Raw genomic sequence first — 114,107 nt, 5'->3', positions numbered from 1 at the left:
ACCGAGGAGCAGCGAGGGCTGCAGGAATCCATCCGGTCCTGGGCCGAGAGCTTGGGCACCGACCCGGTGCGCAAGCTGGAGAACGCCGATGCCCCGGTCTGGCACGAGGAGGAGACCTGGACCGGCCTGACCGAGATCGGCGTCTTCTCCTTGATCACCGAGCGGATCGGCACCCTGGCCGATCTCGCGGCCGGGCTGGAGCAGGCCGCCGACGCGCTGGTGCCCGGACCGGTCTGGTCGACCGCCGTGGCGGTCGCGCTGCTCGGCGGCGCGGACTTCGCCGAGGGCCGGGCCACCGCGGCCCTCGCCCTGGAGCCCGGCGAGCTGGTCGGGACCCCGTCGGGCGATGAGCTCGTGGTGTCCGGCCGCATCGGCGCCGTTCCCGGTGCCATGGGCGTGACCCACCTGCTGCTGTGCGCCCGGGTGGACGAGCGGGACGTCTGGTTCCTGGTCGGCGCGGAGCAGGCCGAGCGCACGGCGCGTCCCTCGCTGGACCCGTCCAGGCCGGTCGCCGAGGTCGTGCTGCACGGAGTCAGGATCCCCTCCGAGAACGTCCTGGGCGGCGGACGCGACGTGCGTGATCTCGCGGTCACGCTCGCCGCCGCCGAGGCCGCCGGGGTCGCCGGCTGGTGCTTGCGCACCGCGGTCGACTACGCCCGCACCCGTGAGCAGTTCGGCCAGGTCATCGGCTCGTTCCAGGCGATCAAGCACCTCTGCGCCCAGATGCTGTGCAAGGTCGAGAAAGCCACTGCCCTGGCATGGGACGCCGCGCGCGCGGCGGAGGACGCAGCCGACGAGCACCCGCTGGCGGCGGCCGTGGCGGGAGCAGCGGTCTTCGACGCCGCGGTGGAGGTCGCCAAGGACTGCATCCAGGTGCTCGGCGGCATCGGCTTCACCTGGGAGCACGACGCGCACCTCTACCTGCGGCGCGCCCTCGCGCTGCGGCAGACCGTCGGAGGCTCGGCGGTCTGGCGCCGCCGCGTCGCGGACCTGTCGGCGTCCGGAGTGCGCAGGACGCTGAGCCTGTCGACCGAACTCCCCGAGGAGCGGCGCGGTGAGATCCGCGGCGCGGTCGAGGAGATCGCCGGGCTCTCCCCGCAGCAGCAGCGAATCCGCCTCGCCGAGACCGGGTACCTCGCCCCGCACTGGCCAAAGCCCTACGGCTGCGGCGCGAGCCCGCACGAGCAGCTGCTCATCGACGAGGAGCTGGACCGGGCAGGCGTGCAGCGGCCGGACATGATCGTGGGCAACTGGGCGGTGCCGACGATCGTCGAGCACGGGACCGACGCCCAGCGGAAGCGGTTCGTCTGGCCGACGTTGCGCGGCGAGATCGTCTGGTGCCAGCTGTTCTCCGAACCGGGCGCGGGATCCGACCTCGCCGGTCTGCGCACCAAGGCCGAACGCGTCGACGGCGGCTGGAAGCTGACGGGGCAGAAGGTGTGGACCTCGCTGGCGCAGGAGGCGGACTGGGGGATCTGCCTGGCCCGCACCGATCCGGACGCGCCGAAGCACCGCGGCATCAGCTACTTCCTGGTCGACATGCGCTCCGAGGGAATCACGGTCCGCCCGCTGCGCGAGATCACCGGTGTCGAGCGGTTCAACGAGGTGTTCCTCGACGACGTCTTCGTCCCGGACGAGTGCATGGTCGCCGAGCAGGGCCAGGGCTGGAAGCTCGCGCGCACCACGCTGGCCAACGAGCGGGTCGCGCTCGGCGGCGGTTCGAGCCTCGGGCAGGAGGTCGAGCGTCTGCTGGCCGGTTCCGGGGACACCGACCCGTCGGTGCGCGAGCGCCTGGGCGCCGCCGTCGTCGAAGGCCTGGCCGGATCGTTGCTGCGGTTGCGGGCGACGCTGCGCAGCTTGCAGGGGCAGGGTCCGGGGGCCGAGTCCAGCGTGGAGAAGTTGCTGGGCGTCTGGCATCGGCAGAACGTCGCGGAACTCGGCGTCGAGGTGCTCGGTACCGAAGCGCTCGTGATGGATGCGGAACCGGTGCACGAGGTGTTGCTCACTCGCGCTCTGTCGATCGCGGGCGGCACCACGCAGATCCTGCTCAACGTGATCGCCGAGCGAATCCTCGGGCTGCCGCGCTAGCCGTTGGTCGCACGATTTCCGAGCTCGCCCGTCGCCGGGTGGGCGCATCTTCTCGTGCGGTGTTGCGCGCTCGCTCTCGCCGCCTCCCGGGCTGCGGGACCGAGCGCCTCGCGCGCAGTTCCCGAGGCTTGCGCAAGGGGTCTCCGGAGCGGTAGTAGTAGAACAAGTTTCACAACGTGGCCAGGGTTGGTCGAGGGGGCGGGATGGAGTTCACGCTCGGGGAGACGCAGCAGGCAGTGAGGGATCTAGCGGCTGAAGTTCTGGCCAAGGAGACCGAGCGAGCCGCCGCCTCAACTGGAATCGGTTTCGATGAGTCGGTGTGGAAGGCGCTGGGCGAGTCGGGCTTGCTCTCGCTGCCGGTTCCCGAGCGCCTGGGCGGGGCCGGGCTAGGTCCGCTCGAAGTGGGTCTGGTGCTCGCCGAGATCGGCAAGGCCGGGGTTGGCGTCCCGGCGCTGGCGACGCTGGCCTTCGGCGTCCTGCCGATCGCGCGGCACGCCGATGAGTCCCAGCAGGAGCGCCTCCTCGCCGAGCCCGGACGGGTGTTCAGCGCGGCGCTCAACGAGGTCTCCGACCCGCTGCCGGCGAACCCCCGCGCAGTGGCGTCGAACTCGCGCGTCACGGGACGCAAGACCGGCGTCCTGCACGCCGACACCGCGCACCGCCTGCTGGTGTCCGCGAGCACCGAGCAGGGGCCCGCGATCCTGCTGGTCGACCCGCACGCCGACGGCGTGACGCTGCGCTCGGTCCGCTCCTCGGTCGGCGTGGAGTGGGTCGTGGACCTCGACGACGTCGAAGGCGAAGTCCTCGGCTCGCCGGGCGAGGCGATCCTCGACGACGTGCACTCCTGCGCCCTGGCGGGGATGTGCGCGCTGGGCGACGGAGCCGTGGCCGGGGCGCTGGAGCTCACCGCCGAGCACCTGCGCACGCGGCACCAGTTCGGCAAGCCGCTGGCCGCCTTCCAGGCCGTCGCGCAGCAGATCGCTGACGTCTACGTCGTCAACCGGACCCTGCACCTGGCGGCGCTGTCGGCGTCCTGGCGGTTGGGAACCGGGCGCGACGCGGGTGAAGACCTCGACGTCGCCGCGTTCTGGCTCGCCGACCAGGCGCCTGCCGCGATGCACACCTGCCACCACCTGCACGGCGGGCTCGGCGTGGACATCACCTACCCGATGCACCGCTACTACTCGCAGGTCAAGGACCTGGCGCGGCTCGCGGGCGGCGCCGCGCACCGCGTCGACGTCCTCGCCCGACACGCCTGAGGAGAAGCCGTGTTCATCGAACTCACCGAGGAGCAGCGGGCGCTGCAGGCCGAGCTGCGCGAGTACTTCAGCAACCTCGTCACCCCCGAAGAGCGCGAAGCGCTCGCCGCCGATCGCCACGACGAGGCCCACCGCGCGGTGGTGCGCCGGATGGGCCGCGACGGCTGGATGGGGGTGGGCTGGCCCGAGGAGTACGGCGGTCGCGGTTTCGGCGACGTCGAGAACTACATCTTCGCCAACGAGGCGTCGCGGGCCGACGTGCAGCTGCCGTCGGTGACGCTGCAGACCGTCGGGCCGACGCTGCAGACCTACGGCACGGAGGAGCAGAAGGCCTTCTTCCTGCCCAAGATCCTCGCCGGGGACGTGCACTTCGCCATCGGTTACACCGAACCGGACGCCGGCACCGACCTCGCTTCGCTGCGCACCACCGCGGTGCGCGACGGCGATGACTACGTCGTCAACGGCCAGAAGATCTTCACCACCGGTGGGCACGACGCGGACTACATCTGGCTGGCTTGCCGCACGAATCCCGATGCGCCCAAGCACAAGGGCATCTCGATCCTGATCGTCGACACCCGCGATGAGGGCTACTCGTGGACGCCGATCATCACCGCCGACGGGTCGCACCACGTCAACGCGACCTACTTCAACGACGTGCGGGTCCCGGCGTCGATGCTGGTGGGGGAGCAGGACCGCGGCTGGAAGCTGATCACGACCCAGCTCAACCACGAGCGCGTCATGCTCGGCCCGTCGGGCCGCACCGGCGGGTTGCGCGAGCGGGTCCGGGCCTGGGCGGCCGAGCGCGATCTGCTCGAACTTCCCGACGTGAAGCGGGTTCTCGCGCGGGTGCGAGCCTTCGAGCGGGTCAACGAGCTGCTGAACTGGCAGGTCGCCGCATCGGCGTCGCTCGGTCCGGTGGAGGTCGCCGACGCGTCGGCGACCAAGGTGTTCTCCTCCGAGACCGTGCAGACCCTGGGCCGCGAGCTGGAGGAGATCGTCGGCAGGCACGGCGATCCGTCCGAAGAGGTCACCGCGGAACTGCTGCACTGGCTGGACGTTCAGGCCAAGCGGAACATCGTGCTGACCTTCGGCGGAGGCGTCAGCGAGGTGCAGCGCGAGCTGATCGCCACCGCTGGGCTGGGACTGCCGCGGGTGCCGCGCTGAGGAATGGAGCATCATGACCAGTACGACCACTGAGCCCGATGAGATCCGCGCGGCGGCCAACCGGATCGCCGAACGCGGTTCCAGCGCACCGAGGTCGGCTCGCGACCCGGTGAACCTGCCGATGATCAACAACTGGGTCGAGGCGATGGGGGACGCCAACCCGGTCTACACCTCGGCGGAGGTCGCCGAGAAGTCCGTCCACGGCGGGCTCGTCGCCCCGCCCGCGATGGCGCAGGTGTGGACGATGGGCGGGCTCAACCCCGAGCGCGACCCCGATGATCCGCTCTACTCGATGATGGGCGCGCTCGACGAAGCCGGGTACACCTCGGTGGTCGCGACCAACTGCGAGCAGACCTACCACCGCTACCTGCGTCACGGCGAGCAGCTCACGGTCACCACCAAGCTCGACTCGGTGGTCGGGCCGAAGACCACCGGGCTCGGCGAAGGCTGGTTCGTCACCACCCGCAACACCTGGTACGTCGGCGACGAGCCGGTGGCCGAGATGATGTTCCGGGTGCTGAAGTTCAAGCCCGCGGAAGCGAAGAGCGCTGAGCCCCAGGCGGAACCAGAACCGCCTGCCGAGGTCATCCGGCCCGCGATCAACCGCGACACCGCGTACTTCTGGGAGGGCACGACCGCCGGTGAGCTGCGCATCCAGCGCTGCGGCGGCTGCGGACTGCTGCGGCACCCTCCGGGCCCGATGTGCCCGGAGTGCGGTGCCACCAAGCGCACGCATCTGGTGTCCGAAGGGCTCGGCGAGGTCTACAGCTACGTCGTGCACCACCGTCCCGCGATCCCGGGGAAGAAGCTGCCGCTGGTGATCGCGCTGGTCGCGCTCGACGAGGGCGTCCGGATCCTCGGTGAGCTGCACGAAGTCGATCCGGAGGAAGTGACCATCGGGCAGCGCGTCCGGGTCGCCTACCAGCGCGTCGACGACGAACTCACGCTGCCGTACTGGATTCCCGCGGAGGACGCATGAGTGACACTTTCGCTTCGCGCGCTCGTGCGTCCGACCGGGTGCGGGTGTCGGGCAGAACATTGGAGGACGCATGAGTGACACTTTCGCTTCGCGCGCTCGTGCGTCCGACCGGGTGCGGGTGTCGGGCAGAACACTGGAGGACGCATGACACTGGCGCGCACGCGCTCGGCGGGTGAGGTCGCGGTCGGCGACGCACTGCCGGAGGAGCGCATCAACGCCACCCCGACCTTCATCGTGAGCACGGCGATCGCGACCCGCGATTTCCAGGACGTGCATCACGACCGGGACTTGGCGCAGGCCAAGGGTTCTGAGGACATCTTCCTCAACATCCTGACCACGACCGGTCTGGTGCAGCGCTACGTCACCGACTGGGCGGGTCCGGAGGCGCTGGTGCGCGGGGTGTCGATCAAGCTCGGCGTGCCCTGCTACGCCTACGACACGCTGACCATGCACGGGCAGGTCCTGGAGCAGGGCGAGGGAGTGTTCGTCGTCGAGGTGCTGGGCCGCAACCAGCTCGGCACCCACGTGGCCGGCCGGGTTCGGCTGGAGCTGCCGGAGGTGACCCGATGATCTCAGGGAAGACCGCGATCGCTGGGATCGGTGCGACGGAATTCTCCAAGGACTCCGGGCGCAGCGAATTGCAGCTGGCCGCCGAGTGCGTGCGCGGCGCGATCGCCGACGCGGGGCTCGAACCGTCCGATGTGGATGGTCTGGTCACCTTCACGATGGACACCAACACCGAGGTCGCGGTGGCCCGCGAGGTCGGCATCCCGAACCTGAGCTACTTCAGCCGAATCCACTACGGGGGCGGGGCGGCCTGCGCCACCGTGCAGCAGGCGGCGATGGCGGTGGCGACCGGGATGGCCGAGGTCGTGGTCTGCTACCGCGCCTTCAACGAGCGCTCCGGGCAGCGGTTCGGCCAGTTCAACGCCGGTTTGTCGGCCCAGGCCACCTCCACCGGCGTGGACAACAGCTGGTCCTACCCGATGGGCCTGGGCACACCGGGTGCGCAGGTGGCCATGTTCGCCCGCCGCTACATGCACGCCTACGGCGCGACGACCGAGGACTTCGGGCGCATCGCGGTCGCCGACCGCAAGCACGCCGCGGCGAACCCGAACGCGTGGTTCTACGAGCGGCCGATCACCCTGGAGGACCACCAGAACTCCCGGTGGATCACCGAGCCGCTGCGGCTGCTGGACTGCTGCCAGGAGAGCGACGGCGGGGTGGCGCTGGTGGTCACGAGCCTGGACCGCGCCCGCGACCTGCCCAATCCACCAGCGGTGGTGACCGGGGCCGCGCAGGGCAGCGGGCCGGACCAGTTCACCATGACCAGCTACTACCGCGACGACATCTCCGGCTTGCCGGAGATGGGGCTGGTGGCACGGCAGCTGTGGGAGCAGTCGGGGATCGGCCCGCAGGACGTGCAGGTGGGCATCCTCTACGACCACTTCACGCCGTTCGTACTGGTCCAGCTCGAAGAGCTCGGTTTCTGCGGGCGGGGCGAGGCCAAGGACTTCATCGCCGACGGGGCCATCGAGCACGGCGGCCGGCTCCCGCTCAACACGCACGGCGGTCAGCTGGGCGAGGCCTACATCCACGGGATGAACGGCATCGCCGAAGGGGTGCGGCAGATCCGCGGGACGGCGGTCAACCAGGTCGACGCGGTCGACAACGTCCTGGTGACCGCGGGCACCGGGGTCCCCACCAGCGGACTCGTACTCGCAGCAAACTGAAACATGTTATAGATTTCGACGCTGTTGACGCTATGATGTAGCCGGAACAGCACGTGAACCGGGTTCCGCATCGTTCGGAACCTGTTCCAGTCGCCAGTGGTGTCGGGGAGGACGAATGCTCAGTGCCGAGACCCGCGCAGGGCTCGCCGAGCGGTTGTGGCGGGCCGAGCGCGAACGGGAGCCGATCCCGCCGCTGGTCGAATCGCACCCGGACATCGACGTGGTCGACGCCTACGAGATCCAGCTGATCAACATCCGCCGCCGGGACGTCCCGACCGCCGGGCACAAGGTCGGGCTGTCCTCGCCGGCGATGCAGCAGATGATGGGCGTCGACGAACCGGACTACGGGCACCTGCTGGCCGACATGCAGCTGTCCGAGGACGTTCCGATCGATGCCCGTGCCTACTGCTACCCGCGCGTGGAGGTCGAGGTCGGCTTCCTGCTCGCCGAGGACATCCCGCCGGACTGCGACGAGCAGGGCGTGCTCGACCGCACCGAAGCGCTGATCCCCTCGATCGAGCTGATCGACAGCCGCATCCGCGACTGGCGGATCGGCATCGCCGACACCATCGCCGACAACGCCTCCTCGGCCGGCTACGTGCTGGGAGCGCAACGAGTAGCACCGGGCGAGCTCGACCCGTGCGGGATCGACGCCGTGCTGCACCGCAACGGCGAGGTCGTGGCGGAGGGCCGCTCCGACGCGGTGCTGGGGAACCCCGCCACCGCGGTCGCCTGGCTGGCCAAGAAGGTCGCCGGGTTCGGGGTCCGGTTGCGGGCCGGGAACGTCGTGCTGCCCGGTTCCTGCACCCGCGCCATCGACGTGCGGCCGGGTGACGTCTTCCAGGCCGAGTTCACCGGGCTCGGCACCGCCGGTCTCACCGCGAAGCCCTAGGGGGTGTTTCGAAGTGGCCGAGCCACCTCCTCCTTCGGTGAGCGGGCGAGCAGCCCGCGCCGGCGGAGGCTCTGAAGGGCCTCGCGGCCAGCGCGCCGCGACGTCCCTCCGGTCCTCGCACCCGCACCGCCACGCAGAACGACCTCAACACACCTCAGGAGGGGCGCCATGACGGCCAAGGCGGCCATCGTCGGGTCGGGCAACATCGGCACCGACCTGCTCTACAAGCTCAGCCGGGCGAAGCACGTCGAGCCCGCCTGGATGATCGGCATCGACCCCGACAGCGACGGCCTCCGCCGCGCGGCGGACCTAGGCGTGGCCACCAGCGCCGGGGGAGTGGACTGGCTGCTGGACAACGAGAGCCCGGACATCATCTTCGAGGCGACCTCGGCCTACGTGCACAGGGCCAACGCCCCGCGCTACGCCGAGCGCGGCATTCGCGCGATCGACCTCACCCCGGCCGCCGTCGGGCCCTACGTCGTCCCGCCGGTCAACATCGACGAGCACCTCGACGCGCCGAACATCAACCTCATCACCTGCGGCGGCCAGGCGACCATCCCGATGGTGCACGCGGTGTCCCGGGTCGTCCCGGTGGCCTACGCCGAGATCGTCGCCTCGGTCGCCTCGGTGTCGGCAGGACCCGGAACGCGGTCGAACATCGACGAGTTCACCCGCACCACCTCCAAGGGCATCGAGGTCATCGGCGGAGCCGAGCGCGGCAAGGCGATCATCGTGCTCAACCCCGCGGACCCGCCGATGATCATGCGCGACACCATCTTCTGCGCCATCCCTGCTGACGCCGACACCGACGCCATCGGCGAGTCGATCACCCGCATGGCCGCCGACATCGCCGAATACGTCCCCGGCTACCGGCTGCTGTCCGAGCCGCAGTTCGACCCGCCCTCGGCGCTCACCGGCGGGCAGGCCCGCGTCGCGGTGTTCGTCGAAGTCGAAGGCGCGGGCGACTTCCTGCCGAACTACTCCGGCAATCTCGACATCATGACCGCCGCCGCGGTGCGGGTCGGCGAGGAACTCGCCGGCACCGGGGCGTTGCAGAAGGAGGCCGCGCGGTGACCGGACTGCCCAAGACCCACCTGCCCAAGACCTACAGCACTGCGCTGGACCTGCGCATCACCGACACCTCGCTGCGCGACGGCTCGCACCACAAGCGGCACCAGTTCACTGCCGACGAGGTGCGCGACATCGTCACCGCGCTCGACGGGGCCGGAGTGCCGGTGATCGAGGTGACCCACGGCGACGGGCTCGGCGGATCCTCGTTCAACTACGGCTTCTCGCGCACGCCCGAGCAGGAGCTCATCACGCTGGCCGCGGAGACCGCGCGCCACGCCAAGATCGCCGTGCTGATGCTGCCCGGGGTCGGGGTCACCGACGACATCCTCATCTCGCGCGACAACGGCGCCTCGGTCTGCCGGATCGCCACGCACTGCACCGAGGCCGACGTGTCGGTGCAGCACTTCGGGCTCGCGCGCGAGCAGGGCATGGAGACCGTCGGGTTCCTCATGATGGCCCACTCCCAGCCGCCGGAGGTGCTGGCCAAGCAGGCCCGGATCATGGTCGACGCCGGGTGCCAGTGCGTCTACGTCGTCGACTCCGCCGGTGGGCTGGTGCTGGAGCAGGTCGCCGAGCGCGTCTCTGCCCTGGACGCCGAGATCGGCGGCGACGCGCAGATCGGCTTCCACGGGCACGAGAACCTCGGTGTCGCGGTGGCGAACTCGGTCGCCGCGGCCCGCGCCGGTGCCGTCCAGATCGACGGCAGCGCGCGGCGATTCGGTGCCGGAGCGGGCAACACGCCGGTCGAGGCGTTCGTCGGCGTGTGCGACAAGCTCGGATTCCGGACCGGCGTGGACTTCTTCGCCATCGCCGACGCCGCCGAGGACGTCGTGCGACCGGCGATGCCGGAGGAGTGCCTGCTGGACCGCTCCGCGCTGATGATGGGTTACGCCGGGGTGTACTCCAGCTTCCTCAAGCACGCCGCCAACCAGGCTGAGCGCTACGGCGTCAGCCAGGCGCAGCTCCTGGTTCGCGCCGGTGAGCGCAAGCTCGTCGGCGGCCAGGAGGACCAGCTGATCGACATCGCGCTGGAACTGCAGCGCGAACAGGTTGAGCGGCGGTGATGTTGTCGGGAAGTTTTCATGAAAACTTCCCCCGTCCCACACAACGAACCGGGTCCGGAGCCGGGTTCCGCCACAGGCACCGCCGAGCAAGTGATCCATCAACAGTCTAGGAGCGCTGCATGAGTGACAGCACCGAAGTTCTCGAAGCGGTGCGCAAACTGCTTCCCTCGCTGCGGGATCGCGCGCAGCAGGCCGAGGACGGCCGCAAGATCCCGGCGGAATCGATCGCCGAGCTGCAGGACGCGGGTTTCTTCAAGCTGCTGCAGCCCCAGCGCTACGGGGGCTACGAAGCCGACCCGGTGGAGTTCTACACCGCGGTGAAGCTCATCGCCAGCGCGTGCGGCTCGACCGGCTGGGTCGCCTCCATCCTCGGCGTGCACCCCTGGCACCTGGCCCTGTTCCCGCAGCAGGCCCAGGAGGACGTCTGGGGCGAGGACCAGAACACGCGGATCTCGTCCTCCTACGCGCCGATGGGCAAGGCGAAGGTCGTCGAGGGCGGCTACCGGCTGACGGGCAAGTGGAGCTTCTCCTCCGGCTGCGATCACGCGAGCTGGGTGTTCGTCGGCGGTCCCGCGCTGGACGGCGAGGGCAACATGGTGGACTTCTGCACCTACCTGCTGCCGCTCGGCGACTACACGATCAACGACGTGTGGGACACCGTCGGCCTGCGCGGGACCGGCAGCAACGACATCGTCGTCGAGGACGTGTTCATCCCCGAGCACCGGGCGCTGAGCTTCATGTCCATGTCGAAGACCCAGTGCCCAGGCCACGAGGTCAACACGGCACCGCTGTACCGGCTTCCGTGGGGCACCGTGCACCCCTCGACGATCACCGCGCCGATCATCGGCATGGCGCAGGGCGCCTACGACGCGCACGTCGAGCACCAGGCCAAGCGCGTTCGCGCCGCCTACGCCGGTGAGCAGGCCAAGGACGACCCGTTCGCCAAGGTCCGCATCGCCGAGGCCGCCAGCGAGATCGACGCCGCGTGGCTGCAGCTGTCGACCAACATCGCCGACGAGCTCGCCCTGCTGCAGGAGGGCGAGGAAGTGCCGATGTCGTTGCGGCTCAAGGCACGTCGTGATCAGGTGCGCGGCACGGCTCGGGCGATCTCCGCGGTCGACCGGCTCTTCGAGAACTCCGGCGGCCGGGCGCTGCAGGCGGGCACCCCGATCCAGCGGTTCTGGCGGGACGCGCACGCCGGCCGCGTGCACGCCGCCAACGACGCCGAGCGCGCCTACACGATGTTCGGCAGCGGAGAATTCGGTCTACCGGTGAAGGATTCGATGGTCTGATGGTGGAGATCAAGAGCCAGGACGCGACACTGCCCTCCGGGCTGACGCTGCACTACCACGAAGCGGGCGTCGGCAACGGCACCACCGTGGTCATGCTGCACGGCGGCGGGCCAGGGGCTTCGGCGTGGAGCAACTTCAGCCGCAACATCGAGGCCTTCGCCGAGCGGTTCCACGTCATCGCCGTGGACCAGCCCGGATTCGGCAAGTCCTCGAAACCGACCGAGCACGGCCAGTACTTCACCCACAGCGCGAGCGCTCTCCACGAGCTGTTCGACGTTCTGGGCGTCGACAAGGCGCACCTGCTCGGCAACTCGCTCGGCGGCGGGACCGCGGTGCGCTTCGCGTTGAACTTCCCCGAGCGCGCGGGCCGGCTGGTGTTGATGGGACCGGGTGGGCTGAGCCTCAACGTGTTCGCGCCGGACCCGACCGAAGGGGTCCAGAAGCTGGGCCAGTTCGGCGCGCCGCCCGGCCCGACCAAGGAGAAGCTCGAAGCCTTCTTGCGGACGATGGTCTACGACCAGTCGCTGATCACCGAGGAGCTGCTCGAGGAGCGCTTCGCGGCGGCCAGCGCGCCGGAGTCGATGGCCGCGATGAAGGCGATGGGCAAGTCCTTCTCCCAGCCGGAGACCTTCGAAGAGGGCCTGCTGTGGCGGGAGGCCTACAAGCTGCGGCAGCGGGTGCTGCTGATCTGGGGCCGCGAGGACCGGGTCAACCCGCTGGACGGGGCGCTGGTGGCGCTCAAGCTGATCCCGCGCGCGCAGCTGCACGTCTTCGGCCGTTGCGGGCACTGGGCGCAGCTGGAGAAGTTCGAGGAGTTCAACAGCATCACCACCGACTTCCTGGTCGGTTAGTCCCGCAAAACCACCACAGCACGCGCTCCACAAGGCGAAGGGGAGGTAGTCCCATGGGTATTCGCTCGCTCGGGTACCTGCGCATCGAGGCCACCGACATCGAGGCGTGGCGGGTGTACGGCCTGAAGGTCCTCGGCATGGTCGAGGGCAGCGGGAACGATCCGGACGCGCTGTACCTGCGGATGGACGACTTCCCGGCCAGGCTGGTCGTCGTGCCCGGTTCGCAGGACCGGCTGCTGCAGGCCGGCTGGGAGGCCGAGCACGCGGCCGGTCTGCAAGAGGTCCGGGACTCGTTGAGCGCCAACGGGATCCCGTTCAAGGAGGCCACGGCCGACGAGCTCGCGGACCGGCGGGTGATGGAGCTGATCCGCTTCAGCGACCCCTCGGGCAACGAGCTGGAGGTCTTCCACGGCGCCGCGCTGCAGCACCGGCGGGTGGTGAGCCCCTACGGGCACACGTTCGTCACCGACGAGCAGGGCCTCGGGCACGTGGTGCTGTCCACCCACGACGACGAGGCGGCGCTGCGGTTCTACCGCGACGTGCTCGGGTTCAAGCTGCGCGACTCGATGCGCATGGCACCCGAGCTGGTCGGCAGGCCCGCCGACGGGGACCCGGCGTGGCTTCGGTTCTTCGGCTGCAACCCGCGGCACCACAGCCTCGCGTTCCTGCCGATGCCCACGCCCAGCGGCATCGTGCACCTGATGGTCGAGGTCGCCGACGTCGACGACGTCGGACTGACCCTGGACCGCGCCTACCGGCGCAAGGTGCCGATGTCGGCGAGCCTGGGCCGGCACGTCAACGACCTGATGCTGTCGTTCTACATGAAGACGCCCGGTGGCTTCGACGTCGAATTCGGCTGCGAGGGAAGGCAGGTCGACGACGAGGACTGGATCGCGCGCGAGAGCACGGCGGTCAGCCTGTGGGGCCACGACTTCAGCGTCGGCAACAGGCCTCAGTGATGGGAGGGGCGATGGAAGCGGTGGCCTCGGAGATCGACGGTGCGACGTTCCGGCGCACGCTCGGGCACTTCTGCACCGGTGTGACGGTGGTGACCGGCAGCTGTGACGGTCAGCCGGTGGGGTTCGCGTGCCAGTCCTTCTCGGCGCTGTCCCTTGACCCGGCGCTGGTGCTGTTCTGCCCGGGGAAGAACTCCCGGGCGTGGCCGCTGATCGAGCGTTCCGGGCACTTCTGCGTCAACGTGCTGGCGGCCGGTCAGCGCGACGTCTCGTCGGTCTTCGGGCGCAAGGGCGAGGACAAGTTCGCCGGCCTGAGCTGGAGCCCGGCTCCGTCGGGTTCGCCGCTCCTGGACGGCACGCTCACCTGGCTCGACTGCGCGGTCGAGTCGGTGCTCGACGGCGGTGATCACCACATCGTCATCGGCCGGGTGCAGACCCTCGGCGAGACGACGGAAGAAGACCCGCTGCTGTTCTACAAGGGCGCCTACACGGGCATCACCCGCCCGACGACCCCGGCTCAGTACTGGCCGGAGGACTTCCTGACGGGCACCCCGGACGACTGGCTCTGACACCCGGCTCCCGCCCGCACCGCCGCGGCCGCGGGGACGTCTTCCAATTTCGCGCGAAATTGGAAGACGCCCCCGCGGCCGCGCATGTCTGCCCAGCTCAGCCCCCTGCCGAGGCTTGGTGATCTCAATTTCGCGCGAAATCGGGAAGTCCTGGGGTGGGGCGGTTCGGGGTGGAGGTTGGGGAGCCCGCAGGGAAAACGAGGGCGCGCCGCCTCGTGGGTTGAGGCGGCGCGGAACCCGGGTGGTCAGAGACGTTCGATGATGGTGCCCGTGGACAGCGCGCCACCGGCGCACATGGTGACCAGGGCCGTGGTGCCGTCGCGGCGTTCGAGCTCGTGGAGCGCCGAGGTGAGCAGGCGGGCACCGGTGCTGCCGACCGGGTGGCCGAGCGCGATGGCGCCGCCGTTGACGTTGACCCGGTCCAGATCGGGTCCGTGGACGTCGGCCCAGGACAGCACGACCGAGGCGAAGGCCTCGTTGACCTCGAAGACGTCGATGTCGCCGATCTTCATCCCGCTGCGCGCGAGCACCCGCTCGGTGGCCTGCACCGGCCCGTCCAGGTGGTAGTAGGGCTCGGCGCCCACCAGGCACTGGGAGACGATCCGGGCGCGCGGGCGCAGGCCCAGGGCTCGGGCGCGGTCGGAGTCCATCAGCAGGATGGCCGCGGCGCCGTCGGAGATCTGCGAGGAGCTGCCCGCGGTGTGCAGCCCGTCGGGGAGGACCGGCTTGAGCCCGCCGAGGGTCTCCACGCTGGTCTCGCGCAGGCCCTGGTCGCGGGTGACCTCGCCGTCGGGGGTGCTGACCGGGACGATCTCGCGGTCGAAGCGGCCCTCGTTCCACGCCAGCTGCGCGCGCTCCTGGGATCGCACCCCGAAGCGGTCCAGGTCCTCGCGGGTGATGCCTCGGCGGCCCGCGATGCGGTCCGCGGCCAGGAACTGGTTGGGCATGTCGATGTCCCAGGAGTCGGGCTTGGGGCGGCCCACGTCGGTGCCGATGTTGCTGCCCAGCGGCACTCGGGTCATCGCCTCGACGCCGCAGGAGATGCCGACCTCGATCGCGTCGGTCGCGATGAGACCGGCGATGAGGTGGGTGGCCTGCTGCGCCGATCCGCACTGGGCGTCGATCGTGGTGCTGCCCGTCGCCTCGGGGAGTCCGGAGTGCAGCCACGCGGTGCGGGCGACGTTGCCGGACTGCTCGCCGGCCTGGGTGACGCAGCCACCGATGACCTGTTCCACCACGGCCGGGTCGATGCCGGCGCGTTCCACCAGGCCGCGCTGTGCCGCGCCGAGGATCTCCGAGGCGTGCAGCCCGGACAGCCAGCCCTTGCGCTTGCCGATCGGCGTCCGCACCGCCTCCACGATCACCGGAGTGCCCACCTGAATCTCCTCTCACCGCAATCGCTACCGCCACGAATCTAGAACATGTTATCCCCATGCGCCATGACCCGAGGGGAGGCGGAACGATCTTTGCCTTGGCTTGCACGATTCATCTGTAGTTAAAGGGGTTTACCGAACGCGCTCCATGTGGTTCGCTTCACATAGAACTCGTTTCAGTTCGTGCAGCGCAGGAGGTAAGCCGTGGTAGCACCGAGCCTTCCGGAAGGCTTCGACTTCACCGACCCCGACCTCTACTCCGAGCGGGTGCCGCTGGAGGAATTCGCGGAGCTTCGGCGTACCGCGCCCATCTGGTGGAACAAGCAACCGTTCCGGAAGTCGGGTTTCGAGGACGAGGGGTACTGGGTCGTCACGCGGCACGCGGACGTCAAGGAGATCTCCCGGCGCAGCGACGTGTTCTCCAGCCACGAGAACACCGCGATCATCCGGTTCAACGAGGAGATGACCCGCGAGCAGATCGAGATGCAGCGGTTCATCATGCTCAACATCGATCCGCCGGAGCACACCAAGGTCCGCCGACTGGTGGCGCGCGGGTTCACGCCGCGCGCGATCAAGAGCCTCGAAGCGGCCTTGCACGAGCGGGCCGAGGCGATCGCCACCGGCGCGCTGAGCTCCGGTACCGGGGACTTCGTCACCGACATCGCCTGCGAGCTGCCGCTGCAGGCCATCGCGGAGCTGCTGGGCGTGCCCCAGGAGCACCGCAAGGACATCTTCGACTGGTCGAACCAGATGGTCGCCTACGACGACCCCGAGTACGACATCGATCCGTCGACCGCTGCTGCGGAGATCCTCGGCTACTTCATGAACGTGGCCGACCAGAAGCGCAAGTGCCCGATGGACGACATCGTCACCAAGCTCGTCGAGGCCGACGTCGACGGCAGCGCTCTGAGCGATGACGAGTTCGGCTTCTTCACGATCCTGCTGGCGGTCGCGGGCAACGAGACCACGCGCAACGCGATCAGCCACGGCATGCACGCCTTCATGCAGAACCCCGACCAGTGGGAGCTGTACAAGAAGGAGCGGCCGCAGACCACTGCCGACGAGATCGTCCGCTGGGCCACGCCGGTGGTGTCCTTCCAGCGCACCGCGATGGCCGACACCGAGCTCTCCGGCGTGCAGATCAAGAAGGGCGAGCGGGTCGGGATGTTCTACAGCTCGGCCAACTTCGACGCTGAGGTCTTCGACCAGCCGGAGCGCTTCGACATCACCCGCGACCCGAACCCGCACGTCGGCTTCGGCGGCACCGGTGCGCACTACTGCCTGGGCGCGAGCCTGGCGCGCCTGGAGATCGACCTGATCTTCAACGCCATCGCCGACCACATGCCCGACATCCGTCAGCTCGAAGAGCCGCGCCGGCTGCGCTCCGGCTGGCTCAACGGCATCAAGGAGTACAAGGTCCAGTACCGCTGATCTCCAGGTGGCCGCCCCCGGGATGAGGGTTCCGGGGGCGCCACCGGGCGGTTTTGGTCCGAATTGACCGGGCGAAACGGACATCTTCCCCGGGCAGTTCGGACCAAAACCGCCTCCACGCGACGATGGCGCCGCTCCCGAGTGGGAACGGCGCCATCGTCGTGTCTGGGGACCGCCTCCGGGGCTGGGAGGGTTACCGCTGCCGGAGGGTCGCCACGGCGCGGTCGAACTCCCAGAACGCCCGCAGCGCGACGATCTTGCCCGCGTCGTTGACGCGGTAGGAGAACACGCCCTCGGCGTCCATCACCGAACCGTCGGGCATCGTCGTGGTGATCGTGCCGGTGTTGGCGACCTCGTTGCCGCACGCGAACGAGTCCTCGATGAAGAACTCGATCCGCTCGGACTTCGCGATCGCGATGTCCCAGAACCCCAGCACGCCCTCGATCCCGCGGTGCCCCTTGCCCTCCGGGTCGAACACGGACGGACCCACCGGGTCCTCCAGCACGGCGTCGTCGGCGAACAGCGTGAGCCATTCGTCCTTGTCGCGCCGGGCCACGGCGCTGATCGACGCCAGCGCCGCGTCCCGGGCCGGGTGCGGTTCCCTGCTGGCCTTCCAGTGCACTCCAGTGTCGTTCATGCGGCCTCCTGACGAGTTCTTCCCGGTACGAGTGCGGTGGCGGGCCGCGAAGACCCGCCACCGCACGTCACTCGAAAAACGGGTGCTCCTAGACCTTCTCGATGACATCGGCGGCGAACTTGCGGATGGAGTCCTTCTTGGCCTCCAACGGCGCGTCGAAACCGTGGCCGTCGAAGAGCCACGGCACCACGATCGCGTCGGTGACGCCCACCTCGGCCTGCTCGCGATAGCCGTCGGCGCCGAACCGGTCGACGCACACGGCCTGGATCTCGAAGGGTTCGTCCGCGCGGTCGTAGGAGGCGCGCAGCTCGCCGAGCCTGTCGATGGTCTCGCGCAGCTCGGAGAGCTTCATCATCGCCGAAGCCCAGCCGTCGCCCACCCGGGCGGCGCGCTTGAGCGCCGGCTCGGTGTGCCCGCCGACGTAGATCGGCATCCGCTCGGTAGGGGCGGGGGAGATCTGCAGCTTGTCGAAGTCGAAGAACTTCCCGTGGTACTCGACCATTCCGCCGCCGAGGATCAGCCGGATGATCTCGATCATCTCGTCGACCCGCGCGCCGCGCTTGGCGTACGGCGCGCCGCACCACTCGAACTCCTCCGGCGCCCAGCCCAGACCGAGCCCGAGCCCGAAGCGGTTGCCGGTCAGCGAGGCGACGGAGGCCAGCTGCCGGGACAGCAGGACCGGGTTGCGCGGGCCGAGCTTGAGCACCGAGGTGTAGAACCGCAGCCGCGAGGTCGCCGCGCCCATCGCCGCGGTGGCGATCAGCGGGTCCACCCAAGGGGTGTCGGCGTCCCACATCCGGGATCCGTCCTGGGTGTAGGGGTACTCGGCGGAGACCTTCTCCGAGTAGAACAGCGAATCCGGCAGCGCGACCGAGGAGTACCCGCACTCCTCGGCGGTGCGCGCGAGTTCGGTGAGCTGGTCGAGCGGCGTCATGGCCACCGACATCGTGAACTTCATGTCAGGCTCCAGGTTTGTTCGATCCGACGACCCACATGGAGAAGTACTGCGAGCCACCGCCGTAGGCGTGACCGAGGGCGACCTGAGCGCCGTCGACCTGGTTCTCACCGGAGTCCCCGGTGACCTGCCGCGCGGCCTCGGCGAAGCGCAGCAGTCCGGACGCCCCGATCGGGTTCGACGAGAGCACACCGCCCGAGGGGTTGACCGGGATGCGGCCACCGATCGCGGTCTCGCCCGACTCGGTGAGCTTCCAGCCCTCGCCCTCCGCGGCGAACCCGAGGTTCTCCAGCCACATCGGCTCGAACCACGAGAACGGCACGTAGATCTCGGCGGCGTCCACCTCGGACAGCGGGTCGGTGATCCCGGCCTGCTTCCACAGCGCGGCCGCCGCGTCCTTGCCCGCCTGCGGGCTGACCTGGTCGCGGCCGGCGAAGGTCGTCGGCTCGGTGCGCATCGCGGTCGCGTGGATCCACGCCGCTTTGCGGCCGTTCGCGCTGGCCTCGTCGCCGATGACCACCGCGCACGCTCCGTCGGAGGACGGGCAGGTCTCGTCGTAGCGGATCGGGTCCCACAGCATCTGCGAGGCCATCACGGAATCGACGGTGATCTCCGACTGCTTGAGGTGCGCGTAGGGGTTGCGCGCTCCGTTGCGGCGGTCCTTGGCGGCCACCATCGCCCCGGTGTGCGTCGGGGCGCCGGAGCGGCGGATGTAGGAGCGCACGTGGGGCGCGAAGTAGCCGCCCGCGCCCGCGCCGACCGGCATGCTGAACGGCGGGACGATCGACAGCGCCCACATCGCGTTGGACTCGGACTGCTTCTCGAACGCCACCGCCAGCACGCGCTTGTGCACGCCGCCCTGGACGAGGCTCGCCGCCACGTTGCCGGTGGAACCGCCCACCGAGCCCGCGGTGTGCACCCGCAGCAGGGGTTTGCCGGTCGCGCCCAGCGCGTCGGCCAGGTGCAGCTCGGGCATCATCACGCCCTCGAAAAGGTCGGGCGCCTTGCCGACCACGACCGCGTCGATGTCCGGCCAGTCCACGCCGGCATCGGTCATCGCGCGGTCCACCGCTTCGCGGCACATCCCGGCCATCGAGACGTCCAGCCGCTTGCTGGTGTGGTGGGTCTGGCCGGTGCCCAGCACGGCCGCCAACTGCTTGCCCATCAGGCTCGTCCCTCCATCACGCACACCAGGTTCTGTTGCAGCGCGGGGCCGCTGGTCGCGTGCGCCAGCACCTTCCCGGCGCGGCCGTCGAAGACCTGCGTGGCCGCCTCGCCGATGCGCGACAGTCCGGCCGCGAACATCGGGTTGCCGCACAGCGCGCCGCCCGACGGGTTGACCGCGACCGACTCGTCCAGCCCGAGCGCCCGGCGCAGCACGATCTCCTGGTGCGTGAAAGGTGCGTGCAGCTCGGCGATCTCGACGCCGTCGGTGCCCAGCGCCGTTCCTGCGGCGGCGGTGGATTCCGAGCGGCGCAGGTCGCGCGCGCCCAGGCTGCCGGATTCGATGCGGTGCTGGATGCCGCCGATGTAGGCGGGTCGTTCGCGGATCTCGCGGGCGCGCTCGGCCGAGGCGAGCACGATCACCGACGCTCCGTCGGTGATCGGAGCGCAGTCGTGGGCGCGCAGCGGATCGGCGACGTAGGGCTCGGCCAGCAGCTCCTGCGGGTCGAACGCGCCGGAGATCTGCGCGCTGGGATTTCCCTTGGCGGACGCGCGGTTGCGGACCGCGACCTCGGCCATCTCCTGCTCGGAGTAGTCCCCGGCGTCCAGGCCCATGCGAGCCTGCAGGCCGGCGATGCTCACCGAGTCCGGCCAGAGCGGCGCCACCGAGTAGGGGTCCAGCTGCAGCGCGAGCGTGCGGCGCAGGTTTCCGGCCGAGGACTTGCCGAAGCCGTAGACCAGGGCGGTGTCCACCTCGCCGGTCTGGATCTTCACCCAGGCCTCGAAGAGCGCCCAGGCGGCGTCCATCTCGACGTGCGACTCGTTGATCGGCGGGACAGCGCCGATCGCGTCCACCGCGGCGATGAACGAGAAGGCGCGCCCTGCCAGGTAGTCCGAGGATCCCGAGCACCAGAAACCGATGTCGGTCTTGGACAGCCCGGTCTGGGCGAAGACCTCCTGGAAGATGGGGACCAGCATCTCGACACCGTTCGTGGTGCCGTTGGTGGCGCGCACGTTCGGTGCCTGTGCGAAGCCGACGACGGCGACGTCAGTCATGGCAGCTCCTTCACAGGTGGTGGGCGTAGGTTTCGAACGCCGCGTCCGGTTCCCCGGTCGGTTCGAAGTGGTCGATGTTCTCCAGCGTGGGGCCCCACTCGTCGCGCGGCTTCCACGACGCCTTGACCCGCATCCCCATCCGCACCTCGTCGGCCTCGCAGCCCAGCACCAGGTGCAGGAACGGGATGTCGGCGCCGTCGAGCAGCACGTAGGCGCCGACGTAGGGAGGTTTGATGCGCTGGCCCAGGAACGGCACGTTGACGATGCAGAACGTGGTCACGATGCCCGTGTCGGGCAGCTCCACCTCCTCCACCGTGGGAACGCCGTCGGTGGGGCAGGCGCCGCGCGGCGGGATGTAGACCTTCGAGCACGCGGGGCAGCGCTGACCGAGCATCCTGCCCTCGGCGAGCCCCTCCAGGTAGCGGCTCTCCTCGGGGGAGGCGGAGTGCATGTAGTTGAGCTGCACCGGTGAGGTCAGCATCGTCACCGGATCCCCACCGGCCGGTTTCGGCGCGGTGGTGGGGGTGCCCGCGGGTTCGAAGCAGGCGATGTCGCGAATCCCGTTGCCGCGCTCGGCGGCCCAGCGGACCTGCACGCGCATCCCGGTGGAGATCGCCTCCGGTCCGGGCACGTCCACGGCGTGCAGCAGCGGGGTGTCCGCGCCGTCGAGGCGCACCAGCGCCCAGGCGAACGGGCGTTCCAGCGGCTGGCCGGGCAGCGGATCGGGCATCCAGGTCCAGCTGATCACCGCGCCCTCGCTGCCGACCTCGACGAAGTCGTCCAGCGGGGCCGCGGTGTCCGGGTCGTATTCGATGGGTGGCACGTGCACCCGGCCGTCGCTGCCGCGCACCCCGACGATGCCGCCGTCGCGCAGCGAGGTGGCGAATCGGCTGTGGACGGTCCCGAGCGAACGGGTGTAGTCGAAGCCGATGTTGAGCGGGGCGCTGAGCGGTTCGGAGATCCCAGTCACAACCCGAAGTGAAACATGTTCTCGCCATCACGGCAATATCCGGTGCAGTATGGGCAGGGTCCGCGGCCGGCCGGGAAAGGGAGGTTCACAAGTGAAAGTAGGACTGCAGCTCGGGTACTGGGGTGCCGCGCCACCGCAGAACGCCCAAGAACTCGTTCTCGAAGCCGACCGGGCTGGATTCGACGCCGTCTTCGCCGCGGAGTCGTGGGGTTCGGACGCCTTCACGCCGCTCGCGTGGTGGGGTTCGGACACGCGCGACGTCCGGCTGGGCACGTCCGTCGCCCAGATGTCGGCGCGCTCGCCGGCCTCCTGCGCCATGCACGCGCTGACCCTCGACCACCTCTCCGGCGGCCGCGCGATCCTCGGTCTGGGCGTCTCCGGGCCGCAGGTCGTCGAAGGCTGGTACGGGCAGCCGTTCGCCAAGCCGCTGGCCAGGACCAGGGAATACGTCTCGATCGTGCGGCAGGTGCTGGCGCGTGAGGACAAGGTGCGCAACGAGGGCCCGCACTACCGGATGCCCTACGACGGGCCGGGTTCCATCGGGCTCGGCAAGCCGCTCAAGCCGATCACCCACCCCCTGCGCGCGGACCTGCCGATCTGGCTGGGCGCGGAGGGGCCGAAGAACGTCGCGCAGACCGCCGAGATCGCCGATGGCTGGATCGCGGTCTACTACTCGCCCCGGGTCGGCCCGATGTACGAGGAGTGGCTGGCCGAGGGCTTCGCCCGCGAGGGAGCGCGCCGCACCCGCGAGGAGTTCGAGATCGCCGCGACCTGCCAGGTCGTGGTCACCGACGACCCCGAGACCGAGCGCGCCAAGCTCAAGCCCTCGGTGGCCCTCTACATCGGCGGGATGGGCGCGCCGGGCATGAACTTCCACGCCGAGCTGTTCCGCCGGATGGGCTACGACGAGGCGGTCTCCGACATCGAGCGGCTCTTCGCCGCTGGTCGGCGCGAGGAGGCGGTCGCTGCGGTTCCGGACGAGGCCATCGACGACGTGGCCATCATCGGCGACCGCGATCACGTCCGGGAGCGGATCGCGGTGTGGGAGAAGGCCGGGGTGACTTCGCTGCTGGTCGGCTGCCGCGACGTGGAGCACGTCCGGTCGGTCGCCGAGGTGGTCCAGAACTGAAATGCGTTCTCGGGTGAGGTGGGGTCGCGGGTCGGATTGCTCGCAACGGGTTCGGCCCGCGACCTTGCTCAATAACTGCAACACGTTCTAGGTTTGTTCGGCTGGGGAACGCTTTCGTCGTCGACAGGAGTCCGCCGTGGCCGACATAGGACTGTGGAACATCGCCCACCAGCAGCCGGACCGAACTGCCGTGGTCTCGCCCGACGGGAGTTCGGTCACCTACGCCGAACTCGCTGCCGCGGCCGACCGGTACGGCCGGGGTCTGCAGAGCATGGGGTTGGAGCCGGGCGACAGCATCGTGCTGATGCTGCCCAACGGCGCGGACCTGCTGGCCGCGTACTTCGCCGCCGTGCAGACCGGGCTGTACGTGGTGACCGTGAACTGGCACCTGGTGGGGCCCGAGGTCGCCTACATCGTCGAGGACAGCGGCGCCAAGGCGTTCCTCGCGCACGAGAGGTTCGCCGACGCCGCCTCCGACGCCGCAGCGCGCAGCGGCCTGCCCAGCCAAGCGCGCTTCGCCGTCGGGGACGTGCCGGGGTTCCAGCCGCTGGCCAACCTCGGCGCCGAGGAGCCGGTCGGGCGCCCGGACGTGCGCACCACGGGCTCGCCGATGCTCTACACCTCCGGGACCACGGGCCGCCCCAAGGGCGTGCGCAGGCCGCTGTCGGGTGCGGATCCGGACGACGTCCCTGCGGCCAACGCCTGGTTCTTCGGGGTTTTCGGGCTCAAGCCCTTCGACGACCACGTGCACCTGTGCGGCTCCCCGCTGTACCACACCGCCGTGCTCAACTTCGTGAGCATCTCGATCCAGTTCGGGCACACCGCGGTCCTGATGGACCGCTGGGGTGCCGAGGAGATGCTGCGGCTGATCGAGAAGCACCGCGTCACGCACAGCCACATGGTTCCCACCCAGTTCCACCGCCTGCTGGCGCTGCCGGAGGGGACCCGCGCCCGCTACGACGTGTCCTCGCTGCGCACGATGATCCACGGCGCCGCTCCGTGCCCGCAGGAGGTCAAGCGCGCGATGCTGGACTGGTGGGGGCCGGTGGTCGTCGAGTACTACGCCGCCACCGAGGGCGGCGGCACGACGATCATGGCCGACGAGTGGCTGCGCAAGCCGGGTTCGGTCGGCAAGCCGTGGCCCGGCTCGGTGGTGCGGATCCTCGGTGACGACGGCGGCGAGCTGCCCGCCGACGAGATCGGCACCGTCTACATGCAGATGGGCGGCTCGTCCTTCGAGTACCACAACGACAAGAAGAAGACCCAGGAAGCGCGGGTGGGCGACCTGTTCACCCTGGGCGATGTCGGCTACCTCGACTCCGACGGCTACCTCTACCTGTGCGACCGGCGCAACGACATGATCATCTCGGGTGGCGTGAACATCTACCCGGCCGAGATCGAGAACTCGCTGTCGGTGCACGCCAAGGTCGCCGACGTGGCCGTGTTCGGCGTGCCGCACGACGACTGGGGCGAGGAGGTCAAGGCCGTCGTCCAACCCGCCGAGGGCGTGGCCGCCGGCGACGATCTGTCCGAGGAGCTGCTGGCCTACGCGCGGGAGCGGTTGGCCAAGTTCAAGGTTCCGCGCAGCATCGACTACGTCGACGAGCTGCCGAGGGATCCCAACGGCAAGCTCTACAAGCGCAAGCTGCGCGATCCGTACTGGGAAGGTCGCGAAAAGGCCATCTGAGCTGCGATGATCGGTGCGCGTCCGCGCGCGGCGGGGCGAGGCCCGCTGCGCGCGGCTTCGTGCTGCCCGAAGCACGTCGCGAGGACGGATCGCCCATTTCGCGGTAGACCTTTTCGGCTCTTGTCTTCAGCGATAACACGTTCTACTTTTTTCGAGTGGCACTCAACATCGCAGATCTCTTCGAGCACGCAGTCGACATGGTCCCTGAGCGCGTCGCAGTGGTCTGCGGCGAGCGCCAGGTGACGTTCGCGGAACTGGAGCAGCGGTCCAACCAGCTGGCGCACCACCTCGCCGAGCGGGGAGTCGGCCCGGGCGCGCACATCGGTGTGTACTCCAGGAACTCGATCGAAGCGCTGGAGGCGATGCTCGCGGCGTACAAGCTGCGGGCGGTCGCGATCAACGTGAACTACCGCTACGTGCCCGCGGAGCTGCAGTACATCTTCTCCAACGCGGACATGGTCGCGCTGGTGCACGAGCGGCGGTACAGCGATCACGTCGCCGAGGTGCTGCCGCAGGTTCCTGGCCTGAATCACGTTCTAGTGATCGAAGACGGATCGGACGCCGACCACTCCCGCTACGACGCCGCGGAGTACGAATCCGCGCTCGCCGCGCAGCGCGCCGACCGCGACTTCGCCGAGCGCAGCGCCGACGACCTCTACCTGCTCTACACCGGCGGCACCACCGGCATGCCCAAGGGCGTCATGTGGCGCCAGGAGGACGTCTGGCGCGTCCTCGGTGGCGGCATCGACTTCATGACCGGCGAATACGTCAAGGACGAGTGGGAACTGGCGCGCACGGGCGCGGAAACCGGTGGCCTGGTGCGGCTTCCGGCCGCTCCGTTCATCCACGGTGCCGCCCAGTGGGCCACCTTCGGCAACCTCTTCGCCTGCGCCACAACGGTGTTCGTCCCCGAGTTCGACCCGCACGAGGTGTGGCGGGCGGTGGAGCGCAACAAGGTCAACGTCCTGGCCATCGTCGGTGACGCGATGGCACGGCCGATGATCGAGGCCTTCCGCGAGGGCGAGTACGACGCGTCCTCGGTGGTGGCGATCTCCTCGACGGCCGCGCTATTCTCGACCTCGGTCAAGCACCAGTACCTCGAAGAGCTGCCCAACGTCGTGATCACCGACGCGATCGGCTCCTCGGAGACCGGGTTCGGCGGCATCGGGATCGTCACCAAGGACGGCGTCCAGACCGAGGGCCCCAGGGTCACCGCGGACAAGAAGCTCATCGTCATCGACGACGAGAACCGGCCGCTGGAGCCGGGAACCGGGCAGGTCGGCTGGCTGGCCAAGACCGGGCACGTGCCGCTGGGCTACTACAAGGACCCGGAGAAGTCCGCTTCGGTGTTCGTCGAGATCGACGGCACGCGCTACGTGGTCCCCGGCGACTACGCCCGGCTGGAAGCCGACGGGACGGTCACCCTGCTCGGGCGCGGCAACATGTCCATCAACACCGGTGGGGAGAAGGTCTTCCCCGAGGAGGTGGAGAGCGCGCTGAAGTCGCACCCCGACGTCTTCGACGTCCTGGTGGTCGGCGTGCCCGACGAGCGCATGGGTCAGCGGGTCGCCGCGCTCGTGCAGCCGCGCGAGGGAGCGTCGCCGAAGCTGGCCGAGCTCGACGCCCACGCCCGCGAGGTGATCGCCGGGTACAAGGTACCGCGCAGCCTCTGGCTGGTGGATGAGATCACCCGCTCTCCCAGCGGAAAGCCCGACTACCCGTGGGCTCGCAAGCACACCGAGGCCCACGAGCCCACCGAGGTGAACGAGTCCTCGCGGAAGTCCGCCGCGCGCTGAGAGCCCGCACCGCTGCGGAAGACGTTCACACCGAACACGTTCGTGAGAGGAACCAGATGCGAACATCGCTTTGCGACACGCTCGGGATCGAGCACCCGATCGTCGCCTTCACCCCGTCGGAGCACGTCGCCGCGGCGGTGAGCAAGGCGGGTGGGCTCGGCGTGCTGGGGTGCGTGCGGTTCAACGACCCCGATGAGCTCGACAAGGTCCTGGACTGGATGGACCAGAACACCGGCGGCAAGCCCTACGGCGTCGACGTCGTGATGCCCGCCAAGGTGCCCACCGAGGGCACCCAGGTCGACCTGGACTCGCTGATCCCGCCTGAGCACCGCTCGTTCGTCGAGCGCACCCTCAGCCAGCTCGGCGTCCCGGAACTGCCCGAGGACGAGCAGGAACGCGGCGGTGTGCTGGGCTGGCTGCACTCGGTGGCCCGCTCGCACGTCGACGTGGCGCTGCGGCACCCGATCGCGCTGATCGCCAACGCGCTGGGCTCGCCGCCGGTGGACATCATCGAGCAGGCCCACTCACACGACGTCCTGGTGGCGGCGCTGGCCGGAAAGGCCGAGCACGCGAAGCGGCACGTCGACAACGGCGTGGACATCGTCGTCGCGCAGGGCCACGAGGCCGGCGGCCACACCGGTGAGATCGCCACCATGGTGCTCGTTCCGGAGATCGTCGACGCTCTGGCCGGACGCGCTCCGGTGCTGGCCGCCGGCGGCATCGGCACGGGACGCCAGATCGCCGCCTCGCTCGCGCTGGGCGCCTCCGGTGCCTGGATGGGGTCCTACTGGCTCACCACGGCCGAGTACGGCATGACGATGGGCGATTCGGTGACGCAGGAGGCGCTGCTGGCGGCCGATTCCAGCGACACCGTCCGCTCCCGCATCTACACCGGCAAGCCCGCTCGGCTGCTCAAGACGAAGTGGACCGAGGCGTGGGCGGCCCCGGACGCGCCGGAGCCGCTGCCGATGCCGCTGCAGAACATCCTCGTCAGCGAAGCCCACCAGCGCATGATGCGCGCCACCGACCCGCAGGCCGTGTCCATGCCGGTGGGGCAGATCGTCGGCCGGATGAACGAGATCCGGCCCGTCGCAGAGGTCTTCGACGACCTGCTCAAGGAGGTCGAGGAGACCTTCGCCAACCTCGACAAGCTCCGCTGACCGAAACCCCAGGATGGGGGAAGTTCTCATGAAAACTTCCCCCACCGAACCGCGCCAAGGCCCTCCCGGAAGACCTCCCGGAGGGCCTTGGCGCAGTTCCGCTGTCGTCGAGCCCAACGCCGCCGTCGCGCCCGCGGAGGTGCTCACCACGTCCCAGTTTTAGTCCAAACTGAGCCGACATTTCGGGCGTGATCACGGCTCGGTTCGGACTAAAACTGGGAGATGCCCAGGTCGTGGGGACGCGCCAGGTGGGGACGCGCGGGGTGGGGACGCCTGGGGTCAGGCCTGGGTGGGGGTGGTTTCCGCTTGGGCCTTGGCCCAGCGGTAGTCGGCCTTGCCGCTGGGGGAGCGCTGGATCTCGGCCACGCGGACGATCGCCTTGGGCAGCTTGTAGCGGGCGATGTGCCGGGCCGCCTCGGTGATGAGGTCGTCGTCTGACGCCTCGTGGTTCTCCAGCAGCTCGACGATCGCGACCACCTCGCTGCCCCAGCGGTCCGACGGGCGCCCGGTGACGATCACGTCGGCGATCGCGGGGTGCGCGGCCAGCGCGCGCTCGACCTCCTCGACGAAGATCTTCTCGCCGCCGGAGTTGATGGTGATGCTCTGCCGCCCGAGCAGCTGGATCTGGTCCTCGCTCAACCGGATCGCGCGGTCGCCCGGGATGCTGTAGCGCTTGCCGTCGACGACCGGGAACGTCCGGGCCGTCTTGCCGGCATCGCCGAGGTAGCCGAGCGGGACCCGTCCGTGCCGGGCCAGCCAGCCCTGCTCGCCGGTGGCGAGCTCGCGGGTGAGGTCGTCGTCGAGGACCGTGGTGTCGCCGTCCGGGGTGAAAACGCCTGCCTCGGCGCTGCTCCCGTCGGAGACCTGGCTCATCTGGATGCCGGTCTCAGACGATCCGACCGTGTCGACGAACAGCACGTTCGGCAGCTGCGCCTGAAGCCGGCCGCGGACCGTCGGTGTCAGCGGGGCCCCGCCGTTCTGCACCGCGAACACGCCGGAGAGGTCGTAGCCGCCGCGCTCCAGCTCGACGACCATGGGCCGGGCCATCGCATCCCCGACCACCGGGATGCTCACCACCCGCTCGCGCTCCACGGTGCGCAGGACCTCGTGCCAGTCCAGGCGTGTCGGGTCGGCGGGCAGGATCATGGCGCCGCCCTGAGTGATCATGTGGAACGCCGACCACTGCGCGGCACCGTGCATGAACGGCGCCGTCATGATCATCCGCATCCCGCCGCCGCCCTGCCTGGCGGCTTCGGCGATCTGCTCGTAGGAGCTGTAGGGCTCGGAGCTGCCGAACGGGGTGCCGCCCATGGCGCTGACGTAGGCGTCGTGCTGGCGCCACATCACGCCCTTGGGCATCCCGGTGGTGCCACCGGTGTAGAGCAGGTAGAGGTCGTCCCCGGTCGGTTCGGGCAGCGCACCGGGCACCGGGGTGTCCACGATGGACTCGTAGGCCACGGCGCCGGGCAGCAGCGGGTTGCCGCTGTCGTCGTCGACCTGGATCAGCGCGCGCAGATCCGGCAGCTGGTCGCGGATCTCGGCGACCTGCGGCGCGAAAGCGGAGTGGAACACCAGCGCCTCGGTCCTGGCGTCGGTGAACAGGTACACCAGTTCCTCCGCCACGTACCGGTAGTTCACGTTGAACGGCACCGCGCGCGCCCGCAAAGCGCCCACCATGGCTTCCAGGTACTCGTTGCCGTTGTGCAGGTAGAGGCCGACGTGGTGCTGCCCGGACTCGTGCCCGGCGAGGTTCTCGCGAGGTGTGTGGCAGCCGAGGCCCTGGCTCGTGAGGTAGTGCGCGACGCCGTCGACGCGGGCGTTGAGCGCGGAGTAGGTGAACCGGCGATCGCCCCAGACCAGCACCTCCTGGTCGGGGACCGCGTCCGCGACGGTCTGGAAGACCGCGGACAGGTTGAAGCTCGTGCCCGTCATGGGGTTCTCCTCACCGAACTGGCGTGATCGGGATGGACTTCCGGGGCTGGAAGACGAAGTTCGAGCCGGAGCTGATCCGGGTCACCGCCACCTCGTCGAACTCGTTCGCGGGTCGCTCACCGGTGATGACGCGGGCCGTCCAGGAGTCGGGTGAACCGTCGACCACGACGTCCAGCCGCGGATCGACCGCGCGCACCACGGCCTGCAGCGGCGCCGTGGAATCGGGGCCGCACAACGAGATCCACGCCCCGTCGTCGTGGGCCGGCCCGGGCCGCACGGTGATCGAAGCGGAATCCCGCGACGCCACGACGTAGTTCGCGGGGTTGAGCAGCGGATGCAGCTCCAAGGTCCGCAACGCGCCCTCCACACCCCCTGGCAGGCCCAGCGCCCGGTGGATGCGCTCGGCGGCGAGCCCGGCGATGCCCACGAGCTGCTTGGTGCAGATCTCCCGCGGATCGTCGGTTCGTCGCGCCACCGCTCGCACGAAACCCAGGTTGAGCAGGTGCATCTGCACGCACACCTCGTCGGCCATGCGCACCAGGGCCGAGGAGCTGAAGTCGGCGAAGTCCAGGTCGCTGAGCAGCGGGCCCGCGTAGTCGCCGCGCCCGTCGTCGGCCGGGTCGATGGCCGACAGCTCCAGGTTCGCCGCCCGGGACTCGCTCAGCGCCACGCAGTCGTCGCTGGGGGAGACCGGCGGGTGCGCGTCGTCGATGATCACCGTCCACGCGCAGTGCGGTTGGCGGTCGGCGGGCACGCGCGGCGGCCGGTGCACCGGCCGGACCTGCGCCTTCGGGTTGGTGGCCACCGCCGTGGCGTCGAAGGTGGGGTCCTCGATGTCGTGGCACATCGCGCGGACGTAGCGCTCGCCCATCGGCTCGACGTCCATCAGCGCGCCGCAGTGGTCGAGGTGGAACTCGCCGGAGCGCGGGTCGTGCACGGTGTAGCGGAAGTCCATGAACTGCGGCGGGGCGCCGATGTCGAGCTGCAGCCCCTTGAAGATGGTGACCACGTCGTCGCCGCGGTAGTCCAGCGCGTTCTGCATGCGCCGGGTGTAGAGGGGGCTGGCCGCCATCCACTCCTCGATGGCGATCCGGGTCATCTCCTCGCGACCGAACGACGAGATGCACCAGGCCATCGCCGATCGGTCGATCAACTGCCCGACCAGCAGCAGTTCCGGGAGCAGCGTGGCCAGGCGGTCTCGGGGCAGTGTTGCGTAGCGGCTCTGCATACGTGCACCTCGCGACAGTGCGGGGACGTTCGACTCTGCAACGACGGGCATCGGTGTCCCGGTGCTGCTGGACCGATCAGGAGGGGCGCCCCGGCCGGGACGCCCCTCGCGGTTCACCTGCCCTGGAAGTCGGGCTTGCGCCTCTCGGCGAAGGCCTTCGGGCCTTCCTTGGCGTCGGCGCTCATGAAGACCTTGATGCCGTGCTCCGCCTCGATGGCGAAGGCTTCCTCCTCCGGGATCGCCTCGGTCTCCCGGATGGTGCGCAGGATCGCCTGCACGGCCAGCGGGCCGTTGGCGGCGATCATCTCGCCCAGCTCCATCGCCTTGTCCAACGCCGTCCCGTCCGGCACGACGTGGCCGATCAGGCCGAGGTCCTTGGCTTCGGGAGCCTTGATGTGACGTCCGGTCAGCAGCAGGTCGGCGGCCACCGTGTAGGGGATCTGCCGGGTCAGCCGGACCGCGGAACCGCCCAGCGGGAACAGGCCCCACCGCGGTTCGGAGACGCCGAAGCGCGCGCTCTCGCCAGCCACCCGGATGTCCGTGGCCTGCAGGATCTCGGTGCCACCCGCGATGGCGGGGCCCTCGACCGCGGCGATCAGCGGTTTCCTCAGCCGTCTGCCCTTGAGCAGGCCCTCGATCTTGGCGGGGTTGAACGAGCCCTGCTGGTGCTGGTCACCGGGGTGGTTGTTGCTCATGCTCTTGAGGTCGGCGCCCGCGCAGAAGGCTCCGCCCGCGCCGGTGAGCACGCAGGCCCGGATCTCGGGATCGTTGTCGACCCGGTCCCAGGCCTCGATCATGATCTTGATCATCTCGCCGGACAGCGCGTTCTTGGCGTCCGGGCGGTTCATCGTCACCACCAGCACGCCGCCGCGCTGCTCGACCAGGCAATGCGGCTGCTCTGTCTCCGTCGTCGAGGTCATCCCGCCTCCAGTTCGCGTCTTCTGGTTCTCGTCTCCGGTGGGTGTCACCGCTGCGCCTCGGCGGCGATGTCCAGGGCGGCGATGTAGCCGAAGGTCATGGCCGGGCCGATCGTCGCGCCTGCGCCCGCGTAGGTGGATCCCATGACGGCCGCGCTCGCGTTGCCCGCCGCGTAGAGGCCGGGGATGACCGAGCCGTCCTCCCTCAGGACCCGTGCGCGGGCGTCGGTGCGCAGCCCGCCCTTGGTGCCGAGGTCGCCGGGCACGATCTTGACCGCGTGGAACGGCGCGACCTCCAGCGGAGCCAGGCTCGGGTTGGGCAGGCGCGGGTCGCCGTAGTACTGGTCGTAGGCGCTCTCGCCGCGGTGGAAGTCCTCGTCGGTGCCGTTCTGGGCGAAGCCGTTGAACCGCTTGACGGTTGCGCGCAGCGATTCCGCGGGCACCTCGATCTTGGTCGCCAGCTCCTCGATGGTGGCGGCGGTGTGCACGACGCCCGCCTTGTACCAGCGTCCCGGGAACCGCTGGCGCGGCGGGAGACCGGCGAAGGTGTAGTTGTTGCGGTAGCGCTGGTCGATGACCAGCCACGAAGGGATGTGCGAGACCCCGGTCTCGTGCCCCCGGTACATCGCGTGCACCGCGTCGACGTACGGGGTCGCCTCGTTGACGTAGCGCTCGCCCGCGGCGTTGACCAAGATGCTGCCGGGCAGGTTGCGCTCGGACAGGCAGAAGTACGGACCGCGGGGGAGCGGGATCGACGGTCCCCACCACGCGTCGTCCATCAGGTCTACGTCCGCGCCGAGGCGCTGACCGGCCTCGATGCCGTCGCCGGTGTTGCCCTCGGCGCCGACGGTCCAGTCGGTGCCGATCGGTTCGCGCTGGAACTGCTTGCGCATCCGCTCGTTCTTCTCGAAACCGCCTGCCGCCATGATCACGCCGTGCCGCGCCCGGACGAGCACGTCCTCCTCGCCGCGCTGCAGGCGCACTCCGGTGACGACGCCGTCCTCCACCTGCAGTTCGGCGAGCGGGCTGTTGAGCCACACCGGCACGTCTGCGCGCAGCAGTCCCGCGCGCAGACCGGCGGCCAGCGCCTGTCCCAGGGCCAGAAGCGGCCGCTTGGTGGCCAGCGAGATGACCCGGCGCAAGCCCACCTTGGCGGAGGTGAACACGCCGCGCGGGTGGCGGGCGATGAGGTTCATCCACTTGTACTCGGCCGCGGTGACCGTGATCCCGGCCGGGGCCGGCAGGTACGGGGGCTGCAGGTTGGTCAGCTCGTCGCCGAGCAGCTTGCCGTTGAACGGCTTGGGCTCCAGCGTGCGGCCCTTGGGGATCCCGCCGGGCGTCTCGGGGTAGTAGTCGGAGTAGCCGGGGATCCACTTGAGCTTGAGCGGCGTGCTGCGCAGCACCAGCGACACCATGTCGGGCCCGTGCGAGAGCAGCGTCTCGCGGCGGTCGGCGGCGATCTCGTCGCCGATCAGGTGCCGCAGGTAGGTCGCGGCCTTCTCCGGGCTGTCGCCGGACTTCGCCTTCCGCAGCACTTCGTTGTACGGGGCCCAGACGGCTCCGCCGGATCGCGCGGTGGAGCCGCCGAAGTAGCGGTCCTTCTCCACGACCAGCACCGACAATCCGCGGTCCGCCGCCGCGAGCGCGGCGGTCATTCCGGCGGCGCCGGAGCCGACCACGACGACATCGAAGGTCGCTTCTGTCATGGCACCTCCAGGTGGCCCTCACGATACTGAAACAGGTTATAGTTTTCACCTAATGTGCGCTACGGTTCTGCCCGATTTCAGCAGTCAACGAGCCGTTCTGGTATCTAAGAACGTGTTGCACATCGTTGTCGAGGCGCACGGCGGGAGGTCCGGTGCGGCACCGGCGGGAACCGGGCGCTGCCACCCGGAACAGCGGTGGTCGCAGCGCCTTCGAGGTCAGTCGTAGTCGACCTTGACCTTGGGGGTCTTGGGCAGCGACTGGCACGCCAGCACGTAGCCCTCGTCCAGGTCCTCCTGTTCGAGGACCTGGTTGTTGACCATCGTGACCTCGCCCTCGGTCACCCGGCACTCGCACGCGGCGCAGATTCCCTCCGAGCACGACGACGGCGCCGGCAGCCCCTTCTCCTTGAGCAGGTCGAGCAGCCGCTTGTCGGCGGGCCAGTTGAACACGTGGTTCTCGCCGTCGAGCGTCACGTCGACGACCGACTCCTCCGGTTCGGCCTGCTCGGCGCTCTCCTCCGGGGCGGGGTCGGGGGCCGGCTCGGGCTCGGGCGCCGTCGCGGGTTCGGCCTGGGTCGCGTTGTCGAACGGGTTGCCCGCCAGCGAGGCGAAGCGCTCCAGGTGGATGGCCGACTTCGGGAAACCGGCTTCGCGCAGCGCCTTCCTGGTTGCGTCCATGAACGGCTTCGGTCCGCAGATGAACGCCTCGTGCTCCGGGAACGCCGCCGACAACGACTGCAGCGAGTCCTGGGTCGGCAGCCCCTGCACCGACTCCAGCCAGTGCAGAACCACCAGTCGTCCGGGGTGCGCCGCGGCCAGCTCGGTGAGCTCGCGCGCGAAGATGACGGACTTCTCGTCGCGGTTGGCGTAGACGAGCACGACCTGACCGGATCCGGTGGCCAGCGCGGACTTCAGGATCGACATGACCGGCGTGATCCCGCTGCCCGCGGCGAACAGCAGCAGGTCGTCCTCCAGCGCCTTCGGCGTGAACACCCCGGCCGGTTCCAGCACGTCCAGCTCGGTCCCGACGGCGACGTTGTCGCAGATCCAGTTCGAGGCGTAGCCGTCGGCTGTCCGCTTGACCGTCACCGCCAACCGCCCGTCGGTCACCGGCGAGCTCGACAGCGAGTACGCGCGAGCGACCGATCCGCAGCGGTCGCTGGGGATCCGCAGCGTCAGGAACTGGCCCGGCCGGTAGGGCAACCGGGTGACGTCGACGTCGAAGACCACTGAGCGGGCGTCGGCCGTCTCCTCGACGACCTCGGCCACCCGCAGTCGGTGGAACTCAGGCATCGCAGAACTCCTCGATGGTCAGTAGGTCACCAGGATCGCGCTGGCCTGCGCGGTGGTTTCCCCGTCGGCGACGATCTCGCCGGTGGCGAAGACCTTCCGGCCTTCCTTGCCGGTGAATCGGGCGTTGATGGTCAGCGGCACGCCGTGCGGCGTGCCGCGTCGGTAGTCCACGGTCAGCGACACGGTCATCGCGGGGTGGCCGGCGACCGCGGTCGCCCTGCCGAGCGCGTGGTCGAGCAGCGAGGCGACCCAGCCGCCGTGCACGCGTCCGGGTGGCCCTTCGTAGGCCGCGCCGAGCAGCGCGGACGAGGAGGTCGCTCCGGACTCGTCGATCTCGACGCCGACCATGGGCGGTGCGAGGGGGTTGCCGGGACCCTCCACCGGGTTGTTGACGCTGACCTGGTGCCCGTCGACGTAGGACATCAGCAGCGGTTCGTCCCGGGTGCGCTCGCGCAGCAGCGCGGTGGCGGCAGAGACGTGCTCGGCGGCCGCGCGCAGGTCTTCGGCGGTGGCGTCGGTGTGCACGCCGGCCTCGATGAGCTCGCGGATGCGGCCTGCCAGCAGCGTCGTCTCGGCCGGGATCTCCGGGATGACCGGTGCGGCCACCGCCGCTGGCAGGGAGGTCGTGCCTGGCTTCTCGTCGGTCATCCGGTGTTCCCCTCGTGCGCCGAACTTCTAGAACATGTTCTACGCCTCGATTATGCTGTGTCAACGGCGGCTTCGCGGAGAGGGGGTAACTCGTTCTATTGAGATCGGACCTTGTGGTCGCGAAATGTGGACTTTAGTCTTGACACGTGTCTAGAAACCGGATGTGGTGCCGATGAGCGTCTGGACAACCAAGGCGTCGAACCTGCTGATCGACGGTGAACAGGTCCCCGGGTCGGGCGGCAGGTTCGAGACCGCCAATCCCGCCACGGAAGAGGTCCTGGGCACGGCGGCCAACGCCACCGCTGCCGACATGGACCGCGCGATCGCGGCAGCCAGGCGCGCCTTCGACGAGACCGACTGGTCCCGCGACCTCGACCTGCGCGTGCGTTGCCTCCAACAGCTGAGCCGGGCGTTGCAGGAGCACGCCGAGGAGCTGCGGGAGCTGACCATCGCCGAGGTCGGTGCGCCTCGCTTCCTCACCCACGGCGCGCAGCTGGACGCGCCGATCGCCGACGTCGCCCACTTCGCCGAGCTCGCAGCGGGTTACGAGTGGACCCGCGATCTCGGCGTCGCCGAACCCATGGGGATGCCCAGCAGGCGCTGGACCCGCCGCGAAGCGGTGGGCGTCGTCGGGGCGATCACGCCGTGGAACTTCCCCCACCAGATCAACCTCGCCAAGCTCGGTCCCGCGCTCGCGGCCGGCAACACCGTGGTGCTCAAGCCCGCGCCCGACACGCCGTGGTGCGCCGCGGCCGTCGGCGAGATCCTGCTGGCCGAGACCGACATCCCGCCGGGCGTGGTCAACATCGTCACCTCCGACGACCACGGGCTCGGGGCGCAGCTGTCCTCCGACGACCGGGTCGACCTGGTCTCGTTCACCGGATCCACCGACACCGGGCGCGCGGTGATGGCCTCCGGCGCTCCCTCGATCAAGCGGACCTTCCTGGAACTGGGAGGGAAATCGGCGTTCGTCGTCCTCGACGACGCCGACCTCGGCGCGGCCTGCGGGCTCGCGGCCTTCACCGTGTGCACCCACGCGGGCCAGGGCTGCGCGCTGACCACCCGGCTGCTCGTGCCCCGCGCCCGCTACGACGAAGCCGTGCAGCTGACGGCGAAGGCGCTCAGCGGAATCCCCGCCGGTGACCCCGACGATCCCGGAACCGTGTGCGGGCCGGTCATCTCCGCGCGCCAGCGCGACCGGGTGGAGAGGTACCTGGCCCTCGCCGAGGAAGAGGGCGGGAAGTTCGCCTGCGGCGGCGCTCGATCGGACCGCGACCGCGGGTTCTTCGTCGAACCCACCCTGATCACCGGGCTGACCAACGACTCGCGCGTGGCGCGCGAGGAGATCTTCGGTCCGGTGCTGGTGATCCTGCCGCACGACGGCGATGACGACGCCGTGCGCATCGCCAACGACTCGCCCTACGGGCTCTCCGGTGCGGTGCACGGCCAGGACCTGGACCGGGCGCGTGGGGTCGCCGCGCGCATCCGCACCGGAACGATCGGCATCAACGGCGGCGTCTGGTACGGCGCCGACGCCCCGTTCGGCGGGTACAAGCAGTCGGGCATCGGCCGAGAGATGGGACTGGCCGGCTTCGAGGAATACCTGGAGACCAAGCTCATCGCCGAACCGGCGTAGCGAGGCGGGAGGACGCAATGGGGCGTTTCGAAGGCAAGGTCGCGGTGGTCACCGGGGCGGCGCAGGGCGTCGGCGAGGCGTACGCGCGAGCGCTCGCCGCCGAGGGCGCGAGCGTCGTCGTCGCCGACCTCAACACGGCCGACGGCGAGAAGGTCGCCAAGGAGATCACCGCTGACGGCGGCACCGCCGCGTTCGTCGAGGTCGACGTCTCCTCGCCGGAATCCACCGCTGCGATGGCGAGTTCCGCCGTCGAGCGCTTTGGCGGCATCGACCACCTGGTGAACAACGCCGCCATCTACGGCGGCATGAAGCTGGACCTGCTCTACACCGTCGACTGGGACTACTACAAGAAGTTCCTCAGCGTGAACATGGACGGCGCGCTGCTGTGCACGAGGGCGTGCGTGCCGCACATGCAGGCCCGCGGGGGAGGGTCCATCGTCAACCAGTCCTCCACCGCCGCCTGGGTCTACTCCGGCTTCTACGGACTGGCCAAGGTCGCGGTCAACGGGCTCACCCAGCAGCTAGCCCACGAGATCGGGGGCATGGGCGTGCGGATCAACGCGATCGCCCCGGGCCCGATCGACACCGAGGCCACCCGCGAGACCACGCCGCCCGAGATGGTGAAGGCGATCGTCAAGGGGATGGCCCTCAAGCGCATGGGCCAGCCCGAAGACCTCGTGGGGATGTGCCTGTTCCTGCTGTCGCAGGAGGCGGGCTGGGTGACCGGGCAGATCTTCAACGTCGACGGCGGGCAGGTGATCCGCTCGTGAGCGCCGTCGGGTTCGTGGGTCTCGGGCAGATCGGGAAGCCGATGGCCCGCAAGCTCGTGGACTGGCCGGACGGACTCGTCGTCCACGACGTCCGGCCAGAGGTCGTCGCGGGGTTCGCCGACCGCGGTGCGCGGCCGGCGGCCTCCCCGCGCGAGGTCGCCGAGCACGCCGAGGTCATCTCGGTGATGGTCCGCGACGACGCGCAGGTCGAGGAGGTCGTCTGCGGGCCGGACGGGCTGCTGGCCGGGGCGTCCGAAGGAGCCGTCGTGGCGATCCACTCCACCATCAGCGAGAGCACTGCGCCCCGGCTCGCCGAACTGGCCGCGCTGCGCGGTGTTTCGGTGGTCGACGCGCCGGTGAGCGGTGGTGCGGTCGGTGCGGACCAGGCGAACCTCGCGGTGATGGTCGGCGGCCCCGAGGAGTCCTTCACCCGCTGCAAGGCGGTCTTCGAGCGCTGGGCCGGGCTCGTCGTGCACGCCGGCGAGGTGGGTGCGGGCACGCGCTGCAAGCTCGCCCGCAACCTGCTGCACTTCGTGGCCTTCACGGCCGCGGGCGAGGCTCAGCGGCTCGCCGAAGCGGCCGGGCTCGACCTGCGCGATCTCGGCGAGATCGTGCGCCACACCGACGCCATCACCGGCGGGCCGGGCGCGATCATGCTGCGCGGCGAGACCGAGCATCTGTCCACATCGGACAACTGGTACCCGATCTTCAGCAACGTCCGCGACCTCGGGGAGAAGGACCTCGCGCTGGCCCTGCAGCTCGGCGAGCGGCTCGGCGTCGAGCTGCCGCTGGGGGAGCGGGCGATGCGCGACCTGGCCGCCTCCCTCGGCGTCGCACGGGAGGCATCATGACCGACGAGCAGCGGCAGCGCGGCCTGGCCAAGATGGGCGAGGTCTACGGCTGGGAGGTCTCCGACGGACCCGGTGACTTCTTCGGCGTCACCGTCGACCACCTCTTCGCCGAGATCTGGTCGCGCCCCGGGCTGAGCCTGCGAGACCGGCGGCTGCTGCTGCTCGGCGCGCTCGCCGCCCAGGGGCTCGACGACGTCGCCGACATCCAGGTGCGGGCGGCGCTGGGCAACGACGAGCTCGACGCCGAGCAGCTGCGCGAGATAGGGCTGTTCATGACGCACTACGTCGGCTGGCCGCTGGGCACCAAGTTCACCATGCGCATCGAGAAGATCCTCGGCGAAAAGGACCACACATGAAGTACGGCATCGTGCAGTTCACCAGCGATCGCGGACTTCCGCCCGCGGTCGCGGCGAAGGCCGCCGAGGAGGCGGGTTTCGACTCCTACTGGGTGCCCGAGCACACCCACATCCCGGTGAAGCGGGAGGCCGCGCACCCCGGCACCGGATCGGAGGAGCTCCCGGACGACCGCTACCTGCGGACGCTGGACCCGTGGGTGGCGCTGTCGATGATCGCCGCGGTGACCTCGCGCATCCGGCTCGCGACCGCCGTCGCGCTCCCCGTCGAGCACGACCCGATCACGCTGGCCAAGACCATCGCCACCCTCGACCACCTCTCCGGCGGCCGGGTGAGCCTGGGCGCCGGGTTCGGGTGGAACATCGACGAGCTCACCCATCACGGGGTGCCCAAGGCCAAGCGGCGCACCGTGCTCCGCGAGTACCTGGAGGCCATGGAGCAGCTGTGGTCCCAGGAGGAGGCCGAGTACCACGGGGACCACGTCGACTTCGGTCCGAGCTGGGCGTGGCCGAAGCCGATCCAGCAGCCCCGGGTCCCGGTGCTCGTCGGGGCCGGCGGGACGGAGAAGACGTTCGGCTGGATCGCCCGCTCCGCGGACGGCTGGATCACCACGCCGACCGAGGGCGAGATCGACGACAAGGTCGCGCTCCTCAAGCGCACCTGGAAGGAAGCGGGCCGGGAGGGCGATCCGCAGATCGTGGCCCTGTCGGGCAAGCCCGACTTCGACCGCCTGGCCCGCTGGGAGCAGCTCGGCGTCACCGAAGCCCTCTTCGGCTTCCCGGAGAAGGGCGAGCAGTGGGTCGCGGAGTACTTCCACCGCCTCGCGGGCAAGCTCGGCATCGGGGAGTGAGGGAACGGGCAGTTTTGGTCCGAACTGACCGGACATTCCGGATGGTGATCATGGACGGTTCGGACCAAAACTGCCCCGTGGTGAGGTTTCGCTCACTGAGCGCGCCGAGAACTCACGGGCGGTGTCAGGCGGGTTCGCAGATGACTACCGGGATCTCCCGGTCGGTCCAGGACTGGTAGTCGTCGAAGTCGGCGTAGAGGTCGAGGAGGCGGGGCCAGAGGTCGGCCCGCTCCTGCGGGCTCGCGGTGCGGGCGCGCATGCGACGGACATCCCGCCTGAGCTGGACCGTGACCTCGGGATTCGCCCTGATGTTGTGGTACCAGGCCGGGTGCTGGGGCAACCCGCCCTGCGACGCGACGAGGATGACGCGCTCGCCGTCGGGCATGTGCAGCAGCGGCGCCGTGCGCGGCTGTCCGCTGCGACGTCCGGTGGTGGTCAGCAGGCAGATCGGCACGGACTTGCGGAACCCGGCACCGATGCGCCAGTTCCCGCCGACCCGACCGCCGGTGGCGCGGTACAACCGGATGTTGAGCCGCGAGGCCACCTTGATGACCTTGGCCACCACCGGCGAGTCGAGCTGCGGTGGACGCTCTTTCGGCATGTGCTCAGTCCTTCAGCGACAGCGCGGCCTTCGGGCAGGAGTGCACCGCCTGCTCGATCGAATCCCGCAGCTCCGGCGTGGGTTCGGCGATGATGTTCAGGTTGTCGTCATCGTCGATCTCGAAGACGTCGGGTGCGACGGCCTCGCACATGCCGTTCGCCTCGCACAGGTCGAAGTCGACCACGATCTCCATCGGTCCTCCATTTTCTGCTCAGGTCACCACAATTCGACGGGCGCCGTGCCCTTGCGGTAGTGCCCGGGTTGCGGCACCCCGGACGCGGCGACCTCCATGCGCTTCTTCATGCCGGGTGAGAGCACGTCGGCCTTGATCATCTCGAGGAACAGGTGCGCGGCGTTGCCGAAGTCGAAGAAGTCGCGCTGCCACGACCACTGCATGTTCCCGCCGTAGCGGAACCAGCTGCCGCCGATGCCGGCGACCTGGTACGGGTTGCCGTCGGGCCGCTTTGCGTGCGCGACCTGCTTCCACAACCCGATCACCTCGCCCTGCCGGTCGTCGATGAGCACCCGCTCGTAGGGGTAGTTCCAGCCGTCCAACCCCTCCATCTCCACGCCCAGCGCGATGTCGCGGATCTCGTCGCGGCCCACCGCCATGAAGTCCTCGTTGGGCCCGGTGTTCCAGCCGTAGGTGGCGTCTTCGGTGTAGAGCTGCGCCAGGTCTTTCCAGTCGCCGAGCGCTTCGCAGCGCTCGTTCTCATCCAGCCAGTGCTGGACCATCCGTTCCAGTTCTTCCCGAGGGTATGCGGGCATGTCAAGCCTGCTTCCAGTTCATTGAGCGCTGCTGCTCAAAAAGGATGGTTCGCTCTCCGCCCGTGCGGGGGCTGGAGTCCTGGACCGGCAGTCTGGTCCGATGGCGATCGGCCCGTTGCTGGACGATCTGTTTCACCCGCGTGTGCGGTGTGAACAGGCAGATGTCGGGGTCTGCGTCTCTTTCCAGAACGTTGATCGCTGCCGCGTGGTCTGCTTGCCAGACGTCCCCGCAACCAGTGCAGTGAAGCCGGTCCCCCGTGCGCTTGCCAAGAGTTCGGCAGCAGGGGGCGACTTGTGACGTGTAGGCCGCGTTGACCAGCGTCAGCGCAGAACCTCTGCGCTCCGACACGCTGTTGAGCGCCTCAGCCGTGACACCCTTGGTCCAGGCTGCAAGACGCCGGTTGGTGTTCCTGCCCAGCCTCTTCCTGGAAACGAAGGAACGGGTGAGGTCCTCGGCCACAACAGTGTGGGCCTTGTCGACAACGGCGTGCACGGCGGTAAAGGTCAGGCTGCGCACCTGGCCTTTGAAACGTGCGCGTCGTCGGTTTCGTTTCGTGGTGCCGAGGTTGTTGCGCCTGATCCGGTCAGCCCTCGCGTGGTCGCCGGCCTTGCTGGCTCTGTCGGCGACGGACCGAAGTTTCGCTCGGCAGGCGTTTTTGGTCTTGAGATGGTCGGACTCGGTACGCAGCAGCTCGCCGAGTTGCTCTCCGTGGTGCTGGCCGTCGGAGTCGGTCAACACCTCGGTGTATCCCTTGTCCACGCCGACCCCGCGTGTACCGCAGGGCCGACTTTCACGCAGGTCGGAGGCGTCGGTGACGTAATGCACCTCAACCTGACCATCACGCAGCATCAGCCGCAGCGTTCCGGTCGGGACGACGGTGGTGTTCAGCGGGATCGCGATCTTCTCTCGACGTGCCAGGCCGGGGACGTCGATCCACATGTTGCCGTCGGCCATCGCCCAGACGTGGTACTGATCAGAACGCACCACGATCTGATTCGCGCTGCGGGAGACTCCGTGTCTGACGTGCTTGCGCATCTGCCTGGCCAGAAACCCGTCCTCCCGCCAACGGCCGTACTTCAGGTCTGCGTATGCCTTCTTCCGCTGCCTCTCGTCGCGGTACCGCCGCTTGATCGACCTGCGGACTTTGACCTTCCCGGCCTCGCGATGGGCCTTGATGTCGGCCATAGCGTCACGAACGGTTTCCTTCCACGCATTCGCCAAAACCCCGAAAGTTTCGGCCGTCCCGTCCCGCATCCACGCATCACGAACAGTCCGGTACCCGGCACCATCGTGGACGGGTGCTCCGTAGCGTGCCCACACCAAAGCACGTACCCGCCCCAAACGAAGGGCCTGCTCAACAAGCCGCTCGTACTTCCCCTGATTGAGGTGATGACTGTAGGCGATGCGGGTGACTTTCACCGGCCACCACCCAGCTCGTCCTGCAGCGTCTTTTCCAATCGGCGCAGATCGGCGTGGCGAGAAGAGAAGGCGCGCACGTTCTCTTCGGTGAAGCACCGCTGGTCGGACGGGGCTCGCTCGACCTCGATACGTCCTTCGCTCGCCCAACGGCGAACAGTCGACGCCGATCGCCCGATCTGCCGAGCGAACTCCGAGATGCGGTACTTCTTGCTCATATGAACAAGAATAGCGAGGTCCAGTCGAATAGCGGAGCACTTGTCAAGCCTCCTCGATGCTCAAAGCCTGCGTGGGACACTCCCGCACAGCGCTTTCCACCTCGCCGCGCAGATCCGGGGGCGGCTCGTTGACCAGCAGTTCGACCTTGCCGCGCCGGGGCACCGAGAACACGTCCGGCGCCTCCAGCTCGCACATCGCGTGGCCCTGGCACAGGTCGAGATCGCACACGATGCGCATCAGGACTCCTTCCTGCGCCGGTAGCGCACCCGGCACGGCTGGGCGAGTTGGACGACCATCTTCGAGTGGTCGTTGCGGTAGGACTCCGGTGGTTGGGCGAGCTCGAAGCTGAAGTCGCGCAACAGCACTGAGAAGATCGCCTTGAGCTGCATCATCGCGAACGCCGCGCCCACGCAGCGGTGCCGGCCCGCCCCGAAGGGGATCCACGTCCAGCGGTTGACCAGGTCCTCCTGGCGCGGTTCGACGTAGCGCTCGGGCCGGAACTCGTCGGGCTCCGGGAAGTCCTCCGCGATGCGGTTGGAGATCGCCGGGGTGGCCGCCACGAAGTCACCGCGCTCGATGCGCTGTCCCCGCACGTTGAACTCGTCCTGGGCCACCCGCAGCAGCAGGATCAGTGGCGGGTGGAGCCGCAGCGCCTCCTTGATCGCGCCCTCCAGCTGCGGGATGGCGCGCAAGGAGCGGAAGCTCACCTCGGACCCGTCGGCGTAGAGCTCGTCGAGCTCGGAGACCACGCCGCCCAGCACGCCGGGATTGCGCAGCAGCTCGATGAGCGTCCAGGCGGCGGTCCCGGAGCTCGTGTGGTGCCCGGCGAACATCATCGAGATGAACATCCCGGTGATCTCGTCCGCGCTGAACCGCAGCCGGCCGTCCTCGTCCTTGACCGACATCAGCACGTCGAGCATGTCCCGCTCGTCGCGCGGTGGTTTGCCCGCTGCGGCACGGCCGTCCATGATCTCCTGCACGAGGCGTACCAGTCCGGCCCGAGCCTCATCGCGGCGGCGGAAGCTCTCGATCGGCGCGTGCGGGTCGACGTAGGCCAGCGCGTCGGTCCCGCGCTCCAGGTCGTGGTAGAGCTCGGCGAAGCGGTGATCGAGCTGGTCGCGAAACCGCTTGCCGATCAGGCAGGCCGACGAGGTGTAGATCGTCAGCTCGGCGAAGAAGTCGAGCAGGTCGATCTCGCCCTCATCGCCCCACTCCGAGACCATGCGGGCGATCTCGGCGTCGATGGTCTGGGCGTGCCCGCGCATCTGCTCGCCGCGCAGCGCCTGGTTGTGCAGCATCTCCTTGCGCCGTTCCGGTGGCGCGTCGAAGACCACGCCCTGGCCGAAGATCGGCGTCATGAACGGGTACGCGGCGGCCTGGTCCAGGTCGTCGTCGGAGGCCCGGAAGAAGAACTCGTTGGCCTCGGCTCCGGAGAGCATCACGACCCGGCGCCCGGCCAGGTCGAACGTCCCCACGTCGCCGCACTCTTCGCGGACCCGGCGCATCAGCGCGATCGGATCGGTGCGCAGTTCTTCGAGGTGGCCGTGCTCGTCGTGGCCACCGGAGACCTGTTTCGGTGCGAGCAGCGTCATTTCTCCTCCAGCGGGGCTTCGGGCTCGACCTCGATCAAGCTCAGGTGCACGCCGCGCGGTGCCGAGACCACGTGGTGGACGGCGTCGGCGATGTCGGAGGCGCGCAGGAAGTAGGGGTGCCTGGCCAGGCCCCACTTCACCCAGTCGTTGAGCACGGCCTCGGTGGTCTTGTCGTCCCACTGCATGCCCATCGAGGTGAACGTGGGACCGGGACGCACGATGCTGGCGCGCACTCCGGTTCCCTCCAGCTCCATGCGCATCGTGCGCGCCATCGCTTCCAGCCCGGCCTTGGCGGGCACGTACGCGCCCATCCGAGGGCGGGGTTTGGGCACCACGTCGGAGCCGATCAGCACGACGTCGCCGCGCTGCCGCCGCACCATGCCGGGCACGATGCGGGAGACGAGCCGGTGCGCGCCGCCGAGGTGCACGTCGAGCTGGCTGCCGAAGCGGTCGTCGTCCATCTCGTGCACCAGGTCGGCGTCGAGATCGCCCGCGCCGTAGACGAGGATTTCGATGTCGCCGAGCTCATCGGCGGTCCTGGCGACGAAATCGGCCACCGAGCTCTCGTCGGTGACGTCGAGCTCCACCGCGATGGCCTCGCCGCCGTCGGCGCGGATCTTGGCGGCCAGCTCCTCGCACTTGTCGGCGCGGCGGGCTCCGAGGGCCACCGGGTGACCCGCGGCGGCCAGGGCCTGGGCGGTGGCCGCGCCGATCCCGGCCGACGCGCCGGCGATCGCGGTCGGGCGGCGGACCGGGTTCGGTTCGAATCTGGGCATGGCTACCTGCTTTCCACGCGAACGGGCAGGGTCGCGAACCCGCGCACGTTGCTGGAGTGCACGCGCTGCGCGCGGTCGGTGTCGACGTCGTAGGACTTGACCAGCTCGACGAACTCGGTGAGCGCGATCCGCGCCTCCAAGCGCGCGAGGTGCGCTCCGAGGCAGAAGTGGGTTCCGCCGCCGAAGCTGACGATCTGGGTCTCGGTGCTGCGTTCGAGGTCGTAGTCGTCGGCGGCGTCGAAGGCGCGCGGGTCGCGGTTGGCCGAACCGACCAGCAGCAGCACGCGGGCGCCTGCGGGAATCGTGGTGTCGTGCAGCGCGATGTCCTCCGTCGCGGTGCGCGCGACCATCTGGCTGGAGGTGTCGTAGCGCAGGGTCTCCTCGATCCAGTCGGGCACCCGGGCCGGATCGGTGAAGGGCTTGGCCTGCTGCTCGGGATTGCGGTGCGCCCAGTAGGCGGCGTTGGCCAGAAGCTTGGTGGTGGTCTCGTTGCCGGCGACGACCATCAGGAACAGGAACGCGATGATCTCGTCGTCGCTGAGCCGGTCGCCGTCGATCTCGGCGTCCATCAGCGCGGACGTGAGGTCGTCGGTGCGCTTCGTGCGGCGTTCGGCGAGCATGTCGGCGTAGTAGGCCACCAGGTTCAGCGATGCCTCCATCGCCGCCTGCGGGACGTCGAAGACGCCCTCGTCGCGGTGCATCACGGTGTCGGCGAGCTCCCGCAGCCGGTCGCGGTCGGCTTCCGGGACGCCCATCAGCTCCGAGATCACGTCCATCGGGAACTTGCCCGCGAAGTCCGCCACGAAGTCGAACTCGCCGGAATCCAGTGCCGGGTGCAGGTGGTGCCGGGCGAGTTCGAGGATGCGCGGTTGCAGGTCGCGCACCCTGCGCGGGGTGAAGCCGCGGGAGACCAGCGAGCGGAGCCGGTTGTGGCGCGGGTCGTCGAGCGCGAGGAACGACATCGTCTTGTGCGCGTAGGGGCCCCACGCGGCCGGGTCCAGCGAGACGCCGTTGGCGTTGGACAGCCGGGTGTTGTCCCGGAACAGCGCGGCGACGTCGGAATGCCTCGACAGCGCCCAGAAGTCGAGCTCGTCGTTGCGGTAGACCGGCGCCTCGTCGCGCAGCCGCGCGTAGGTCGGGTACGGGTCGGTGTGCACGGCGTAGTCGTACGGGCTGAACACAACACCACTGGACATGTGTCCAGACGCTAGTACGGCTCTGCTCCCTCCGGCAACCCTGGAGGGGAGAAGAATCGAGAACAAGTTCATCCGCTTCTATCGCGGAGCTGCGAGGAGGGTTCCCAATTACCGAGAACGTGTTCTAGTCTCGTGGGCGAACGGGTTCGGCTCGGCAGGGAGGTCGGCGAATGGGACGGCTCGCGGGAAAGGTCGCGCTGGTCACCGGTGCGGCACGAGGGCAGGGCGCGGCCATCGCGCGCGGCTTCGTCGCCGAAGGCGCCTCGGTGGTCATCGGCGACATCCTCGACGCTCCGGGCAAGGAGCTCGCCGAAGAGCTCGGCGAATCCGCGAGCTACGTGCACCTCGACGTCTCCGACGAGGAGGACTGGAGCGCGGCGGTCGACCACGCCACCGAGCGCTTCGGTCAGCTCGACATCCTGGTCAACAACGCGGGCGTGCTCATGTTCTCCTCGCTGGAGGAGACCTCGCTGGCCGATTACGAGCGCATCGTGCGGATCAACCAGTTCGGCACCTTCCTCGGGATGCGCGCCGCCACACCGGCGCTCGCCGATTCCGGAGAGGGCTCGATCGTCAACTTCTCCTCGGTGGAAGGCCTGGGCGGAATGCCGCAGCTGGTCGCCTACACCGCCAGCAAGTTCGCCATCCGCGGCATGACCAAGGCCGCCGCCATGGAGCTCGGCCCGCGCAACATCCGCGTCAACTCCGTGCACCCCGGCATGTTCGACACGGGCATGACCCGGGAGTTCACCGGGGAGGGCACCGATCTCAGCCCGATCGGCGACATGGTCCCGCTCGGCCGCATCGGTCAGCCCGAGGACATCGTGGGGCTCGTCGTGTTCCTGGCGGGCCAGGAGAGCCGCTACTGCACCGGAGCCGAGTTCGTGGCCGACGGCGGGGCCACCGCCACGCACGCCTACTACCGCCGCTGACAACGCTTTTCGGCGATCTCGGCACGACCCGACCCGGTGCGCCCGTCTCGCGTGTGAGTGCGGGCGCACCGCTGCGACAACGACGTCGACGTGAGGAGCGTGGTGTGGGAGCTGAAATCGTGATCGAGGGGCTGAGCAAGTCCTTCGGGCCGCAGACCATCTGGCGGGACGTGGGTTTCACCCTCCCCGCGGGGGAGGTCTCGGCGCTGCTGGGGCCTTCGGGAACCGGCAAGTCCGTCTTCCTGAAGTCGATGATCGGGCTGCTCAAGCCGGAGAACGGGCGGTGCCTGGTCAACGGCGTGGACATCTGCACCTGCAGCGAGAGCGAGCTCTACGAGATCCGCAAGCTCTTCGGCGTGCTGTTCCAGGACGGGGCGCTGTTCGGGTCGATGGACCTGTTCGACAACGTCGCCTTCCCGCTGCGCGAGCACACCCGCAAGACCGAGGCGGAGATCCGCCGGATCGTGCTCGAACGCATGGAGATGGTCGGTCTGTCCGGGGCCGAGGACAAGCTGCCGGGGGAGATCTCCGGCGGGATGCGCAAGCGCGCCGGGCTGGCCCGCGCGCTCGTGCTGGATCCGCAGGTCATCCTCTGCGACGAGCCGGACTCGGGGCTGGACCCCGTGCGCACGGCCTTCCTCTCGCAGCTGCTCATCGACATCAACGCGCACCTGGACGCGACGATCCTGATCGTCACCCACAACATCAACCTGGCGCGCACGGTGCCGGACAACCTGGGGATGCTCTTCCGCCGCGAGCTCGTCCTGTTCGGGCCTCGCGAGGTGCTGCTCACCAGCGAGGACCCGGTGGTCGCGCAGTTCCTCAGCGGCGACAAGACCGGCCCGATCGGCATGAGCGAGGAGAAGGACCAGGCGAGCCTGGACCGCGAGCGCGAATGGCTGGCCAGCGGCCGGATCGCCACCGAGGAGCGCGTGGTCGGCGTGCCGCCTCAGCTGCCCGCCACCGCGGGGCTCCCCGAACGTCAGGCCGTGCAGCGCCGCAAGAACCGCGTCATGGGGATGATCGACCAGCTGCCGCCCGCGGCCCGCAGCAGCGTGCTGCGCAGCCTCAACGATCAGCCGGCGGGAGCACGCGATCGGTGATGCCCGCGAGGTGCGAGGCCATCTGATCCATCGGCAGGTAACCGCTGCCCGCCAGCACCAGTGAACCGACGAAGGCGGTCATCACCGCTTGCAGCGCCGACGGATCGGCCTCGCCGACCGCGTCGGTGAGCCGCCGGTAGACCTCCTGGCCGATCTCGTCGCGCAGGCGCTTGACCTCCTGCTGGTCGGCCAGCAGTGCTGTGGTGCATGCCTGCACCAGCGCCGGTTCGGCTGCCAGCATCTGCGCGATCGTGTCCACCACCTGCCCGACGTCCGCGCCGGGTGTGCCGGTCCGCTTCTCGCCGCTGGGCGGCAGGGCTTGGACCCGCTTCCAGAACACCGCTGTGACCAGGTGCTCCTTGGAGGAGAAGTAGGAGTAGGCGGTGGCGCGCGAGACCTCGGCCCGCTCGGCCACCGAGCGCACGGTCATCGACCCGAAACCGCGGACCACGAGCTCCTCGACCGTCGCATCGAGCAGCCGGCGGACGGTTTCGGCGCGCCTGCCCTCGACGAACTGACGAACGGGTTCGGTCATGCGCCGAGCCTAACGTCCGGAGGAGCACCACGGCCGCGTGGCCGGGTGGCGTGGAGCGGCTCGGCGCGGACCGGAGGCCCAGGTGAGGTCATCGGACGAGCAACCGGACCGTCAGCTCCAGGCGGTTGGAGACGTCGCTCGCCGAGGCCCGCCGGGTCACCCAGGCGACCAGGTTGGACAGCCAGACGTCGCCGATGACCCGGGCCACCGCGACCTGCTCCTCGCTCGGATCACCGTCGCTCATGACCGCGATGAACATGGCCTCCATCATGCGGTTGGCCGTGTCGACCTCCGTCGCGGCCGAGGCGTCGGCCGACATCAGCGCGCGGGTGACGGCTTCCGAGAGGTTGGGGTTGCGCTGGAACGCCCGGGTGAGCCGGCTGAGCACGAACAGCAGCCGTTCGTACGGGGAATCCCCGCGAACCGGAGCGCGGTCCAGGCGTTCCTGGATGCGCTCCAGCTCGCGGACCAGGCTGGAGACCAGCAGGTGGATCTTGGACGGGAAGTAGCGGTAGAGCGTGCCCAGCGCGACGTCGGCCCGCTCCGCCACGGCGCGCATCTGCACCGCGTCGAAACCGCCCTTGTCGGCCAGGGCCACCGTCACGTCGATGATCCGCTTGCGGCGGTCGCGCTGGGCCGTGGCCGTGAGCTCGTCGTCGGCCATCGCGTGGAGCGCGTCTCCACCCTGGCCTTGTCGGTTGGCCGCAGAACCCATCGACGCAACGCCCCCTAGCGCGTTCGCGGCGAGGCGGATCGCCCCACCCGCAAGATCCTATGAAGACGGTGGACCGGGAACCCGGCCCACCTCGTTCTCGCTGAATCACCTTTCGGCGTCGGGGACTTCGATGAGGCCTTCGCTGATGGCGTGGTCGATGGTCGCTCTCAGCCGGGGGCAGGTGTCCACCAGCGCCGGGTGCTCGCCCTCGGCGATGCGCGCGGAGATCTCCGGGCACTCGTCGGTCGAGGTCGCCCACTGGATGCTGGTCTGCTCCGGGCTGTGCTTCTTGACCAGCACCCGAGCCGCGCAGGTGGCGCAGGGCAGCGGGCGCAGGCCTCCCTCCAGGTAGCGCTGCTGATCGGCAGCGGTGCTGGCGGGGACGTCGGTGCGGGCGGCCGTCATGACTTGCCGACTTCCTCTGCTTCGCGCCGTGCCAGGTTCTCCGCGACCTCCGCTTCCCAGGACTCCACCGCGCGGGTGGTGTCCACTTCGAACTCGAAGCGAGCGGTGGTCTCCTCGCTGACGTCGGCGGCGTCCACGTAGAACTGGTCGTACCAGCGGCGGAGCTGGTAGACCGGACCGTCCTCCTCGACCAGCAGCGGGTTGTCGATCCGCGTCTTGTTCCGCCAGATCTCGACGTCCTGGAGGAAGCCGACGCCGAAGGACTTGGCGAACTTGGCGGCCACCATGTCGGCCTGCTCGTCGTTGAGGCCCGGCAGCTTCTTGACCGAAACACCCCACTGCAGAACGAAGCTCGTGGGGGAGACCGGGTAGTGGCAGTTGATCAGGATGGCGTCGATCGGCGTGCCCTTGTACTCGGTCCACAGCCGGTTGATCATGTAGGACGGCCCGAAGTAGCTGGCCTCGGAGCGCAGCGCGGTTTCCTCGCCGGCGTAGTTGCCCTGCGAGCCGCCGACGTCGGGACGCCCGCGCGAGCGCAGGTACTGCGTCGCGACGTGGCCTTCGAAGACGTTCTTGAAGTACGTCGGGAAGGCGAAGTGCACGTAGAAGAAGTGCGCCATGTCCACGACGTTGTCGATGATCTCGCGGCAGTTGGCGTTCGCGATCGTCTCGCGGTCCCAGGTCCAGTTCGACCACTCGTCGGTGAAGACCTCGTCGATCCGCGGGATCGTGACCTCCGGCGGAGGCGGGTTGCCTTCCGGGTCGTGGTAGATGAACAGCTGCTTGTTCTCCACCAGCGTGAGCCAGGACCTGGTCCGCGCGCGGCCGGGAACCCGCTTGGCGTAGGGGATCGAGGTGCAGCGGCCGTTGCCGCCCCAGCGCCAGTCGTGGAAGGGGCAGGCCACCGAGTCGCCCTTGACCTCGCCCTGGGTCAGGTCGCCGCCCATGTGCCTGCAGTAGCCGTCGAGCACGTGCAGGTCGCCCTTGCTGTCGGCGAAGACCACCAGCTTGGTGTCGAAGGCGTGCACCGCGTGCGGCTTGCCGTCCTGGAACTCCTCGACGGGGCCCAGGCAGTGCCACCCTCGGGCGAACCGCTGTGGCGGGGCACCGGCATCGATCGTGCGCACCCCGTGCTCACGTTCCGTCCCGCTCATCGTGTCCCTCCATAGGTCAAGTTATGTATGTGAAACAGGTTATAGGAATCTGGTGTGCAAACGCCATCGCGCAGCGTCGCTCGATCGGGAAAAATTAGAACAAGTTATAGATCGATCAATGTGTAGGAGTCATCGCCGCGGCGCCAGACCGGGTCGGGCGTCCGGATCCCGCAGGCGGCGAGCTCGCGCTTGAGCACCTTGTGGGTGGAGGTCCGGGGCAGCTCGGCGACCAGCCGGACGTAGCTCGGCCACTGCTTGGGGCCCAGGTCGTCCTGCGCCGCCAGGAAGTCTCCCAGCGACGCGGGCTCGAAGTCCGCGGTGGTGGTGATCGCGGCCATCACCGAGTCGCCGACCTCCGCCGGTCCCGCGAAGATGGCGGCCTCGTGGATGTGCGGGTGACGCAGCAGGATTCGCTCGATCGGCGCGGTTCCCAGGTTCTCGCCGCCGACCCGGAGCCAGTCGCTGGAGCGCCCCGCGAAGTAGCAGAACCCGTCGACGTCGAGGTAGCCGAGGTCGCCGCTCCAGTACATGCCCTCGCGCATCCGCTCGGCGTCGGCTTCGGGCGCGCCGTAGTAGCCGGCGAACCAGCCCGGGCCGGTGGTGTTGACCAGCTCGCCGATCGCGGCGTCCCCGTTGAGCAGTCGTCCCGACTCGTCGAACTCCGCGGTGGCGCAGGGCTTCCCGGTGTCCGGGTCGAGCACCGCGACGCCGTCGGTGACCTTGCCGAGCGCGCCCGCCGGCGTGTCCGGCGTGCGGGCGACCGCGATGCCGCCCTCGGAGGAGCCGAAGCCGTCGACGACGTGGCAGCCGAAGCGCTCGGCGAACCGGGCGATGTCGCGCTGGTTGCCCTCGTTGCCGTAGACGATGCGCAGCGGGTTGTCTGCGTCGTCCGGTTCCTGAGGCGTCGCCAGCACGTAGGAGAGCGGTGTTCCCACGTAGTTGGCGTAGGTCGCGCCGAATCGCCGCACGTCCGGCAGGAATCCGGATGCGGAGAACTTTGGGCGCAGGGCCAGGGCCGCGCCCGCCGCCAGCCCGACGGACCACCCGGCCATCAGCGCGTTGGAGTGGAACATCGGCATCGAGACGTAGGTGACGTCCTGCCCGCCGAGCCCGAAGCGCTCGGCCAGCATTCGCCCGGGGAAGGCGATCTTGGCGTGCGTGCAGCGCACCGCCTTCGGATCGCCCCCGGTCCCCGAGGTGAACACCAGGACGAGCAGGTCATCACCGCTGGCAGGAACCGGGTCCGGAGCCGCGCCCGCGTGCCGCGCGAGCTCGTGCTGCCAGGCCTCCGGCGTGAACACCTGGATCCCGTCGAGGTCCAGCTCGGCCAGCAGGTGGGCGTAGGAGGAGTCGGCGAGCACGATCCGGCAATCGGCCAGCCGGATGTCGCGTTCCAGGGCCGCGCCTCGCCGGGTCGGGTTGAGCCCGACCACCACCGAGCCCGACAGCGCGGCGCCGCCGAGCAGGAACGAGAACTCGGGGACGTTGTCCAGCAAGACGCCGATGTGCGGCGGCTCGCCCTCCGGCAGCAGTTCGCGCAGCAGTGCGGCGTACTCCGCGCTGTGGCGCACGTGCTCGGCCCAGGTCCACTCGCGACCGTCGGCGCGGAGGCCTGGCCGGTCGTCGTCGGCCCTGGCCAGCAGCAGTTCGGTGACCGTCGGCATCACCTCGGGCTGTGACATCGCCGAGCTCATCGCGCGGCCAGCCCGGCGCCGATCCGACGCAGCTGGACGTTCGCGCCCCCCAGTGCGAACTCGCCGCGCTTGGCCGCGACGAAGTAGCGGTGCAGCTCGTGGTCGACGTCGATCCCGACGCCGCCGTGCACGTGAACTGCGGTGTGCGCCAACCGGTGCCCGGCTTCGGCGGCCCAGAACTTCGCGGTCGCGGCCTCTTCCGCGCAGGGCATGCCCTCGGAGGCCATCCAGGCGGCCTGCCACAGGGTCAGCCGCGCCGCCTCGACGTCGATGAACCCGTCCGCCAGGCGCTGCGCGACGGCCTGGAAGGTGCCGATCGGGCGGCCGAACTGCACGCGCTCCCCGGCGTAGGCGCTGGTGCGCTCCAGAGCGCCGGAGAGCACACCGACCTGCACCGCGCACACGCCGATCGTCGCCCGGACGACCAGCTGGTGCAGCGCGTCCGAACCGAGGACGTCGGCATCGCTGACGCGCGCGCCGGAGAGGGTCAGCCAGCCCTCGCTGTCCCCGTCGACGATCTCCTGCCGCTGCATCTCCGCGCCCTCGGCACCCGGCTGGACCAGGAAGATCCGGGGGCCCTCGGGGGTGGTGGCCGGGACGAGCACGAGGTCGGCGATGGGGCCGGCGGGCACGGTGACCTTGGTTCCGGTGAGCACCCACTGGTCGCCGTCGCGCTCCGCGCGGGTGGCGGGGGCCTCGGGCGCGGCTCCGCCGTCTTCGGCGAGCGCCGCGGTCAGCACGACGTCCCCGCGCGCGGCGGGTTCGACCCAGCGCCGCCGGTGCTCGTCGCTGCCGAACTCGGCGAGCGTCGTGGCACCCATGGTGATGGAGGGCAGGTACGGCACCGGGGCCACCGCGCGGCCGATCTCCATCAGCACGCTGCACTGCTCGAGGAATCCGAAACCGCCCTCGGGCAGGGCTGCGGTGAGCACGTCGGCCTTGGCCAGCTCGTTCCACAGCGCTCGGTCGAACCGGTCGTCCTGCGCGTCGATCTCGCGCAGCCGCTCGTTGGTGACCTTGTCACCGAGGATCCGCCCGACCAGACCGGCCAGATCCTGCTGGGCCTCGGTCAAGGTGAAGTCCATGTCGCCTCCTGGGAGGTGGTGGGGTGTGGGCGGTTTTGGTCCGAACTGACCGGGCACAACGGACATCGATCGTGGACGGTCCGGACCAGAACTGCCCGGATCAACGCTTCGCGGGGGGAAGTCCGAGGCCGACGGCGGCGATGATGTCGCGCTGCACCTCGTTGGTGCCGCCGCCGAAGGTGAGGATCAGCGCCGAGCGGTGCATCCGCTCGATCCGTCCGGCCAGCACCGATCCCCGGGAACCGGAGCGGACGTAGGCCGCGGTGCCGAGCACCTCCATGAGCAGCCGGTAGGCCTCGGTGGCGAACTCGGTGCCGAAGACCTTCGTCGCCGAGGCCGCGGCCGGTGCGGGGTGCTTCTCGGCCGTGGTGGCGATCTTCCAGTTCATCAGCTTCAGGAACTCGGCGCCCGCGTGCACCCGCGCGAGGTGCTGCTGCACCCACTCCTGGTCGATGACTCGCCGGCCGTCGGACAGCCGGGTCTGCGCGGCCCAGTCCCTGACCTCCGACAGCGCCAGCTGCATCGGGGCGGCGGAGGTCAGCGCGACGCGCTCGTGGTTGAGCTGGTTGGTCACCAGCGGCCAGCCCTCGTTCTCGGTCCCCACCAGCGACGTGGTCGGAACCCGCACGTCGGAGTAGTAGGTGGCGCTGGTCGTCGGCCCGGACACGGTGTGCACGGGTGTCCAGGAGAAACCGGGGGAGGAGGTGGGCACGATCAGCACGCTGAGGCCGCGGTGCTTGCGCGCCTCCAGGTCGGTGCGGCAGGCCAGCCACACGTAGTCGGCGTACTGGATCAGGCTGGTCCACATCTTCTGACCGTTGATCACGTAGTCGTCGCCGTCGCGCATCGCGGTGGTGCGCAGCGAGGCCAGGTCGGTGCCGGCTTCGGGCTCGGAGTAGCCGATCGAGAAGTGGATCTCACCTGCGGCGATCTTGGGCAGGAAGTGGGACTTCTGCTCGTCGGTGCCGAACCGCATGATGGTCGGCGCGATGCTGTTGAGCGTGAGGAACGGGACCGGGGCGCCGGCGATGGCGGCCTCGTCGGTGAAGATCAGCTGTTCGAGCATGCTGCGCTTCTGCCCGCCGTACTCCTCGGGCCAGCCCAGCGCCAACCAGCCGTCGGCGCCCATCTGCCGCACCAGGTGCTTGTAGGCGCCGCCGTCGCCGTAGTCGCCCTGCGACAGCTCTTCGCGCAGCTCGGGCGTCATCAGGTCGGCGAAGTAGGCGCGCAGCTCCTCCCGCAGTTTCTCGTGCTCGGGCGTGTAGGCGATGCGCATGCATCCTCCCCGGGGTGGCGTACGCGCTTGTGAAACAAGTTTCTAAAATCATAGACCGCGAAGCGCGATCTGGTCGAGACCATGAGGTCGCGCGGTGGACGCCGCACGTATAACACGTTCTAAAATCGAGACCTTCCGGCTCGGCGTGCGTCCGAATGGAGCAGTGACCGGAGTCCGCGCTGTCTCGTTGAGACCGTGTGGTGCGCCATACGAGTGGCGTCAGTAACACGACGATGGTCGACCTGTCCGTTCAAGTAGAACGAGTTTTATCTACTCGTGTCCTGCTGACAAGCCGAGTTTCCTGCGATGTCGGCAAGTATCGGGGCGGCACTTGATACTTATCGAGAACACATTCTAGTGTGTGGTGGCTTACATCCCCCCGCATCGACGCGGGACAGATCCGGTGAGGAGCGAGCGGGTGAAGGCAGCTGTGCTCAAGCAGATCGGTGACGCCGAGCTCGAAGTGCGCTCCGACGTCGCCACCACCGAGGTGGGTCCCGACGACGTGCGCGTGCGCGTGAAGGCCTCCGGGATCTGCCACACGGATCTGTCCGCGATGAACGGCGGGCTCCCTGCGCTCGCTCCCGGGATCATGGGGCACGAAGGTGCGGGTGAGGTGGTCGCGACCGGCGAGCGCGTCGCTCATCTGCAGGCCGGTGACCGCGTCGTGCTCTCCTTCGTCCCGCCGTGCGGCCGCTGCGCGGCGTGCCTGGGCGGGCAGCCGTACCTGTGCGAGGTGCACGCGGTCGACGCCTTCATCTCGCCGCGCTTCGCGGTCTCCGGCGAACCCGCTTTCGGCTTCGCCGGGTGCGGCACCTTCGCCGAGGAGATGGTGGTGCCGGGCGAGGCCGCCGTGAAGGTCGACGACGACGTGCCCTACGAGATCGCCGCGCTCATCGCCTGCGGTGTGCTCACCGGGGTCGGCTCGGTGCTCAACACCGCGAAGGTCGAGCCCGGGTCCACGGTGGCCGTCATCGGCTGCGGCGGAGTGGGGATCTCGGTCATCCAGGGCGCCCGGATCGCCGGGGCCTCGCAGATCGTGGCGGTCGACCCGGTCGTCGCCAAGCACGACGCGGCGCTGCGGTTCGGCGCGACCCGCGCCACCACGCCCGAGGAGCTGGCCGAGGTCGGCCAGGAGGTCACCGGCGGGCGCGGCTTCGACTACGCCTTCGAGGTGGTCGGCCGGGCGGCGACCATCCGAGCTGCCTACGACGCCACCCGCCGGGGTGGCACCGCCGTGATCGTCGGCGCGGGCAGCCAGGAGGAGAAGGTCGAGTTCTCCGCCCAGGAGCTGTTCGTCAACGAGCGGAACATCGTCCCCTCCTTCTACGGTTCCGCCGATCCGCGCCGGGACACCGGCCGGATGGTCGCGCTGTGGCGGGCGGGATTGCTGGATCTGGAAGGCATGATCAGCCGGCGGTTGCCGCTGGCGGACATCAACGACGGACTGGCCGCACTGCGCAGCGGGGACAACGCTGTGGTGCGCCAGATCGTCACTTTCGACCAAGAGTGAGGCGCGCGTGTCGAGTGTGGACGGAAAGGTAGCGATCGTCACCGGAGCCGGTGCCGGACTGGGGCGGGCCGAAGCGCTCGCTCTGGCGCGGGCGGGGGCGAACGTCGTGGTCAACGACGTCAGCGACGCGGCGCACGCCGTGGTCTCCGAGATCGAGTCGATCGGCACCAAGGCGGTCGCCGTCGTCGGCGACGTCTCGGACTCGGACGTGTCCGCCTCGATGATGGCGGCCGCCACCGAACGCCTCGGCAGGCTGGACGTCGTGGTCAACAACGCCGGGCTGCTGCGCGACCGGATGCTGTTCAAGATGACCGACCAGGAGTGGGACGACGTGCTGCGGGTGCACCTGCGCGGCCACTTCCTGCTCTCGCGCAACGCGACCGCGCACTGGCGCCAGGAGCACAAGGACACCGGCGCGACCTACGGCAGCATCATCAACACCGCGTCGGAAGCCTTCCTGCTCGGTTCGGCCGGTCAGCCGAACTACGCGGCGGCCAAGGGCGGCATCGCCGCGCTCACCGTCTCGACCGCGCGCGCCATGTCGCGAATCGGTGTGCGCGCCAACGCGATCTGCCCGCGGGCCCGCACCGCGATGACCGAGCAGACCTTCGGCGACGCGCCCAGCGAGGGCGTGGACCCGATGTCGGTCGAGCACGTCGCACCGCTGGTCGCCTACCTCGCCGGGCCGTCCGCGAAGGACATCAGCGGTCAGGTGTTCGTGGTGCACAGCGGAACCGTGGCGCTGCTCGCGCCGCCCACGATCGAGCGGAAGTTCGCCGCCAGCGGCGAGCTCTGGACGCAGGAGGACCTGGAGAACGGTCTCGGCGCGTACTTCGCCGACCGGGACCCGGAGCGCTCCTTCGCCGCGAACGACGTGCTCTCGATTCCGTAACGCGCAGCGCTCTCCGCCACCCCGCGGGGGCTGGCACGCGGTAGGCAGAACTTTCTCGTCAACGAGGCCGGGAGGAAAGATGGGTATCGAGGAGCGGCGGTCATGACCGCGCCGGTTGCCGGAATCTCGACGGCCCTCGGTCACGTGGGCAAGATCGCCACGCTGTCCTGGGACGTCGTGCGCCTCACGCCGCGTCGGCCCTTCGCGGTGCGCGAGTGGATCCAGCAGGCCTGGTTCTTCGCCAGCGTCACGATCCTGCCGACGGCGATGGTGGCGATCCCGTTCGGCGCGGTGATCGCCATGCAGCTGGGATCGCTGACCCAGCAGATCGGTGCGCAGTCGTTCACCGGTGCGGCCAGCGCCCTGGCGATCCTGCAGCAGGCCAGCCCGCTGATCACCGCGTTGCTGGTGGCCGGTGCGGGCGGTTCGGCGGTGTGCGCCGACATCGGGGCCCGGTCGATCCGCGAGGAGATCGACGCGATGGAGGTCCTGGGGATCTCGCCGATCCATCGGCTGATCGTTCCCAGGGTGCTCGGCGCGGTCCTGGTCTCGCTCCTGCTCAACGGCCTGGTCAGCGTCGTCGGCGTGCTCGGCGGCTACTTCTTCAACGTGATCCTGCAGGGCGGGACGCCGGGCGCCTACCTGGCCAGCTTCAACGCGCTGGCCTCGCTGCCGGACATCTGGGTCAGCGAGATCAAGGCCGCCATCTACGGTTTCGTCGCCGGAGTCGTCGCGGCCTACCGCGGGCTCAACCCCACCGGCGGACCGAAGGGCGTCGGCGACGCGGTCAACCAGGCCGTGGTGATCACCTTCCTGCTGCTGTTCATGATCAACCTGCTGGTCACCGGCATCTACCTGCAGCTCGTTCCGCCGAAGGGGTTGTGAGATGGCAGTTCTGGAAACGACGCCCCCGCCGACGCCCACGCCGGTGCAGCGCCGCATCGCCAAGGCGGCCTCCGCGCCCGGCGACGTGCTGGCCAACCTGGGGTGGCAGCTGTCGTTCTACGCGCGCGCCCTCGCGCTGGTGCCGGTCACGGTGACCAAGTACCGCAAGGAGACGATGCGGCTGCTCACCGAGGTCGTCTTCGGCAGCGGTGCGCTGGCCATCATCGGCGGCACGCTGGGAGTCATGGTCGGCATGACCATGGCCACCGGTGCGGTCGTCGGCCTCCAGGGCTACTCCTCGCTGAACCAGCTCGGCACGGCCGCGCTGACCGGATTCGTCGCCGCGTACTTCGACACCCGCGAGGTCGCGCCGCTGTCCGCCGGTCTCGCGCTGTCGGCCACCGTCGGCTGCGGGTTCACCGCGCAGCTGGGCGCGATGCGCATCTCCGACGAGATCGACGCGCTGGAAGTCATGGGCGTGCGCAGCGTTCCGTACCTGGTGACCAGTCGGGTGCTGGCCGGAGTCCTGGCCGTCATCCCGCTCTACGTGGTCGGGCTGCTGGGTTCCTACCTGGCGTCGCGGCAGATCACGGTGTGGGTCTACGGGCAGTCCGCGGGCACCTACGACCACTACTTCCACCTGTTCCTGCCACCGGAGGACGTGTTGTGGTCCTTCGGCAAGGTCATGGTGTTCAGCGTGGCGGTGATCCTGACCCACTGCTACTACGGCTACACCGCCAGCGGCGGACCGGCCGGGGTGGGCATCGCCGTCGGCCGCGCTGTCCGCACCTCGATCGTGCTGGTGACCGTGCTCGACTTCTTCTGCAGCCTGGCGATCTGGGGATCGACCACGACCGTTCGGATCGCAGGATGATCGAAGCGCGCAGCAGACGCCGCTACCAGGCGATGGGAGTCGCGTTCCTGGTCGTCGCCGGGTTGTTCCTGGCGGGCACCATCGGGATGTACAACAAGGCGTTCACCCGCTTCGTCGCGGTGACGGTGCGCGCCGACACCGCGGGCAACCAGATGATGCCCGGCGCGGACGTGAAGGTGCGCGGCGTCGTGGTCGGCGAGGTCCGGGCGATCGACCCGGGCAACGGCCACGCGGATCTGCGGCTGGCGCTGAAACCGGAGAAGGCGGGCATGATCCCGGCCAACTCCTCGGCCCGGCTGCTGCCCAAGACGCTGTTCGGCGAGCGCTACGTGGCCCTCGACATCCCGAAGCAGGCCACCACCGAGACGCTGGCCGCCGGGGACGTCATCCCGCAGGACCGCAGCGCTTCGGCGATGGAGATCGAGAAGGTGCTCGGCGACCTGATGCCGGTGCTGCAGGCGGTGCAGCCGCAGCAGGTCTCCACCACGCTCAACGCCGTCTCCCAAGCGCTGGCCGGCCGAGGTGATCAGCTGGGCGAGACGCTGGTCCAGCTCGACCGGTACCTGCAGGACTTCGACCCGTCGCTGCCGAAGATGGAGTCGGTGATCAGCCGGGTCGACGACGTCGCCGAGAACTACGCCGACGCGGCGCCCGACCTGATGCAAGCCGTCAACGACCTGACCACCACCAGCCGCACCGTGGTCGAGCAGCGCGGTCAGCTCCAGCAGATGACCGGCGCCCTGACCAGCGCCAGCGGCGAGATGGACAGGTTCCTGTCGGCCAACAGCAACAACTTCATCCGGCTCGCGGGCACCTCGCGGCCCACTCTGGAGCTGCTGGCGAAGTACTCGCCCCAGTACCCCTGCATGCTGCAGCAGTTCCAGGCCGGCCAGAAGAACGCTGACCTGACCTTCGGCAAGGGGACCGACACGCCGAACATGGCTCGGATGACGCTGGAGATCACCGGCAGCCGAGGCAAGTACCTGCCGGGCCGGGACGATCCGAAGAACCTGGAGGACCGCGGGCCGCGCTGCTACCCGTTCGTCGAGGCACCCGACTCGTTCCCGCAGTACCCGCCGGGCGGCCCGCTCGACGACGGCTCGTTCAAACCCGAGCCGCCGCTGGACCGGGACGCGGTGTTCCCGTGGAAGAAGACGACCGGGAGCGCGCCGGCGTCGACCTCGCCGCAGGCGGCGAGCTCCTCGGTGGCCAACTCCCAGCCCGAGCGCGACCTGCTGGCCGCTCTGATGGCTCCGCGCCTGGAGGTCGAGCCCAAGGCCGTGCCCGACTGGACGAGCCTGCTCGTCGGACCGCTGTTCCGGAACGCGGAGGTGACCGTGCGATGAGGTCGATCACCGCACCGCTGATCAAGCTGATCGTCTTCGTGGCGGTCACCTTGACCCTGACCGGGATCCTGGTGTCCACGATCGCCGCCAACTCCTCCGGCGACGCCCACGAGTACACCGCGCGCTTCGCCGACGCCTCGGGGCTCGGGGAGGGCGACGACGTGCGCATCGCCGGGGTGAAGGTCGGCAGGGTCACCGAGCTGGAGGTCGTCGACGACGAGCGCGCGCTGGTGCACTTCGACGTCGAGAGCGCCCGCAAGCTCCCGCGCGACGCCCAGGCGACCGTCAAGTTCCGCAACATCGCGGGGCAGCGCTACCTCGCGCTGGACGCGCCGCTGCGCGATCCGCGCAACGTGCTGCCCGCCGGCGGCGAGATCCCGCTGGAGCGAACCCACCCTGCGCTCAACCTCACCGCGCTGTTCAACGGTTTTCAGCCGTTGTTCCAGGCGCTCAACCCGGAGGACGTCAACCAGCTCTCCGGTGAGCTGGTGAAGGTGTTGCAGGGCGAGGGGAGCACCGTCGAGAGCCTGCTGGCGCACACCGCGTCGCTGACCGGGACGCTGGCGCAGAAGGACGAGGTGATCGGTCAGGTCATCGACAACCTCAACGCCGTTCTGGGCAACGTCAACGAACGCGGACCCCAGCTGGGCGAGCTGATCGACGCCCTGCAGCGGCTGACCACCGGTCTCGCCGAGCAGCGCAAGCCCGTCGGCGAGGCGATCGGCGCCCTGGACGAGCTGACCAACACGACCTCCGGGCTCGTCGAGCAGGCGAGACCGCCGCTGCAGCAGGACATCGCGGCCCTGCGCGACGTGACCGGGCTGCTCAACAACGATCTGCCGCTGCTCGACCACACGTTGCAGACCATGCCCACGCGGCTGGAGCGGCTGACCCGGACGGTCAGCTACGGCGGTTGGTTCAACTACTACTCGTGCCAGGTCACCGGCAACATCCGCATCGACCAGCTCAAGATCAACGTGCCGATCCTGCCCGTGCCGACGACCCAGTTGCCGGAGAGGTGCCGATGAAACCACTACGGGCCCGCAACCAGGTCACCGTCGGCCTGGTCACCATCGCGCTGCTGGTGCTGGGAACGCTGACGGCCTTCTCCGCGAAGGACCTGCCGCTGATCGGCTCCGGGAACTCCTACTCGGCCTACGTCGCCGAGTCCGCCGGCCTGGACGCGGGCAACGAGGTGCAGATCGCCGGCGTGAAGGTCGGCGAGGTCGATTCGGTGTCGCTGGACGGCAACCGGGTGCTGGTGAAGTTCACAGTGGACGGTCGCGAGATCGGCGACCGGACCCGCGCCGACATCCAGATCAAGACACTGCTCGGCGAGAAGTTCCTCGGCCTGCGACCCGCCGGTGACGAGGAGCTCTCCGAGCCGATCCCGGTGAGCAGCACTACCTCTCCGTTCGACATCCCCGATGCGATCGACCAGCTGACCAAGACCACCGGGCAGCTCGACAGCACCAAGCTCGCCGAGAGCTTCCGGGTCATGTCCGACACCATGAGCGGCGCCCCGCAGCACATGGACCAGGCGGTCAACGGGCTGTCCCAGCTGTCGCAGACCATCGCCTCGCGCGACCAGCAGCTCGCCGACCTGATGCACAACGCGAGCAACGTCTCGGGGATCGTCGCCGACCGCGATCAGCAGGTCAGCAAGCTCGTCTCCGACGGCAACCTGCTGCTCTCGGAGGTGCAGACCCGCAAGAAGGCCATCAGCGGACTGCTCGTGGGCACCGAGAACCTCTCGAACCAGCTGCGCGGCCTGGTCGCCGACAACCAGGAGCAGATGCGGCCCGCGCTGGAACAGCTCGACCAGCTCACCGCGATGCTCCAGCGCAACCAGGACAACCTGAACAAGGCCATCGGCGCGCTCCAGCCCTACGTGCGCGGCTTCAACAACACCATCAGCAACGGCCGCTGGTTCGAGGGCTACTTCTGCGGTCTGCTGCCCCCGCCGATCCACGCCGGGCCGATCCAGACCAACACCCCCGAGTGCGAGATCCCGGTGGACAACGGAGGTGGCCGATGAGCAGGCTCACCCGCGTGATCGCCGCGCTGTGCGCGCTGACCCTGGTCACCGCCGGTGTGCTTTGGTGGACGCTGTCGGCCAGCGGCACCACGATCACCGCCTACTTCGACAAGGCCGTCGGGCTCTACGCCGGGTCCAGCGTGCGCGTGCTCGGGGTCAAGGTCGGCCAGATCGACAGCGTGACCCCGCAGGGGCCGGTGGTCCGCGTCGACATGCACGTCGACGACGGCGTGCGCATCCCCTCCGACGCCAACGCCGTGGTCGTGGCACCCAGCCTGGTCAGCGACCGGTACGTGCAGCTCACACCCGCCTACACCCGGGGCGAGGTGATGGCTTCCGGCGCGGTCCTGGACCGCAAGCGCACCGCCACTCCCGCCGAGCTCGACGAGCTCTACAAGAGCGTCAACGCGCTGTCCACCGCGCTCGGCCCGGACGGCGCCAACCGCGATGGTGCGCTCAACGAGCTGCTCAACACCACAGCGGCCACAGTGGACGGAAACGGCCAGGACCTCAACACGACCATCAAACGCCTCGGCGAGCTCTCGGCGACGTTGTCGGACAACCAGGACGACCTGTTCGCCACGGTGGACAACCTCAACCAGTTCACCGGAACGCTCGCCCAGAGCGACAAGCAGATCCGCGAGCTCTACGGGCGGATGGCCGACACCACCGGGTACCTCGCCTCCGAACGCGAGCAGCTGGGCACGTCGCTGCACTCGCTGGCCTTCGCCCTCGACGACGTGCAGCGGTTCGTCCACGACAACCGGGACCACCTGTCCTCCAACGTCAAGAACCTCACCGGGGTCACCCAGGCCCTGGTCGATCAGCGGCAGGCGCTCGGCGAGGTGCTGGACCTGATGCCGCTGGCCAGCACCAACTTCATCAACGCCTACGACTCCGCGTCGGGCTCGGTGGCGTCCCGCTGGAACCCGCAGGAGCTGGCGCAGCCGCCGATCCTCATGGTGTGCAGGCTGATCGCCAACGTGACGCCCCTGCCCGAGCCCGTTCCGCAAGGCCTCCGCGACACCTGCGAGAAGCTCAACCCCGTGATCGAGGGCCTGGCGCCGCTGCCCTCGGTCGGCGACCTGCTGGGCAAGGTGCAGACGGGTGCCGGGGATGTCACCGACCAGATCGGGAAGGGGCCCAATCCCGTGCCGCTGCCGCTGGTGGACGCGATGAAACGAGGGGCGGGGACACCATGACCGCCAAACGCTGCGCGGTGCTGGCCGGATCGCTGTCCCTGCTGCTCGTGTCCGGTTGCGGCACAGCCGGTTTCACCGGCCTCTACAACACGCCGCTGCCCGGCGGGGCCGAGCTCGGCGCCCACCCCTACACGGTGAAGGTGCACTTCCAGGACGTGCTGGACCTCGTGCCGCAGGCGAGCGTGAAGGTCAACGACGTCGCCGTCGGGCGCATCGACCGCATCGAGCTCAGCGCCGACAACACGACCGCGCTGGTGACCATGCGGGTCAACGGCGACGTGCGACTGCCCGGCAACGCCTTCGCGCGGCTGCGCCAATCCAGCCTGCTGGGGGAGAAGTTCGTCGAACTCGCCCCACCGCCCGAGAACGCGTCCGGCCGGCTCGCCGAAGGCGCGGAGATCCCGCTGGAGCGCACCAACCGCAACCCGCAGATCGAAGAGGTGCTGGGCGCGGTGTCGTTGCTGCTCAACGGCGGTGGAATCGAGCAGATGCAGACCATCGTGAAGGAGCTCAACAAGGCGTTCACCGGCAACGAGGAGGAGATCCGCTCGCTGCTGGGCAACGTCAACAACGTCGTCAGCAGGCTCGACCGGCAGCGCGGCGAGATCACCAAGGCGCTCGACGGGCTCAACCGGCTCTCGGCGAACATGCGCGCGCAGACCGGCAACATCAACAACGCGCTGGACGGGCTCGCCCCGGGCCTGCGCGAGATCGAAGCGCAGCGAGGCCAGCTGGTCGGCATGCTGCAGTCGCTCGACAAGCTCTCCGGCACCGCCACCCACACCGTGGAGGCCAGTCGCGAAGACCTGGTCGCCGACCTGCACGCGCTCGCGCCGACGCTGCAGCAGCTCGCCAAGACCGGGACCGACCTGCCCAAGGCGATGGCGTTCCTGTCGACCTACCCGTTCCCGGAGTACGCGATGGTCCCGCTCAAGGGCGACTTCGTGAACACCAACGTGATGATCGACCTGAACCTGTCGGACCTCTACGAGAACTTCGTGCGGTCCTCGGGCCCGCCCATCCCGATCCCCGGCCTGTCGGACTCCGGTCAGTCCGGTGCCAACATCCCGCTCCCGCCAGGCGGGCCGCAGCTGCCGCCCTTGCCGATCCCCGGGACGCAGCCCGACGGGGGACTGCTTCCAGGACTGCCCGGAGGAGGTTCCTGATGATCGCGCGCAAGGTGAAGGTGCAGCTGGCGCTGTTCCTGGTGATCGCGGTGGTCGGCGTCGGCTACGTCGGTGGCCAGTACGCCGGTCTGGACAGGTTCTTCGGCTCCAACGGCTACCCGGTGACGGTGAAGCTGCCCGAATCCGGCGGCCTGTTCGCCAACTCCGAGGTCAGCTACCGCGGCGTCGCCGTCGGCCGGGTGACCGAGCTGCGGCTGGCCCACGAAGGCGTCGCCGCCGAGCTGCACATCGACGACGGCGCGCCGGAGATCCCCGCCGACGCCCGAGCCGTGGTCGCCAACCGCTCGGCGGTCGGCGAGCAGTACATCGACCTGCAGCCCCAGCACCGCGACGGGCCCTACCTGGAGGCGGGCTCGATCATCCCGATCGAGCACACCTCGATCCCGCCGGCCCCGGAATCGCTGCTGGTGAACGTCGACAGGCTGGTCGCGGGCGTGCCCACGGACAAGCTGCAGACGGTCGTGAGCGAGGTCGGCACCGCGTTCGACGGCACCGGCCCCCACCTGCAGAAGCTGCTCGACACCACCAGCTCCTTCACCGCCGCCGCCCAGCAGAACCTGCCGCAGACCACCGGGCTGCTCGACAACAGCGACGTCGTCCTGCGCACGCAGCAGGAGCAGGCCCAGAACCTCACCGAGTTCAGCAGCGGGCTGCGGCAGATCTCCGGGCAGCTCAAGCAGTCCGACCCGGACCTGCGCAAGACCATCCAGGAAGCGCCGGGTGCGGCCACCGAGGTCCAGGAGCTCACGCGTTCGATCGGCAGCGACTTCGGCCTCGTGTCCGCCAACCTGCTCACGACCATGCAGCTGACCAGCGTGCGCGGACCCGCCCTGGAGCAGACCCTGGTCGCGTTGCCGATGATCTCGGCGTTCACCCACACCCTGTCGCCGGACGGGACCGGACACCTCGGTCTGGTGCTCAACCTGTTCAACCCGCCCGCCTGCACAGCGGGTTACGAGGGCACGCCGCGCAAGCACGGCTCCGACACCAGCGAGGGCCCCACCAACTACGACATCGGCTGCACCGAACCCAAGGGCAGCCCCACCGGCGTGCGCGGCTCGCAGCACGCCATCCGGTACCCGGTCCCGGCCCCGGTCTCGCCGCCCGGTCCCTGAGCGAGGTGGACGCGACTCCCTCCCGTTCGCATACTTGAGGTGTTTCCGCCTCGAATATCCGCAGGTAGCGGCCGGGAGGTGTGTGCACATGGGGCGCGCTGTCGGGATCGACCTGGGCACGACCAACTCCGTGGTCGCCGTCCTCGAGGGCGGCGAGGCCACGGTCATCGCCAACTCGGAGGGCGCGCGGACCACGCCCTCGGTGGTGGCCTTCGCGAAGAACGGCGAGCTGCTGACCGGTCAGCCCGCGAAGAACCAGGCGGTCACCAACGTCGGCCGCACCATCCGGTCGGTCAAGCGCCACATGGGCACCGACTGGAAGGTCGGCATCGACGAGAAGGACTACACGCCGCAGGAGATCTCCGCGCGCGTGCTGATGAAGCTCAAGCGCGATGCCGAGTCCTACCTGGGTGAGGAAGTGACCGACGCGGTCATCACCGTCCCCGCCTACTTCGACGACGCGCAGCGGCAGACCACCAAGGAAGCCGGCCAGATCGCCGGGCTCGACGTGCTGCGCATCATCAACGAGCCGACCGCCGCCGCGCTGGCCTACGGCCTGGAGAAGGGCGAGAAGGAGCAGACCATCCTGGTGTTCGACCTGGGCGGCGGCACCTTCGACGTGTCGCTCCTCGACGTCGGCGAAGGGCTGGTGGAGGTCAAGGCGACCTCCGGCGACACCCATCTCGGCGGCGACGACTGGGACGAACGCATCGTCGAATGGCTGGTGGAGAGGTTCCGCTCCAGCTCAGGCGTGGACCTCAGCCGCGACCCGATGGCCATGCAGCGGATCAAGGAAGCCGCCGAGAAGGCCAAGATCGAGCTGTCGTCCTCCTCGCAGACGAACATCAACCTGCCCTACGTCACCGTCGACGCGGACCGGAACCCGCTGTTCCTGGACGAGACGCTGTCCCGCGCCGAGTTCCAGCGCATCACCTCCGACCTGCTGGAGCGCTGCCGGAAGCCCTTCAGCAACGCGATCAAGGACGCCGGGGTCCAGGTCGGCGACATCGACCACGTGGTGCTCGTGGGTGGCTCGACCCGGATGCCGTCGGTGGCCGATCTGGTGCGGGAGCTCACCGGTGGCAAGGAACCGAACAAGGGCGTCAACCCGGACGAGGTCGTCGCGGTCGGTGCTTCGCTGCAGGCCGGTGTGCTGCGCGGTGAGGTCAAGGACGTCCTGCTGCTCGACGTCACCCCGCTGTCCCTGGGCATCGAGACCAAGGGCGGCATCATGACCAAGCTGATCGAGCGCAACACCACGATCCCGACCAAGCGCTCCGAGACCTTCACGACCGCCGACGACAGCCAGCCGTCGGTGATGGTCCAGGTCTTCCAGGGCGAGCGGGAGATGGCCGCGCACAACAAGAAGCTCGGCATGTTCGAGCTGACCGGCCTGCCGCCGGCGCCGCGCGGTGTGCCGCAGATCGAGGTCACCTTCGACATCGACGCCAACGGCATCGTGCACGTCTTCGCCAAGGACCTCGGCACCGGACGCGAGCAGTCCATCAAGATCAGCGGCGGCTCCGCGCTGCCGAAGGACGACATCGACCGCATGGTCTCCGACGCTGAGACCCACGCCGACGAGGACCGCAAGCGTCGCGAGGAGGCCGAGACCCGCAACCAGGCCGAGACGCTCGTCTACCAGACCGAGAAGGTCCTCACCGACAACTCGGACAAGGTCCCGGAGGACACCAGGACGCAGGTGCGCGACGCCATCGGCGAGGTCAACGAGGCGCTCAAGGGCGACGACGTCGACCGGATGCGCACCGCCACCGACGCCCTCGCGTCCAAGTCCCAAGCCCTCGGGCAAGCGATCTACGGCCAACCCGGCGCGGGCCAGGACACCACCGCGGGCGCGCAAGGCGCCGCCGGCGCGTCCTCCTCGCAGTCGTCGTCCCAGTCCGACGACGACATCCTCGACGCAGAGGTCGTAGACGACGACAACAACGACAAGAACACCTCCTGACCCCGGCCCGACCAGGCCCTGGAAGTGCGTGCGGACCCGAGTGCGACGCGACCGGTCCCAGTTTTAGGGGTCGTTTCAGAATGCGGCGGAGCCGTTGCTTCAGGTGTGGGACTCAGCTGGCACCGCCGCGGGTTCTCACACGTCGTCTGGCGAGTACGCCGCGACGCCGTGTATTGGCATACATCAGGAGTGGCGCACGGAGTCCAGACGGCGTGTGAGGTTCCGCCACCCGCACCGCCAAGCAAGGTGATTCTGCAACGACCCCTTAGTCCAAACCGAGCCATGATCATGTCCGTTTTGTCGGCTCAGTTTGGACTAAAACTGGGAAATGCCGAGCCCGTCCCGCCCAGCTCCCGTTGCCGGACTGTCGCCGGCGCTCCTGTCTCGTCGGTGCCACCGGTTTCGGCGACGGGACGCGATGTCCACCGATCGAATGACCTGATCAACGAGTGTCAGGCTTGCAGTCGACGCCGCGTAGTTGCTATTGGCGGCGGGGCGCTTCAATCCACACGAAGGGACGTTCCTCCGCACGTCCTGGGTTCGCGCTGGTCAACACAAAACTCGATCGGAGCCGTGGATCGTCCACTTCGCGCTGCTTGATCGTGTTGAGAACCCCGCCCACCGCACGGACAGTTACTGACTACCAACGAGACGGTGCAGGGTTTGTGGGGAGGCCGGTATGCGGGGGGTTGTTGCGTGCCAACTAGTCATCGCGAGCCTGGTCGCGTGCGCGTTGACGGCGTGCGGCGGACCGGATCCATCCGAGGCGTCGGTGACGCCTTCCGTTCCAGACAGGACGAACGCGCTGGCGCCGAGTGACCCGCTGGTCCTCACCGCTCACCGCGGCGTCCTCACCTCGGTCAACGTGACCGCCAACGGCGCTCCCGTCCCCGGCGAGATCGCCAGGGACGGTCAGAAGTGGACGATCAACGCCCCGATGGCCTTCGGGACGACCTACCACGTGCAGGCGGTGGCCCACGACCAGGAAGGCCGGCCGTCGATCCCGCTGAACTCGACGTTCACCACCGCCGCGCCCACCGACATCGTCAACGTCGACCGGACCCGGCCCAGCGACGGCGACACCGTCGGCATCGCCATGCCGGTCTCGATCTACTTCGACAAGCCCGTCAAGGACCGCGCCGCCGTCGAGCGCCGCCTGCAGATCGAGACCTCCGTTCCCACCGAGGGCTCGTTCAACTGGTACTCCGACGACCAGGTCAACTGGCGCCCCAAGGACTACTGGAAGCCCGGAACGCAGGTCACGGTCCGCGCCAACCTCTACGGCGTCGACACCGGCGAGGGCGTGATGGGCGACAAGAACTTCGAGTCCCACTTCACCGTCGGCCGCGACCAGCGCACCGTCGGCGACGTCAACGCCCACAACCTCGTCGTCTACCAGGACGGCCAGGAGATCCGGAGGATGGACGCCTCCTACGGTCAGTCGGCGTACCCGACGCAGTCCGGCATCCACGTCGCCACCGAACGCCACGACTCCGTGCGGATGAACTCCTGGAGCTGGGGCGGACCGGCCAAGGGATCCGCGGGCGCCTACGACGAGGTCCTGCCCAACGCCGTGCGGATCTCCAACAACGGCGAGTACGTGCACACCAACACCTCCAGCACCTGGGCGCAGGGGTCGTCGAACGTCTCGCACGGCTGCGTCAACCTCTCCAGCGAGGACGGCAGGTGGTTCCTGGAGTTCACGCAGATCGGCGACCCGGTGGAGATCGTCGGCTCGGAGAAGCCGCTGACGCCCGACGACGGTGACATCTGGGACTGGACGGTGCCCTGGGAGGAGTACGTCAAGGGCAGCGCCCTGTTCCACTCGCCCTGATCCGTTCGGCAACGAGGCCCGGAGCGCGCATCGCGCTCCGGGCCTTGTGCTTGGATCGGTGGTGTGGACCTGCTGCGTCATCTCCGGTTCTTCGTCGCGGTCGCCGAGGAAGGCCACTTCGGACACGCCGCCGATCGCCTCGGCATGACCCAGCCGCCGCTCTCGCAAGGCGTGCAGCGGCTGGAGGGGCATCTCGGCGTCACCCTGCTGATCAGGGGTTCTCGCGGCGTCCGGCTGACCACGGCGGGCGCCGACCTGCTGCCTCGCGCGCGGACGCTGCTGGAAGGCGCGGGCGACTTCACCGAGGCCGCCCGCAGGCAGCGGGAACGCAGGGGAGCGGTGCGCATCGGCGTCATCGCCGCTCTCGGCGACCACCTGGTCGCCGGCCTGGTCGCCGCGTTGCGCGCCGCGGCACCGGATCCGGCCGCGCGCACCGTCATCGTCACCACCGCCCCCACCGTCGACCTGGTCGACGCCGTCGCGGGAGGGCGGCTGGACTGCGCGGTCGTGCACCACCCGGCGCTGCTCGGCGACCTGCGGACGTCGCAGGTGGTGAAGATCCCGCGCCGGCTGCTGGTGCCCGCCGACCACCCCTCGGCCGCGAAGCCGACGCTCCGCGCCTTGCGCGGGCTGGACTGCGCCACCGCGCCGCGCGCCGACGGCACCGCCGCCTTCGACCTGCTGGTGGACACCTTGCGGGAGCGCGGTCTCGACCCCGGGTTCCTGCCCGCGCCCGGCGATCGCGAAGCTCTCAGCGCGGTCGCCGCCGGGCGTGCTTTCGCGCTCAGCGCCGATCCCGGCGTCCGCGCGCCGGGCGTGGTGTCCGCCCCGGCGGGGGACGCGCTGGCGTTGCGGGTGCGGGTGATCTGGCCGGATCCGGCGCCGCAGCCTGACGTGTGCGAGGCGCTGGAGAGCGCGCTGCGGGAGCAGCCGTGAGCGCCGAGCAGCGCATCCGCGACGTGCTCGCCGACGCGGGCGCGCAGGGCTGGGTGCACGCGATCCGGCTCGGTGGCGGTGGCCACCAGCTCGGCATCGGCGCCGATGAGCTCGTGGTCACCGCCTCGGTGTACAAGCTGCCGCTGCTGGTCGCCCTGGCGCGGGCCTTCGACTCCGGAGCGCTCGATCCGCGCGAGGCGATCCGGTTGGAGCCGACCTCGTGCACGCCCGGCCCGACCGGGGTTTCGCTCTTCCAGGACCCCGTGCGGATGTCGTGGCGGGACCTCGCGGCGTCGATGATCGCGGTGTCGGACAACGCCGCCGCCGACGTCATCCTCGGGGCGGTCGGCCTCGACGCCGTGACGGCCGCGCTCGGCGATCTCGGCCTGGAACGCACCCGGGTGGTCGGGGGCACGGCCGACTCGCACGCCGCCCTGGCCCGGGAGATGGGCACGACGAGCGCGTCGGAGGCCTTCGCGTTGCTGGCCGACAACGACGAGGCCCGCACCGTCCGCGCCTACGACCCGTCCTACGCCAGCGCGACCACGCCTCGCGAGATGACCCGGTTGATGGAGTTGATCTGGGCCGACCAGGTCGCGTCCCCGCAGCAGTGCGAGTTCGTCCGCAGGCTGCTCGGTCAGCAGGCCTGGATGCACCGGGTCCGGGCGGGGTTCCCGTTCCAGGGGGTTCGCGTGGCGGGCAAGACCGGCACGATCGGGGCGGTGCGCAACGAGGTGTCCGTGGTGGAGTTCGACGGGGAGGCCCCGGTGGCGGTGTCGGTGTTCACCCTCGCGGCTCGTGCGGACCCGGCGCTTCCCCGGGTGGACGCCGCGATCGCCGAGTGCGCCCGGATCGCGATCACCGACCTCCGTTCGGGGCGCCTCTGAGTGCGTGCGCTCGCCATCTCCCAGTTTTAGTCCAAACCGAGCCATGATCATGTCCGTTTTGTCGGCTCAGTTTGGACTAAAACTGGGCTGCTCCCGGTGGTGACCTCCCGAGGGTGCCCCAATTCCGGGTTGATTTTTCGGGGTGGCGGGTGTGGGGGTTGGGGGTGCAGCTGGGGTGATATTCGACGGCTATCGCGGTGGGGTCTCGTGCTTATTGGCGCTATCGGTTCGTTGCTGGTTGGTTGGGGGTGTTGGTTCGAGCGAAGGGAAAGAAGTTGCAGCACAACGAATTCCGAGTGGGACGACGCGCCGTTCTGGCGGCGCTGCTGGCAGCGCCGGTGGCGGCGTGCGCGCCGAGCGCGCAGTCCACGGCCCCCGCTCCGGTCGCCGGCCCGGACCCGGCGCTGGTCGAGCTCGAACGGCGCTACGACGCCCGCCTCGGCCTCTTCGCGCGCAACACCGCCACCGGGCGGACCCTCGCGCACCGGGCCGACGAGCGCGTCGCGATGTGCTCGACGTTCAAGGTCTACGCCTCGGCCGCGCTGCTGCGCGCCCACGGCCTCGCCGGCGGCTACTTCGAGCACGTCATCCGCTACGACGCCGGTCAGCTCGTGGAGTACTCACCGGTCACCGAGACCCGGGTGGGCGTCGGGATGACCGTCGGCGAGCTGTGCGCGGCGGCGCTGCAGCACTCCGACAACACCGCGGCGAACCTGCTGCTGCGCGAACTCGGCGGCCCGCGAGCCATCACCGACTTCGCGCGCGCGATCGGCGACCCGGTGACCCGGCTGGACCGCTGGGAGGTGGAGCTCAACACCGCCGTCCCCGGTGACGAGCGGGATACCTCCACGCCGCGCGCGCTGGCCGACGGCCTGCAACAGCTCCTGCTCGGCGATGCGCTGGGCGCTCCCGAGCGCGAACGGCTGACCGGCTGGATGCTCGGCAACACCACCGGTGATGCCCGGATCCGCGCCGGTGTCCCGCGCGAGTGGCGCACCGCGGACAAGACCGGCGGCGGCAGTGCTTACGGCGTCGCCAACGACATCGCCGTGACCTGGACCGGAAGCGGAACGCCGATCGTCATCTCGCTGCTCACCGGTCGACCGCGCGAGCACGACGAGGCCAGAAACGCGCTGCTGTCGGACGCCGCTCGGCTCGTCGCCACCCGGCTGGCCTGACCCCCAGGGCACGATTCGTGGGCGCTCCGCCCGAAGCGGAGCGCGCCGTCGCCCACCTGCGCGGAGTCGCGCCCGGTGCGGGCGGAGCTTCTCGCGAGGGCGAGGCGGATCGATGCGCTATCTGTCGAAGCGACCTGTTTTGATCGCTCTGACGAAATAGCGCCACTGAGCGAAGTTGGTGGTTAACAGACCCCCGGCGCGGTCCTTGGTGTCGCGCACGGCGGCACCGCCGATGGTGCGACCGACCTCGACGCAGTTGGTCTCCTGGCTGCTCCGGCTGGACTTGCGCCAACCTACCGGCGACTGCAGCAACGTCACGGTGTTGTCTCCTCTCGGTGGATGATCTCGTCGACGAGGCGAACCGAGTCGTCGCTGCTCATCGCGAATTGCCCCAGGTCCTTCCTGGCCTTGACGAATGCCGTCACATCACCGGGGTCCCGCAGGAATGCGCTGGACCTGTGGTGTTCGAGGTGGACGACGGGAGATGCCTTCGCGAACTCGAGGAGCACGAAGGATCCTGCGTGCGCGGGGGTCCATCCGGCGGACAGCGGGATGATCCGCATGTCGATGTTGTCGCGGGCGCTCATCTGGCGGACGTGCCGCAACTGGTCGATGAGCACGGCGCGACCGCCGATGGGCTGGTGGAGCACCGATTCGAGCAGGAAGGCCGTGTACTGCACCGGTTCCTGGTGGCGGGTGATGACCTCGCGCCGACCGAGCCGCACCGCCACGCGGGTGGAGACCTCGTGCTCGGGGATGCCGGTGCCCATGATCGCCCGGGCGTAGTCGGTGGTCTGCAGCAGGCCGGGGATGAGGATCGGGGAGACGTCGGTGATCGCGGTGGCGATCCGCTCGAACTCCAGCAGCGCGGTGAGCTGATCGGCCTCACCGACTGATCCGACCGACACCGAGTTGGGTGGTTCGGCTTGCGCCTCTCGGGTGAGTCGCAGCAGCCGATCGCGAGCGGGGCTGGAGAGCCCCAGCACGGCGCACACGGCGGACACGGATTCGGTCGACGGCACTCGTTCGCCGCGCTCCCAGCGGACCACGACGGAGTGCGAAACGTCGAGACGTCCGGCTAATTGGCGCAGCCCGAGACCGGAACGCGATCTCGCGTCCCGGATTTCCGCACCGAGAACGTAGGCCCGCGGCGCCGGAGTGGTCTCGCTCATGCACCACAGCTTATTTCAGGTGCGGAATCGCACGGCACGGTGGGTCAAGTTGCGGGAAAGACGTTGACTACGCACCGATGTGTGCGCCGAATGGCGTCATTCGTTCGGGGAATTGCCGGAGTGGTCCCGAGACCATGAGCATTGGTCTCGAGATGATCGAGATCGCTGCGGAGCCGGGAGGGGCTGCGCGCGCGGTCTGCGTTCCGCACCGCGAAGTCGTGGTGCGGTGACGACAAGAGGGGGCGGTGTATCCCGATGTACCCGTTTCACTGGGTGCCTGCGGACGGACGGCGACACGCGAGTCTGGACAGACGGCCGTGGGGCAACGCCTACCCGAGCGGCATGCTCGTCAGCACCTTGTGCAGCCAGGAGGTCGTGGCCGACGCGACCCGGGAGGCGTGGCTGTGGAAGACCTGCGGCGACTGCCACTCCGAGGCGCGCCGGGTCGCTGCGGCCGTCGTCGACGTGCCGCGCATGTCCGTGTGACGAGATCTGCTGCAAGGGAACGAGTTCCGGATCAGGTGCGCTTGGCACGGCTGGGAGCCACCCGGGGCGGTTCGTTGGGCTGCTTGGGGTAGACCGGTGGCCAGGGAGCGTCCTGCAACCCGTCGGCGATGTCCCGGTCGTAGCGTTCCAGCAGCGGCTGGATCGACTGCGGCCGGGTGTCGGCCCACGGGTCACCGCGTTCGGCGAGCCGGCCGGGCACGGTGGCGATGGTCAGCTGATCGGGGTCGATGCCCTCCAGCTCGTCCCAGCCGATCGGGGTCGACACCTGGCCGCCGACCCGCGGCCTGGCGCACCACGCGCCGAAAACCGTCTTGTGCGGCGCGTTCTGGTTGAAGTCCACGAACACGCGCCGACCCCGCTCCTCCTTCCACCACTGCGCGGTGATCAGGTCGGGGTGGCGGCGTTCGAGCTCGCGCGCCAGCGCAACGGCTGCGGCCCGCACCCGGTAGCTGTCCCACTCGGGTCGCAGCGGCACGTAGAGGTGTAGGCCCCGCGATCCGGAGGTCTTCAGCCGCACGTCGATGCCGTCCTCCGCCAGGAACTCGCGCGTGCGCACCGCGGCGTCGGAGACCTCCGCGAAGCCCACACCGGGTGAGGGGTCGAGGTCGATGCGCAGCTCGTCGATGATCTCCGGGCGACCGGCCTGGTAGGGCCACACGTGGAAGCCGAGGCACCCCATGTTGACGGCCCAGACGATGTGCGCGAGGTCCGCGGCGACCAGCGCGTCGCTGGTGGTTCCGTTGGGCGTCTCGACCACGGTCGTGCGCAACCACTCCGGTGCCGAGGCGGGCACCCTCTTCTGGAAGAACGACTTCCCGCTCGCGCCGTCCGGATGCCGTTCCATCAGCAGCGGACGACCGCCCAGCGTGCTCAGCAGCGGACCGGCGACCGACCGGTAGTAGTGCACGAGGTCGAGCTTGGTCTCACCGCGCTTGGTGAAGAAGACCTTGTCCGGGTGCGACACGGGCACCTCGGTGCCCTCGACGTCCAGCTTCACGGCCTCGCCCACGACGACCTCCGGTGCTCAACCCCTCGGTGACCAGCGTAGGCGGGCGCACCGACCGGCGCAGGCGGTTCGCGAGCGGGGTGGGGGAAGTCCGGGTGGGACGTCCCCCACGACCGGTCACCAGCCGCGTTCGCGCCACTCGGGAAGCTTGGGGCGTTCGGCACCGAGGGTGGAGTCGTCCCCGTGGCCCGGGTAGAACCACGTGTCGTCCGGCAGCTCGGCGAAGACCCGGTTCTCCACGTCGTCGACCAGCGACCGGAAGTCCTCCGGCGAGGTCGTGCGGCCCACGCCTCCCGGGAACAGCGAGTCGCCGGTGAACAGGTGCGGGTGGCCCGCCGGATCCCGGTAGACCAGCGCGATCGAACCGGGGGTGTGCCCGCGCAGGTGGATCACCGACAGCTCGGAGTCACCGACCGCGACGGTATCGCCCTGCTCGACCAGGCGGTCGGGCGGCACCGGCAACTCGTCGGCATCGGCCGGGTGCGCCACGGTGAAGCAGCCGGTCGAGCCGGCCACCGCGCCCAGCGCCTGCCAGTGGTCGCCGTGCTGGTGGGTGGTGACGATGGTCCGGAGGCGGGGGCGCCGCTCGTCGTGGCCGAGCAGGTCGCTCAGCCGTTCCGGGTCGTTGGCCGCGTCCACCAGCAACGCGTCCCCGGTGCTCTTGCACACCAGCAGGTAGGCGTTGTTGTCCATCGGGCCGACCGAGATCTTGGTGATCGTCAGCGCGTCCAGCTCCCGGCGCGCCGCCGCGCCGCCGGGCTCCACGTGTCCGGTGTACTCAGCTTGAAGCTCCACGCGCAGAGCCTAACGTCCGCGGCCGCGTCGCGGTCGCGTGATCGGCTCACGACCACCCGGGCAGTTCGGGCGCGTCGCCGCGCAGCTCCCCGGACCCGGTGCGGCCGAGCAGCCAGCCCAGCATCGGAGCGGGTTCGCCGGAGACCTCCACCGGTCGGGAGGTGGTGCCGCGCAGTTCCCACTGGCGGCGGTGATCGCCGAAGTCGGCCTCCAGCGACACGGCCGGCACGTCCGGTCGCCCGCCGAAGAGCTGCACGACGTCCTCGAGGAGCTGCTCGGCGTCGGCGGCGGGGATGTCGGTGAAGTCCACGTCGTGGTCGAGGTCGACCAGGTGGACCCACACCTCCAGCAACCGCATCCGGGGAATGTGGTGCGCGGGCATGTCGCCGGTGGTCCCGGTGACCTCCGCCGTCCAATCGGAGCCGGGCAGGTCGCGCGCTGCCGCGTCGAACCGGTCGCTGGAGGCCACCAGGTCCTCCAGGAGCAGCTGGTGGCTGCGCGGGGCGCCTTCCTGGATGGCCTGGTCCCGGTCGTCGGCGCTGGCGTACATCGGGTGCTCGATGCCGGTGCGCGCCCACAGCAGCAGGTTGCAGCAGGCGTCGGCGTTGCGGGCCAGGTGGGTGATCACGTGAGCTCTGCTCCAGCCGGGCAGCAGGCTGGGCTGGCGCACGGAGAGCTCGTCGAGCTCAGAAGCGGAGCGCACCAGGACTTCGGTGGCGTGCTGGACGGCGACCAGCCGGCGGGCGACCTCGTCTGCCAGGGCTTGCGCAGACCAACGGCCGGTACCGAGAACGATGTCAGCCATGGCTCTACCTCACGTGGGGGGAGGGCGGGCGGACTTGCGGGCACAACGTGAAGTTCTGAGCGTAAAGGCGCAGCACACATCCCCGACAGTGCTCAATTCGGGCGACTTTGCGTATCGTCGTGAGGGGGCAGCCACCGCCGGATCGCGCCACATCTCACACGTTGGGGTGATGGCAGGGGCAGGTGCTCGGCACCTGGAGCCGTCGGTCCGAGACTGTCGGAGGCCCCGAATAGCATGGACGTCGCAACGTCGCGACCGGATGCCGCGCCGGCGGACCGCTGCCTGGAGCAGGCGGCCGCCCGACAAGACGGCGCGCGCTCGCGCAACACCAGAACTTCTCGAAGGGATCACCGTGGCTGACCGCCTCGTCGTTCGCGGCGCCCGTGAGCACAACCTGCGCGGGATCGACATCGACCTGCCCCGGGACAGCCTGATCGTGTTCACCGGGCTGTCCGGTTCGGGCAAGTCGAGCCTGGCGTTCGACACCATCTTCGCCGAGGGGCAGCGCCGCTACGTCGAGTCGCTGTCCGCCTACGCCCGGCAGTTCCTCGGTCAGATGGACAAGCCGGACGTGGACTTCATCGAGGGCCTGTCCCCGGCGGTGTCGATCGACCAGAAGTCCACCAGCCGCAACCCGCGGTCCACGGTGGGCACCATCACCGAGGTCTACGACTACCTGCGGCTGCTCTACGCCCGCGCGGGCAAGGCGCACTGCCCGACCTGCGGCGAGGCGATCAGCAAGCAGACCCCGCAGCAGATCGTCGACCAGGTCCTGGAGATGCCCGAGCGGGCGAAGTTCCAGGTCCTGGCCCCGGTCGTGCGCGGCCGCAAGGGCGAGTACGTCGACCTGTTCGAGCAGCTGCGCTCCTCCGGCTACGCCCGTGCCCGGGTCGACGGCGTGGTGCACCCGCTCGACGAGCCGCCGAAGCTCAAGAAGCAGGAGAAGCACGACATCGCCGTCGTGATCGACCGGCTCACCGTCAAGTCCAGCGCCAAGCAGCGGCTCACCGACTCGGTCGAGACCGCGCTGCGGCTGGCCGACGGACTGGTGCTGATCGAGTTCATCGATCTCGACGAGTCCGACCCGGCGCGCGAGCGCAAGTTCTCCGAGAACCTGGCCTGCCCGAACGGGCACGCGCTGGGCGTCGACGAGCTCGAACCGCGGTCCTTCTCCTTCAACTCGCCCTACGGCGCCTGCCCCGAGTGCGCGGGTCTGGGCATCCGAAAGGAGGTCGACCCGGAGCTGGTCGTGCCCGACGAGGACCTCTCTCTGGGCGACGGCGCGATCGCGCCGTGGGCCGGCGGGCACACCGCCGAGTACTTCTCCCGGTTGCTGACCTCGCTGTCGGAGGCCATCGGGTTCCGGATGGACACCCCGTGGCGGCAGCTGCCCACCAAGGTCAAGAAGGCGGTGCTGCACGGCACCGACGACCAGGTGCACGTGCGCTACCGCAACCGCTACGGCCGCACCCGCTCCTACTACGCCAGCTACGAGGGCGTCATCCCGTTCCTGGAGCGGCGGCTGGAGCAGACCGAGTCGGACTACGCGCGCGAGAAGTACGAGGGCTACATGCGCGACGTGCCGTGCCCGGCGTGCGACGGCACCCGCCTCAAGCCCGAGATCCTCGCGGTGACCATGGAGAACGAGACCGACGAGCTCTCCATCGCCGACGTCAGCGCGCTGAGCGTCCAGGAGTGCGCGGAGTTCCTCAACGCCCTGGTCCTGGGGCCGCGCGAGCAGATGATCGCCGGTGCCGTGCTCAAGGAGATCCAGGCCCGGCTGGGCTTCCTGCTCGACGTCGGGCTGGACTACCTGTCGCTGGACCGCGCCGCGGGCACGCTCTCCGGTGGTGAGGCCCAGCGCATCCGGCTGGCCACGCAGATCGGGTCCGGCCTGGTCGGCGTGCTCTACGTCCTCGACGAGCCCTCGATCGGGCTGCACCAGCGCGACAACCACCGGCTGCTGGAGACGCTGAGCCGGCTGCGGGACCTGGGCAACACGCTCATCGTCGTCGAGCACGACGAGGACACGGTGCGCAGCGCCGACTGGGTGGTTGACATCGGCCCCGGGGCGGGAGAGCACGGTGGCGAGGTCGTGCACAGCGGCTCGTACAAGGAGCTGCTGAAGAACAAGGAGTCGCTGACCGGCGCCTACTTGGCGCGGCGCAAGGAGATCCCGGTTCCCACCGAGCGCCGGGTCCCCGACCGCAAGCGGCAGCTGACGGTGGTGGGGGCGCGCGAGCACAACCTGCGCAAGATCGACGTGTCGTTCCCGCTGGGGCTGTTGACCGCGGTCACCGGCGTCTCCGGTTCGGGCAAGTCGACGCTGGTCAACGACATCCTCGCGGCGGTGCTGGCCAACAAGCTCAACGGCGCGCGGCAGGTTCCCGGACGGCACACCCGGGTCAAGGGCCTGGAGCACGTCGACAAGCTGGTGCAGGTGGACCAGTCGCCGATCGGCCGCACCCCGCGGTCCAACCCGGCCACCTACACCGGCGTCTTCGACCACATCCGCAAGCTGTTCGCGGCGACCACCGAGGCGAAGGTGCGCGGCTACCAGCCGGGCCGGTTCTCGTTCAACATCAAGGGCGGCCGGTGCGAGTCGTGCGCCGGTGACGGCACGTTGAAGATCGAGATGAACTTCCTGCCCGACGTCTACGTCCCGTGCGAGGTGTGCAAGGGCGCCCGGTACAACCGGGAAACCCTGGAGGTGCACTACAAGGGCAAGACGATCGCCGAGGTCCTCGACATGCCGATCGAGGAGGCCGCGGAGTTCTTCGAGCCGATCAACGCGATCCACCGCCACCTCAGGACGCTGGTGGACGTCGGTCTGGGCTACGTGCGGCTCGGCCAGCCCGCGCCGACGCTGTCGGGCGGTGAGGCGCAGCGCGTCAAGCTGGCCAGCGAGCTGCAGAAGCGCTCGACCGGCAAGACGGTCTACATCCTCGACGAGCCGACCACGGGCCTGCACTTCGAGGACATCCGCAAGCTGCTCGGCGTGATCAACGGCCTGGTCGACAAGGGCAACACCGTGATCGTCATCGAGCACAACTTCGACGTCATCAAGACGGCGGACTGGATCCTGGACATGGGTCCGGAGGGCGGTCACGGCGGCGGTCTGCTGCTGGCCGAGGGGATGCCGGAGGACGTCGCCGAGGTCGAGGACAGCCACACCGGTCGCTATCTCGCCGAGCTGTTGGGCTGAATGCCAGTCAGACCCCCGCCGGGGGCCTGATTTTCGCTCGTTTGTACCCTTTCCGCCAAAGCGCGGGTCATCGGCACAGGGTGGCCCGCGCTCGGACTGCCCGCGGTGAACGTCATCGGGTGCCGCACTTCCGGGCCGCCTGACGCGAGAGTTCCCGCGCCACATGCGGAAAGGGAGTGCCGGTGGACGAGCTCAACGACGCGATCGTCGCGCTGAACGACACGTTCTGGCTGTACCTCATCATCCCCGTGCTCGCGGTGCTGAGCCTGTACTTCACCGTGCGCTCGAAAGCCGTGCAGATCCGGATGATCCCGGAGATGGTCCGCGCGATGGGCGGCAAGGCCGAGATCGCCGAGGACGGCGGGAAGGCGATCTCGTCGTTCCAGGCGTTCGCGATCTCCGCCGCCGCGCGCATCGGCACCGGCAACATCGCGGGCGTGGCCACGGCCATCGCGCTCGGCGGTCCCGGTGCGGTGTTCTGGATGTGGACGATGGGCTTGGTCGTGGGCGCGGCCAGCTTCGTGGAGTCCACCCTCGCGCAGCTCTACAAGGTGCGGGACAAGTCCGGTTTCCGCGGCGGCCCCGCGTACTACATGCTGCACGGCCTGCGGGCGCGCTGGATGGGCGTCCTGTTCGCCGTGGTCATCACGGTGACCTTCGGATTCGTGTTCACCGCGGTGCAGGCCAACACGATCGTCGACGCGATCCTCACCTCGGTCGAGGCCACCGGCACGAGCTCGAACGGCTGGATGCAGCCGGTTCTGGGGCTCGCGCTGGTCGCGCTGACCGCTCTGATCATCTTCGGCGGCGTGCGGCGGATCGCGCAGACCGCCGAGCTGCTGGTGCCGTTCATGGCCGGGCTCTACATGCTTCTCGGCCTGATCATCGTGGTGCTCAACATCGACGCGCTTCCGGGAGTCATCGCGCAGATCTTCAGCCACGCCTTCGGTTTCGAGGCGGTCGCGGGTGGCGGCATCGGCGCGGCGATCGTGCAGGGCGTCCGCCGCGGCATGTTCTCCAACGAGGCGGGTCTGGGTTCGGCCCCGAACGCCGGTGCCACCGCTTCGGTCAGCCACCCGGTCAAGCAGGGCCTGGTGCAGACCCTCGGCGTCTACGTGGACACCCTGCTGGTGTGCTCGACCACGGCGTTCATCGTGCTGCTGTCCAACCCGACCTTCGGTGACGAGGACCGCGGTGCCTCGATGACCCAGACGGCGCTGCAGGCCAACCTCGGTGACTGGTCGCTGCACCTGATGACGCTGATCATCCTGCTGGTCGCGTTCACCTCGGTGCTGGGCAACTACTACTACGGCGAGTCCAACGTGGGCTTCCTGACCGGAAACCGGGCGGTGCAGACCGGCTACAAGTGGGGCGTGCTGCTCGTGGTGTTCCTGGGCGCGATCGGCTCCTCGGACCTGATCTGGAACCTCGCCGACACCACGATGGGCGTCATGGCCCTGGTCAACCTCGCCGCGATCGCTCCGCTGAGCGCGGTCGCCCTCAAGCTCCTGCGCGACTACAACGCCCAGCGCGAGCAGGGGCTCGACCCGGTCTTCACCCGGGACCGGCTCCCGGAGCTCACCGGCGTGGAGTGCTGGGAGCCCAAGGAGCCGGTCAAGACGGAGGTCTGAGGGCCGTCGGGGAGTTGCTTTGCCCGGCGGTGCGTGCGCCGCTCCTGACGCATGCATTCCTGCCTGCATGCATGCAGGTCGGGTGGGTGGGGAAGTTTTCATGAAAACTTCCCCACCCACTACACGGAGTCCCGACGCACTCGTCACGAACACGAAGGCGCTGTCGAACCCGCGGCGGTGCCGGTTGCTCAGGCAGTGGAAGAGGATGCGGCTCCGCCGGATTTCTCAACAGCACTCAGGTGGTGTCCCGCGCGAGAGTCGTTGTGCCGCTGGGGGAACCGCTCAGCGGGGTCTGCCCTCGATGCCGGGGCGCAGCTGCCAGGGGTGCGGGCCTTCGAGCGGCCGGTAGTCGACCCCGAAGGCGTCCAGGCGCGGCAGGTGGTGGTGCGCCAGCCGGTGGCGGAATTCCGCGGGGTCCCGTTCGCGGCTCCAGGCGATCTCGGCGACTGCGCACAGCCGGGGAAAGGCGGAGTAGTCGATGCGGGCGGGGGAGTCGAGCTGCTCGGTCCACACCTGCGCCTGCAGGCCGAGAACGTCCTCGGTCGGCGGCTCGTAGTCGTAGACGTTCTCCAGCGTGTTGAGGTAACCGACGGGGATGGGTTCGCTGGGATCGTCGGACTGCCGGTGGTCGAGGTAGAAGTGCGTTTCCGGGCACAGCACCACGTCGTTGCCCTGTTCCCCGGCGCGGGTCACGGCCTGCGCGTCCTGCCAGGTCAGCACGATGGTCTGCTGCGGAAGGGAGACGAGGTGCATCGCGTCGTCCCACGCCGAGGTGCGTCTGCCCTGGTTGTGCACGTGCTCGATCAGCCGTCGCAGCAGCGCGCCGTGCGCCGGGGTGGCGCCGGGGACCTCGTCGCCGCCGAGGCAGATCACCGGTGACGGGAACACCGACATCACGTGGTCCAGCACGTCGCGGAAGAAGTCGACCGTGGCCCTTCGGGGCGCCAGGATCCGCTCGCTGACGCCCCACGAGTCCCACACCTCCACGGGACCCCCGGTGCCCAGGTCGGGGTAGGCGGCGATGGCGGCCTGGCTGTGGCCGGGCACGTCGATCTCGGGCACCACGGTGATGTGGTGCTCGGCGGCGTAGGCGACGATTTCGAGCAGGTCTTCGGTGGTGTAGTAGCCGCCGTGCGGCTGGTGGTCGAACTCCGGGACTTCGCCGCGACCGAGCATGGAGCGCGAGCGCCACGAACCGATGCGGGTCAGCTCCGGGCTGTGCGGGACCTCGATGCGCCAGCCCTGGTCGTCGGTGAGGTGCAGGTGCAGCACGTTGAGCTTGTGCATCGCCAGCAGCTCGATGAACCGCAGGACCTCCCGCTTGGCCACGAAGTGGCGGGCGACGTCGAGGTGGCACCCGCGCCACCCGAACCGCGGGTGGTCCTCGATCACCCCGCACGGCAACGAGATCGGGTCGGGGTTGACGGGTGCGCGGCGGAAGGCGTCCGGTGGCAGCAGCTGGCGCAACGTCTGCGCGGCGTGGTGTGCGGCGGCGGAGTGCTGCGCGGTCACCAGCGCCTGATCGGGGGTGATCTCCAGGCGGTGGCCGCGGACGCCGGGGTCGATGCGGAACTCGATGGTCGGCTTGGCCGCCAGCGGCAGCGGAAGCCCGGTCGCGGCGCCGACGTGCTTGCGGAACCACCGTGCCACGCCCGGCTCGCCGCCGACGCTGGTGCGGACGTCCAGCGGCAGCTGGCCGGAGCCGTAGGTGACCCGGTGGGGACGCGGCAGCAGCGAGTGGAAGCTCATCCCTTCACCGCGCCGGCGAGTCCGGACACGAGGTTGCGCTGGACGAGCACGAAGAAGATCAGGACCGGGATGGTCATCAGCGTGGAACCGGCCATGATCGCGCCCCAATCGTTGCCCTGCGGGCTGAAGAACACCAGGATCGCCATCGGCAGGGTCTGGTTCTCGGTCGCCGAGATGATGAAGGTCTTGGCGAACAGGAAGTCGTTCCAGGCGTGGATGAACGACAGCACGCTGGTGGCGACGAGTCCCGGTGCCACCAGTGGGAAGAGCACCTGCCAGACGAAGCGGGTGCGGCTGGCGCCGTCGAGGGTGGCGGCTTCCTCCAGCTCCACCGGAACGGCGGCGACGAACCCGCGCAGCATCCAGATCGCCAGCGGCAGGCTGAACGCGAGGTGCACCAGCACCAGGGAGCCGAGGTGGTTCAGCCCGAAGGCCGGGACCGCCGAACCGACCTGGCGCATCAGGAAGAACAGCGGGATCGTCAGCGCCTCCACCGGAACCATCTGCGCCACCAGCAGCATCAGCAGCAGCACCGCGCGGCCCCTGATCCGGAACCGGGTCAGCGCCACCGCGGCCAGGAACGACATCAGCAGGGACAGCAGCACCACGGCGCCCGCGACGAGCAGGCTGTTGAGGAAGTACCCGCCCAGACCGTCCACTGTGAACACCCGCCGGAACCCGTCGAGCGTCGGCGCGGTGGTCCAGGGCCGGGGGTCGGTGGATTGCAGCTCGGCCTCCGGTTTGAAGGCCGACAGCACCATCCAGTAGAGCGGGAACGCCACCAGGACCGCGATCACGATCGCCGCGGTGTTGGCCATCATCCGGGAACGCTTCATGACAGGACCTCGTTCCCGCGCTGCGCGCGCAGGTAGAGCAGCGTGATCAGCAGCAGGAGCACGGTCATCACCACGCCGATCGCCGAGCCCAGGCCGTAGTTCGAGGCCGCGAAGGCCTCCTGGTAGGCATAGACGTTGAGCACCATGTTCTGCCCGGTCACCCCGCCGCCGTTGGTCATCACGTAGATCTGCGTGAAGACCTTGAAGTCCCAGATGATCGACTGGATGGTCGCGATGACCAGCACCGGGCGCAGCATCGGCAGCAGGACGCTGCGCGCGGTCCGCCACGCCGAAGCGCCGTCCAGCGCCGCGGCCTCCACCACCTCACCCGGGATCCCGACGAGGCCCGCGTAGGTGGTGACCAGGACGAACGGGAACGAGCACCAGATGACCTCGGCGGCCACCAGGCCGAAGGCGAGGTACTTGTCGTAGGTCCAGGACATGCCTTCGGCGCCGCTGATGCCGACGCCCGTCAGCGCCTCGTTGATCAACCCGAAGTCCTGGTCGAACAGGAACAGCCACACCGTCGACCCGGCCACGGCCGGCGTGGCCCATGCGCCGATGGCGGCCAGGAACAGCAGCATCCGGGGCAGCGGCGCCACCTTGGTGGCCAGCACCGCCAGCCCGATGCCGACGGCGAGGCTGCCCAGCACGCAGAGCGCTGCGAACGCGCAGGTCTGCAGCAGGATCGTCCAGAACTCGGCGTCGCCGAACAGCGCGAGGTAGTTGCCCGCGCCCAGGAACTCCAGCGGCGCACCGCCGGAGGCCTGCGACTGGCCGTACTCGTAGAGCGAGATCTGCACCAGCTGGTACAGCGGGTAGCCCATCATGCCGACGAGCAGCAGCGCCGCCGGTGCCAGGTAGAGCAGCGCCATCATCGGCCTTCGAAGGCCGCGTTCATCTGCGCCGCGGCCTGCTTCGTCGCCTCGGCGACCGGGGTGCCGTTGACGATCTGCTGCACCATGGTCGGCAGCAGGCCTTGCGCGTCGATCTTCGACCACGCCTCGGTGGCGGGCACGAAGTGGGTGCCGCCGCGCAGCGTCATCACGAACGGCGCGGCCGCCGGGTCGTGCTCGGCGACCTCGCCCTGGACGTCGATGAACGTGGGCAGGTTGCCCATCGCGCCGTACATCTTGCGCTGGTACTCCTTGCCCGCCAGCAGCTGGACGAACTCGCGCGCCAGCGTCGCGCGCTGCGAGGAGCCCAGCACCGACAGCAGGTTCCCGCCCGCGAAGGCGGGCGCCACCGAGCCCGCGCGGTCACCGGGCAGCGGCACGACCCCGTACTCGCCCGGCACGCCCGCCTCGACGGCCTTGCGGTTGAAGTCGCCGCCGATGGTCATCGCCGCCTTGCCGGAGGCGAAGGCCTGAACGCTCTGGCTGCCGGTCATGTCGGCGCACTGCTCGGGAGGGCACGCTCCGCTGGTGATGAACTTCGCGTAGGTCTCGATCCCGCGGCGCGCCTCGGGACTGTCGATCGTGGACACCCAGCGCGAACCCTCCTGGCGCGCCACGTCTCCGCCCGCCGCCCAGATGAACGGCATCAGCGCGTAGTGGTACTTGCCGCCGGTGGCGATGCCGTAGAGGTCGGGGCGTCCGGCGCGGATGCGCTGCGCGGTTTCCAGCAGCTCGCCGGTGGTGCGCGGCGGCTGGAGGCCGAGCTCGTCGAAGACGTCGGTGCGGTAGTACAGCGCCCGCACCCCGGTGTACCACGGAACGCCGAAGACCTTGCCCTCCACCCGCGCGGTGTCCAGTGCGGACGGGGAGAGGTCGGCGGATTCGGGCCACTGCGGCAGCTTCTCGGTGAGGTCGCTGAGCCCGCCCGCCGCGACGTAGCCCGCGAGGTCGGTGTTGCCGACTTCAGCGACGTCGGGTGCGCTGGCGGGATCGTTGAACGCGCCGGTGAAGCGCTCGGACCGCGTCTCCACCGCGATGTACTGGACGTCGACCTCCACGCCGGGGTGCTCGCGCTCGAACCGCGCGACCGCCTCGTCCACGGTGGCCTGCTTGGGCGCTCGGTTGGCCTCGTCGAACAGCCAGACGCGCAGCGTTCCGGTGCGCTCGTCGACCGCGGGTCCCGCCTGCTGGACCTGGGGTGGTCCGCAGGCGGTGAGCAGCGCGGCGACGGCGGCGACTAAGACGGCTTTTCCTGCGCGCATGGCTGGTCTCCGGTGTGCTGCTCGGATCGCCGCTCCCGGCGGTGGGAGGAGGTTCACCTCCCGGCGAACGCTCCTGGTGGCGCTTGGACTCGATGATCCGATGTGTGGAAGTGCCTGATATCGCTGGCGAAACGTCGATAAGTACATTGTGGACTTAATGCCCCGGGGGAGCGGATCACCACGAGGTGTCCGCTCGACCGGGATGAGTGCGGGGAGCGGGTTCAGCCGTGGAAGGTGATGACCGCGACCGAGGGGCACGCGTAGCTGTCCGGGGTCGGGGTCAGCGCGCCCGTGTTGGTGTCGCGTGCCAGGCGGGTGACGGTGCCCGCGCGCTGGTTGGCCACGAACAGCGAGGTCTCCTCGGGGTCCAGCGCGAAGTGCCGCGGCCAGTTCCCGCCGGTGGGCGTGGCGGCCTGGAACACCAGCGAGCCGTTGTCCACGGCGAACGTGGCGATGGTGTCGTCACCCCGGTTGGAGGCGTAGACGAACTGGCCGTCGCGGGAGATCGCGATCTCGGCTGGAGCGTTGTCCCCGCCGGCATCCGGTGCCCGGCTGCTGATGACCTGCCCGGCGGTGAGGTTGCCGGTCTTCGGGTCCCACGCGAGCACGGTGATCGTGGAGTTCAGCTCGGCCAGCAGGTAGGCGGTGGTGCCCTTGAACACGAGGTGGCGCGGCCCGGTCCCGGCCGGGAGCGTGAGCTGCTGGTGCTGGGTGAGCTTCCCGGCGTCGAAGGCGTGGACGAACACGGAGTCGGCTCCGAGATCGACGGCCACGACCCACTTCCCGCTGGGGTCCACGACGACCTGGTGCGCGTGCGGCTCCGCGCCGGGGTGCTTCACCAGGGCGGTGTTCTCGCCGATGCTCCCGTCGGGGTTGCGGCGGTGCACGGCCACGGTCCCGTCCCCGTAGTTCGCGGTGAACAGGAACTCGCCGCTCGGGTGCACCGACAGGTGGGTCGGCGAGTTCCCGCCGCTCGGGGCGGTGTTGATCACCCGCGGTTCGTGGGTGCTCACGTCGATCGCGGTGATCGTGCCCTGTTCCTGCTCGTTGGTCGCGTACAGGAACTTGTGGTCCGGCGACCAGGCGAAGAACGACGCGTCGGCGACCCCGTCCAGGGTGCCGGAGGGGGCGAGGAGACCGTTCATGTCCCGCATCGCGATGTCCACGCCCCGGCCGGCGGGCTGCGAGCTGGTGTAACTGCCGATGAAGGTCATCAGGCCATCGTGCGCCTGGTGCACCTGGTGCGCTGCGGCGGCGGTCTGCCGCCCGGCGGCGGTGGCGCAGCCTGCGGTCGCCCCGGCGACGCCCAGCGCCCCGAGCGCGCTCAAGAAACCACGACGCGAAAACGAGCTACCAACCACGGCGTTCTCCCAGGTGGACGACAGAGCAGAAGCGAAGTCTGCCGCAACGCCCAACAGGTGGACTAGACCAAAATGGCCTAACCGGTCCGCGACCAATGGCGCTAAACCCGGATATGGTTCACATGCGGTGGCGATTTCGCGAAATCGCCTCTCCGCGTGGCGGACTCGGCGTCCTCAGCTGAGGACGAGCGAGAGCCCGGCGGCCATCCCGAACGCCACCAGCGACAGCAAGGTCTCCAGCACGGTCCAGGTCTTGAGCATGTCGCTGACCGGGATGCCGAAGTAGCGCGAGATGATCCAGAACCCGCCGTCGTTGACGTGCGAAGCGATGATCGAGCCGGCGGCGATCGCGACCGCGATCAGCGCGAGCTGCGCCTGGGAGAGCCCGGCCGACCCCACCAGCGGAGCCACGATCCCGCCCGTGGTCACGATCGCCACGGTCGCCGAGCCCTGCGCGATCCGCAGCCCGCTGCTGATCACGTAGGCCGACACGATCATCGGTAAGCCCACGCCCTGCAGCGAACCGGCCAGCGCGTCGCCGACGCCCGTCTCGGCGAGCACCTTGCCGAAGAACCCGCCCGCGCCGACGACCAGCAGCAGCATCCCCAGCGGCCGGAGCGCGCCGCTGGTCAGCTCGGACAGGTCCCGGCCCGTCATGCCGCGCCGGGTGCCCAGCAGCCAGAACGACAGCAGCACGGCGATCGTCAGCGCCACGGTCGGGTTCCCGAGGAAGGTCAGCACCGACAGCAGGCCGCTGCCCTTCGGCAGCGTGATGCTGCCGAAGGTGGCGCCGAGGATCAGCACCATCGGCAACCCGATGATGAGCGCGACGATCCCGAGCGAGGGGTCCTCGCGGCCCTCGCGCTTGGCGGCGAGCTCGTCGGCGGTGGCGAGCATGTCGGCGGGAACGGGCAGGTGGATTCGCTTGCCGATCCACACCGGGTAGAGCAGGCCCGCCACGGCGAACGCCGGGAGGCCGCAGGCGAGTCCCATCAGGATGATCCAGCCGAGGTCGACGCCGAGAAGCCCCGCGGCCACCACAGGGCCGGGGTGCGGCGGCAGGAACGCGTGGGTCATCGACAGACCGGCGACCAGGGGGAGGCAGTAGATCAGGATCGAGCGCTTGCCCTGCCGCGCCACCACGTAGACCAGCGGCGCGAGCACGAAGATCCCGATGTCGAAGAACACCGGGATGCCGAAGATCAGGCCCGAGAGACCCATGGCCAGCGGAGCCCGGTTCTCGCCGAAGGCCGCCAGCAGCTTGCGGGTCAGCAGCTGCGCGCCACCCGAGGCCTCCAGCATCGAGCCGAGGATGGTGCCGAGCCCGATGATGGCCGTGATGTGGCCCAGGATGCTGGCGAAACCGCCCTCCAGCAGGGAATCGCTGCTCTTCTGCGCGGTGCCGACGATGTCCTCGACGGGCAGCCCGGCGGCCAGCGCGATGAGCAGTCCGGTGACCAGCAGTGCGATGAACGGTTCGATCCGGAAGCGGATGATCATCACCAGTAGCACCGCGATCCCGGCGGCGCACAACGTGAGCAGGCCGGACGTGTCGTGCTGCAACCAGTTCAGGAACAACGGTTCCTCCTGCTGACTGTTGAGAGGTTCGTTGGGATCGGGGAAGTTCTCATGAAAACTTCCCCGACATCGACAAGCTCCTAGCGGAGCTCCGCACGGCCCTTGCGCAGCGCGCGCCCGGGCAGGGCATCGGTCCGGTGACCGTCCTCGATCACCGGAACGCCGTTGACCAGGACGTGGGGTATGCCGACGGCCTGCTGCCGGGGTTCGTCGAAGGTGGCGGTGTCGCGGACGGTGTCGGGGTCGAACAGGACGAGGTCGGCGACCTGCCCTTCCCGGACGCGCCCCCGGTCGGTGAGCCCGAGCCGGTCGGCCGGGCGGGAGGTCATGTTCCGCACGCACTCCTCCAGCCCCAGCACGCCGAGCTCGCGCACGTAGTGGCCGAGGTAGCGGGGGAAGGTGCCCCACGCGCGCGGGTGCGGGCGCGCACCGGTCAGCAGCCCGTCGCTGCCCGCGGTGTGGGTGCGGTGGCGCATGATCGCCCGGACGTTGTCCTCGTGACCGACGTGCATCAGGCAGGACGCGGCGAGCTGCTCGGAGATGAGCACGTCCAGGTAGAACTCGGTGGGCTGCGCCCCGGCGGCCATCGCCGAGGAGGCGACGCTGCGGCCGACGAGGTGGGCGTTGCCGGGCTCGCGGACGCCGTTGATCTCGATGGTGTCCCAGTCGACCGGAACGCCGTGGCACCCGTCGGAACCGTCGACCTCCAGCACCTGGCGAATCCGCTGCCGCTGCGCGGGATCCCGCAACCGGTCGAGCGTCGCGTCGACACCGCCCGCCATCGCCCAGCTCGGCAGCAGCGCGTGCAGCGAGGTGCTGCCCGGCAGGTACGGGTAGGTGTCGAGGGTGATGTCGCAGCCGTGGTCCAGCGCCTCGTCGAGCATGGCCAGCAGCTCACCGGCCCGCCCGGCGTTGACGCCGAAGTTCATCGTCGCGTGCGCCAGGTGCAACGGGCAGCCGGAGGTGCGGCTGACCTCGATCATCTCGGCGTAGGCCGCGAGCGCACCGGCGCCGTAGCTGCGGTGGTGCGGGCTGTAGTAGCCGCCGCGGGAGGCCACGACCTCGCACAGCGCGGCCAGTTCCGCCGTGTCGGCGTACATCCCGGGCGTGTAGGTGAGTCCGGAGGACATGCCGAAAGCGCCCTGGGCGAGCGATTCGGCGAGCACCTCGCGCATCCGGTCGAGCTCGTCGCCGGTGACCGGCCGGTCCTCGTAGCCCGCGCACAGCAGACGCAGCGTGCCCTGCGGCACGAGGTAGGCGGCGTTGGTGGCGATGCCGGTGTCGAGCCGGTCGAGGTATTCGGCGACGCTGCGCCAGTTCCAGTCGAAACCGGGCGGGTCGTCGTTCCAGCCGGCCAGCTGCGCGCGCAGGGTGGTCAGGGTGGCGTCGTCGACCGGGGCGTAGGAGAGCCCGTCCTGCCCGATGACCTCCAGAGTCACGCCCTGCGAGACCTTCGCGGTGTGGTCGGGTTCGGTCAGCAGCCGCAGGTCCGAATGCGCGTGCATGTCCACGAATCCGGGGGCCAGCACCAGCCCGTCGGCGTCGACGCGGCGGCGCCCGCTCAGCGTCCCGGCCTCGGCGATCTCGGCGATGCGCCCGTTCGCGAGGCCGACGTCGGCGAGGTATTCAGGCCCGCCGTCGCCGTCGACGACTCGCGCGCCGCGAAAGACCATGTCCACAGTGGATCTGTTCCTCCGGTCACACGCCGGGCACTTGGTCTGCACCGGGTGGTCGAATGGTAAGTACCATTCCACGGGAAAGCAATGAAGATCGGTTCCCGCCGAATCTTCGCTTCATGACGCCGAATTCCGTGGAAGGACACCGACATGAGCCGGACCGTGGTGAGCACCGACGCCGCACCGAAGCCGCCGTCGCACATCCCGCTGTCGCAGGGCGTGCGCAAGGGCAACATCCTGCAGGTCTCCGGTCAGACCGCGGTCGACCCGGCGACCGGGAAGGTCGTCGAGGGCGGTGTCGCCGAGCAGACCGAGCAGTGCCTGCGCAACGTCATCGCGATCATCGAGGCCGAGGGCGGATCGCTGCAGGACGTGCTGATGCTGCGCGTGTACCTCACCGACACCTCTCAGTTCGCCGAGATGAACGAGGTCTACGCCCGAGTCGTCGGCGAGCCCTTCCCGGCCCGCACGACCGTCTACGTCGGTCTCCCGGCCGGCCTGCTGTGCGAGATCGACGCGCTAGCCGTCCTGGACTGACCCGTGGTGGGGGAGGTTCTCATGTGAGCTTCCCCCACCGGCACAGCATCTCCGCCTCAGAAGAAGGTGCGCACCAGGTCGGTGACCTCGTCGCCGTCGACGACCGGGATCAGAGTCCACTTGTCCAGCACCGTGCAGGGGTGCGAGAGGCCGAAGCCGACCCAGTCGCCGACGCGAACCTCGGTGTCGGCGAACTTGAGGAACGCGTGCTGGTCGGCCAGCCCCGACAGGTCGCAGGCGCCTTCCGGGAGTTCCAGGAGATCACCGCTCGCGCGTCGGACGACCTGAGGCTCCGGCAGTCCCTGGTCGAACGAGACGTCCCGGCGTCCCATCGTCAGCAGCGCCAGACCCGCCTCCGGCTGCGACACCACCTGGGCCCAGACCCGCATCGCGGGCCGGAACGGCGATTCCGCGCCGGCGAGCCGGTGCTCCCTGCCGAACGGTGAGCGCACCCGGTAGAACCCGTCGTCGTGCAGCAGGTAACCGCCGCTGCGCAGCACCGGCACCACCGGGAGGCCCTCGGGCCACGGCCGGGTCAGCGCTTCGGCGACCTGGTCGAAGTAGGCGCTGCCGCCCGCGCTGACGATCACCTCGTCGAGCCCGTCGAAGTAGCCCGATTCGGCGAATTCCGCCACCAGGCCCCGGAATTCGTTCAGGTAGTCGTCGATCGCCGACAGCGAGGACTTCTCGACGTCGTGCGCGACCTCGCCCTCGTAGCCGGACACCCCGACCAGGCGGAGCCGGGGCTCCGCGGCCACCGCCGCGGCGACCGCGCGGGCTTGGGACACCGTGCGCGCACCGGTCCGCCCTCCGGGGACGCCGAACTCCACCAGCACGTCCACCGGCCTGGTCCCGCCGCGCGCGGCGAGCGCCGAGGCCATCAGCTCGACCCCGCGCAGCGAATCCGCGTAGCAGCAGAAGGAGAAGTCCGGGTCGGAGTCGAGCTCGCCGGACAGCCAGTCCAGGCCGTGCGGGTCGACGAGCTCGTTGGCGAACAGGATCCGCTGCACGCCGAAGGCCCGGTACACCCGCAGCTGCCCGATGTTGGCGGCCGTGATGCCCCACGCGCCGTGCTCCAGCTGCCGCTCGAAGAGGCGCGGAGCCATCGTCGTCTTGCCGTGGGGCGCGATCTTCAGCCCGTGCTCGTCGCACCAGGCGGCCATGGTGCGCAGGTTGTGCTCCATCGCCGCGTCGTCGAGGGTCAGCAGCGGGCCGGTGAACCCGGCCTCCCGCAGCGTCGGCCGACCGGTCAGGAACTCGCCGACGGTCTTGCCGGACGCGCTCGCCGGCATCCCCTTGAACCGCCAGTCGATGGTCTCGTCGCGCAGCGCGCGGACCGCCTCGGTGTTGATCCCTGCTCCGGGCACGGACAGCCTCCTATTGCACATGTTGCAACGAATGTTGCGCAACGAACGACTCCGGTGTGTAGCATTGCCCGCTTCGTCGAGTCAACGAGGAACGGAGACGCCGGTGAGTCAGAGCCTGGAACGCGGACTGGCCGCGCTCACCGCGCTGGCGGAAGGGCCGCAGACCCTCGACGGCCTCGCTCAGCGGCTCGGCGTCCACAAGACGACGGCGATGCGCCTGCTGCGCACGCTGGAGACCGGCCGCTTCGTCCGCCGCGAGGACGTGCACCGGTACCGCTTGGGGAGCGCGGTGTTCGCACTGGCGCACCAGGCGCTCGACGATCTCGACGCGCGCGACGTCGCCCGGCCGTTCCTGACGGCGCTGGGGGAGCGCAGCGGGCACACCGTTCACCTGGCGACCCTCGACGACGACCAGGTCGTCTACGTCGACAAGGTCGACAGCGTGCACCCGGTCCGGATGTACTCGCGCATCGGTCGCCGCGCGCCGCTGCACTGCACGGCCGTCGGCAAGGTCCTGGTCGCCGACATGCCGCAGCAGCGGCGGGAACGCCTCGCGCAGCGGATCACCTACCCGAAGCTCACGCCGAGCACGATCGACTCGTCCGCGCGCTACCTGGCGGAGCTCGAACGCGTGCGCGCGCAGGGCTACTCCACCGACCGCAGCGAGCACGAGGAGTTCACGCACTGCATCGCGGCTCCGGTCCGCAACCACCGGGGGGAGGCGGTCGCCGCGATGTCTCTCTCGGTGCCGAAGGTCCTGCTCCCGTGGGAGGACCTGCTCGGCTGGTTGGGAGATCTCCGCAGCACGGCGGCGGAGATCTCCCGGGAGCTGGGGAACCGTCAGTAGACGGGGCCGGTGTACTTCTCGCCCGGCCCCTGACCCGGGGCGTCCGGGTGGGTGGAGGACTCGCGGAAGGCGCGCTGCAGGGACTGCAGGCCCTCGCGCAGCGGACCGGCGTGCGGTCCGAGGTACTCCACCGACGCGGTGATCAGACCGGCCAGGCCGGTGATCAGGCGGCGGGCCTCGTCGAGGTCGCGCACCGGGGCGGAGTCGGGGTCCTCGTCGGCGAGCCCGAGCTTCTCCGCCGCCGCGGACATGAGCATCACCGCAGCGCGGCTGATCACCTCGACGCTGGGAACATCGGAGAGGTCGCGTACGTTGAGGTCGACATCCGCGTCGTGTGCCGGTTCACCGGCACCGGTCGTGGCGTTCGGGGGAGTGGTTGGCTGCGGTTCGGTCACGCCTGCTACCCTGACACGCACGACCAGCCCCCGCTGCGGCGGGGGCGGCAAAGTGGAGCCCCGCTCCCACCCGAGCAGCCGTCGAGGCCGCCGGGTTCCGGTCCTGTCGATGTCGCTGTGCGGCGTCGGTGGTGCGAACGGTATCGGCTGATACCGGTTCGATCGGTTTGGAGTCAGGGTCCCGCGGTGTCCGCGCAATGCGGAAGCCGACGGGACCTTTGCATTCCGGGGTGAGCTCTACACGCCGTGGTGTGCAGTACACACAGCCATCGAACCGAGGAGGCCCCATCAGCTCCGAGACGCGCATCAATGACCGCATCCGGGTTCCGGAAGTCCGCCTGGTCGGACCCAACGGTGAGCAGGTCGGGATCGTCCGCATCGAGGACGCCCTGCGCCTGGCCCAGGAAGCGGATCTGGACCTTGTCGAGGTCGCCCCGCAGGCGCGCCCGCCGGTCTGCAAGCTCATGGACTACGGCAAGTTCAAGTACGAGAGCGCGCAGAAGGCTCGCGAATCGCGTCGCAACCAGCAGCAGACCGTCATCAAGGAGCAGAAGCTCCGGCCGAAGATCGACCCGCACGACTACGAGACGAAGAAGGGCCACGTGTCCCGCTTCCTCGGTCAGGGTCACAAGGTCAAGGTGACGATCATGTTCCGCGGTCGTGAGCAGTCGCGGCCAGAGCTGGGCTTCCGCCTGTTGCAGCGACTCGCCGACGACGTCGCCGAGCTCGGGTTCATCGAGGCGAACCCGAAGCAGGACGGTCGGAATATGATCATGGTTCTAGCGCCGCACAAGACCAACAAGACCAAGCCCAAGGCCAACGCGTAACCACGCAGCCGCCAGGGCTCGTCATGTGAGGCCGGGTCGGGACGCCGTGCGCCCCCTCCCGGCTCCCGTACGAAACGAGGACGGAAGATGCCGAAGAACAAGACCCACAAGGGCACCTCGAAGCGCTTCAAGGTGACTGGTTCGGGCAAGCTGCGGCGCGAGCAGGCCGGTCGCCGGCACATCCTGGAGAAGAAGTCCAGCCGTGTCACCCGTCGCCTCGAAGGCACGGAAGCGGTCGCCAAGGCCGACGTCAAGCGCATCAACAAGCTGCTGGGTCGCTGACGCCGAAGTCCCCGCTGCACCCCGCAGGGGAGCAGTCGTCCGGCATCACGAACCCTCCAGCCACCCGCATTGGGCGGTCAATCCGCCGCCCCCGATGAGATAACAGGACGGACCCCGTGGCACGCGTCAAGCGGGCGGTCAACGCCCAGAAGAAGCGCCGCACAGTTCTCGAGTCGGCCCGTGGTTACCGCGGTCAGCGCTCTCGGCTGTACCGCAAGGCCAAGGAGCAGATGCTCCACTCGATGACCTACTCCTACCGGGACCGCCGCGCCCGCAAGGGCGAGTTCCGGAAGCTGTGGATCACCCGCATCAACGCGGCGACCCGGCAGCACGGCCTCAGCTACAACAAGTTCGTGCAGGGCCTGAAGGCCGCCGAGGTCGAGGTCGACCGCAAGATCCTGGCGGAGCTCGCCGTCAACGACCCGCAGGCCTTCGAGGCGCTGGTCGACGTGGCGCGCAAGAACCTGCCGGAGAGTGCGGCCTGATCGCCGAAAGCACTTCCGATCCGCGACCCGGGACCGCGCTCACCGAGCGATCGTCCCGGGTCGCGGTCGCTCGTAAGCTCACCCGCCGCGCAGGCCGGGAGAAGGCGGGCGCGTTCCTCGCCGAGGGCTCGCAGGCCGTGGGCGAGGCGCTGACGGCGCACGCCGACGACCGGCTGCGGGTGCGCGACCTGTTCGTCACCGAGCAGCCGCGGCACGCCGAGCTCGCCGAACGGGCGGTCCTGGCCGGAGTGCCGGTGCACGAGGTGACCGACAAGGCGGCGGCATCGCTGTCGGAGACGGTCACCCCGCAGGGCGTGGTCGCGGTCTGCGACCTGCCGCGCACCGAACCGGTGACCGCGCTGGCGCAGCGGCCGAAGCTGGTCGCGGTGCTCGTGGACATCGCCGACCCGGGCAACGCCGGAACGGTGGTGCGCGTGTCGGACGCGGCCGGAGCCGGTGCCGTGCTGTTCGCCGGCGACGCCGTCGACGCCTACAACGGCAAGGCCGTCAGAGCCTCGACGGGCAGCCTGTTCCACCTGCCGGTGGCCCGGGGCCGCGACGTCAGCGCGGTGCTCACCGCCTGCCGGGACGCCGGGCTGCGTCTGGTCGGTGCCGACGGCTACGCCACCGGCGACCTCGACACCGCGGACCGGGCCGGCGAGCTCGCCGAGCCGACCGCGTGGGTGTTCGGCAGCGAGGCGCACGGCCTGTCCGACGAGGTCAAGGCGCAGCTGGACACGACGCTGCGAGTGCCGCTCTACGGTCAGGCGGAGAGCCTCAACCTGGCCACGGCCGCCGCCGTGTGCCTCTACGCTTCGGCGCGTGCGCAGCACCGCTGAGCTCGGGCGGGACGGATCACCGCGAAACGCCGTGGACGCCGTCGCATAGAATTGCCCACGTCAGCTTGCGGCTTCGCACCGAAGAGTCGTATGCAACCTCAGCAGGTTCGCGAGCCCGGCCACCTGGCGGAACAGGGAGCTGGGCGATGATGCCTGTGGGATCAACGGGAGTCACGCACTAACGATGTCTGGAGCCAACGACTCGTACGACCCGAAAGAGGTCGCCGCGCTGTCGCCGGAGACGCTGGACGCCGCGGTCGAGGAGGCCAAGAAGGCCTTCGCCGCCGCAGGCGATCTGGACGAGCTGGCGTCGGTCAAGCCTGCCCACCTCGGTGATCGCTCGCCGCTGCTGACCGCTCGCCGCGAGATCGGGGCGCTGCCGCCCAAGGCCCGCTCCGAAGCGGGCAAGCGCGTCAACCAGGCCCGCGAGGGCATCCAGGGCGCGTTCGACGAGCGCCTCGCCGCGTTGCAGGCCGAGCGGGACGAGCGCGTGCTGCGCGAGGAATCCGTCGACGTCACGCTGCCCTGGGACCGCGTTCCCACCGGTGCCCGGCACCCGATCACGCAGCTCGCCGAGCAGATCGAGGACACCTTCGTGGCCATGGGCTGGGAGGTCGCCGAAGGCCCCGAGCTGGAGGCCGAGTGGTTCAACTTCGACGCGTTGAACTTCGGCAAGGACCACCCGGCGCGGACCATGCAGGACACCTTCTACGTGGCTCCCGAGGACTCCGGCCTGGTGCTGCGCACGCACACCTCGCCGTCGCAGGTCCGGGCGCTGCTCAACCGCGACCTGCCGGTGTACGTGGTCTGCCCCGGGCGCACGTTCCGCACCGACGAACTCGACGCCACCCACACCCCGGTGTTCCACCAGGTCGAGGGCCTGGCGGTGGACAAGGGCCTGACCATGGCCCACCTGAAGGGCACCCTGGACGCCTTCGCGCGCTCCATGTTCGGCCCGGAGTCCACGACCCGGTTGCGGCCGTCGTACTTCCCCTTCACCGAGCCGTCGGCCGAGATGGACATCTGGTTCCCGGAGAAGAAGGGCGGCGCCGGCTGGGTCGAGTGGGGTGGCTGCGGCATGGTCAACCCCAACGTGCTGCGCGCCAGCGGTGTCGACCCCGAGGTCTACACGGGTTTCGCCTTCGGCATGGGGATCGAGCGGACCCTGATGTTCCGCAACGGCATCCCGGACATGCGCGACATGGTCGAAGGCGATGTCCGCTTCACCCGGCCGTTCGGCATCTAGACAGTGCGCCGCGGTCGACCTGCGACCGTCCCCGACATCAACCACCTGAACGAGAGAAGGGCCTGACCAAGTGCGGATTCCGGTTTCCTGGCTGGCCGAGCACCTCGAGCTGCCCGAGGAGACGACTGCGGAGACGCTGGCAGAGGCGTTCATCCGGATCGGGTTGGAGGTCGAGGAGGTCGAGCACCTGACGCAGGTGCGCGGCCCGCTCGTGGCCGGTCGCGTCGCCGAGATCGAAGAACTCACCGAGTTCAAGAAGCCGATCCGGTACTGCAAGGTCGAGATCGGCGCCTCCGAAGAGGGCGAGCAGAAGCTGCAGAACATCATCTGCGGTGCCCGCAACTTCTCCGAGGGCGACCTGGTCGTCGTCGCGCTTCCCGGCACGGTGCTGCCCGGTGACTTCGAGATCAGCTCGCGCAAGACCTACGGGAAGCTCAGCGAGGGCATGATCTGCTCGGCCAAGGAGCTGGGTCTCGGCGAGGACCACGACGGCATCCTGGTGCTGCCGCCCGGTTCGGCCGACCCCGGTGACGACGCGGTGGAGCTCGTCGGCCTCGACGACTCGATCATCGAGCTGGCCATCACGCCCGACCGCGGCTACTGCTTCTCGGTGCGCGGTCTCGCCCGCGAGCTGTCCAACGCGCTCGACGTGCCGTTCGGCGACCCGGGCACGCGCCCGGTGCCCGAGGACGACAAGCCCTCGCGCGGCGTGGAGCTGCGCGATGCGCAGGCGTGCTCGCGGTTCGTGCTGCGCCGGGTCACCGGCGTGGACCCGACGGCGCCGAGCCCGTGGTGGATCCGTCGACGCCTGGGCCTGGCGGGCATCCGCTCGATCTCGCTGTCGGTGGACGTCACCAACTACGTGATGCTGGAGCTCGGCCAGCCGCTGCACGCCTTCGACGCGACGAAGGTGGCCGGTGACCTGGTGGTCCGCCACGCCGAGAGCGGCGAGAAGCTGACCACGCTGGACGGTCAGGTCCGCGAGCTCGACGCCGACGACATCGTGATCGCCGACGACTCCGGCGTGGTGTCGCTGGCCGGTGTCATGGGCGGCGAGAGCACCGAGATCGGCGACGGCACGCACGACGTGCTGATCGAGGCCGCGAACTGGGATCCGGCGAACATCGCCCGCACGATCCGCAGGCACAAGCTCCCGAGCGAGGCGGGCAAGCGCTTCGAGCGCACGGTCGACCCGGCCGTGGCGCCGGTCGCCGCCGAGTTGGCCGCGCAGCTGCTGGTCCGCTACGGCGACGGCACGATCGCGCCGGGCCGCACCGACGTGGGCGAGCCGACGACCCCGGCGGCGGTGACGATGCCGCTGGCGCTGCCGGACAAGGTCGCCGGTGTCCTCTACGAGCGCGGTGTCACGGCGCGACGCCTGACCCAGATCGGCTGCAAGATCGACCTGAGCACCTCCGACGACGGCGTGGGGCTGATCACCGCGACGCCGCCGTCCTGGCGCCCGGACCTGACGCAGCCGTTCGCCCTGGTGGAGGAGGTGCTGCGGCTGGAGGGGTATCACACGATCCCGTCGGAGCTGCCCGCCGCGCCACCCGGGCGCGGCCTGACGGCGGCGCAGCGCCGCAAGCGCGCGGTGTCGCGCGCCCTGGCCGGCGTCGGTTACGTCGAGGTGCTGCCCTTTCCGTTCACCGGCGAGGAGACGCTGGACGCCTTCGGGCTCGCCGCCGACGACGAGCGCCGGCGCACGATGTCCGTGCTCAACGCGCTGGAGAGCGACAAGTCGCAGCTGACCACGACGTTGCTGACGGGCCTGCTGGACACCTTGCAGCGCAACGTCTCCCGCGGTCACCGCGACGTCGCGCTGTTCCACATCGGCCAGGTCAGCCAGCCCGCCGCGGACCAGCCGGCGGTGCCGGAGGTCGGCGTCGACTCGCGCCCGACCGATGAGCAGATCAGCGCGCTGCTGGCGGCGCTTCCCGCGCAGCCCACGCAGGTCGCGACGGTGCTGGCCGGGCAGCGCGAGCAGGCCGGCTGGTGGGGCAAGGGCCGTGCCGCCGGTTGGGCGGACGCGGTCGAGGCGGCTCGCGTGGTGGCCTCGGCCGCCGGTGTCGAGCTCGCGGTCCGCAACACCGAGCACGCCCCGTGGCACCCCGGCCGCTGCGCCGAGCTGCTGGTCGGCGACGTGGTGGTCGGCCACGCCGGTGAGCTGCACCCGAAGGTCGTGGAGTCGCTGGGCCTGCCGAAGCGGACCAGCGCCATGGAGCTCAACCTCGACGCGCTGCCGCTGGTCGAGCGCCGCACGGCCCCGGACATCTCGGCCTACCCGCCGGTGCTGATGGACGTCGCGCTCGTCGTCGACGAGTCGGTCTCCGCCTCCGACGTCGTCGAAGCGGTCCGGACCGGCGGCGGCGAACTGCTGGAGGACGTCAGGCTCTTCGACGTCTACGCGGGTGAGCAGCTCGACGAGGGCAAGAAGTCGCTGGCACTGGCCCTGCGCTTCCGCGCCCCCGACCGCACCCTCAAGCAGGAGGAGGCCACCGAGGCCCGCGACGCCGCGGTCGCCTCCGCCGCGAACGGCCTCGGAGCCACCCTCCGCGCCTGACACGCCGACGAGAACGGCCCCGCCCGGGAATCCGCCGGGCGGGGCCGTTCTTTCGCGTTCAGTTGCTGCGGGGGAGGTGCTGGGCGGTGAAGTCCGCGGCGGTGAGGCCCATGATGACCAGGTGCAGCATCCCGTCGGACAGCGAGTCGGGTTCGCTGGTGCGGCCCTCCTCGCGGAAGCCGAGCTTGGCGTGCAGCGCGAGCGAGGCGACGTTCTCCTGGTAGATGCCGACCTGGCACTTGCGGAACTTGCGGCGGCAGAACATGACGGCGAGCAGCGTGATGATCGCGTCGTCGGCGTAGCCGTGGCGGCGGTGCATCGGGCCGATGCCGACGCCGTAGCTGAAAACGCCCGGTTCGTCGGCTTGACTGGTGCACATCGACCCGACGAGGACCTGGTCCCGGCGGGTTTCGATGGCCAACTGGAAGTCGTCGGGCGAATCCGGGTGGTTCGCGCGGTGCGCGGCCCAGTGCCGGTAGCCGTCGGTCTGCACGTACGGAGCGCGGGTCGGGTCCTGGTCGAATCCGGCCAGGATGCGCCTGTCGGCGGCGGCGACGCGGCGTAACAGCACCTGCCGCCCGACCCAGGACGACGTCGTGATCGGCGCCGGGCCGTTGCGGGCCCCCAGGTTCGGGTGCGGCGGGATCATCGTCATCGATCCCGATGATGCCCTCCTGGACCGGCCGAATCCACAGGGGGGTCCACGTCTTGTGACGTCGTGCAAGCGCTGTGAAACCTGGACGACCGGCCAGTGACCGAGCGTCAGCGCGGGAGCACGAAGTGCGTCCGCATGGGGTGATTTCGCCGACAGCGGCCGGACCGGGTGGTCGACGACCGTGAAGTCCGGTGGTCAGCGGTCGATGTTGCGCAGCGCTTCGCGCCGGGAAAGTGGTGACAGGGCGTGGTTCTCGGCGAACTCGCGAACCCACCCGGGATCGGTCTTCGCGTGCTCGCGCAGCGCCCAGCCGATCGCCTTGCGGAGGAAGAAGTCCTGATCGGTGAGATTGGCCTCGATGCTCCGGCGCAGGAGCTCGACGTCCGTGCGGTCCTTGGCCCGCAGCTGAGCGATGATCGCCGTCCGCCTGCGCCAGCGGTCCTCGTCGGTCGACCAGCGCAGCAGCATCGGGCGCACCTGGCCGGGATGGCTCAGCAGCAGCGGGCCGATGCGGTTGCTCGCCGTTTCGTCGACCAGGTCCCACCAGGCGCCGGTGACCACGAACTCCTCGTAGAGCGCGAGCATCCCCGGATCCTGGAAGGCGCGCTGCGTCCGGTGCCCGGTCACCGACAACGCGACGTACCGCTCCTCCCGGTAGGTGGCGTTGCGCCACACGGCGCGGGTGGTGTCGATCAGGTCGTCGGGCTCGGCGAACGCGAAGCGCCTGCACAGCTCGTCGACGATCCGGACGAGCGGCGGTTTGCGGACGCCGATGAAGGGCATCTCCGACTTCATGTACCGCTGCATCGCGGGCGCGTCCGCTGTCACGGCCTGCTCGTCGAGCAGCCGCATCGCCTCCGCTCGGAACCCGGGTACCTCGCTCACCCCGAAGATGCTGCCACCGGTCTCCGACAGCGCGCTGCCCGACGCCGGATCAGCTGGGGCGGACGGCCCTGAGCGCGAGCTGGGTCCGGTTCTCGCAGCCGAGAGCGGTCATGAGGCGCGAGACGTGGCCCTTGACCGTGCCCTCGCTGAGGTAGAGGCGCGCGGCGATGTCGGCGTTGGACAGGCCCTCGGCGACCAGCGCGAGCACCTGGCGCTCGCGCTCGGGCAGCGCCTGGATCTCCGCGTCCGGGACGCGCTCCGGCTGTGCGGGGCGCTGGTCCCGCAACCGCTGGAGCGCCTGCTCGGACAGCACTGAAGCCCCGGTCGCGGCGGCCACGACAAGCGGGACCAGCTGGTTCGGCGGCGTCGTCTTGAGCAGGAAGCCCGACGCTCCCGCGTCCAGCGCATCGCGCACGTGCTGGTCGGTGTCCAGGGTCGTCATCGCCACGACGACCGGTGGATCGGGCAGCGCTCGGATCCGCGCGGTCGCGGTGATCCCGTCGACGTGCGGCATGCGCAGGTCCATCAGCACCAGATCGGGCCGGTGCTGCTGGGTGGCCGCCAGGCCCTGCGCGCCGTCGTGCGCGACCGCGTCGACGGTGACCTGGCCGGAGGTGGTGAGGATGACCCGCAGGAACTCGCAGACCATCGGCTCGTCGTCGACGACCACGACGCGCACGGGCTCGCTCAACGCTCGCTCATCTCGGTCCACTGGCCGGTCCGCTCCTCCTGGATGCCGCCTGCGGGCAGGGTCGTTCGCAGAGCGTAGCCGCCGTCGTCGGTGGGCGCGTGCGTGCATTCCCCGCCCAGCAACGCGATTCGGCGCTGGAGCCCTTGCAGCCCGAAACCGCCTCCGGTCGAGGGCGTTCGCGCGCTGGGCCCGTTGGAGACCAGCACCTCCACGGGGTTCTCGGAGGAGATCCGCACCAGCACCTCGGCGTCGGGGGAGTGCTTGCGGGCGTTGGTCAGCCCTTCGCGCACGACCTGCCGGACCGTGCGCTCCGCGGTGGGCGGCAGCGCGCCCCCGTCGCTGTCCAGCCGGACGGTCTGGCCGGCTGCGGCGGCCTGGTCGACGAGCTCGTCGACCGTCGGCGGCGGTGCGTGATCGGAGCTGCCGAGCAGTTCCAGCAGCTGCCGGAGTTCGATCAGTCCGTTGCTGCCCAGCCCGCTCATCTGCTCGGCCGCGCGCTTGACCTCCGGGTCGGTGGTCGTGACGCCCAGCGCGTTGGCGTGCAGGACGAGCAGGGTGAGGACGTGCCCGAGCGTGTCGTGGACCTCGGCGGCGAGCAGTTGCCGCTCCTGCTCGCGGGCCTCGCGCATCTCGGCGGCGCGCTCCCGCTCCACGGCCGCGACCCGGTCCCGGCGGGCTTGGGCGAGCCGCCGGGCGAACAGCACCGTGACGCCGCCCAGCGTCGGGGCGGCGGCGTTGATGAGCGTCCCGATGACCGGCTGTCCCGACAGCGCGGCGACCCCGCTGACCGTCGCCCAGTAGCTGAGCAGGATCGCCGCGCTGACGTGGATCTGACGCGGGGTGCGGGCGATCTCCAGCACCTGCACCGGCGCCCACGACAGCACGAACGGGATCCACAGGACCGCCTGCGACGCCGTGAGGTCCTGCCAGGGGGAATCGGTCAGCTGCAGCATCGCGGTGACCACGACCACCAGCAGCAGCCCCAGGTGCGGGTGCGCGGTCATGCGGGTGAGCAGAACCGTCGCGATCAGCTGCGCGGCGAGGCCGAGCAGGGCCGCGGGCACCAGCACGGGCATCGGGGTGTCGAGGACCACGAAGGCCAGCGCGGTGCCCAGCAGCGCCAGCCCGGTCGCCGTCCACGGCAACCACCTCGGGGTCTTTGTCGGCCACTCCGCCCGGAAGTCGGTCATGGGCCGAATCGTATGGCCGGATCGGGGTCTCGGAGCTCCTAGCGGCGCGGCTCACGACTTTCGATCCGCGCTTCACGACTTTCGTCGCACCATCGCAGGTGGGGCGGGGGAGCGGCGTGGGAGACTGAGCGCGCGCCCGGGAAGCCGTTTGATTGATTTTGCATGGAAGTGCATAATCATCCGCATGACGGTGAAGGTTGCAGTAGCGGGTGCCAGCGGATACGCGGGTGGGGAGCTGCTCCGCCTGCTCCTGGCCCATCCCGAGGTCGAGATCGGAGCGCTGACGGCGGGGGGCAACGCGGGCAGCGCGCTCGGTCAGCACCACCCCAACCTGCTGCCGCTGGCCGACCGCGAACTCACTGAGACCTCCGCCGAGCGGCTGCGCGGCCACGACGTGGTCTTCCTCGCCCTGCCGCACGGCCACTCCGCCGCGATCGCCGCTGAGCTCGGTGAGGACGTCGTGGTCGTCGACTGCGGCGCCGACCACCGGCTCAACGACGCCGAGGACTGGACCCGCTGGTACGGCGGCGACCACCCCGGCACCTGGCCCTACGGCGTGCCGGAGCTGCCCGGAGCGCGCGAGCGCCTGCGCGGCAGCAAGCGGATCGCCGTGGCCGGGTGCTTCCCGACCGTGTCCTCGCTGGCCGTCGTACCCGCCCTGGCGGCGGGGATCGTCGAACCCGAAGCCGTCATCACCGCGATCACCGGAACCTCCGGCGCGGGCCGCGCGCTCAAGCCGCATCTGCTGTCCGCCGAGGTCATGGGCTCGGCGAGCGTCTACGGCGTCGGCGGCGCCCACCGGCACACCCCGGAGATGATCCAGAACCTCAGCGCTGCGGCGGGGGAGCCGGTCAAGGTCTCCTTCACCCCGGTGCTGGCCCCGATGGCGAGGGGGATCCTCGCGACCTGCTCCGCGCCGCTGCGCGGCGGTGTCGACATCGCCGCCGCGCGCGAGGTCTACCTCGACGCCTACGGCGACGAACCGTTCGTGCACGTCCTGCCCGAGGGCGCGTGGCCGCAGACCTCGTCGACGCTCGGCGCCAACACCGTCCACCTGCAGGTCACCGTCGATCCCGACGCCGGTCGTCTCGTCGTGGTCGGCGCCGAGGACAACCTCACCAAGGGCACCGCGGGCGGCGCCGTGCAGTGCATGAACCTCGCCCTCGGACTGCCCGAGACCACCGGACTGCCCACCGCAGGCATCGCGCCGTGAGCCCCGCCACCCGAACCGAGGAGAAGACATGAGCGTGACCGGTCCCGCCGGTTTCCGGGCGGCCGGCGTCGCCGCAGGCATCAAGGCAGCGGGCGCGCGCGACCTCGCACTCGTGGTCAACGACGGACCGCAGCAGTCCGCGGCCGGCGTGTTCACGACCAACAAGGTCAAGGCCGCGCCGGTGCTGTGGTCTCAGCAGGTGCTGCAGGAGCGCAAGCTGCGCGCGATCGTGCTGAACTCCGGCTGCGCCAACGCCTGCACCGGCCCGGGCGGATTCCAGGACACCCACGCCACCGCGGAGAAGGTCGCCGACGTCCTCGGCGCCGGGGCGATCGAGGTCGCGGTCTGCTCGACCGGGCTGATCGGCGAGCGCCTGCCGATGGACGCCCTGCTGCCCGGTGTCGACTCGGCCGCCGGAGCCCTCGACGCAGACGAGCAGTCCGGCCTGGACGCGGCCACCGCGGTGCTCACCACCGACAGCAAGGCCAAGCAGGCCCATCGCTCCCACGAGACCGGCTGGTCGATCGGCGGTTTCGCCAAGGGCGCGGGGATGCTCGCACCGAACATGGCCACGATGCTCAGCGTGATCACCACCGACGTGGTGATCAGCGGCGCAGACCTGGAGACGGCGCTGCGGTCCGCGACCGGGGTCACCTTCGACCGGCTCGACGTCGACGGTGGCACCTCCACCAACGACACGGTGCTGGTGATGGCCTCCGGAGCCTCGGGGGTCGAGGCTTCCCAGGAGGGCTTCACCGAGCTGCTCACCGGCGTCTGCCACGACCTCGTGCGGCAGCTGCAGGACGACGCCGAGGGCGCGACCAAGACCATCGACATCACCGTGCGCGGCGCGGTCACCGAGTCCGACGCGGTGGCGATCGGCCGGATCGTCGCCGAGGACAACCTGGTCAAGACCGCGATGTTCGGTTCGGACCCGAACTGGGGCCGGATCGCCATGGCGCTGGGCCGGGCGCAGGCCGAGATCGACGTGGACAAGGTCGAGATCGCCACCAACGGCGTCACGCTCTACGCCGACGGGGCCACCGCTCGCGATCGCAGCGAGGCAGACCTGTCCGGGCGGCAGATCGAGATCGTCATCGACCTGCACCTCGGTGCCCACGCCGCCACGATCCTGTCCACCGACCTGTCCCACGACTACGTCGAAGAGAACAGCGCGTATTCCTCATGACCAGTGACACCAGCGACCGGCTGGCCACCGCGGCCGAGAAGGCCAGCGTTCTCGTCGAAGCGCTCCCGTGGTTGCAGCGCTTCAACGGCGCCACCGTGGTGATCAAGTACGGCGGCAACGCCATGATCGACGACGACCTCAAGGCCGCGTTCGCGCAGGACATGGTGTTCCTGCGGCTCGCGGGCCTGCGTCCTGTCGTGGTGCACGGCGGCGGACCCCAGATCACCTCGATGCTCGACAAGCTCGGCATGGAGGGCGAATTCCGCGGCGGCCTGCGGGTGACCTCGCCGGACACGATGGACGTGGTGCGGATGGTGCTGGTCGGCCAGGTCGGGCGCGAGCTCGTCGGCCTGATCAACCAGCACGGTCCTTACGCGGTCGGCATGTCCGGCGAGGACGCGCGCCTGTTCACCGCAGCCCGTCGCACCGCGACCGTTGACGGCGAAGCCGTCGACGTCGGCCTGGTCGGCGACGTCGTCGGGGTCAACCCGGAAGCCGTCCTGGACCTGATCAACGCCGGCCGCATCCCGGTGGTCTCCACCGTGGCCCCGGACGCCGACGGCGTGGTGCACAACGTCAACGCCGACACCGCGGCCGGTGCGCTGGCCGTCGCGCTCGGCGCGGAGAAGCTCGTGGTGCTCACCGACGTCGAGGGCCTCTACACCAACTGGCCCGACAAGTCGTCGCTGATCAGCAGGCTGAAGGTGGGACAGCTCGCGGAGCTGCTGCCGACCCTGGCCTCGGGAATGGTGCCGAAGATGGAGGCCTGCCTGCGAGCGGTGCGCGGCGGCGTCCCCCGCGCCCACGTCATCGACGGCAGGCTCGCGCACTCGGTGCTGCTGGAGGTCTTCACCAAGGCGGGAGTGGGGACGATGGTGTTCCCGGATGAGACGGAGGACGCATGAGTGAGAATCCGGCGCAGCCCGCTCATGCCGGCCGACCGGGTGCGGGTGTCCCGCAGGAGCACGGAGGACGCATGAGTGACAACGCCACTGGGATGCAGCGCTGGCAGGCGTCCATGATGGACAACTACGGCACCCCGAAGCTGACCTTCGTCAGCGGTTCCGGTGCCGAGTTGACCGACGCCGACGGCAAGTCGTACCTGGACTTCGTCAGCGGGATCGCCGTCAACGCCCTGGGCCACGCCCACCCCGCGATCGTGCGGGCGGTGTCCGAGCAGGTCGGAAAGCTCGGCCACGTCTCCAACCTCTACGTGCACGAGCTCGGGCTGACGCTGGCCGAGCGGTTGCTGGAGCTGGCGGGTGCGTCCGGCCAGGGCCGCGTGCTGTTCTGCAACTCCGGCGCGGAGGCCAACGAGGCGGCGTTCAAGATCGCCCGGCTCACCGGCCGCTCGAAGATCGTCGCCACCCAGGGCGGCTTCCACGGCCGCACCATGGGTGCGCTCGCGCTGACCGGACAGCCCGCCAAGCAGGAGCCGTTCGCCCCGATGCCCGCTGGGGTCGTGCACGTGCCCTACGGCGACGTTGCCGCGTTGGAGTCCGAAGTGGACGACAACACGGCCGCGGTGTTCCTGGAACCGATCCAGGGCGAGAACGGAGTCGTCGTCCCGCCCGAGGGATACCTGCGTGCCGCCCGCGAGATCACCTCCCGCAACGGTGCGCTGCTGGTCCTCGACGAGGTGCAGACCGGCATCGGCCGCACCGGCTCGTGGTTCGCCTTCCAGCGCGAGGGCGTCGCGCCCGATGTGATCACCCTGGCGAAGGGCCTCGGTGGCGGTCTGCCGATCGGCGCTTGCATCGGCATCGGAAGCGCCGCCGACCTGCTGCACCCCGGTCAGCACGGCACCACCTTCGGCGGCAACCCGATCGTTTGTGCGGCGGCTCTGGCGGTGCTCGACACCATCGCCTCCGAAGGGCTGCTCGACCACGTCGAACAGGTCGGCAAGGACCTCGTCAGCGGTGTGCAGGCGCTCGGCCACCCGCTGGTCCGCGAGGTCCGCGGGGCCGGACTGCTGGTCGCCATCGGGCTCACCGAAGCCGTCGCCGCCAAGGTCGCGGCCGCCGCGCAGGAACGCGGATACCTGGTCAATCCCATCCAGCCGGACGCCATCCGGCTGTGCCCGCCGCTGGTGGTGCGTGGTGAGCAGGTGCAGCGACTGCTCACCGACCTCCCCGAACTGCTCAACGCTGCTTCGGAGGACTGATGAGCAACACCGCACCTTCGCGCTCATCCGTCCGACCGGGTGCGGGTGTCCCGCCCGAGAAGGAGAACTGATGTCCCGGCACTTCCTCCGCGACGACGACCTGACGCCCGACGAGCAGGCCGAGGTCCTGGACCTCGCCGACGAGCTCAAGGCCGATCTGCTCGGCTCCGACGTGCTCAAGGGCAAGTCGATCGCGGTGCTCTTCGAGAAGAACTCCACCCGCACCCGGCTCTCGTTCGAGGTCGGCATCCAGCAGCTCGGCGGACAGCCGATCGTGGTCGACGGGCGGATGATGCAGCTCGGCCGCGAGGAGACCATCGAGGACACCTCGCGCGTGCTGTCCCGCTACGTCGACGCCGTGGTGTGGCGGACCTTCGCCCAGGCGCGCATCGACGCGATGGCCTCGGCTTCGAGCGGCCCGGTGATCAACGCGCTCACCGACGAGTTCCACCCCTGCCAGGTCCTCGCCGACCTGCAAACCGTTCGCGAACGCCACGGCCGGCTCGCCGGGCTGACCTTGACCTACCTCGGCGACGGCGCCAACAACATGGCCCACTCGTTGCTGGTGGGCGGTGCGACCGCGGGCATGCACGTGCGCATCGGCGCTCCGGAGGGCTTCCGCCCGGTGGAGTGGGTGCTGGAGGCGGCTCGCAAGCGCGCAGCCGAGACCGGTGGGTCCGTCGAGCTGCACACCACGCCGCAGAGCTCCGTCGAAGGGGCCGACGTGCTGGTCACCGACTCGTGGACCTCGATGGGCCAGGAGAACGACGGCAAGGACCGGGTCAGCCCGTTCCGCCCGTACCAGGTCAACGCCGACCTGCTGGCGGCCACCGGCAAGCCCGGTACCAGCGTGCTGCACTGCCTGCCCGCGCACCGCGGCCTGGAGATCACCGACGAGGTGATCGACGGCCCGGCGAGCGCGGTGTTCGACGAGGCCGAGAACCGGCTGCACGCGCAGAAGGCGCTGCTGGCCTGGCTGGTGCGACGATCATGAGCACGACCCGGGTCGCGCGGCAGGCGCGCATCGTCGAACTCGTGTCCTCGATGGACATCCGCAGCCAGACCGAGCTCGCCAAGCTGCTCGGCGACGCGGGCATCGAGGTCACCCAGGCCACGCTGTCCAGGGACCTCGACGAGCTCGGCGCCGTGAAGCTGCGCGGCCCGGACGGCGGGGCGGCCGTCTACGTCATCCCGGAGGACGGCAGCCCGGTCCGCGGGGTCCAGGGCGGAACCTCGCGTCTGAGTCGGTTGCTCGGCGAGCTGCTCGCCGGCGCCGACGGCGCGGGCAACCTCACGGTCCTGCGCACTCCGCCGGGCGCGGCGCAGTTCCTGGCCAGCGCCATCGACCGCGCGGCGCTGACCGAGGTGGTCGGCTCGATCGCGGGCGACGACACGGTCATGATCGTCGCCCGGGAGCCGCTGACCGGGCACGAGCTCGCCGAGCGCTTCCTCGCGATGGCAGCGGGCGGCCTCGAACCCGAGGATGAGGACTAGGACCGTTGTTGTGGTCGTTCGCGTGGGGGTGGGGGAAGTTCTCATGAAAACTTCCCCCACCCCCACACGAACGGACGACGTCAACGCACCTGATGAACATCGACAACGACCGAGAGAGCACCGAGGAACCGAACGTGACGCAGCAAGGCAGTGAGTCCACCAAGCTCTGGGGCGGCCGGTTCGCCTCCGGCCCGGCCGAGGCGATGGCCGCGCTGAGCCTGTCGACCCACTTCGACTGGCGGCTCGCCCCCTACGACATCGCCGGGTCGCGCGCTCACGCCCGCGTCCTGCACCGCGCCGGGCTGCTGACCGAGGACGAGCTCGACGGCATGCTCGCCGGGCTCGACACCCTCGCCGCCGACGTCGAATCGGGTGCCTTCACCCCGGTCCTCGACGACGAGGACGTGCACACCGCGCTCGAACGCGGTCTGCTGGAGCGCGTCGGTGCCGACCTCGGCGGCAAGCTGCGCGCCGGTCGGTCCCGCAACGACCAGGTCGCCACCCTGTTCCGGATGTGGTTGCGCGACGCCAGCCGGCGCGTCGCCGCCGGTGTCCTCGACGTCGTCGACGCGCTGGTGGCGCAGGCGGCCGCGCACCCGGACGCCGTGCTGCCCGGTCGCACGCACCTCCAGCACGCCCAGCCGGTGCTGCTCGGGCACCACCTGCTGGCGCACTGCCAGGCGCTGCTGCGCGACGTCTCGCGCATCCGTGACTGGGACGCGCGGACCGCCTACTCGCCCTACGGGTCCGGTGCCCTCGCCGGTTCCTCGCTGAGCCTGGACCCGCAGGCCATCGCGGCCGACCTGGGCTTCCGCGGGGCGACCGACAACTCCATCGACGGCACCGCCTCCCGCGACTTCGCCGCCGAGGCCGCGTTCTTCCTCGCCATGATCGGGATCAACCTCTCGCGGATCGCCGAAGAGGTCATCATCTGGAACACCGCCGAGTTCGGCTACATCACGCTCGACGACGCCTGGGCCACGGGCAGCTCGATCATGCCGCAGAAGAAGAACCCGGACGTCGCCGAGCTCGCCCGCGGCAAGTCCGGCCGGTTCATCGGCAACCTCTCCGGACTGCTGAGCACCCTCAAGGCGCTGCCGCTGGCCTACAACCGCGACCTGCAGGAGGACAAGGAACCGGTCTTCGACTCCGTCGAGCACCTGGACCTGTTGCTGCCCGCGATGAGCGGGATGCTGGGCACGCTCACCTTCCACACCGAGCGGATGGCCGAACTCGCCCCCGCCGGTTTCACCCTCGCCACCGACATCGCGGAATGGCTGGTGCGCCAGGGAGTTCCGTTCCGCGTCGCGCACGAGGCGTCGGGGGAGTGCGTGCGCATCGCCGAGAAGCGCGGTGCGGGCCTGGACGAGCTCACCGACGAGGAACTGGCGGCCGTCCACCCAGCGCTGACCGCGCAGGTTCGCGAGGTGCTGACCGTCGCGGGTTCCATCGAGTCCCGGGATTCGCACGGCGGCACCGCCCCGGATCGCGTCGCTGAGCAGCGCGAGCGGGTCGTCGCCACCGCGGACAAGCACCGGGCGTGGTTGTCGGATTGATCGACGCCGCTCGCCCGGTAGGGTGCTGAGCGTGGACTTGGTGACGCGCGACGAGCTGGCCCGCGACCCGCTGTGGGTCGCGGGCAGGCTGTTGGGGTGCGAGTTGAGGTCCACCAGCCCCGAGGGCGAGGTGGGAGCGCGCATCGTCGAGGTCGAGGCCTACCGGGGCACCGACGATCCCGCGTCGCACTGCTACCGGGGCCGGACCGAGCGCAACTCGGTGATGTTCGGACCCGCAGGTCACCTCTACGTCTACTTCGTCTACGGGATGCACTTCTGCATCAACGTGGTGTGCCTGACCGACGGCGTTCCCGGCGCGGTCCTGCTGCGCGCCGGCGAGATCACCACCGGGCATGATCTGGCGCGCAGCCGCAGGCCCGCGTCCCGCAAGGACGCCCTGCTGGCCAGCGGACCCGCGCGGCTGGCCGGAGCGCTGGGGATCACGCGCGAGCACAACGGCGTCGACCTGACCTCGCCGGACTCGCCGATCCGCCTCCTGGGCGGCACACCGGTCGCCGAGGACGACATCCGCAGCGGTCCCCGCGTGGGAGTCGCCGCCGCGATGGACCTGCCGTGGCGGTCCTGGGTCGACGGGTCGGAGGCCGTCAGCGCCTACCGACGTGGCGGACGTCGCCGCATCAGAGCCCGGGCGTAAACCCGCTTGCGGTGATGCGCGAAACTGAACCCCGTGAGTGAGCACATCCTTGACGAGCTGGCCTGGCGCGGACTGATCGCGCAATCCACCGACCTCGACGCGCTGCGCCGAGACCTCGACGCGGGCCCGCTCACTCTCTACGCGGGGTTCGACCCGACCGCACCCAGCCTGCACGCCGGCAACCTGGTGCAGCTGCTGACGCTCGCCCGGTTCCAGCGCGCCGGGCACCGGCCGATCGTGCTGGCCGGAGGCGCCACCGGGCAGATCGGCGACCCGCGCGACGTGGGGGAGCGGACGCTGGTGACCCGGGAGGTCATCACCGAGCGGCTGCGGTCGATCGGGGTTCAGCTGGAGAAGTTCGTGGACTTCGACGACTCGCCGACCGGTGCGATCGCCGAGAACAACCTGAACTGGTTCGACGACGTCTCCGCTCTCGACTTCCTGCGCGACGTCGGCAAGCACTTCTCGATCAACACGATGGTCGGCCGGGAGACGGTCAAGCGGCGGCTCGCCACCGACGGGATCTCCTACACCGAGTTCAGCTACATGCTGCTGCAGTCCTACGACTACTTGCAGCTCTACCGGAAGCACGGCACCAAGCTGCAGATCGGCGGCTCCGATCAGTGGGGCAACATCATCGGCGGGGTCGACTACGTCCGCAAGGTCGACGGCGCCACCGCTCACGCCCTCACCACGCCGCTGGTCACCGACGCCGAGGGCCGCAAGTTCGGCAAGTCCACCGGTGGCGGCAACGTGTGGCTCGACCCGACGCTGACCTCTCCCTACGCCTGGTACCAGTACTTCGTGAACGCCGCCGACGCCGACGTGGCGAACTACCTGCGGCTGTTCACCTTCCTCGACCGCGAGGAGATCGAGGAGCTGGAGAAGACGACGGCCGAACGCCCCCAGCTGCGGGCGGGGCAGAAGCGCCTCGCCGAGGAGCTGACGACCCTGGTGCACGGCGATGAGCAGACCCGCAAGGTCATCGCCGCCAGCCAGGCCCTGTTCGGTCGCGGGGAGCTCGCCGAGCTCGACGAGCCGACCCTCGACGCGGCAATGGCCGCGGTCCCGACCGCGGAGCTGCGTCTGGGTGACGGTCCGACGATCGTGGACCTGCTCGTCGAGACCGGACTGGTCAACGGGAAGGGCGCTGCCCGGCGCACCATCAACGAGGGCGGTGCGTACGTCAACAACATCAAGATCGCCTCGGAGGACTGGACCCCCTCCGCTGAGGACCTGCTGCACGATCGCTGGCTGGTCGTCCGCCGCGGCAAGCGCAACACCGCCGGCGCGAAGGTCGCGCGCTGATCCGAGCTGCCCCCGGGACGGGGCGCTGACCTGCGGTTCACCGCTCCGTCCCGGTTTGAGCACCCCCCGGTTTCAAGCCCTCTCAGCTGACCGTGTAACTTATATCGAGTCAGCGCGACACGGGCCGGGAAACCGGGCCGGGCCTGATGCGGGGTTGCGAACCAAGCTCCTGTCTCCGGATGGTAGAGTGGGCGTCCCGACCGGGAAATCGAAGAAGTGAAATCAAGTCGATCTGGCTTGGGCTGCGGACGCGGTTTTCCACCCTGATCTTTCATTGAAAATAGCGCTTGGTAGGCTGCCGGGCGGAATAGCGAGCCGAAATTCGGCGGCACTGGAAAAGGGTTAACCCCCCCGGTGAGACCGAAAAAACGGCCTGCTAGTCTGAACACAGCGAAAAGCGAACGAGGAAATGACTCCCCGGAGTTCGCGGCCCTTGAGGGTTGTGGGTGATGGTGTGG

At 69.7% G+C, this 114,107-nt stretch carries 106 protein-coding genes (1 of these 106 running past the window's edge); 60 read left to right on the top strand and 46 right to left on the bottom strand.

Annotated elements, in window-relative coordinates; all coding sequences use genetic code 11:
* From ACYVF3_RS20205 to hsaB, 13 genes are all read left to right on the top strand, one after another.
* A protein-coding gene (locus ACYVF3_RS20205; protein ID WP_461155790.1) for an acyl-CoA dehydrogenase family protein crosses the window boundary here: on the top strand, nt 1-2,088 show its 3' portion. The gene continues 15 nt to the left of window position 1, outside the view; 2,088 of the gene's 2,103 nt are visible here — the last part of the coding sequence; its start codon lies off the left edge, out of view; its stop codon occupies nt 2,086-2,088.
* Nucleotides 2,089-2,291: 203 nt separating this feature from the next.
* A complete protein-coding gene (locus ACYVF3_RS20200; protein WP_461155789.1) occupies nt 2,292-3,347 on the top strand; it encodes an acyl-CoA dehydrogenase family protein in 1,056 nt (351 codons plus the stop codon).
* A gap of 9 nt (nt 3,348-3,356) precedes the next feature.
* A complete protein-coding gene (locus ACYVF3_RS20195; RefSeq protein ID WP_461155788.1) occupies nt 3,357-4,511 on the top strand; it encodes an acyl-CoA dehydrogenase family protein in 1,155 nt (384 codons plus the stop codon).
* 13 nt (nt 4,512-4,524) lie between these two features.
* Nucleotides 4,525-5,490 (top strand): bifunctional MaoC family dehydratase N-terminal/OB-fold nucleic acid binding domain-containing protein, encoded by a 966-nt coding sequence (locus ACYVF3_RS20190; RefSeq protein WP_461155787.1) that lies wholly within the window; start codon nt 4,525-4,527, stop codon nt 5,488-5,490.
* Nucleotides 5,491-5,634: 144 nt separating this feature from the next.
* Complete coding sequence (locus ACYVF3_RS20185; protein WP_461155786.1) at nt 5,635-6,060, top strand: MaoC family dehydratase; 426 nt, start codon at nt 5,635-5,637, stop codon at nt 6,058-6,060.
* Complete coding sequence (locus ACYVF3_RS20180; protein WP_461155785.1) at nt 6,057-7,223, top strand: lipid-transfer protein; 1,167 nt, start codon at nt 6,057-6,059, stop codon at nt 7,221-7,223. The genes ACYVF3_RS20185 and ACYVF3_RS20180 overlap by 4 nt, the downstream gene beginning before the upstream one ends.
* Nucleotides 7,224-7,338: 115 nt before the next feature.
* A complete protein-coding gene (locus ACYVF3_RS20175) occupies nt 7,339-8,115 on the top strand; it encodes a 2-keto-4-pentenoate hydratase (RefSeq protein WP_461155784.1) in 777 nt (258 codons plus the stop codon).
* A gap of 168 nt (nt 8,116-8,283) precedes the next feature.
* Complete coding sequence (locus tag ACYVF3_RS20170) at nt 8,284-9,189, top strand: acetaldehyde dehydrogenase (acetylating) (RefSeq protein ID WP_461155783.1); 906 nt, start codon at nt 8,284-8,286, stop codon at nt 9,187-9,189.
* Nucleotides 9,186-10,250, top strand: coding sequence for a 4-hydroxy-2-oxovalerate aldolase (dmpG, locus tag ACYVF3_RS20165; RefSeq protein WP_461155782.1), 1,065 nt, complete (start codon nt 9,186-9,188; stop codon nt 10,248-10,250). Before ACYVF3_RS20170 ends, dmpG begins: the two co-directional genes overlap by 4 nt.
* Nucleotides 10,251-10,369: 119 nt before the next feature.
* Nucleotides 10,370-11,542 carry a 3-hydroxy-9,10-secoandrosta-1,3,5(10)-triene-9,17-dione monooxygenase oxygenase subunit gene (hsaA, locus tag ACYVF3_RS20160; protein ID WP_461155781.1) on the top strand — a complete coding sequence of 391 codons (1,173 nt, stop codon included), beginning with the start codon at nt 10,370-10,372 and terminating at the stop codon, nt 11,540-11,542.
* Complete coding sequence (gene hsaD / locus ACYVF3_RS20155; protein ID WP_461155780.1) at nt 11,542-12,393, top strand: 4,5:9,10-diseco-3-hydroxy-5,9,17-trioxoandrosta-1(10),2-diene-4-oate hydrolase; 852 nt, start codon at nt 11,542-11,544, stop codon at nt 12,391-12,393. The genes hsaA and hsaD overlap by 1 nt, the downstream gene beginning before the upstream one ends.
* Before the next feature lie 53 nt (nt 12,394-12,446).
* Nucleotides 12,447-13,352, top strand: coding sequence for an iron-dependent extradiol dioxygenase HsaC (hsaC, locus tag ACYVF3_RS20150; protein ID WP_461155779.1), 906 nt, complete (start codon nt 12,447-12,449; stop codon nt 13,350-13,352).
* A gap of 11 nt (nt 13,353-13,363) precedes the next feature.
* The gene (gene hsaB / locus ACYVF3_RS20145; RefSeq protein ID WP_461155778.1) at nt 13,364-13,918 is read left to right on the top strand and encodes a 3-hydroxy-9,10-secoandrosta-1,3,5(10)-triene-9,17-dione monooxygenase reductase subunit; all 555 of its coding nucleotides are present in this window, start codon (nt 13,364-13,366) and stop codon (nt 13,916-13,918) included.
* A 245-nt stretch (nt 13,919-14,163) separates the two neighbouring features.
* Here hsaB and ACYVF3_RS20140 read toward each other — a convergent pair whose 3' ends face one another.
* The gene (locus ACYVF3_RS20140; RefSeq protein WP_461155777.1) at nt 14,164-15,294 is read right to left on the bottom strand and encodes a steroid 3-ketoacyl-CoA thiolase; all 1,131 of its coding nucleotides are present in this window, start codon (nt 15,292-15,294) and stop codon (nt 14,164-14,166) included.
* A gap of 201 nt (nt 15,295-15,495) precedes the next feature.
* On the opposite strand from ACYVF3_RS20140, the gene ACYVF3_RS20135 reads away from it, so the two are divergent.
* Nucleotides 15,496-16,722, top strand: coding sequence for a cytochrome P450 (locus ACYVF3_RS20135; protein WP_461155776.1), 1,227 nt, complete (start codon nt 15,496-15,498; stop codon nt 16,720-16,722).
* 193 nt (nt 16,723-16,915) lie between these two features.
* On the opposite strand, the gene ACYVF3_RS20130 is transcribed toward ACYVF3_RS20135, so the two are convergent.
* The 5 genes from ACYVF3_RS20130 to ACYVF3_RS20110 form a co-directional block, all read right to left on the bottom strand.
* Nucleotides 16,916-17,359 carry a nuclear transport factor 2 family protein gene (locus ACYVF3_RS20130; protein ID WP_461155775.1) on the bottom strand — a complete coding sequence of 148 codons (444 nt, stop codon included), beginning with the start codon at nt 17,357-17,359 and terminating at the stop codon, nt 16,916-16,918.
* An 88-nt stretch (nt 17,360-17,447) separates the two neighbouring features.
* Entirely contained in the window at nt 17,448-18,317 is an 870-nt protein-coding gene (locus tag ACYVF3_RS20125; protein WP_461155774.1) for a TIGR03619 family F420-dependent LLM class oxidoreductase, read from the bottom strand.
* 1 nt (nt 18,318) lies between these two features.
* Entirely contained in the window at nt 18,319-19,479 is a 1,161-nt protein-coding gene (locus ACYVF3_RS20120; RefSeq protein ID WP_461155773.1) for a thiolase domain-containing protein, read from the bottom strand.
* Complete coding sequence (locus ACYVF3_RS20115; protein WP_461155772.1) at nt 19,479-20,534, bottom strand: thiolase domain-containing protein; 1,056 nt, start codon at nt 20,532-20,534, stop codon at nt 19,479-19,481. The genes ACYVF3_RS20120 and ACYVF3_RS20115 overlap by 1 nt, the downstream gene beginning before the upstream one ends.
* A 10-nt stretch (nt 20,535-20,544) precedes the next feature.
* Nucleotides 20,545-21,504 (bottom strand): Zn-ribbon domain-containing OB-fold protein, encoded by a 960-nt coding sequence (locus ACYVF3_RS20110; protein WP_461155771.1) that lies wholly within the window; start codon nt 21,502-21,504, stop codon nt 20,545-20,547.
* A 91-nt stretch (nt 21,505-21,595) separates the two neighbouring features.
* On the opposite strand from ACYVF3_RS20110, the gene ACYVF3_RS20105 reads away from it, so the two are divergent.
* The 4 genes from ACYVF3_RS20105 (at nt 21,596) to ACYVF3_RS20090 (ending at nt 27,276) form a co-directional block, all read left to right on the top strand.
* The gene (locus ACYVF3_RS20105) at nt 21,596-22,633 is read left to right on the top strand and encodes an LLM class F420-dependent oxidoreductase (RefSeq protein ID WP_461155770.1); all 1,038 of its coding nucleotides are present in this window, start codon (nt 21,596-21,598) and stop codon (nt 22,631-22,633) included.
* A 136-nt stretch (nt 22,634-22,769) separates the two neighbouring features.
* Nucleotides 22,770-24,320: an acyl-CoA synthetase gene (locus ACYVF3_RS20100; RefSeq protein WP_461155769.1), complete on the top strand. Its 1,551-nt coding sequence runs from the start codon at nt 22,770-22,772 to the stop codon at nt 24,318-24,320.
* A 155-nt stretch (nt 24,321-24,475) separates the two neighbouring features.
* Complete coding sequence (locus tag ACYVF3_RS20095; RefSeq protein ID WP_461155768.1) at nt 24,476-26,116, top strand: acyl-CoA synthetase; 1,641 nt, start codon at nt 24,476-24,478, stop codon at nt 26,114-26,116.
* Nucleotides 26,117-26,172: 56 nt separating this feature from the next.
* Nucleotides 26,173-27,276, top strand: coding sequence for an NAD(P)H-dependent flavin oxidoreductase (locus tag ACYVF3_RS20090; protein ID WP_461155767.1), 1,104 nt, complete (start codon nt 26,173-26,175; stop codon nt 27,274-27,276).
* Between the two features lie 279 nt (nt 27,277-27,555).
* Here the strand turns inward: ACYVF3_RS20090 and ACYVF3_RS20085 are convergent, their stop codons facing one another.
* The 6 genes from ACYVF3_RS20085 to ACYVF3_RS20060 form a co-directional block, all read right to left on the bottom strand.
* On the bottom strand, nt 27,556-29,208 hold the full coding sequence (locus ACYVF3_RS20085) for an acyl-CoA synthetase (RefSeq protein ID WP_461155766.1): 1,653 nt from the start codon (nt 29,206-29,208) through the stop codon (nt 27,556-27,558).
* A 10-nt stretch (nt 29,209-29,218) separates the two neighbouring features.
* Nucleotides 29,219-30,436, bottom strand: coding sequence for a hypothetical protein (locus tag ACYVF3_RS20080; RefSeq protein WP_461155765.1), 1,218 nt, complete (start codon nt 30,434-30,436; stop codon nt 29,219-29,221).
* Between the two features lie 113 nt (nt 30,437-30,549).
* Nucleotides 30,550-31,356, bottom strand: coding sequence for a crotonase/enoyl-CoA hydratase family protein (locus ACYVF3_RS20075; RefSeq protein ID WP_461155764.1), 807 nt, complete (start codon nt 31,354-31,356; stop codon nt 30,550-30,552).
* 44 nt (nt 31,357-31,400) lie between these two features.
* Complete coding sequence (gene kstD / locus ACYVF3_RS20070; RefSeq protein ID WP_461155763.1) at nt 31,401-33,059, bottom strand: 3-oxosteroid 1-dehydrogenase; 1,659 nt, start codon at nt 33,057-33,059, stop codon at nt 31,401-31,403.
* Nucleotides 33,060-33,275: 216 nt separating this feature from the next.
* Nucleotides 33,276-34,352 (bottom strand): 2Fe-2S iron-sulfur cluster-binding protein, encoded by a 1,077-nt coding sequence (locus tag ACYVF3_RS20065; protein ID WP_461155762.1) that lies wholly within the window; start codon nt 34,350-34,352, stop codon nt 33,276-33,278.
* 18 nt (nt 34,353-34,370) lie between these two features.
* The gene (locus ACYVF3_RS20060) at nt 34,371-35,000 is read right to left on the bottom strand and encodes a PaaI family thioesterase (RefSeq protein ID WP_461155761.1); all 630 of its coding nucleotides are present in this window, start codon (nt 34,998-35,000) and stop codon (nt 34,371-34,373) included.
* Nucleotides 35,001-35,172: 172 nt separating this feature from the next.
* On the opposite strand from ACYVF3_RS20060, the gene ACYVF3_RS20055 reads away from it, so the two are divergent.
* The 5 genes from ACYVF3_RS20055 to ACYVF3_RS20035 are packed head-to-tail and all read left to right on the top strand — an operon-like array spanning nt 35,173 to nt 39,461.
* Complete coding sequence (locus tag ACYVF3_RS20055) at nt 35,173-36,636, top strand: aldehyde dehydrogenase (protein WP_461155760.1); 1,464 nt, start codon at nt 35,173-35,175, stop codon at nt 36,634-36,636.
* Between the two features lie 17 nt (nt 36,637-36,653).
* Complete coding sequence (locus ACYVF3_RS20050; RefSeq protein WP_461155759.1) at nt 36,654-37,406, top strand: SDR family oxidoreductase; 753 nt, start codon at nt 36,654-36,656, stop codon at nt 37,404-37,406.
* Nucleotides 37,403-38,257, top strand: coding sequence for an NAD(P)-dependent oxidoreductase (locus ACYVF3_RS20045; RefSeq protein WP_461155758.1), 855 nt, complete (start codon nt 37,403-37,405; stop codon nt 38,255-38,257). The genes ACYVF3_RS20050 and ACYVF3_RS20045 overlap by 4 nt, the downstream gene beginning before the upstream one ends.
* A complete protein-coding gene (locus ACYVF3_RS20040) occupies nt 38,254-38,613 on the top strand; it encodes a carboxymuconolactone decarboxylase family protein (RefSeq protein ID WP_461155757.1) in 360 nt (119 codons plus the stop codon). Before ACYVF3_RS20045 ends, ACYVF3_RS20040 begins: the two co-directional genes overlap by 4 nt.
* The gene (locus ACYVF3_RS20035) at nt 38,610-39,461 is read left to right on the top strand and encodes an LLM class F420-dependent oxidoreductase (protein WP_461155756.1); all 852 of its coding nucleotides are present in this window, start codon (nt 38,610-38,612) and stop codon (nt 39,459-39,461) included. Before ACYVF3_RS20040 ends, ACYVF3_RS20035 begins: the two co-directional genes overlap by 4 nt.
* A gap of 124 nt (nt 39,462-39,585) precedes the next feature.
* Here ACYVF3_RS20035 and ACYVF3_RS20030 read toward each other — a convergent pair whose 3' ends face one another.
* From ACYVF3_RS20030 to ACYVF3_RS19990, 9 genes are read right to left on the bottom strand one after another with little or no spacing between them, the layout of a single operon-like run.
* Nucleotides 39,586-40,062, bottom strand: coding sequence for a nitroreductase family deazaflavin-dependent oxidoreductase (locus ACYVF3_RS20030; RefSeq protein WP_461155755.1), 477 nt, complete (start codon nt 40,060-40,062; stop codon nt 39,586-39,588).
* A 4-nt stretch (nt 40,063-40,066) separates the two neighbouring features.
* Entirely contained in the window at nt 40,067-40,255 is a 189-nt protein-coding gene (locus tag ACYVF3_RS20025; RefSeq protein WP_461155754.1) for a ferredoxin, read from the bottom strand.
* Nucleotides 40,256-40,278: 23 nt separating this feature from the next.
* Nucleotides 40,279-40,830 (bottom strand): nuclear transport factor 2 family protein, encoded by a 552-nt coding sequence (locus tag ACYVF3_RS20020; protein WP_461155753.1) that lies wholly within the window; start codon nt 40,828-40,830, stop codon nt 40,279-40,281.
* A gap of 1 nt (nt 40,831) precedes the next feature.
* A complete protein-coding gene (locus ACYVF3_RS20015; protein WP_461155752.1) occupies nt 40,832-42,250 on the bottom strand; it encodes a zinc ribbon domain-containing protein in 1,419 nt (472 codons plus the stop codon).
* Nucleotides 42,247-42,465, bottom strand: a complete 219-nt coding sequence (locus tag ACYVF3_RS20010) for a MerR family transcriptional regulator (protein ID WP_461155751.1) — start codon at nt 42,463-42,465, stop codon at nt 42,247-42,249. The genes ACYVF3_RS20015 and ACYVF3_RS20010 overlap by 4 nt, the downstream gene beginning before the upstream one ends.
* A 43-nt stretch (nt 42,466-42,508) precedes the next feature.
* Entirely contained in the window at nt 42,509-42,703 is a 195-nt protein-coding gene (locus ACYVF3_RS20005; RefSeq protein WP_461155750.1) for a ferredoxin, read from the bottom strand.
* Nucleotides 42,703-44,058 (bottom strand): cytochrome P450, encoded by a 1,356-nt coding sequence (locus tag ACYVF3_RS20000; RefSeq protein WP_461155749.1) that lies wholly within the window; start codon nt 44,056-44,058, stop codon nt 42,703-42,705. The genes ACYVF3_RS20005 and ACYVF3_RS20000 overlap by 1 nt, the downstream gene beginning before the upstream one ends.
* Complete coding sequence (locus ACYVF3_RS19995) at nt 44,055-44,834, bottom strand: SDR family oxidoreductase (RefSeq protein ID WP_461155748.1); 780 nt, start codon at nt 44,832-44,834, stop codon at nt 44,055-44,057. Before ACYVF3_RS19995 ends, ACYVF3_RS20000 begins: the two co-directional genes overlap by 4 nt.
* 2 nt (nt 44,835-44,836) lie before the next feature.
* Nucleotides 44,837-46,030 (bottom strand): cytochrome P450, encoded by a 1,194-nt coding sequence (locus tag ACYVF3_RS19990; protein WP_461155747.1) that lies wholly within the window; start codon nt 46,028-46,030, stop codon nt 44,837-44,839.
* A gap of 170 nt (nt 46,031-46,200) precedes the next feature.
* On the opposite strand from ACYVF3_RS19990, the gene ACYVF3_RS19985 reads away from it, so the two are divergent.
* Complete coding sequence (locus ACYVF3_RS19985) at nt 46,201-46,962, top strand: glucose 1-dehydrogenase (RefSeq protein ID WP_461155746.1); 762 nt, start codon at nt 46,201-46,203, stop codon at nt 46,960-46,962.
* A 104-nt stretch (nt 46,963-47,066) separates the two neighbouring features.
* Nucleotides 47,067-48,065 carry an ABC transporter ATP-binding protein gene (locus ACYVF3_RS19980; RefSeq protein WP_461155745.1) on the top strand — a complete coding sequence of 333 codons (999 nt, stop codon included), beginning with the start codon at nt 47,067-47,069 and terminating at the stop codon, nt 48,063-48,065.
* On the opposite strand, the gene ACYVF3_RS19975 is transcribed toward ACYVF3_RS19980, so the two are convergent.
* The 7 genes from ACYVF3_RS19975 to ACYVF3_RS19945 all read right to left on the bottom strand — a co-directional run bounded on the left by ACYVF3_RS19975 (nt 48,031) and on the right by ACYVF3_RS19945 (nt 54,929).
* Nucleotides 48,031-48,600: a TetR/AcrR family transcriptional regulator gene (locus tag ACYVF3_RS19975; RefSeq protein WP_461155744.1), complete on the bottom strand. Its 570-nt coding sequence runs from the start codon at nt 48,598-48,600 to the stop codon at nt 48,031-48,033. The genes ACYVF3_RS19980 and ACYVF3_RS19975 overlap by 35 nt on opposite strands.
* Nucleotides 48,601-48,688: 88 nt before the next feature.
* Nucleotides 48,689-49,315, bottom strand: coding sequence for a cholesterol catabolism transcriptional regulator KstR (kstR, locus tag ACYVF3_RS19970; protein ID WP_461155743.1), 627 nt, complete (start codon nt 49,313-49,315; stop codon nt 48,689-48,691).
* Between the two features lie 105 nt (nt 49,316-49,420).
* Nucleotides 49,421-49,720, bottom strand: a complete 300-nt coding sequence (locus ACYVF3_RS19965) for a hypothetical protein (protein WP_461155742.1) — start codon at nt 49,718-49,720, stop codon at nt 49,421-49,423.
* Complete coding sequence (locus ACYVF3_RS19960; RefSeq protein WP_461155741.1) at nt 49,717-50,874, bottom strand: Rieske 2Fe-2S domain-containing protein; 1,158 nt, start codon at nt 50,872-50,874, stop codon at nt 49,717-49,719. The genes ACYVF3_RS19965 and ACYVF3_RS19960 overlap by 4 nt, the downstream gene beginning before the upstream one ends.
* 104 nt (nt 50,875-50,978) lie before the next feature.
* Nucleotides 50,979-52,556, bottom strand: coding sequence for a long-chain-fatty-acid--CoA ligase (locus tag ACYVF3_RS19955; protein ID WP_461155740.1), 1,578 nt, complete (start codon nt 52,554-52,556; stop codon nt 50,979-50,981).
* A gap of 8 nt (nt 52,557-52,564) precedes the next feature.
* A complete protein-coding gene (locus tag ACYVF3_RS19950) occupies nt 52,565-53,653 on the bottom strand; it encodes an acyl-CoA dehydrogenase family protein (protein WP_461155739.1) in 1,089 nt (362 codons plus the stop codon).
* Between the two features lie 100 nt (nt 53,654-53,753).
* Entirely contained in the window at nt 53,754-54,929 is a 1,176-nt protein-coding gene (locus ACYVF3_RS19945; RefSeq protein WP_461155738.1) for an acyl-CoA dehydrogenase family protein, read from the bottom strand.
* A gap of 418 nt (nt 54,930-55,347) precedes the next feature.
* On the opposite strand from ACYVF3_RS19945, the gene ACYVF3_RS19940 reads away from it, so the two are divergent.
* The 15 genes from ACYVF3_RS19940 to bla all read left to right on the top strand — a co-directional run bounded on the left by ACYVF3_RS19940 (nt 55,348) and on the right by bla (nt 72,782).
* Nucleotides 55,348-56,442, top strand: a complete 1,095-nt coding sequence (locus tag ACYVF3_RS19940; protein ID WP_461155737.1) for a Zn-dependent alcohol dehydrogenase — start codon at nt 55,348-55,350, stop codon at nt 56,440-56,442.
* Nucleotides 56,443-56,449: 7 nt separating this feature from the next.
* On the top strand, nt 56,450-57,334 hold the full coding sequence (locus tag ACYVF3_RS19935; RefSeq protein WP_461155736.1) for a 3-oxoacyl-ACP reductase: 885 nt from the start codon (nt 56,450-56,452) through the stop codon (nt 57,332-57,334).
* Between the two features lie 102 nt (nt 57,335-57,436).
* Complete coding sequence (locus ACYVF3_RS19930) at nt 57,437-58,219, top strand: MlaE family ABC transporter permease (RefSeq protein ID WP_461155735.1); 783 nt, start codon at nt 57,437-57,439, stop codon at nt 58,217-58,219.
* Between the two features lies 1 nt (nt 58,220).
* Entirely contained in the window at nt 58,221-59,093 is an 873-nt protein-coding gene (locus ACYVF3_RS19925) for an MlaE family ABC transporter permease (protein ID WP_145738109.1), read from the top strand.
* A complete protein-coding gene (locus tag ACYVF3_RS19920) occupies nt 59,090-60,439 on the top strand; it encodes an MCE family protein (protein WP_461155734.1) in 1,350 nt (449 codons plus the stop codon). Before ACYVF3_RS19925 ends, ACYVF3_RS19920 begins: the two co-directional genes overlap by 4 nt.
* On the top strand, nt 60,436-61,467 hold the full coding sequence (locus ACYVF3_RS19915) for an MCE family protein (protein WP_461155733.1): 1,032 nt from the start codon (nt 60,436-60,438) through the stop codon (nt 61,465-61,467). Before ACYVF3_RS19920 ends, ACYVF3_RS19915 begins: the two co-directional genes overlap by 4 nt.
* Nucleotides 61,464-62,477: an MCE family protein gene (locus ACYVF3_RS19910; RefSeq protein ID WP_461155732.1), complete on the top strand. Its 1,014-nt coding sequence runs from the start codon at nt 61,464-61,466 to the stop codon at nt 62,475-62,477. Before ACYVF3_RS19915 ends, ACYVF3_RS19910 begins: the two co-directional genes overlap by 4 nt.
* Nucleotides 62,474-63,679 carry an MCE family protein gene (locus ACYVF3_RS19905; protein ID WP_461155731.1) on the top strand — a complete coding sequence of 402 codons (1,206 nt, stop codon included), beginning with the start codon at nt 62,474-62,476 and terminating at the stop codon, nt 63,677-63,679. Before ACYVF3_RS19910 ends, ACYVF3_RS19905 begins: the two co-directional genes overlap by 4 nt.
* The gene (locus ACYVF3_RS19900; protein WP_461155730.1) at nt 63,676-64,845 is read left to right on the top strand and encodes an MCE family protein; all 1,170 of its coding nucleotides are present in this window, start codon (nt 63,676-63,678) and stop codon (nt 64,843-64,845) included. Before ACYVF3_RS19905 ends, ACYVF3_RS19900 begins: the two co-directional genes overlap by 4 nt.
* Entirely contained in the window at nt 64,845-65,981 is a 1,137-nt protein-coding gene (locus tag ACYVF3_RS19895; protein WP_461155729.1) for an MCE family protein, read from the top strand. The genes ACYVF3_RS19900 and ACYVF3_RS19895 overlap by 1 nt, the downstream gene beginning before the upstream one ends.
* 88 nt (nt 65,982-66,069) lie before the next feature.
* Nucleotides 66,070-67,947: a molecular chaperone DnaK gene (gene dnaK / locus ACYVF3_RS19890; protein WP_461155728.1), complete on the top strand. Its 1,878-nt coding sequence runs from the start codon at nt 66,070-66,072 to the stop codon at nt 67,945-67,947.
* Nucleotides 67,948-68,626: 679 nt separating this feature from the next.
* On the top strand, nt 68,627-69,781 hold the full coding sequence (locus ACYVF3_RS19885; RefSeq protein ID WP_461155727.1) for a L,D-transpeptidase: 1,155 nt from the start codon (nt 68,627-68,629) through the stop codon (nt 69,779-69,781).
* A 63-nt stretch (nt 69,782-69,844) separates the two neighbouring features.
* A complete protein-coding gene (locus ACYVF3_RS19880) occupies nt 69,845-70,717 on the top strand; it encodes a LysR family transcriptional regulator (protein ID WP_461155726.1) in 873 nt (290 codons plus the stop codon).
* Entirely contained in the window at nt 70,714-71,604 is an 891-nt protein-coding gene (locus ACYVF3_RS19875) for a serine hydrolase (RefSeq protein WP_461155725.1), read from the top strand. The genes ACYVF3_RS19880 and ACYVF3_RS19875 overlap by 4 nt, the downstream gene beginning before the upstream one ends.
* A gap of 296 nt (nt 71,605-71,900) precedes the next feature.
* Complete coding sequence (gene bla, locus ACYVF3_RS19870; RefSeq protein ID WP_461156012.1) at nt 71,901-72,782, top strand: class A beta-lactamase; 882 nt, start codon at nt 71,901-71,903, stop codon at nt 72,780-72,782.
* A 117-nt stretch (nt 72,783-72,899) separates the two neighbouring features.
* Here the strand turns inward: bla and ACYVF3_RS19865 are convergent, their stop codons facing one another.
* The gene (locus ACYVF3_RS19865) at nt 72,900-73,094 is read right to left on the bottom strand and encodes a DUF397 domain-containing protein (protein WP_461156011.1); all 195 of its coding nucleotides are present in this window, start codon (nt 73,092-73,094) and stop codon (nt 72,900-72,902) included.
* 2 nt (nt 73,095-73,096) lie between these two features.
* Nucleotides 73,097-73,954: a helix-turn-helix domain-containing protein gene (locus ACYVF3_RS19860; RefSeq protein ID WP_461155724.1), complete on the bottom strand. Its 858-nt coding sequence runs from the start codon at nt 73,952-73,954 to the stop codon at nt 73,097-73,099.
* 255 nt (nt 73,955-74,209) lie between these two features.
* On the opposite strand from ACYVF3_RS19860, the gene ACYVF3_RS19855 reads away from it, so the two are divergent.
* Nucleotides 74,210-74,440: a zinc finger protein gene (locus ACYVF3_RS19855; RefSeq protein WP_461155723.1), complete on the top strand. Its 231-nt coding sequence runs from the start codon at nt 74,210-74,212 to the stop codon at nt 74,438-74,440.
* 31 nt (nt 74,441-74,471) lie between these two features.
* On the opposite strand, the gene ligD is transcribed toward ACYVF3_RS19855, so the two are convergent.
* From ligD to ACYVF3_RS19840, 3 genes are all read right to left on the bottom strand, one after another.
* Nucleotides 74,472-75,470 (bottom strand): non-homologous end-joining DNA ligase, encoded by a 999-nt coding sequence (ligD, locus tag ACYVF3_RS19850; RefSeq protein ID WP_461155722.1) that lies wholly within the window; start codon nt 75,468-75,470, stop codon nt 74,472-74,474.
* Between the two features lie 114 nt (nt 75,471-75,584).
* Nucleotides 75,585-76,262: an MBL fold metallo-hydrolase gene (locus ACYVF3_RS19845; RefSeq protein ID WP_461155721.1), complete on the bottom strand. Its 678-nt coding sequence runs from the start codon at nt 76,260-76,262 to the stop codon at nt 75,585-75,587.
* A gap of 46 nt (nt 76,263-76,308) precedes the next feature.
* A complete protein-coding gene (locus tag ACYVF3_RS19840; protein ID WP_461155720.1) occupies nt 76,309-77,067 on the bottom strand; it encodes a maleylpyruvate isomerase family mycothiol-dependent enzyme in 759 nt (252 codons plus the stop codon).
* Nucleotides 77,068-77,419: 352 nt separating this feature from the next.
* Here ACYVF3_RS19840 and uvrA point away from each other — a divergent pair, with 352 nt between their 5' ends.
* Together uvrA and ACYVF3_RS19830 are read left to right on the top strand one after the other, a co-directional pair.
* Entirely contained in the window at nt 77,420-80,272 is a 2,853-nt protein-coding gene (gene uvrA, locus ACYVF3_RS19835) for an excinuclease ABC subunit UvrA (RefSeq protein ID WP_461155719.1), read from the top strand.
* A gap of 182 nt (nt 80,273-80,454) precedes the next feature.
* The gene (locus tag ACYVF3_RS19830; RefSeq protein WP_461155718.1) at nt 80,455-81,903 is read left to right on the top strand and encodes an alanine/glycine:cation symporter family protein; all 1,449 of its coding nucleotides are present in this window, start codon (nt 80,455-80,457) and stop codon (nt 81,901-81,903) included.
* Between the two features lie 282 nt (nt 81,904-82,185).
* On the opposite strand, the gene ACYVF3_RS19825 is transcribed toward ACYVF3_RS19830, so the two are convergent.
* The 7 genes from ACYVF3_RS19825 to ACYVF3_RS19795 all read right to left on the bottom strand — a co-directional run bounded on the left by ACYVF3_RS19825 (nt 82,186) and on the right by ACYVF3_RS19795 (nt 91,264).
* Nucleotides 82,186-83,652 carry a beta-N-acetylhexosaminidase gene (locus ACYVF3_RS19825; protein WP_461155717.1) on the bottom strand — a complete coding sequence of 489 codons (1,467 nt, stop codon included), beginning with the start codon at nt 83,650-83,652 and terminating at the stop codon, nt 82,186-82,188.
* Nucleotides 83,649-84,488 (bottom strand): carbohydrate ABC transporter permease, encoded by an 840-nt coding sequence (locus ACYVF3_RS19820; protein WP_461155716.1) that lies wholly within the window; start codon nt 84,486-84,488, stop codon nt 83,649-83,651. The genes ACYVF3_RS19825 and ACYVF3_RS19820 overlap by 4 nt, the downstream gene beginning before the upstream one ends.
* Complete coding sequence (locus ACYVF3_RS19815; RefSeq protein WP_461155715.1) at nt 84,485-85,363, bottom strand: carbohydrate ABC transporter permease; 879 nt, start codon at nt 85,361-85,363, stop codon at nt 84,485-84,487. Before ACYVF3_RS19815 ends, ACYVF3_RS19820 begins: the two co-directional genes overlap by 4 nt.
* Complete coding sequence (locus ACYVF3_RS19810; protein WP_461155714.1) at nt 85,363-86,646, bottom strand: extracellular solute-binding protein; 1,284 nt, start codon at nt 86,644-86,646, stop codon at nt 85,363-85,365. The genes ACYVF3_RS19815 and ACYVF3_RS19810 overlap by 1 nt, the downstream gene beginning before the upstream one ends.
* Nucleotides 86,647-86,867: 221 nt before the next feature.
* Nucleotides 86,868-87,974 (bottom strand): lactonase family protein, encoded by a 1,107-nt coding sequence (locus ACYVF3_RS19805; protein WP_461155713.1) that lies wholly within the window; start codon nt 87,972-87,974, stop codon nt 86,868-86,870.
* 207 nt (nt 87,975-88,181) lie between these two features.
* A complete protein-coding gene (locus ACYVF3_RS19800) occupies nt 88,182-89,585 on the bottom strand; it encodes a GntP family permease (protein WP_461155712.1) in 1,404 nt (467 codons plus the stop codon).
* Between the two features lie 80 nt (nt 89,586-89,665).
* Nucleotides 89,666-91,264 (bottom strand): N-acyl-D-amino-acid deacylase family protein, encoded by a 1,599-nt coding sequence (locus ACYVF3_RS19795; protein WP_461155711.1) that lies wholly within the window; start codon nt 91,262-91,264, stop codon nt 89,666-89,668.
* Nucleotides 91,265-91,411: 147 nt separating this feature from the next.
* Here ACYVF3_RS19795 and ACYVF3_RS19790 point away from each other — a divergent pair, with 147 nt between their 5' ends.
* A complete protein-coding gene (locus ACYVF3_RS19790) occupies nt 91,412-91,798 on the top strand; it encodes a RidA family protein (RefSeq protein ID WP_461155710.1) in 387 nt (128 codons plus the stop codon).
* A 56-nt stretch (nt 91,799-91,854) separates the two neighbouring features.
* On the opposite strand, the gene ACYVF3_RS19785 is transcribed toward ACYVF3_RS19790, so the two are convergent.
* Complete coding sequence (locus tag ACYVF3_RS19785) at nt 91,855-93,186, bottom strand: amino acid deaminase (RefSeq protein WP_461155709.1); 1,332 nt, start codon at nt 93,184-93,186, stop codon at nt 91,855-91,857.
* Between the two features lie 82 nt (nt 93,187-93,268).
* Here ACYVF3_RS19785 and ACYVF3_RS19780 point away from each other — a divergent pair, with 82 nt between their 5' ends.
* Complete coding sequence (locus ACYVF3_RS19780; RefSeq protein WP_461155708.1) at nt 93,269-94,012, top strand: IclR family transcriptional regulator; 744 nt, start codon at nt 93,269-93,271, stop codon at nt 94,010-94,012.
* On the opposite strand, the gene ACYVF3_RS19775 is transcribed toward ACYVF3_RS19780, so the two are convergent.
* Nucleotides 94,006-94,407 carry a DUF1844 domain-containing protein gene (locus tag ACYVF3_RS19775; protein WP_461155707.1) on the bottom strand — a complete coding sequence of 134 codons (402 nt, stop codon included), beginning with the start codon at nt 94,405-94,407 and terminating at the stop codon, nt 94,006-94,008. The two genes, ACYVF3_RS19780 and ACYVF3_RS19775, sit on opposite strands and share 7 nt — an antisense overlap.
* 251 nt (nt 94,408-94,658) lie before the next feature.
* Here ACYVF3_RS19775 and infC point away from each other — a divergent pair, with 251 nt between their 5' ends.
* From infC to pheT, 6 genes are all read left to right on the top strand, one after another.
* Nucleotides 94,659-95,234: a translation initiation factor IF-3 gene (gene infC, locus ACYVF3_RS19770; protein ID WP_186459353.1), complete on the top strand. Its 576-nt coding sequence runs from the start codon at nt 94,659-94,661 to the stop codon at nt 95,232-95,234.
* Nucleotides 95,235-95,321: 87 nt separating this feature from the next.
* Nucleotides 95,322-95,516 (top strand): 50S ribosomal protein L35, encoded by a 195-nt coding sequence (rpmI, locus tag ACYVF3_RS19765; RefSeq protein ID WP_093415814.1) that lies wholly within the window; start codon nt 95,322-95,324, stop codon nt 95,514-95,516.
* A 116-nt stretch (nt 95,517-95,632) separates the two neighbouring features.
* Nucleotides 95,633-96,001 (top strand): 50S ribosomal protein L20, encoded by a 369-nt coding sequence (gene rplT / locus ACYVF3_RS19760; protein ID WP_093415812.1) that lies wholly within the window; start codon nt 95,633-95,635, stop codon nt 95,999-96,001.
* Nucleotides 96,001-96,840, top strand: coding sequence for a TrmH family RNA methyltransferase (locus ACYVF3_RS19755; protein WP_461156010.1), 840 nt, complete (start codon nt 96,001-96,003; stop codon nt 96,838-96,840). Before rplT ends, ACYVF3_RS19755 begins: the two co-directional genes overlap by 1 nt.
* 184 nt (nt 96,841-97,024) lie before the next feature.
* Nucleotides 97,025-98,086 (top strand): phenylalanine--tRNA ligase subunit alpha, encoded by a 1,062-nt coding sequence (gene pheS, locus ACYVF3_RS19750; RefSeq protein ID WP_461155706.1) that lies wholly within the window; start codon nt 97,025-97,027, stop codon nt 98,084-98,086.
* A gap of 70 nt (nt 98,087-98,156) precedes the next feature.
* Nucleotides 98,157-100,649 carry a phenylalanine--tRNA ligase subunit beta gene (pheT, locus tag ACYVF3_RS19745; RefSeq protein ID WP_461155705.1) on the top strand — a complete coding sequence of 831 codons (2,493 nt, stop codon included), beginning with the start codon at nt 98,157-98,159 and terminating at the stop codon, nt 100,647-100,649.
* 58 nt (nt 100,650-100,707) lie between these two features.
* Here pheT and ACYVF3_RS19740 read toward each other — a convergent pair whose 3' ends face one another.
* The 4 genes from ACYVF3_RS19740 to ACYVF3_RS19725 form a co-directional block, all read right to left on the bottom strand.
* Complete coding sequence (locus tag ACYVF3_RS19740; protein ID WP_461155704.1) at nt 100,708-101,304, bottom strand: GNAT family N-acetyltransferase; 597 nt, start codon at nt 101,302-101,304, stop codon at nt 100,708-100,710.
* Between the two features lie 195 nt (nt 101,305-101,499).
* Nucleotides 101,500-102,189 carry a DNA alkylation repair protein gene (locus ACYVF3_RS19735; RefSeq protein ID WP_461155703.1) on the bottom strand — a complete coding sequence of 230 codons (690 nt, stop codon included), beginning with the start codon at nt 102,187-102,189 and terminating at the stop codon, nt 101,500-101,502.
* A 49-nt stretch (nt 102,190-102,238) separates the two neighbouring features.
* Entirely contained in the window at nt 102,239-102,880 is a 642-nt protein-coding gene (locus ACYVF3_RS19730) for a response regulator (protein WP_461155702.1), read from the bottom strand.
* Nucleotides 102,877-104,070 (bottom strand): sensor histidine kinase, encoded by a 1,194-nt coding sequence (locus tag ACYVF3_RS19725; RefSeq protein ID WP_461155701.1) that lies wholly within the window; start codon nt 104,068-104,070, stop codon nt 102,877-102,879. Before ACYVF3_RS19725 ends, ACYVF3_RS19730 begins: the two co-directional genes overlap by 4 nt.
* A gap of 184 nt (nt 104,071-104,254) precedes the next feature.
* Here ACYVF3_RS19725 and argC point away from each other — a divergent pair, with 184 nt between their 5' ends.
* From argC to tyrS, 9 genes are all read left to right on the top strand, one after another.
* Nucleotides 104,255-105,283, top strand: a complete 1,029-nt coding sequence (gene argC / locus ACYVF3_RS19720; protein WP_461155700.1) for an N-acetyl-gamma-glutamyl-phosphate reductase — start codon at nt 104,255-104,257, stop codon at nt 105,281-105,283.
* Between the two features lie 28 nt (nt 105,284-105,311).
* The gene (argJ, locus tag ACYVF3_RS19715) at nt 105,312-106,472 is read left to right on the top strand and encodes a bifunctional glutamate N-acetyltransferase/amino-acid acetyltransferase ArgJ (protein ID WP_461155699.1); all 1,161 of its coding nucleotides are present in this window, start codon (nt 105,312-105,314) and stop codon (nt 106,470-106,472) included.
* Nucleotides 106,469-107,377, top strand: a complete 909-nt coding sequence (argB, locus tag ACYVF3_RS19710) for an acetylglutamate kinase (protein ID WP_461155698.1) — start codon at nt 106,469-106,471, stop codon at nt 107,375-107,377. Before argJ ends, argB begins: the two co-directional genes overlap by 4 nt.
* A 71-nt stretch (nt 107,378-107,448) precedes the next feature.
* Nucleotides 107,449-108,636: an acetylornithine transaminase gene (locus tag ACYVF3_RS19705; protein WP_461155697.1), complete on the top strand. Its 1,188-nt coding sequence runs from the start codon at nt 107,449-107,451 to the stop codon at nt 108,634-108,636.
* A gap of 70 nt (nt 108,637-108,706) precedes the next feature.
* Nucleotides 108,707-109,630: an ornithine carbamoyltransferase gene (argF, locus tag ACYVF3_RS19700; protein WP_461155696.1), complete on the top strand. Its 924-nt coding sequence runs from the start codon at nt 108,707-108,709 to the stop codon at nt 109,628-109,630.
* The gene (locus tag ACYVF3_RS19695) at nt 109,627-110,130 is read left to right on the top strand and encodes an arginine repressor (protein ID WP_461155695.1); all 504 of its coding nucleotides are present in this window, start codon (nt 109,627-109,629) and stop codon (nt 110,128-110,130) included. Before argF ends, ACYVF3_RS19695 begins: the two co-directional genes overlap by 4 nt.
* 203 nt (nt 110,131-110,333) lie before the next feature.
* Nucleotides 110,334-111,686, top strand: a complete 1,353-nt coding sequence (gene argH, locus ACYVF3_RS19690) for an argininosuccinate lyase (protein ID WP_461156009.1) — start codon at nt 110,334-110,336, stop codon at nt 111,684-111,686.
* Between the two features lie 31 nt (nt 111,687-111,717).
* Nucleotides 111,718-112,341 (top strand): DNA-3-methyladenine glycosylase, encoded by a 624-nt coding sequence (locus tag ACYVF3_RS19685; RefSeq protein WP_461155694.1) that lies wholly within the window; start codon nt 111,718-111,720, stop codon nt 112,339-112,341.
* A 33-nt stretch (nt 112,342-112,374) separates the two neighbouring features.
* Nucleotides 112,375-113,649 (top strand): tyrosine--tRNA ligase, encoded by a 1,275-nt coding sequence (tyrS, locus tag ACYVF3_RS19680; RefSeq protein ID WP_461155693.1) that lies wholly within the window; start codon nt 112,375-112,377, stop codon nt 113,647-113,649.
* Nucleotides 113,650-114,107 lie beyond the last annotated feature (458 nt).

This window comes from Saccharopolyspora tripterygii, assembly GCF_054778355.1.
This window is presented reverse-complemented; position numbering and strand designations above follow the sequence as displayed.

Excerpts from the sequence above, each read along its gene's own strand:
- hsaD (WP_461155780.1), top strand. The coding sequence starts at position 11,542 with ATGGTGGAGATCAAGAGCCAGGACGCGACACTGCCCTCCGGGCTGACG.
- ACYVF3_RS19790 (WP_461155710.1), top strand. The coding sequence starts at position 91,412 with ATGAGCCGGACCGTGGTGAGCACCGACGCCGCACCGAAGCCGCCGTCG.
- ACYVF3_RS20120 (WP_461155773.1), bottom strand. The coding sequence starts at position 19,479 with ATGGGCAAGCAGTTGGCGGCCGTGCTGGGCACCGGCCAGACCCACCAC.
- ACYVF3_RS19725 (WP_461155701.1), bottom strand. The coding sequence starts at position 104,070 with ATGACCGACTTCCGGGCGGAGTGGCCGACAAAGACCCCGAGGTGGTTG.
- dnaK (WP_461155728.1), top strand. The coding sequence starts at position 66,070 with ATGGGGCGCGCTGTCGGGATCGACCTGGGCACGACCAACTCCGTGGTC.
- ACYVF3_RS20125 (WP_461155774.1), bottom strand. The coding sequence starts at position 18,317 with ATGAAGTTCACGATGTCGGTGGCCATGACGCCGCTCGACCAGCTCACC.
- ACYVF3_RS20200 (WP_461155789.1), top strand. The coding sequence starts at position 2,292 with ATGGAGTTCACGCTCGGGGAGACGCAGCAGGCAGTGAGGGATCTAGCG.
- ACYVF3_RS19955 (WP_461155740.1), bottom strand. The coding sequence starts at position 52,556 with ATGTCACAGCCCGAGGTGATGCCGACGGTCACCGAACTGCTGCTGGCC.
- ACYVF3_RS20175 (WP_461155784.1), top strand. The coding sequence starts at position 7,339 with ATGCTCAGTGCCGAGACCCGCGCAGGGCTCGCCGAGCGGTTGTGGCGG.
- ACYVF3_RS19695 (WP_461155695.1), top strand. The coding sequence starts at position 109,627 with ATGAGCACGACCCGGGTCGCGCGGCAGGCGCGCATCGTCGAACTCGTG.
- ACYVF3_RS19910 (WP_461155732.1), top strand. The coding sequence starts at position 61,464 with ATGAAACCACTACGGGCCCGCAACCAGGTCACCGTCGGCCTGGTCACC.
- argF (WP_461155696.1), top strand. The coding sequence starts at position 108,707 with ATGTCCCGGCACTTCCTCCGCGACGACGACCTGACGCCCGACGAGCAG.
- hsaB (WP_461155778.1), top strand. The coding sequence starts at position 13,364 with ATGGAAGCGGTGGCCTCGGAGATCGACGGTGCGACGTTCCGGCGCACG.
- ACYVF3_RS19815 (WP_461155715.1), bottom strand. The coding sequence starts at position 85,363 with ATGGCGCTGCTCTACCTGGCACCGGCGGCGCTGCTGCTCGTCGGCATG.
- ACYVF3_RS20130 (WP_461155775.1), bottom strand. The coding sequence starts at position 17,359 with ATGAACGACACTGGAGTGCACTGGAAGGCCAGCAGGGAACCGCACCCG.
- ACYVF3_RS20020 (WP_461155753.1), bottom strand. The coding sequence starts at position 40,830 with ATGCCCGCATACCCTCGGGAAGAACTGGAACGGATGGTCCAGCACTGG.
- ACYVF3_RS19920 (WP_461155734.1), top strand. The coding sequence starts at position 59,090 with ATGATCGAAGCGCGCAGCAGACGCCGCTACCAGGCGATGGGAGTCGCG.
- ACYVF3_RS20185 (WP_461155786.1), top strand. The coding sequence starts at position 5,635 with ATGACACTGGCGCGCACGCGCTCGGCGGGTGAGGTCGCGGTCGGCGAC.
- ACYVF3_RS20030 (WP_461155755.1), bottom strand. The coding sequence starts at position 40,062 with ATGCCGAAAGAGCGTCCACCGCAGCTCGACTCGCCGGTGGTGGCCAAG.
- ACYVF3_RS20050 (WP_461155759.1), top strand. The coding sequence starts at position 36,654 with ATGGGGCGTTTCGAAGGCAAGGTCGCGGTGGTCACCGGGGCGGCGCAG.
- ACYVF3_RS19995 (WP_461155748.1), bottom strand. The coding sequence starts at position 44,834 with ATGCCCAGATTCGAACCGAACCCGGTCCGCCGCCCGACCGCGATCGCC.
- ACYVF3_RS19905 (WP_461155731.1), top strand. The coding sequence starts at position 62,474 with ATGAGCAGGCTCACCCGCGTGATCGCCGCGCTGTGCGCGCTGACCCTG.
- ACYVF3_RS19975 (WP_461155744.1), bottom strand. The coding sequence starts at position 48,600 with ATGACCGAACCCGTTCGTCAGTTCGTCGAGGGCAGGCGCGCCGAAACC.
- hsaA (WP_461155781.1), top strand. The coding sequence starts at position 10,370 with ATGAGTGACAGCACCGAAGTTCTCGAAGCGGTGCGCAAACTGCTTCCC.
- ACYVF3_RS19840 (WP_461155720.1), bottom strand. The coding sequence starts at position 77,067 with ATGGCTGACATCGTTCTCGGTACCGGCCGTTGGTCTGCGCAAGCCCTG.
- ACYVF3_RS19885 (WP_461155727.1), top strand. The coding sequence starts at position 68,627 with ATGCGGGGGGTTGTTGCGTGCCAACTAGTCATCGCGAGCCTGGTCGCG.
- argB (WP_461155698.1), top strand. The coding sequence starts at position 106,469 with ATGACCAGTGACACCAGCGACCGGCTGGCCACCGCGGCCGAGAAGGCC.
- ACYVF3_RS19930 (WP_461155735.1), top strand. The coding sequence starts at position 57,437 with ATGACCGCGCCGGTTGCCGGAATCTCGACGGCCCTCGGTCACGTGGGC.
- ACYVF3_RS19785 (WP_461155709.1), bottom strand. The coding sequence starts at position 93,186 with ATGTGCAATAGGAGGCTGTCCGTGCCCGGAGCAGGGATCAACACCGAG.
- ACYVF3_RS20190 (WP_461155787.1), top strand. The coding sequence starts at position 4,525 with ATGACCAGTACGACCACTGAGCCCGATGAGATCCGCGCGGCGGCCAAC.
- ACYVF3_RS20055 (WP_461155760.1), top strand. The coding sequence starts at position 35,173 with ATGAGCGTCTGGACAACCAAGGCGTCGAACCTGCTGATCGACGGTGAA.
- ACYVF3_RS19960 (WP_461155741.1), bottom strand. The coding sequence starts at position 50,874 with ATGAGCGGGACGGAACGTGAGCACGGGGTGCGCACGATCGATGCCGGT.
- ACYVF3_RS19810 (WP_461155714.1), bottom strand. The coding sequence starts at position 86,646 with ATGCGCGCAGGAAAAGCCGTCTTAGTCGCCGCCGTCGCCGCGCTGCTC.
- ACYVF3_RS19895 (WP_461155729.1), top strand. The coding sequence starts at position 64,845 with ATGATCGCGCGCAAGGTGAAGGTGCAGCTGGCGCTGTTCCTGGTGATC.
- argH (WP_461156009.1), top strand. The coding sequence starts at position 110,334 with ATGGCCGCGCTGAGCCTGTCGACCCACTTCGACTGGCGGCTCGCCCCC.
- ACYVF3_RS20180 (WP_461155785.1), top strand. The coding sequence starts at position 6,057 with ATGATCTCAGGGAAGACCGCGATCGCTGGGATCGGTGCGACGGAATTC.
- ACYVF3_RS19925 (WP_145738109.1), top strand. The coding sequence starts at position 58,221 with ATGGCAGTTCTGGAAACGACGCCCCCGCCGACGCCCACGCCGGTGCAG.
- argC (WP_461155700.1), top strand. The coding sequence starts at position 104,255 with ATGACGGTGAAGGTTGCAGTAGCGGGTGCCAGCGGATACGCGGGTGGG.
- ACYVF3_RS19860 (WP_461155724.1), bottom strand. The coding sequence starts at position 73,954 with ATGAGCGAGACCACTCCGGCGCCGCGGGCCTACGTTCTCGGTGCGGAA.
- ACYVF3_RS20170 (WP_461155783.1), top strand. The coding sequence starts at position 8,284 with ATGACGGCCAAGGCGGCCATCGTCGGGTCGGGCAACATCGGCACCGAC.
- ACYVF3_RS20090 (WP_461155767.1), top strand. The coding sequence starts at position 26,173 with ATGCGAACATCGCTTTGCGACACGCTCGGGATCGAGCACCCGATCGTC.
- rpmI (WP_093415814.1), top strand. The coding sequence starts at position 95,322 with ATGCCGAAGAACAAGACCCACAAGGGCACCTCGAAGCGCTTCAAGGTG.
- ACYVF3_RS19965 (WP_461155742.1), bottom strand. The coding sequence starts at position 49,720 with ATGACGGCCGCCCGCACCGACGTCCCCGCCAGCACCGCTGCCGATCAG.
- ACYVF3_RS20115 (WP_461155772.1), bottom strand. The coding sequence starts at position 20,534 with ATGACTGACGTCGCCGTCGTCGGCTTCGCACAGGCACCGAACGTGCGC.
- ACYVF3_RS20000 (WP_461155749.1), bottom strand. The coding sequence starts at position 44,058 with ATGACGCTGCTCGCACCGAAACAGGTCTCCGGTGGCCACGACGAGCAC.
- ACYVF3_RS20040 (WP_461155757.1), top strand. The coding sequence starts at position 38,254 with ATGACCGACGAGCAGCGGCAGCGCGGCCTGGCCAAGATGGGCGAGGTC.
- ACYVF3_RS20005 (WP_461155750.1), bottom strand. The coding sequence starts at position 42,703 with ATGCGCATCGTGTGCGATCTCGACCTGTGCCAGGGCCACGCGATGTGC.
- ACYVF3_RS20010 (WP_461155751.1), bottom strand. The coding sequence starts at position 42,465 with ATGAGCAAGAAGTACCGCATCTCGGAGTTCGCTCGGCAGATCGGGCGA.
- ACYVF3_RS20065 (WP_461155762.1), bottom strand. The coding sequence starts at position 34,352 with ATGCCTGAGTTCCACCGACTGCGGGTGGCCGAGGTCGTCGAGGAGACG.
- ACYVF3_RS19915 (WP_461155733.1), top strand. The coding sequence starts at position 60,436 with ATGAGGTCGATCACCGCACCGCTGATCAAGCTGATCGTCTTCGTGGCG.
- ACYVF3_RS19950 (WP_461155739.1), bottom strand. The coding sequence starts at position 53,653 with ATGGACTTCACCTTGACCGAGGCCCAGCAGGATCTGGCCGGTCTGGTC.
- pheS (WP_461155706.1), top strand. The coding sequence starts at position 97,025 with ATGTCTGGAGCCAACGACTCGTACGACCCGAAAGAGGTCGCCGCGCTG.
- argJ (WP_461155699.1), top strand. The coding sequence starts at position 105,312 with ATGAGCGTGACCGGTCCCGCCGGTTTCCGGGCGGCCGGCGTCGCCGCA.
- ACYVF3_RS19740 (WP_461155704.1), bottom strand. The coding sequence starts at position 101,304 with ATGACGATGATCCCGCCGCACCCGAACCTGGGGGCCCGCAACGGCCCG.
- ACYVF3_RS19900 (WP_461155730.1), top strand. The coding sequence starts at position 63,676 with ATGACCGCCAAACGCTGCGCGGTGCTGGCCGGATCGCTGTCCCTGCTG.
- ACYVF3_RS20075 (WP_461155764.1), bottom strand. The coding sequence starts at position 31,356 with ATGACCTCGACGACGGAGACAGAGCAGCCGCATTGCCTGGTCGAGCAG.
- ACYVF3_RS20080 (WP_461155765.1), bottom strand. The coding sequence starts at position 30,436 with ATGCAGAGCCGCTACGCAACACTGCCCCGAGACCGCCTGGCCACGCTG.
- ACYVF3_RS20085 (WP_461155766.1), bottom strand. The coding sequence starts at position 29,208 with ATGACGGGCACGAGCTTCAACCTGTCCGCGGTCTTCCAGACCGTCGCG.
- ACYVF3_RS20025 (WP_461155754.1), bottom strand. The coding sequence starts at position 40,255 with ATGGAGATCGTGGTCGACTTCGACCTGTGCGAGGCGAACGGCATGTGC.
- ACYVF3_RS19990 (WP_461155747.1), bottom strand. The coding sequence starts at position 46,030 with ATGTCCAGTGGTGTTGTGTTCAGCCCGTACGACTACGCCGTGCACACC.
- ACYVF3_RS19820 (WP_461155716.1), bottom strand. The coding sequence starts at position 84,488 with ATGAAGCGTTCCCGGATGATGGCCAACACCGCGGCGATCGTGATCGCG.
- kstD (WP_461155763.1), bottom strand. The coding sequence starts at position 33,059 with ATGACAGAAGCGACCTTCGATGTCGTCGTGGTCGGCTCCGGCGCCGCC.
- kstR (WP_461155743.1), bottom strand. The coding sequence starts at position 49,315 with ATGGGTTCTGCGGCCAACCGACAAGGCCAGGGTGGAGACGCGCTCCAC.
- ACYVF3_RS19945 (WP_461155738.1), bottom strand. The coding sequence starts at position 54,929 with ATGCGCATCGCCTACACGCCCGAGCACGAGAAACTGCGGGAGGAGCTG.
- ACYVF3_RS20035 (WP_461155756.1), top strand. The coding sequence starts at position 38,610 with ATGAAGTACGGCATCGTGCAGTTCACCAGCGATCGCGGACTTCCGCCC.
- ACYVF3_RS20060 (WP_461155761.1), bottom strand. The coding sequence starts at position 35,000 with ATGACCGACGAGAAGCCAGGCACGACCTCCCTGCCAGCGGCGGTGGCC.
- hsaC (WP_461155779.1), top strand. The coding sequence starts at position 12,447 with ATGGGTATTCGCTCGCTCGGGTACCTGCGCATCGAGGCCACCGACATC.
- ACYVF3_RS19855 (WP_461155723.1), top strand. The coding sequence starts at position 74,210 with ATGTACCCGTTTCACTGGGTGCCTGCGGACGGACGGCGACACGCGAGT.
- ACYVF3_RS19985 (WP_461155746.1), top strand. The coding sequence starts at position 46,201 with ATGGGACGGCTCGCGGGAAAGGTCGCGCTGGTCACCGGTGCGGCACGA.
- ACYVF3_RS19705 (WP_461155697.1), top strand. The coding sequence starts at position 107,449 with ATGAGTGACAACGCCACTGGGATGCAGCGCTGGCAGGCGTCCATGATG.
- ACYVF3_RS19825 (WP_461155717.1), bottom strand. The coding sequence starts at position 83,652 with ATGAGCTTCCACTCGCTGCTGCCGCGTCCCCACCGGGTCACCTACGGC.